The sequence below is a fragment of the Siccibacter colletis genome, from assembly GCF_000696575.1.
Classification (GTDB): domain Bacteria; phylum Pseudomonadota; class Gammaproteobacteria; order Enterobacterales; family Enterobacteriaceae; genus Siccibacter; species Siccibacter colletis.
Genome location: NZ_JMSQ01000007.1, coordinates 57360 through 172702, shown reverse-complemented (window position 1 = coordinate 172702; position 115343 = coordinate 57360). Strand labels below are relative to the sequence as shown.

98 protein-coding genes, 4 tRNA genes and 4 pseudogenes (2 of these 106 cut by a window edge) are annotated in these 115343 nt (G+C 55.9%); 63 read left to right on the top strand and 43 right to left on the bottom strand.

The window, feature by feature from the left end:
- From miaA to nnr, 5 genes and pseudogenes are all read right to left on the bottom strand, one after another.
- A protein-coding gene (gene miaA / locus ET34_RS0109705; RefSeq protein ID WP_031521561.1) for a tRNA (adenosine(37)-N6)-dimethylallyltransferase MiaA crosses the window boundary here: on the bottom strand, window positions 1–770 show its 5' portion. Its footprint begins 181 nt before the window's first position; only the first 770 of its 951 coding nucleotides appear in the window; it begins with the start codon at window positions 768–770; the stop codon falls past the left edge of the window.
- Window positions 763–2637, bottom strand: a complete 1875-nt coding sequence (mutL, locus tag ET34_RS0109700; protein ID WP_031521559.1) for a DNA mismatch repair endonuclease MutL — start codon at window positions 2635–2637, stop codon at window positions 763–765. Before mutL ends, miaA begins: the two co-directional genes overlap by 8 nt.
- A 9-nt stretch (window positions 2638–2646) precedes the next feature.
- On the bottom strand, window positions 2647–3987 hold the full coding sequence (gene amiB, locus ET34_RS0109695; RefSeq protein WP_031521557.1) for an N-acetylmuramoyl-L-alanine amidase AmiB: 1341 nt from the start codon (window positions 3985–3987) through the stop codon (window positions 2647–2649).
- 4 nt (window positions 3988–3991) lie between these two features.
- Window positions 3992–4462, bottom strand: coding sequence for a tRNA (adenosine(37)-N6)-threonylcarbamoyltransferase complex ATPase subunit type 1 TsaE (gene tsaE / locus ET34_RS0109690; protein WP_031521555.1), 471 nt, complete (start codon window positions 4460–4462; stop codon window positions 3992–3994).
- Window positions 4386–5979, bottom strand: a pseudogene (gene nnr, locus ET34_RS20940) (bifunctional ADP-dependent NAD(P)H-hydrate dehydratase/NAD(P)H-hydrate epimerase). The gene tsaE and the pseudogene nnr overlap by 77 nt, the downstream one beginning before the upstream one ends.
- Between nnr and queG the strand changes: the two are divergent.
- Complete coding sequence (gene queG / locus ET34_RS0109680) at window positions 5978–7117, top strand: tRNA epoxyqueuosine(34) reductase QueG (RefSeq protein ID WP_031521553.1); 1140 nt, start codon at window positions 5978–5980, stop codon at window positions 7115–7117. The pseudogene nnr and the gene queG overlap by 2 nt on opposite strands.
- A gap of 279 nt (window positions 7118–7396) precedes the next feature.
- Here queG and ET34_RS0109675 read toward each other — a convergent pair.
- The 5 genes from ET34_RS0109675 to ET34_RS0109655 all read right to left on the bottom strand — a co-directional run bounded on the left by ET34_RS0109675 (window position 7397) and on the right by ET34_RS0109655 (window position 11276).
- Window positions 7397–7472: transfer RNA gene (locus ET34_RS0109675), tRNA-Gly, on the bottom strand.
- A 42-nt stretch (window positions 7473–7514) separates the two neighbouring features.
- Window positions 7515–7590: transfer RNA gene (locus tag ET34_RS0109670), tRNA-Gly, on the bottom strand.
- A gap of 42 nt (window positions 7591–7632) precedes the next feature.
- Window positions 7633–7708 (bottom strand) — tRNA-Gly (locus tag ET34_RS0109665).
- A gap of 231 nt (window positions 7709–7939) precedes the next feature.
- Complete coding sequence (locus ET34_RS0109660) at window positions 7940–10372, bottom strand: formate C-acetyltransferase/glycerol dehydratase family glycyl radical enzyme (RefSeq protein ID WP_031521551.1); 2433 nt, start codon at window positions 10370–10372, stop codon at window positions 7940–7942.
- A gap of 4 nt (window positions 10373–10376) precedes the next feature.
- Complete coding sequence (locus tag ET34_RS0109655) at window positions 10377–11276, bottom strand: glycyl-radical enzyme activating protein (protein WP_031521549.1); 900 nt, start codon at window positions 11274–11276, stop codon at window positions 10377–10379.
- A gap of 138 nt (window positions 11277–11414) precedes the next feature.
- Here ET34_RS0109655 and fsa point away from each other — a divergent pair, with 138 nt between their 5' ends.
- Window positions 11415–12077, top strand: a complete 663-nt coding sequence (gene fsa / locus ET34_RS0109650; RefSeq protein WP_031521548.1) for a fructose-6-phosphate aldolase — start codon at window positions 11415–11417, stop codon at window positions 12075–12077.
- Between the two features lie 43 nt (window positions 12078–12120).
- Here the strand turns inward: fsa and orn are convergent, their stop codons facing one another.
- A complete protein-coding gene (gene orn, locus ET34_RS0109645; RefSeq protein ID WP_031521546.1) occupies window positions 12121–12666 on the bottom strand; it encodes an oligoribonuclease in 546 nt (181 codons plus the stop codon).
- A gap of 112 nt (window positions 12667–12778) precedes the next feature.
- Here orn and rsgA point away from each other — a divergent pair, with 112 nt between their 5' ends.
- The 3 genes from rsgA (at window position 12779) to mscM (ending at window position 18275) form a co-directional block, all read left to right on the top strand.
- A complete protein-coding gene (gene rsgA, locus ET34_RS0109640) occupies window positions 12779–13825 on the top strand; it encodes a small ribosomal subunit biogenesis GTPase RsgA (protein ID WP_031521544.1) in 1047 nt (348 codons plus the stop codon).
- Between the two features lie 126 nt (window positions 13826–13951).
- Complete coding sequence (gene asd / locus ET34_RS0109635; protein WP_031521541.1) at window positions 13952–14914, top strand: archaetidylserine decarboxylase; 963 nt, start codon at window positions 13952–13954, stop codon at window positions 14912–14914.
- Between the two features lie 19 nt (window positions 14915–14933).
- Window positions 14934–18275 (top strand): miniconductance mechanosensitive channel MscM, encoded by a 3342-nt coding sequence (gene mscM, locus ET34_RS0109630; RefSeq protein WP_031521539.1) that lies wholly within the window; start codon window positions 14934–14936, stop codon window positions 18273–18275.
- Window positions 18276–18324: 49 nt separating this feature from the next.
- On the opposite strand, the gene epmA is transcribed toward mscM, so the two are convergent.
- Window positions 18325–19302, bottom strand: a complete 978-nt coding sequence (epmA, locus tag ET34_RS0109625; RefSeq protein ID WP_031521537.1) for an elongation factor P--(R)-beta-lysine ligase — start codon at window positions 19300–19302, stop codon at window positions 18325–18327.
- 266 nt (window positions 19303–19568) lie between these two features.
- Here epmA and frdA point away from each other — a divergent pair, with 266 nt between their 5' ends.
- The 5 genes from frdA (at window position 19569) to ET34_RS0109600 (ending at window position 23506) form a co-directional block, all read left to right on the top strand.
- Window positions 19569–21359 (top strand): fumarate reductase (quinol) flavoprotein subunit, encoded by a 1791-nt coding sequence (frdA, locus tag ET34_RS0109620; RefSeq protein ID WP_031521535.1) that lies wholly within the window; start codon window positions 19569–19571, stop codon window positions 21357–21359.
- Window positions 21352–22098 (top strand): succinate dehydrogenase/fumarate reductase iron-sulfur subunit, encoded by a 747-nt coding sequence (locus ET34_RS0109615; RefSeq protein WP_031521533.1) that lies wholly within the window; start codon window positions 21352–21354, stop codon window positions 22096–22098. The genes frdA and ET34_RS0109615 overlap by 8 nt, the downstream gene beginning before the upstream one ends.
- 2 nt (window positions 22099–22100) lie before the next feature.
- Window positions 22101–22496, top strand: a complete 396-nt coding sequence (frdC, locus tag ET34_RS0109610) for a fumarate reductase subunit FrdC (RefSeq protein ID WP_031521531.1) — start codon at window positions 22101–22103, stop codon at window positions 22494–22496.
- Window positions 22497–22506: 10 nt separating this feature from the next.
- Window positions 22507–22866, top strand: coding sequence for a fumarate reductase subunit FrdD (gene frdD / locus ET34_RS0109605; protein ID WP_031521529.1), 360 nt, complete (start codon window positions 22507–22509; stop codon window positions 22864–22866).
- A gap of 103 nt (window positions 22867–22969) precedes the next feature.
- A complete protein-coding gene (locus ET34_RS0109600; protein WP_031521528.1) occupies window positions 22970–23506 on the top strand; it encodes a lipocalin family protein in 537 nt (178 codons plus the stop codon).
- On the opposite strand, the gene sugE is transcribed toward ET34_RS0109600, so the two are convergent.
- Window positions 23503–23820: a quaternary ammonium compound efflux SMR transporter SugE gene (gene sugE, locus ET34_RS0109595; RefSeq protein WP_031521526.1), complete on the bottom strand. Its 318-nt coding sequence runs from the start codon at window positions 23818–23820 to the stop codon at window positions 23503–23505. The genes ET34_RS0109600 and sugE overlap by 4 nt on opposite strands.
- Before the next feature lie 278 nt (window positions 23821–24098).
- Between sugE and ET34_RS0109590 the strand changes: the two genes are divergently transcribed.
- Complete coding sequence (locus ET34_RS0109590) at window positions 24099–24704, top strand: helix-turn-helix transcriptional regulator (RefSeq protein WP_031521524.1); 606 nt, start codon at window positions 24099–24101, stop codon at window positions 24702–24704.
- Window positions 24705–24741: 37 nt separating this feature from the next.
- On the opposite strand, the gene ecnB is transcribed toward ET34_RS0109590, so the two are convergent.
- The 3 genes from ecnB to efp form a co-directional block, all read right to left on the bottom strand.
- Window positions 24742–24888, bottom strand: a complete 147-nt coding sequence (ecnB, locus tag ET34_RS0109585) for a lipoprotein toxin entericidin B (protein ID WP_031521522.1) — start codon at window positions 24886–24888, stop codon at window positions 24742–24744.
- A 105-nt stretch (window positions 24889–24993) separates the two neighbouring features.
- The gene (locus ET34_RS21765; protein ID WP_072002004.1) at window positions 24994–25128 is read right to left on the bottom strand and encodes an entericidin A/B family lipoprotein; all 135 of its coding nucleotides are present in this window, start codon (window positions 25126–25128) and stop codon (window positions 24994–24996) included.
- Window positions 25129–25184: 56 nt separating this feature from the next.
- On the bottom strand, window positions 25185–25751 hold the full coding sequence (gene efp, locus ET34_RS0109575) for an elongation factor P (RefSeq protein WP_031521520.1): 567 nt from the start codon (window positions 25749–25751) through the stop codon (window positions 25185–25187).
- Between the two features lie 41 nt (window positions 25752–25792).
- Here efp and epmB point away from each other — a divergent pair, with 41 nt between their 5' ends.
- The gene (epmB, locus tag ET34_RS0109570) at window positions 25793–26821 is read left to right on the top strand and encodes an EF-P beta-lysylation protein EpmB (RefSeq protein ID WP_031521517.1); all 1029 of its coding nucleotides are present in this window, start codon (window positions 25793–25795) and stop codon (window positions 26819–26821) included.
- A gap of 92 nt (window positions 26822–26913) precedes the next feature.
- Here the strand turns inward: epmB and ET34_RS0109565 are convergent, their stop codons facing one another.
- From ET34_RS0109565 to ET34_RS0109545, 5 genes are all read right to left on the bottom strand, one after another.
- Window positions 26914–27267 (bottom strand): DUF4156 domain-containing protein, encoded by a 354-nt coding sequence (locus tag ET34_RS0109565; protein ID WP_035891111.1) that lies wholly within the window; start codon window positions 27265–27267, stop codon window positions 26914–26916.
- Between the two features lie 163 nt (window positions 27268–27430).
- Window positions 27431–27589 (bottom strand): YegP family protein, encoded by a 159-nt coding sequence (locus tag ET34_RS21760; protein WP_072002003.1) that lies wholly within the window; start codon window positions 27587–27589, stop codon window positions 27431–27433.
- A gap of 295 nt (window positions 27590–27884) precedes the next feature.
- Window positions 27885–29531 (bottom strand): chaperonin GroEL, encoded by a 1647-nt coding sequence (gene groL / locus ET34_RS0109555; protein ID WP_031521514.1) that lies wholly within the window; start codon window positions 29529–29531, stop codon window positions 27885–27887.
- A 46-nt stretch (window positions 29532–29577) separates the two neighbouring features.
- The gene (locus tag ET34_RS0109550; RefSeq protein ID WP_031521512.1) at window positions 29578–29871 is read right to left on the bottom strand and encodes a co-chaperone GroES; all 294 of its coding nucleotides are present in this window, start codon (window positions 29869–29871) and stop codon (window positions 29578–29580) included.
- Between the two features lie 128 nt (window positions 29872–29999).
- Entirely contained in the window at window positions 30000–30476 is a 477-nt protein-coding gene (locus ET34_RS0109545) for an FxsA family protein (protein WP_031521511.1), read from the bottom strand.
- Window positions 30477–30815: 339 nt separating this feature from the next.
- On the opposite strand from ET34_RS0109545, the gene aspA reads away from it, so the two are divergent.
- The 12 genes and pseudogenes from aspA to ET34_RS22950 all read left to right on the top strand — a co-directional run.
- Complete coding sequence (aspA, locus tag ET34_RS0109540) at window positions 30816–32252, top strand: aspartate ammonia-lyase (RefSeq protein WP_031521509.1); 1437 nt, start codon at window positions 30816–30818, stop codon at window positions 32250–32252.
- Between the two features lie 115 nt (window positions 32253–32367).
- Window positions 32368–33669, top strand: a complete 1302-nt coding sequence (locus tag ET34_RS0109535; protein ID WP_031521507.1) for an anaerobic C4-dicarboxylate transporter — start codon at window positions 32368–32370, stop codon at window positions 33667–33669.
- Between the two features lie 106 nt (window positions 33670–33775).
- Complete coding sequence (gene cutA, locus ET34_RS0109530; protein ID WP_031521505.1) at window positions 33776–34099, top strand: divalent cation tolerance protein CutA; 324 nt, start codon at window positions 33776–33778, stop codon at window positions 34097–34099.
- On the top strand, window positions 34075–35781 hold the full coding sequence (locus ET34_RS0109525; RefSeq protein WP_031521503.1) for a protein-disulfide reductase DsbD: 1707 nt from the start codon (window positions 34075–34077) through the stop codon (window positions 35779–35781). The genes cutA and ET34_RS0109525 overlap by 25 nt, the downstream gene beginning before the upstream one ends.
- A gap of 49 nt (window positions 35782–35830) precedes the next feature.
- Complete coding sequence (locus ET34_RS0109520) at window positions 35831–36406, top strand: transcriptional regulator (protein ID WP_031521500.1); 576 nt, start codon at window positions 35831–35833, stop codon at window positions 36404–36406.
- Between the two features lie 79 nt (window positions 36407–36485).
- Window positions 36486–38528, top strand: a complete 2043-nt coding sequence (locus ET34_RS0109515; RefSeq protein ID WP_031521498.1) for a DUF1176 domain-containing protein — start codon at window positions 36486–36488, stop codon at window positions 38526–38528.
- Between the two features lie 117 nt (window positions 38529–38645).
- Window positions 38646–38721, top strand: a tRNA-Phe gene (locus ET34_RS0109510).
- A 195-nt stretch (window positions 38722–38916) separates the two neighbouring features.
- On the top strand, window positions 38917–40170 hold the full coding sequence (locus tag ET34_RS0109505; protein ID WP_031521497.1) for a tyrosine-type recombinase/integrase: 1254 nt from the start codon (window positions 38917–38919) through the stop codon (window positions 40168–40170).
- 206 nt (window positions 40171–40376) lie between these two features.
- A complete protein-coding gene (locus ET34_RS0109500) occupies window positions 40377–41438 on the top strand; it encodes a nucleoid-associated protein (RefSeq protein ID WP_031521496.1) in 1062 nt (353 codons plus the stop codon).
- Window positions 41410–42795, top strand: coding sequence for a hypothetical protein (locus tag ET34_RS0109495; RefSeq protein WP_051640510.1), 1386 nt, complete (start codon window positions 41410–41412; stop codon window positions 42793–42795). Before ET34_RS0109500 ends, ET34_RS0109495 begins: the two co-directional genes overlap by 29 nt.
- A gap of 50 nt (window positions 42796–42845) precedes the next feature.
- Window positions 42846–43543 (top strand): IS1 family transposase gene (locus ET34_RS0109490; RefSeq protein ID WP_236633837.1). Its coding sequence is split into 2 segments (ribosomal slippage): window positions 42846–43095 and window positions 43095–43543, totalling 699 coding nucleotides; the frame shifts between segments, so codons are not numbered across the junction.
- Window positions 43544–43559: 16 nt separating this feature from the next.
- Window positions 43560–43679, top strand: a pseudogene (locus ET34_RS22950) (integrase core domain-containing protein); the annotation flags it as partial.
- 60 nt (window positions 43680–43739) lie between these two features.
- Here the strand turns inward: ET34_RS22950 and ET34_RS20935 are convergent.
- Window positions 43740–44887: pseudogene (locus ET34_RS20935) on the bottom strand (IS3 family transposase).
- 780 nt (window positions 44888–45667) lie between these two features.
- Here ET34_RS20935 and ET34_RS0109475 point away from each other — a divergent pair.
- The 12 genes from ET34_RS0109475 to ET34_RS0109420 all read left to right on the top strand — a co-directional run bounded on the left by ET34_RS0109475 (window position 45668) and on the right by ET34_RS0109420 (window position 62523).
- A complete protein-coding gene (locus ET34_RS0109475) occupies window positions 45668–46405 on the top strand; it encodes a glycine zipper domain-containing protein (RefSeq protein ID WP_031521493.1) in 738 nt (245 codons plus the stop codon).
- A 79-nt stretch (window positions 46406–46484) separates the two neighbouring features.
- Entirely contained in the window at window positions 46485–46967 is a 483-nt protein-coding gene (locus ET34_RS0109470) for a hypothetical protein (RefSeq protein WP_031521492.1), read from the top strand.
- A 48-nt stretch (window positions 46968–47015) separates the two neighbouring features.
- Window positions 47016–48161: a hypothetical protein gene (locus ET34_RS0109465; protein ID WP_017901254.1), complete on the top strand. Its 1146-nt coding sequence runs from the start codon at window positions 47016–47018 to the stop codon at window positions 48159–48161.
- 49 nt (window positions 48162–48210) lie between these two features.
- Window positions 48211–49659, top strand: coding sequence for an SrfA family protein (locus ET34_RS0109460; RefSeq protein WP_031521490.1), 1449 nt, complete (start codon window positions 48211–48213; stop codon window positions 49657–49659).
- Window positions 49660–49676: 17 nt separating this feature from the next.
- Window positions 49677–52745 (top strand): virulence factor SrfB, encoded by a 3069-nt coding sequence (locus tag ET34_RS0109455; RefSeq protein ID WP_023288355.1) that lies wholly within the window; start codon window positions 49677–49679, stop codon window positions 52743–52745.
- Window positions 52745–55459 carry a putative virulence factor gene (locus tag ET34_RS0109450; RefSeq protein ID WP_031521487.1) on the top strand — a complete coding sequence of 905 codons (2715 nt, stop codon included), beginning with the start codon at window positions 52745–52747 and terminating at the stop codon, window positions 55457–55459. Before ET34_RS0109455 ends, ET34_RS0109450 begins: the two co-directional genes overlap by 1 nt.
- Entirely contained in the window at window positions 55453–56472 is a 1020-nt protein-coding gene (locus ET34_RS0109445) for a hypothetical protein (protein WP_017901258.1), read from the top strand. Before ET34_RS0109450 ends, ET34_RS0109445 begins: the two co-directional genes overlap by 7 nt.
- Window positions 56469–58436, top strand: a complete 1968-nt coding sequence (locus ET34_RS0109440) for a vWA domain-containing protein (RefSeq protein WP_017901259.1) — start codon at window positions 56469–56471, stop codon at window positions 58434–58436. Before ET34_RS0109445 ends, ET34_RS0109440 begins: the two co-directional genes overlap by 4 nt.
- Window positions 58436–59161, top strand: a complete 726-nt coding sequence (locus ET34_RS0109435) for an ABC transporter ATP-binding protein (RefSeq protein WP_031521485.1) — start codon at window positions 58436–58438, stop codon at window positions 59159–59161. The genes ET34_RS0109440 and ET34_RS0109435 overlap by 1 nt, the downstream gene beginning before the upstream one ends.
- On the top strand, window positions 59151–60365 hold the full coding sequence (locus tag ET34_RS0109430; protein WP_025999345.1) for an ABC transporter permease: 1215 nt from the start codon (window positions 59151–59153) through the stop codon (window positions 60363–60365). The genes ET34_RS0109435 and ET34_RS0109430 overlap by 11 nt, the downstream gene beginning before the upstream one ends.
- A gap of 50 nt (window positions 60366–60415) precedes the next feature.
- Window positions 60416–61984 carry a formylglycine-generating enzyme family protein gene (locus ET34_RS0109425; protein ID WP_031521483.1) on the top strand — a complete coding sequence of 523 codons (1569 nt, stop codon included), beginning with the start codon at window positions 60416–60418 and terminating at the stop codon, window positions 61982–61984.
- A gap of 35 nt (window positions 61985–62019) precedes the next feature.
- On the top strand, window positions 62020–62523 hold the full coding sequence (locus ET34_RS0109420; RefSeq protein WP_031521481.1) for a hypothetical protein: 504 nt from the start codon (window positions 62020–62022) through the stop codon (window positions 62521–62523).
- 59 nt (window positions 62524–62582) lie between these two features.
- Here ET34_RS0109420 and ET34_RS21740 read toward each other — a convergent pair whose 3' ends face one another.
- Window positions 62583–63038, bottom strand: coding sequence for an IrmA family protein (locus tag ET34_RS21740; RefSeq protein WP_032747566.1), 456 nt, complete (start codon window positions 63036–63038; stop codon window positions 62583–62585).
- Window positions 63039–63590: 552 nt separating this feature from the next.
- Here ET34_RS21740 and ET34_RS0109415 point away from each other — a divergent pair.
- From ET34_RS0109415 to ET34_RS0109405, 3 genes and pseudogenes are all read left to right on the top strand, one after another.
- Window positions 63591–63947 carry a hypothetical protein gene (locus ET34_RS0109415; RefSeq protein ID WP_031521479.1) on the top strand — a complete coding sequence of 119 codons (357 nt, stop codon included), beginning with the start codon at window positions 63591–63593 and terminating at the stop codon, window positions 63945–63947.
- Between the two features lie 149 nt (window positions 63948–64096).
- On the top strand, window positions 64097–65119 hold the full coding sequence (istA, locus tag ET34_RS0109410) for an IS21 family transposase (protein WP_031521477.1): 1023 nt from the start codon (window positions 64097–64099) through the stop codon (window positions 65117–65119).
- Window positions 65116–65313 (top strand): annotated as a pseudogene (locus tag ET34_RS0109405) (ATP-binding protein); the annotation flags it as partial. The gene istA and the pseudogene ET34_RS0109405, both read left to right, overlap by 4 nt.
- Before the next feature lie 13 nt (window positions 65314–65326).
- Here ET34_RS0109405 and ET34_RS0109400 read toward each other — a convergent pair.
- From ET34_RS0109400 to ET34_RS0109385, 5 genes are all read right to left on the bottom strand, one after another.
- Complete coding sequence (locus ET34_RS0109400; RefSeq protein WP_031521473.1) at window positions 65327–65875, bottom strand: YagK/YfjJ domain-containing protein; 549 nt, start codon at window positions 65873–65875, stop codon at window positions 65327–65329.
- 78 nt (window positions 65876–65953) lie between these two features.
- Window positions 65954–66370 (bottom strand): putative zinc ribbon protein, encoded by a 417-nt coding sequence (locus ET34_RS0109395; RefSeq protein WP_031521471.1) that lies wholly within the window; start codon window positions 66368–66370, stop codon window positions 65954–65956.
- Window positions 66358–66780 carry a putative zinc ribbon protein gene (locus tag ET34_RS21735; RefSeq protein ID WP_072002000.1) on the bottom strand — a complete coding sequence of 141 codons (423 nt, stop codon included), beginning with the start codon at window positions 66778–66780 and terminating at the stop codon, window positions 66358–66360. The genes ET34_RS0109395 and ET34_RS21735 overlap by 13 nt, the downstream gene beginning before the upstream one ends.
- A 288-nt stretch (window positions 66781–67068) precedes the next feature.
- On the bottom strand, window positions 67069–67308 hold the full coding sequence (locus tag ET34_RS0109390; RefSeq protein ID WP_028016384.1) for a helix-turn-helix transcriptional regulator: 240 nt from the start codon (window positions 67306–67308) through the stop codon (window positions 67069–67071).
- Between the two features lie 152 nt (window positions 67309–67460).
- Window positions 67461–68030 carry an inovirus Gp2 family protein gene (locus ET34_RS0109385; RefSeq protein ID WP_028016383.1) on the bottom strand — a complete coding sequence of 190 codons (570 nt, stop codon included), beginning with the start codon at window positions 68028–68030 and terminating at the stop codon, window positions 67461–67463.
- Between the two features lie 308 nt (window positions 68031–68338).
- Between ET34_RS0109385 and ET34_RS22755 the strand changes: the two genes are divergently transcribed.
- From ET34_RS22755 to ET34_RS20925, 6 genes are all read left to right on the top strand, one after another.
- Complete coding sequence (locus tag ET34_RS22755; RefSeq protein WP_031521468.1) at window positions 68339–69151, top strand: hypothetical protein; 813 nt, start codon at window positions 68339–68341, stop codon at window positions 69149–69151.
- Between the two features lie 1606 nt (window positions 69152–70757).
- A complete protein-coding gene (locus ET34_RS0109375; protein WP_031521466.1) occupies window positions 70758–71726 on the top strand; it encodes a hypothetical protein in 969 nt (322 codons plus the stop codon).
- Window positions 71727–71868: 142 nt separating this feature from the next.
- A complete protein-coding gene (locus tag ET34_RS0109370) occupies window positions 71869–72753 on the top strand; it encodes a GTPase family protein (protein WP_021314685.1) in 885 nt (294 codons plus the stop codon).
- Between the two features lie 448 nt (window positions 72754–73201).
- Entirely contained in the window at window positions 73202–73930 is a 729-nt protein-coding gene (locus tag ET34_RS0109365; protein ID WP_031521464.1) for a helix-turn-helix transcriptional regulator, read from the top strand.
- A complete protein-coding gene (locus tag ET34_RS20930) occupies window positions 73927–74247 on the top strand; it encodes a hypothetical protein (protein WP_236633836.1) in 321 nt (106 codons plus the stop codon). The genes ET34_RS0109365 and ET34_RS20930 overlap by 4 nt, the downstream gene beginning before the upstream one ends.
- Window positions 74248–74261: 14 nt before the next feature.
- Window positions 74262–74495, top strand: coding sequence for a DUF4942 domain-containing protein (locus ET34_RS20925; RefSeq protein ID WP_330217966.1), 234 nt, complete (start codon window positions 74262–74264; stop codon window positions 74493–74495).
- Between the two features lie 624 nt (window positions 74496–75119).
- Here ET34_RS20925 and ET34_RS22945 read toward each other — a convergent pair.
- Complete coding sequence (locus tag ET34_RS22945; RefSeq protein ID WP_072001999.1) at window positions 75120–75722, bottom strand: ash family protein; 603 nt, start codon at window positions 75720–75722, stop codon at window positions 75120–75122.
- Window positions 75723–76019: 297 nt separating this feature from the next.
- On the opposite strand from ET34_RS22945, the gene ET34_RS0109350 reads away from it, so the two are divergent.
- The 7 genes from ET34_RS0109350 to ET34_RS0109320 all read left to right on the top strand — a co-directional run bounded on the left by ET34_RS0109350 (window position 76020) and on the right by ET34_RS0109320 (window position 82690).
- Window positions 76020–76289 (top strand): type II toxin-antitoxin system TacA family antitoxin, encoded by a 270-nt coding sequence (locus ET34_RS0109350; protein ID WP_031521460.1) that lies wholly within the window; start codon window positions 76020–76022, stop codon window positions 76287–76289.
- A 3-nt stretch (window positions 76290–76292) separates the two neighbouring features.
- Entirely contained in the window at window positions 76293–76820 is a 528-nt protein-coding gene (locus tag ET34_RS0109345; protein ID WP_031521459.1) for a GNAT family N-acetyltransferase, read from the top strand.
- Between the two features lie 181 nt (window positions 76821–77001).
- On the top strand, window positions 77002–78636 hold the full coding sequence (gene eptA / locus ET34_RS0109340; RefSeq protein ID WP_031521457.1) for a phosphoethanolamine transferase EptA: 1635 nt from the start codon (window positions 77002–77004) through the stop codon (window positions 78634–78636).
- A complete protein-coding gene (pmrA, locus tag ET34_RS22510) occupies window positions 78637–79308 on the top strand; it encodes a two-component system response regulator PmrA (RefSeq protein WP_031521455.1) in 672 nt (223 codons plus the stop codon).
- Between the two features lie 3 nt (window positions 79309–79311).
- Window positions 79312–80397 carry a two-component system sensor histidine kinase PmrB gene (gene pmrB, locus ET34_RS0109330; RefSeq protein WP_031521454.1) on the top strand — a complete coding sequence of 362 codons (1086 nt, stop codon included), beginning with the start codon at window positions 79312–79314 and terminating at the stop codon, window positions 80395–80397.
- A gap of 74 nt (window positions 80398–80471) precedes the next feature.
- A complete protein-coding gene (locus ET34_RS0109325) occupies window positions 80472–81440 on the top strand; it encodes a nickel/cobalt transporter (protein WP_031521452.1) in 969 nt (322 codons plus the stop codon).
- A gap of 167 nt (window positions 81441–81607) precedes the next feature.
- On the top strand, window positions 81608–82690 hold the full coding sequence (locus tag ET34_RS0109320) for a YncE family protein (protein ID WP_031521450.1): 1083 nt from the start codon (window positions 81608–81610) through the stop codon (window positions 82688–82690).
- Window positions 82691–82838: 148 nt separating this feature from the next.
- Here ET34_RS0109320 and proP read toward each other — a convergent pair whose 3' ends face one another.
- On the bottom strand, window positions 82839–84344 hold the full coding sequence (proP, locus tag ET34_RS0109315; RefSeq protein ID WP_031521449.1) for a glycine betaine/L-proline transporter ProP: 1506 nt from the start codon (window positions 84342–84344) through the stop codon (window positions 82839–82841).
- A gap of 780 nt (window positions 84345–85124) precedes the next feature.
- On the opposite strand from proP, the gene kdgT reads away from it, so the two are divergent.
- Window positions 85125–86126 (top strand): 2-keto-3-deoxygluconate transporter, encoded by a 1002-nt coding sequence (gene kdgT / locus ET34_RS0109310; RefSeq protein ID WP_031521447.1) that lies wholly within the window; start codon window positions 85125–85127, stop codon window positions 86124–86126.
- 69 nt (window positions 86127–86195) lie between these two features.
- Here the strand turns inward: kdgT and ET34_RS0109305 are convergent, their stop codons facing one another.
- Both ET34_RS0109305 and crfC read right to left on the bottom strand, forming a co-directional pair.
- Window positions 86196–87053 (bottom strand): diguanylate cyclase regulator RdcB family protein, encoded by an 858-nt coding sequence (locus ET34_RS0109305; protein ID WP_031521446.1) that lies wholly within the window; start codon window positions 87051–87053, stop codon window positions 86196–86198.
- Window positions 87050–89401, bottom strand: a complete 2352-nt coding sequence (crfC, locus tag ET34_RS0109300) for a clamp-binding protein CrfC (RefSeq protein ID WP_031521444.1) — start codon at window positions 89399–89401, stop codon at window positions 87050–87052. Before crfC ends, ET34_RS0109305 begins: the two co-directional genes overlap by 4 nt.
- A gap of 574 nt (window positions 89402–89975) precedes the next feature.
- Here crfC and ET34_RS0109295 point away from each other — a divergent pair.
- The 3 genes from ET34_RS0109295 to phnO all read left to right on the top strand — a co-directional run bounded on the left by ET34_RS0109295 (window position 89976) and on the right by phnO (window position 92983).
- On the top strand, window positions 89976–90311 hold the full coding sequence (locus ET34_RS0109295) for a zinc ribbon domain-containing protein YjdM (RefSeq protein WP_031521442.1): 336 nt from the start codon (window positions 89976–89978) through the stop codon (window positions 90309–90311).
- 578 nt (window positions 90312–90889) lie between these two features.
- The gene (locus ET34_RS0109290; RefSeq protein WP_031521441.1) at window positions 90890–92434 is read left to right on the top strand and encodes a methyl-accepting chemotaxis protein; all 1545 of its coding nucleotides are present in this window, start codon (window positions 90890–90892) and stop codon (window positions 92432–92434) included.
- Between the two features lie 108 nt (window positions 92435–92542).
- Window positions 92543–92983 carry an aminoalkylphosphonate N-acetyltransferase gene (phnO, locus tag ET34_RS0109285; RefSeq protein WP_031521439.1) on the top strand — a complete coding sequence of 147 codons (441 nt, stop codon included), beginning with the start codon at window positions 92543–92545 and terminating at the stop codon, window positions 92981–92983.
- Between the two features lie 58 nt (window positions 92984–93041).
- On the opposite strand, the gene gltP is transcribed toward phnO, so the two are convergent.
- Window positions 93042–94355 (bottom strand): glutamate/aspartate:proton symporter GltP, encoded by a 1314-nt coding sequence (gene gltP, locus ET34_RS0109280; RefSeq protein ID WP_031521438.1) that lies wholly within the window; start codon window positions 94353–94355, stop codon window positions 93042–93044.
- A 428-nt stretch (window positions 94356–94783) separates the two neighbouring features.
- Between gltP and acs the strand changes: the two genes are divergently transcribed.
- The 3 genes from acs to actP all read left to right on the top strand — a co-directional run bounded on the left by acs (window position 94784) and on the right by actP (window position 98803).
- On the top strand, window positions 94784–96742 hold the full coding sequence (acs, locus tag ET34_RS0109275) for an acetate--CoA ligase (RefSeq protein ID WP_031521436.1): 1959 nt from the start codon (window positions 94784–94786) through the stop codon (window positions 96740–96742).
- Between the two features lie 103 nt (window positions 96743–96845).
- Window positions 96846–97157 (top strand): DUF485 domain-containing protein, encoded by a 312-nt coding sequence (locus ET34_RS0109270; protein WP_031521434.1) that lies wholly within the window; start codon window positions 96846–96848, stop codon window positions 97155–97157.
- Window positions 97154–98803, top strand: a complete 1650-nt coding sequence (gene actP / locus ET34_RS0109265; protein WP_031521433.1) for a cation/acetate symporter ActP — start codon at window positions 97154–97156, stop codon at window positions 98801–98803. Before ET34_RS0109270 ends, actP begins: the two co-directional genes overlap by 4 nt.
- Before the next feature lie 33 nt (window positions 98804–98836).
- On the opposite strand, the gene ET34_RS0109260 is transcribed toward actP, so the two are convergent.
- From ET34_RS0109260 to ET34_RS0109250, 3 genes are read right to left on the bottom strand one after another with little or no spacing between them, the layout of a single operon-like run.
- Window positions 98837–100963 carry a polysaccharide biosynthesis tyrosine autokinase gene (locus ET34_RS0109260; RefSeq protein ID WP_031521431.1) on the bottom strand — a complete coding sequence of 709 codons (2127 nt, stop codon included), beginning with the start codon at window positions 100961–100963 and terminating at the stop codon, window positions 98837–98839.
- A gap of 18 nt (window positions 100964–100981) precedes the next feature.
- Window positions 100982–101419, bottom strand: a complete 438-nt coding sequence (locus tag ET34_RS0109255; RefSeq protein WP_031521429.1) for an arsenate reductase/protein-tyrosine-phosphatase family protein — start codon at window positions 101417–101419, stop codon at window positions 100982–100984.
- Entirely contained in the window at window positions 101419–102561 is a 1143-nt protein-coding gene (locus ET34_RS0109250) for a polysaccharide export protein (RefSeq protein WP_031521428.1), read from the bottom strand. The genes ET34_RS0109255 and ET34_RS0109250 overlap by 1 nt, the downstream gene beginning before the upstream one ends.
- Window positions 102562–102948: 387 nt before the next feature.
- On the opposite strand from ET34_RS0109250, the gene ET34_RS0109245 reads away from it, so the two are divergent.
- On the top strand, window positions 102949–103842 hold the full coding sequence (locus ET34_RS0109245) for a LysR substrate-binding domain-containing protein (RefSeq protein ID WP_031521426.1): 894 nt from the start codon (window positions 102949–102951) through the stop codon (window positions 103840–103842).
- Window positions 103843–103864: 22 nt separating this feature from the next.
- Here the strand turns inward: ET34_RS0109245 and ET34_RS0109240 are convergent, their stop codons facing one another.
- From ET34_RS0109240 to soxR, 4 genes are all read right to left on the bottom strand, one after another.
- Window positions 103865–105511, bottom strand: a complete 1647-nt coding sequence (locus tag ET34_RS0109240; RefSeq protein ID WP_031521424.1) for a Na+/H+ antiporter — start codon at window positions 105509–105511, stop codon at window positions 103865–103867.
- Window positions 105512–105654: 143 nt separating this feature from the next.
- A complete protein-coding gene (ghxP, locus tag ET34_RS0109235) occupies window positions 105655–107004 on the bottom strand; it encodes a guanine/hypoxanthine transporter GhxP (protein ID WP_031521423.1) in 1350 nt (449 codons plus the stop codon).
- Between the two features lie 330 nt (window positions 107005–107334).
- The gene (locus ET34_RS0109230; protein WP_031521421.1) at window positions 107335–108003 is read right to left on the bottom strand and encodes a glutathione S-transferase family protein; all 669 of its coding nucleotides are present in this window, start codon (window positions 108001–108003) and stop codon (window positions 107335–107337) included.
- Between the two features lie 103 nt (window positions 108004–108106).
- Complete coding sequence (soxR, locus tag ET34_RS0109225) at window positions 108107–108562, bottom strand: redox-sensitive transcriptional activator SoxR (RefSeq protein WP_031521419.1); 456 nt, start codon at window positions 108560–108562, stop codon at window positions 108107–108109.
- Between the two features lie 84 nt (window positions 108563–108646).
- Here soxR and soxS point away from each other — a divergent pair, with 84 nt between their 5' ends.
- On the top strand, window positions 108647–108970 hold the full coding sequence (gene soxS / locus ET34_RS0109220) for a superoxide response transcriptional regulator SoxS (protein ID WP_031521418.1): 324 nt from the start codon (window positions 108647–108649) through the stop codon (window positions 108968–108970).
- Window positions 108971–108978: 8 nt separating this feature from the next.
- Here the strand turns inward: soxS and ET34_RS0109215 are convergent, their stop codons facing one another.
- Entirely contained in the window at window positions 108979–110568 is a 1590-nt protein-coding gene (locus ET34_RS0109215) for an EAL domain-containing protein (RefSeq protein WP_031521416.1), read from the bottom strand.
- 470 nt (window positions 110569–111038) lie between these two features.
- On the opposite strand from ET34_RS0109215, the gene ET34_RS0109210 reads away from it, so the two are divergent.
- Window positions 111039–111314, top strand: coding sequence for a YjcB family protein (locus tag ET34_RS0109210; protein ID WP_031521414.1), 276 nt, complete (start codon window positions 111039–111041; stop codon window positions 111312–111314).
- Between the two features lie 103 nt (window positions 111315–111417).
- Here the strand turns inward: ET34_RS0109210 and ssb1 are convergent, their stop codons facing one another.
- Window positions 111418–111960: a single-stranded DNA-binding protein SSB1 gene (gene ssb1 / locus ET34_RS0109205; protein ID WP_031521413.1), complete on the bottom strand. Its 543-nt coding sequence runs from the start codon at window positions 111958–111960 to the stop codon at window positions 111418–111420.
- Between the two features lie 310 nt (window positions 111961–112270).
- Here ssb1 and uvrA point away from each other — a divergent pair, with 310 nt between their 5' ends.
- Complete coding sequence (gene uvrA, locus ET34_RS0109200) at window positions 112271–115099, top strand: excinuclease ABC subunit UvrA (protein ID WP_031521411.1); 2829 nt, start codon at window positions 112271–112273, stop codon at window positions 115097–115099.
- 147 nt (window positions 115100–115246) lie between these two features.
- On the opposite strand, the gene ET34_RS0109195 is transcribed toward uvrA, so the two are convergent.
- Window positions 115247–115343 carry the end of an MmcQ/YjbR family DNA-binding protein gene (locus tag ET34_RS0109195; protein WP_031521409.1) on the bottom strand. The gene runs 257 nt beyond the window's last position, so the window shows 97 of its 354 coding nt (coding positions 258–354); the start codon falls outside the window, past its right edge; its stop codon occupies window positions 115247–115249.

Sequence of the window (115343 nt, the reverse complement as noted above, 5' to 3'; positions counted from 1 at the left end):
TATGACCACATCTGTCGGTAACCCACACAACGAACGGAAGGCATCTCCGTATGCAAATCTCCGCGAGCAAAAAGCGCCCGCACTTCAGCTTCAAAATCTGAAGCTAACATCTGATGAAAACGCTGCTCAATTCGTTGATGGAGCAGTTCACGGCTCGCCGGGGCGATGGCGAACTGATGCACCTGGTAAGGCAGAGCGTCTCCTGACGTTTGCGTCAGATCCGTTAAAGTTTTACCCGAAATGAAAAAAACTTCCAGTGCCCGGGAAAGCCTTTGCGGATCATTTGGATGAATCCGTGCTGCCGCAACCGGGTCAATTGACTGGAGTTGCTGGTGCAGTACGTCCCATCCCTGCTCTGCTGCCTGTTGTTCGATTTTTGCCCTGACCTCCGGATCTGCCGACGGCAACGGCGACAGTCCTTCGAGTAACGCTTTGAAGTACAACATGGTTCCGCCCACCAGCAGTGGGATTCTCCCGGCTGCGGTGATCTCCGCCATTTCAGCCAGTGCATCGCGGCGGAAGTCAGCGGCGGAATAGGCCTGCGCCGGGTCGAGGATATCCAACAGCCGGTGCGGCGCCTGCGCCTGCTCCTCGGCGGTCGGTTTCGCAGTGCCGACGTCCATTCCCTTGTAGATAAGGGCGGAGTCTACGCTAATCAACTCTACCGGTAATGTTTTCCGCAGGTTTATTGCCAGCGCTGTCTTACCCGAGGCCGTCGGCCCCATTAAAAAAATTGCCTGTGGCAGGCCAGTCTTGCTTACTTCAGTCATGGTTCAGGGCTTTCATCGCCGGATGTAAATCAACAGGTTGTAACAAACCACCAGGCGGTGACTTCACCAGTTGCGGACACAGTCGCTCAAGTTCAGCCAGTAAGGAGATGGCCTGGGCCATGTTCCACTGCTGGTGTTCACTTGCCAGATGACGTGCCAGCCATTGGGCTACGTCCTCTTCTCGCGACTCTGTCTGCTGCGCCAGGTAGCCTATCAGTTCAGGAATCAAGATTTGTAAATTTTGTTGGCGTAAGGGTAAAGGCACCGCCCGAATCGTCACATGTTGCGAGTCAGTTAACAGTTCGATACCCATTTTTGCCAGCAGCGCCTGGGTCTGCGCCACCGTTTTCAGCTCTTGCGGCCCCACTTTCAGACGAACCGGAATCAGCAGCGGCTGCGCGCAGAGCTTTTCGCTGCCCGGCACCAGCTGCGCTTGTCTGAGCCAGCGCTCTGCCACCGGTAGCGCCAGCAGTGCCAGCGTGGACTCACGTTCCATCAGCGCAAAATGCGGTTCAATAATGGTGAGTACACGTCCAAAGCTGTGGGAGTGCGCATCATGCTTCAGCGCTGGCGGCGGTGTGACGGTTGGCGTGCGATTATCCGCCGCCGGGGTTTCCATCAGCTTTTGATAGAGCGCCCCCTGCTGTTTCTGATAGCCAGGCTGAGCGTTGGGCCAGCTGACTCCCGCGCTCTGACGCGGTGCGGAAGAAGCACCGGTTGCCGCCTGGCGCTCCCCGGCCTCGTAGCGCGGAGCGCTGTCCCGCGCCTTTGCAGGATCGGAAAAGTGATTTTTCCCCGCCGCTACGCGGTTTTCCGGCTGCCAACGCGGCGCTTCCGGTTCCGGCACGGTGCTCAGGGGCAGCGCGGGCTCGGCCTGGGGTTGCAGCACGGTTACCACACCCTGGTAGATGAAATCATGCACCAGCCGCGACTGATGGAACCGCACTTCATGCTTGGCCGGATGGACGTTGACGTCTACCTGATGCGGGTCAATTTCCAGATAGAGCACATACGCCGGCTGATCGCCCGCGCCGAGTTTGTCTTCGCAGGCCTGGCGAATCGCGTGGTTAATTAACCGATCGCGCATCATACGACCATTGACGTAGCAATACTGAATATCACCCAGCGCGGTGCTGGTTGGCTCAGCGACCCAGCCACGCAGCGCCAGATCGCCATGCTGCCACTCAATCGCCAGCGCTTTTTCCAGGAACGGCGTGCCGCAAATTGCGCCCAGCCGACGCTCGCGCGGTGCGCCCTGCGGCACGGCGCGATACTGACGCACCATTTTGCCGTTGTGGCTCAGGTTAATGGTGACATCAAACCGCGCCAGCGCAATGCGGCGAACCACTTCATCAATATGCGTAAATTCGGTTTTCTCGGTGCGCATAAACTTGCGGCGCGCCGGGGTGTTGTAGAAGAGGTCGAGGACTTCCAGCGTGGTGCCAACCGGATGCGCGGCAGGTTTCACCGTCACGTCCATATCACGCCCTTCGGCATAGGCCTGCCAGGCCTCCTGCTGCTCCTGAGTGCGGGAAGTGAGCGTGAGGCGCGACACCGAGCTGATACTGGCCAGTGCTTCACCGCGAAAACCAAGACTGATGATGGCCTCAAGGTCGTCGAGCGAGGCAATTTTGCTGGTCGCGTGACGCGCCAGCGCCAGCGCCAGCTCGTCTTTGCCAATGCCTACGCCGTTGTCGCGGATGCGGATAAGCTTCGCGCCGCCGCGTTCAATATCGATATCGATGCGCGTTGCGCCCGCATCGAGACTGTTCTCGATAAGCTCTTTCACCACCGACGCAGGGCGCTCCACCACTTCGCCAGCGGCAATCTGGTTCGCAAGCTGTGGCGGCAGGATCTGAATCGGCATGGCTACTCCTTAGTTGGTCAACATTCCGCTACCCGCCTGGCCAGAACGCACGGTCTGGCTGCTCTGGCTATCGGGCGCGGACTGTAGCGGGTGCGCCAGGAAATAGTTGCGCAACCCCTTATAGATGGCGTCGGCGATCTGCTGCTGGTAATCGTCACTCGCCAGCAGACGCTCTTCGCTGCTGTTGCTGATAAACCCGGTTTCCACCAGCAGAGAAGGAATATCCGGAGAGCGCAGCACGCCCAGACTGGCGTGTTCCGGGCGGCGCTTGTGCAGGGAACCGACACGCTGCATTTCGCTCAGCACTTTGGTCGCCACATCATACCCGACGCGCTGGGAATGTCCGAACTGCAAATCCAGTACCGCCTGGCTGAGATACTTATCGGCGTCGCTGTTGGCCAGCACGTCGCCCGCGCCGCCCAGCAGTTCCGACTGCTTCTCGTGCTGCTCAAGCCAGCCCGCCATCTCGCTGTTAGCGCGACGGTTAGAAAGCACCCACACCGAGGCTCCTTTCGCCTGACGGTTTGGCGCGGCGTCAGCGTGGATAGACACCAGCACATTGGCGTTCTGCTTACGCGCCACGTCCGAGCGGCCCATCACTGAAATAAAGTAGTCGCCGTCGCGGGTGAGCACGCCTTTGAACATTGGGTCAGCATTGAGCAGCGTGCGCAGTTTACGGGCGATAGCGATGGTGACATTTTTCTCACGCGTGCCGCCCTGTCCAATGGCACCCGGGTCCTGACCGCCGTGACCGGCGTCAATCGCCACCACCACCTGCCCCGATCCTGCGGGTGCGCGGGCCTGTGCAACCGGGCGCGTCGTGGTGTTGCTGCTGACTACGCTGGTTGTGCGGTCGCTGCTGTCATTGAAGGGGTTTTTAACCGGCTGCGCGGGCTGTGACGGACGCGCGACGGGCTGCGGCGCGCTGCGCTGCGCCACGACCGGGGCTGGCGGCGGACGCGGCGCATCAGCATTGATGGTAAACACCACCGTATAGTTAGCACCGTTCTTCTGCTTTACCGCCCGGGTTTTCCCGTTCTGGGTGAGATCCACCACCAGCCGCAGCGACTGGTTATCTTTCGGCGTACCGGAGCGAATGCTTTTTACCAGGTTATCGCCGCTGAAGTTGAGCGGCAGCCCCTGAATCACCCCTGTCTGTTTGATGTCGAGGGCGACGCTGCGCTTACCCTGCTGGCTGAAGGCATAGTCCGGCTCACCGACAAAACTAAACGTGATACGTGCCTGGCGGTCGCCGTTCGACACCTGAATATCAGATAAACTCGCCGCAAAAGCCGGTGCACACAGCAACAGCAGTGCGGCCATCAACCACTCTTTTACGCGAATTCTCATGCTGTCATCCTTGTGCAGCGGCAAGCCGCGCCAGTAACGTCTCGCCCGATGCGGAAACCGCCTCAACGCGGGCTTCGCGTCCCTGGGCCTGATAATCAATATGGATCTTAATATCCGGTTCCGGCAGCACGCCCGCGCCCTGCTGCGGCCATTCAACGAGGCAGATAGCGTCGTTAGTGAAGTAGTCGCGGATACCCATAAACTCCAGCTCTTCGGGGTCGGCCAGACGATAGAGATCGAAGTGGTACACCATCAAATTATCGAGGGTATACGGCTCCACCAGCGTGTAGGTCGGGCTTTTCACGTTGCCCGCATGGCCCAACGCCTGCAAGAAACCGCGGCTGAAGGTAGTTTTTCCCGCCCCCAGATCGCCATAAAGGTAAATTATCGTGGCCCCTTCACAGGCCTGCGCCACGCGCGTGCCAAGAGTTAAAGTCGCCTGTTCGTCGGATAGGGGAATAACACGATTCATCATGGTTCAGGTCAGTTCATTTCCGGGTTAACAAAATAGTGCAGCGTCGAAAAGAGATCCGTCGCCAGCATTCCTCGGGTGCCGGTTCGGCTGGCAACTTCATCTGCCGCCGCGCCGTGCGCCACACAGGCCGCGCAGGCCGCTTCGTAGGTTTCCAGCTTCTGGCTCAACATCGCACCTGCGATACCAGAAAGCACGTCGCCCATGCCGCCGCTGCCCATACCGGCATTGCCCGCATCGATCAGCGCCAGGTGGGATTCATCCGCCACCACGGTTCCTGCGCCTTTCAGCACCACGATGCCGCCGTACTGTTGTACCAGACGTCGTGCTGAAAGTAAGCGGTCGCTCTCCACTTCCGCCACGCTACAGTGCAGCAGCCGCGCCGCCTCGCCTGGGTGCGGCGTAATGACGCGATTGTGACGTTTATCGGGGTGGATTGCCAGAAGGTTGAGCGCATCCGCATCCCACAGCATGGGCTTGCGAAAGTTCCCGGCTTTTTGCAGCGCGCGTTTGCCCCATTTCTCCTGACCCAGTCCGGGACCAATCACCAGCACGTCAGCCCACTCAAGGCCCTGCTCCAGCGTAGCGTCCGTCAGCTCCTGCACCATCAGTTCCGGGCGGGCGGTCAGCAGCGGGCCAATATTTTCCGCACGCGTCAATACCCGCACCAGCCCGGCACCGGCTCGCAGCGCCGCCTCACCCGCCATGCGGATCGCTCCGGCAGTGCCGCTGTCGCCGCCGATAATCAGCAGCCTGCCGTTATCACCCTTGTGGGAGGTGGGACGGCGAGGTGTCAGCCAGCGGCCGAGATCCGGGGCAGCGAAGCGCATAATCGGTGCCTGATGCCCGGCAAGCCAGCTCTCCAGCCCGAGGGCATGATGATGCAGACGTCCGGTAACATCCCGCGCGTTGCCGGTCAGCAGCCCCGGTTTCAGGGCGATAAACGTCAGGGTATGCGCAGCGTTTATCACCGCGCCGGGGGTGGCGCCGGTATTTGCCAGCAGTCCGGAGGGAATATCCAGCGCGATGACCGGCGCAGGATGGGCGTTAGCGTTATCAATCAGCGCACTGACCGCCTCGCGCGGCGCATCGTGGATGCCGGTACCCAACAGCCCATCAATGATGACCTCGACCGTTTCCGGCCAGATTGCGTCAGCAGCGTGGATCTCGCCACCCGCATCAAGCCACGCCTGACGCGCGGCCTGCGCCTCTTCCGGCAGCGGCTTATCGCTTTCCAGTGCCATCAACGTGACCGTGACGCCCGCACTCTGCGCCAGGCGGGCCACCACGTAACCGTCGCCGCCGTTATTGCCGTGCCCGCACAGCACCAGCCAGTGCTGCGCATCAGGATAGCATTCACGCGTGAGGCGAAACGCCGCCTCGCCGGCGCGCTGCATAAGCTCGAAAAGCGTGATGCCCAGACAGTCCGCCGCCTCGCGTTCCGCCGCGCGCAGCCAGTCCGCCGGCCAGACCGAGTGTGGTATACTGGCCGGGTGAGTTTTAATCTTATGGTCCGTCATGTCTCAGCCCCTCGATCTCAATCAGTTAGCGCAAAATATTAAACAGTGGGGTACCGAACTGGGTTTCCAGCAGGTGGGTATCACCGATACCGATCTCAGCGCCAGCGAGCCAAAGCTGCAGGCGTGGCTTGATAAGCAGTATCACGGCGAAATGGAGTGGATGGCGCGTCACGGTATGATGCGCGCTCGCCCTCACGAACTGCTGCCCGGTACACTGCGCGTCATCAGCGTGCGCATGAATTATCTGCCCGCCAACGCGGCGTTTGCCAGCACGCTAAAAAACCCGACGCTGGGGTATGTAAGCCGCTACGCGCTCGGACGCGATTACCATAAACTGTTACGTAACCGCCTGAAAAAGCTGGGCGAGATGATCCAGCAGCACTGTTCCACGCTGAATTTTAGACCCTTTGTCGACTCCGCGCCCATTCTGGAGCGTCCGCTGGCGGAAAAAGCTGGCCTCGGATGGACAGGTAAGCACTCACTTATTCTTAGCCGCGATGCCGGTTCGTTCTTTTTCCTCGGCGAGCTGCTGATCGATCTCCCTCTGCCGGTTGATTCCCCCGTTGAGGAGGGCTGTGGGCGTTGCGTGGCCTGTATGACCATCTGCCCCACCGGCGCCATCGTCGAGCCATACACGGTGGATGCCCGCCGCTGCATCTCCTATCTCACGATTGAATTAGAAGGCGCGATCCCGGAAGAATTTCGCCCGCTCATCGGTAACCGTATCTACGGCTGCGACGACTGTCAGCTTATCTGCCCGTGGAACCGCTTCTCGCAGCTTACGGACGAGCCGGACTTCAGCCCACGCCAGGCGCTTCACGCCCCGGCACTGATTGAACTGTTTGCCTGGAGCGAAGCGCGGTTTCTGAAAGTTACGGAAGGGTCGGCGATTCGCCGTATCGGTCATCTGCGCTGGCTGCGCAATATTGCGGTAGCGCTGGGCAACGCGCCCTGGGATGAAGCCGTGTTGCAGGCGCTGCAGCAGCGTCAGGGCGAGCATCCACTTCTGGATGAGCATATTGAGTGGGCAATCGAACAGCAGCTGGCTAAGCGAAACGCGAATGTCGTGGAGGTACAGTTGCCGCAAAAACAGCGTCTGGTGCGGGTAGTGGAAAAGGGATTGCCGCGTGACGCCTGAGCGCCTGAGCGCCTGAATAATTGTGTATAAAATTAAAAATACCTTGTCATTCAACGGCCATAAAAGCGTCAAACAAGCCAGGCGGCGTTTTTGTTAAATTATAAGATTATAAATAACAATAACTTATAGAAACTTGCCAGATAATAATAATCCGACTAGTGGCCGATCAAAATTCACGCGCCTGTGGATAACTCTGTTTAAAACTGTGTGACATTTAAATGAATATCGTCCGCAGCACGATGTTTCCGCTGTGGATAATCATAAATGATGAAGAAGATTTGGAGCGGGAAACGAGACTCGAACTCGCGACCCCGACCTTGGCAAGGTCGTGCTCTACCAACTGAGCTATTCCCGCTTGGGTGGTGCTTGATGCATGCCTGACGGCATTTTCAAATTTTGGAGCGGGAAACGAGACTCGAACTCGCGACCCCGACCTTGGCAAGGTCGTGCTCTACCAACTGAGCTATTCCCGCTTGGGTGGTGCTTGATGCGTGCCTGACGGCATTTTTAAATTTTGGAGCGGGAAACGAGACTCGAACTCGCGACCCCGACCTTGGCAAGGTCGTGCTCTACCAACTGAGCTATTCCCGCTCTGCGTGACAAACATTTCTGTACCGTCACGGGAGGCGCATTATACGAGAATTCCTTCCTGCCGCAATAGTTTGGCGTCACTTTTTTGCGATTTTGTTCCGACTGCAGATTTAATCAACAATCTGACTAAAATGAAAGCAAAATTCCGCTTCTTCTGGCCTGACAACAGGTAACCGTGGGTTATCGCCATGAAAAAAGGCCGGCGAACCGGCCTGTAAGCTTATACCAGATTCAGAGCGAGTGCTCGGTGCGGGCAATGATGTCATCCTGGGCATCCGGCGACAGGGCGGTAAAGAACGCGCTGTAGCCCGCCACGCGCACCACAAGGTCGCGATACTGGTCAGGGTGCTTTTTCGCTTCCAGCAGCGTCTCGCGCGACACAATGTTGTACTGAATATGCCATCCCTTATGCACCTCAAAGAAGGTGCGCAGCAGCAGCATCAGCTTCTGACGATCGCTGTCGTTATCGAGCGTGGCAGGATTAAGCTTCTGGTTGAGCAGCACCCCGCCGAGAATCGACCCGACAGGCAACTTGCCGACCGAGCTGATGACCGCCGTTGGCCCGAGATGATCGGTGCCGGAAGACGGGCTGGCGCCTTCTGCCAGCGGCGTGGTCGCTTTACGCCCGTCCGGGGTCGCCATCGTCGCGGCGCCAAAAGGCACATTCGCGGAGATGGAGGACGTCCCCGCATAGTAGTTGCCGCCAACAGGGCCGCGACCGTAGCGCGGATTATGGTACTGCTTAATTTCGTCGATATAGGTCTGGTACGCACGGGTTAACAGGGTGTCTACGGTGTCGTCGTCGTTGCCGTACTTCGGCGCGCCGTTGATCAACCGCTGCCGCAGCTGCTCGTGAGTCAGCCCCTCGAAATCATCCGCCAGCGCCTGCGCCAGCTGCTGCTGACCAATCACGCCCTGATCGAATACCAGCGTTTTCACCGCCGCCAGGCTGTTGCCAAGGTTGGCGATGCCGACCTGCAGGCCGGATACCCAGTCGTACTTTGCACCGCCCTGCTTGATGCTTTTCGCCCGTTCAATGCAGTCATCCACCAGCGCGGAGCAGAGAATGTCCGGCACGTTCTCCTCCAGCATGGTATCTACCACGTATTCGATTTCGATGGATTTGCGGGTGTAGTAGCGAATCTGGCGATCCCAGGCGGCCATCACTTCATCGAAATGCCGGAAGTTGCCTTTCGACAGCGCCTGCTCCTGCGGCAAAAATACCTTGCCGCTGGTGGCGTCACGCCCGCCTTCCATCGCAGCCAGCATCACGCGTGCAAAGTTGATAAAGCTCATGCCAGTGCAGCGGTAGCCCCATTTGCCGCCGACTGCGGTTTCGATACAGCCGATTGCGGCATATTGATAAGCATCTTCCGGCGTAATGCCAAGCTTGATGAATTCGGGAATGACGATTTCGTCGTTGTTGAATGCCGGCATGCCGAAGCCGCAGCGAATCACCTGCACGCAGGCATCCAGAAAGTCATCGCTCATCCCGGCGTGATAGCGCACGCTCAGGTTTGGCTGGGTGGAGCGCAGCCGTCCGCAGGACTCAAGAATGGCATACGAGAGCGGGTTGACCGCATCCGTCGCCACGCCGTCCACCAGGTTCTGACCGCCAATCGTCACGTTCTGGTACAGCGGGCTGCCCGCCGAGGCTTTAGAGTGCGAGCCAGAGCGGATTTTGTTCACTTCCAGCAGCTTCAGCCAGCAGCCGTGCAGCAGCTCCAGCGCCTGTTCGCGGGACAGCGACTGTTCCAGTTCGACATCGCGGCGGTACCAGGGGTAAAGATACTGGTCCATGCGCCCGAAGGAGACCGAATGACCATTGGATTCAATCTGCAGGATCAGCTGAATGAAGTAGCACAGCTGTAACGCCTGCCAGAAGGTTTTTGGCGGCTCATGGGCAATAACGTCGCAGTTTTCCGCAATCTGCAACAGTTCGTCGCGCCGCCCTTCCCGCGACTCGCTGCGCGCCATCTGACGCGCTTCATCCGCAAAGCGCATGATGTGTTCGCTAACCGCCTGCAGCACGATATCGATGGCCTTCAGGAACTGCTCGCCATGCAGGTCTTCCAGCACCGTAAGATTGATGCGCGCGCGTCGCGCCGCGACGATGTCACGCAACCCGTTGAGGCCCTTTTCCAGCAGCAGCGGGAAGTTCACCGCCAGGTGCGCATCGCCTGAAGTCATATTGCCTTCGGCTTTGATGATGCCGGTGTCCAGCAGCGCTTTTTGCTCAGCGGTAAACATGCCGTAGCAGCGATCCTGTACCGTCTGCCCGCGCCACCACGGGCAGACGTCATGCAGCACCCGTTTATTATCCTCGCTGACGGCGAAACCCGCCCCCGGCCGATCCGCCAGATCGTCGATCTCTTTTTCGATCCACGAGACGGTGTATTCCGGGAAAATCGGCGCAGCGCGCACCTGGCTTGCCTGATTGCCGACGATCAGCTCGTCGTGCTTGATCCAGACCGTGCGAGCCGCAAGATGGTGAGCCAGCGCCATGGCGCGGCGAACCGGTAGCGGCTTATCCATATTCTCCCGGTACGCCTCGGTATAGTGCTGCGCGCGCTCGGTACAAACCGGGGGTTTGACGATATTTACCAGCGCATTTTTATGCGCCTTAATGCGGGGACTCAGAACGTCCAGTTTCAGCATAGTCATAGCATTATCCTCTCAGGGTGGCCGTCAGACCTTTGCGGTGCGCGTAGTCCACGGCGAAATCGAGCAGCGCCGGATCGTTCAGCGGTTTGTCCGGTGCCAGGTAAGGTTGGTTGAGCAGCAGGTATTTGTTCATTCCCAGCGTGTGGTATGGCAGGAAATGAATGTCGCTGACGTGCAGCTCGTCAGCAGCAAAATTGGTGATGGCCCGTATTGAAATAGGATCGGCATTGAAGCCGGGGAGCAGCGGCACGCGCACGGTAAGCGCTTTTCCGCTTTCAGCGATGCGTTTGAGGTTGGCAAGCACCCGTTTCGCCGACCCGTCGGTCCAGGTTTTGAACGCAACGCTGTCGACATGCTTCAGGTCAGCGAGAAAAAGATCGGTATACGGCAACGCCGGTTCGATATAGCGCCACGGCACATGCAGGCAGGTTTCCACCGCGGTATGAATTCCCTGCTGGCGGCTCGCCTTGAGCAGCGCGTGGGCCAGCTCCGGGTTCATAAAGGGCTCGCCGCCGGACAGTGTCAGCCCGCCACCGCTGCGGTCATAGAAGGGTTTATCGCGCAGTACCGTCGCCATGATCTCATCTGCGGTCGCGCGGTTACCGCACACCGTCAGCGCCTGAGTCGGGCAGCAGTCGCGCAGCACGTCGATATCACCAAGCTGGATACGCTCGCGGTGAATCAGTAAGCCGTGCTGTTGATGTTCAATGAGCTGCGGTGCGGCTTCCTGACATAACCTACAGTCGGCAAGACACAGCCGCGCGTCATAGAGCAGCTCCGCCGCCGACGCACGGCTTTCCGGATTCTGGCACCAGCGGCAGCCCAGCGAGCAGCCTTTAAGGAAGACAACGGTACGAATACCGGGACCGTCATGCGTGGAATAACGCTGGATATTAAAAATCATCGCCTTTGCCCTGTTAATTTCGAACGAAAATTAAATGACTTTCATTTGAAATAAACGTTGATGGCGATCAACGCCAGGCGTGGGTGCGTCCCTATACTGCTCAAAAATTGTTAAATCTCACATTTTGAGGAGCGATCGATGGAACTCTATCTGGATACCGCTGATGTCGATGCCGTAAAACGACTGGCGCGCATCTTCCCCCTCGCGGGCGTGACCACCAATCCAAGCATTATTGCCAGCGCGAAGCAGCCGGTGCAGGCCGTACTTCCGGCGCTGCGCGATGCGCTCGGCGGTAATGGAAGACTGTTCGCTCAGGTGATGGCAAACCGTGCAGAGGAGATGGTTGAGGAAGCCCACAAGCTGCGCGGCATTATCAGCGATCTGGTGGTAAAAGTGCCGGTCACCGCAGAAGGGCTGGCAGCGCTGAAGCTGCTGAAAGCAGAAGGGGTCCCTACGCTTGGCACCGCGGTTTATGGCGCTGCCCAGGGCCTGTTTTCCGCACTCGCGGGCGCAGAGTACGTCGCCCCTTATGTCAACCGTGTGGACGCTCAGGGCGGAGATGGCATTCAGACCATCACTGAACTACAGCAGTTGCTGACTCTGCATGCCCCTGGCGCAAAAGTGCTGGCGGCGAGCTTCAAAACCCCGCGTCAGGCGCTGGCCTGTTTACTGGCGGGCTGTGAGGCCATTACGCTGCCGGTGGACGTGGCAGAGCAGTTTATTTCGGCACCGGCGGTCAGCGCCGCGACGGGCAAGTTTGAGCAGGACTGGCTGAACGCCTTCGGCACGCGAACGTTCTAATCCCGGCAACAAAAAGCCCTCATTTGAGGGCTTTTTCTATGGGTTACAGCTTGATGAAATGCTCGCGATAATACGCCAGCTCCGCCACCGACTCGCGGATGTCGTCCAGCGCCTGGTGCGTACCCTGCTTTTTAAAACCGTCCAGCACTTCCGGCTTCCAGCGACGCGCCAGCTCTTTGAGGGTGCTGACGTCCAGATAGCGATAATGGAAGTAGGCTTCCAGTTCCGGCATATATTTGAAGAGAAAACGACGATCCTGGCCGATACTGTTGCCGCAGATGGGTGACGTCCCCGCCGGCACCCATTCACGCAGAAACGCCAGGGTCGCCTGCTCGGCGGCGCTGTCATCAAAGGCGCTGGCTTTCACGCGATCCACCAGGCCGCTTGCCGTGTGGGTGCGCACGTTCCAGTCGTCCATCAGCGCCAGCTGGGCGTCGGACTGGTGCACGGCCATCACCGGGCCTTCTGCCAGAATGTTAAGATCTTTATCAGTGACAAGGGTGGCGATTTCGATGATGCGGTCACGCTCAGGATCGAGGCCGGTCATTTCAAGATCGATCCAAATGAGGTTGTTTTCATTGGCACTCATGCTATTTTCCATCCGTTATCGCGTCACGCTCGGGTGACAGGCAGTTAATTCATTTACAATAGCTGGTATCATAGAGGTTTTGCCCACCAGGGGCGACCAGGAGCCATTAAGATTGAGCAAAAATAAACTCTCCAAAGGTCAGCAGCGCCGCGTGTCAGCTAATCACCAGCGCCGTCTTAAACAGACTACGGAGAAAGCCGATCCCGACGACTCGCAGTTTGGCGAGCCGCGTGACGGGCGCGTCATCAGTCGCTTTGGTCAGCACGCCGACGTCGAGTCAACAGACGGGACCGTGCACCGCTGTAACATTCGCCGCACTATCCGCTCGCTGGTGACCGGCGATCGCGTGGTCTGGCGTCCGGTAAAAGAGAACGTCCAGGGTAAAGGGATTGTTGATGCGGTACACGAGCGCACCTCGGTACTGACCCGTCCGGACTTCTACGACGGCGTAAAGCCGATCGCCGCCAATATCGACCAGATTATTATCGTTTCCGCCATTCTGCCCGAGCTGTCGCTGAACATCATCGACCGCTATCTCGTGGCCTGCGAAACCCTGGAAGTTGAACCGCTGCTGGTGCTCAACAAAACCGACCTGCTTGATGAAGCCGGTCTGGCGTTCGTTAACGAGCAGATGGATATTTACCGCAAGATTGGCTACCGCGTGCTGCTGGTTTCCAGCTATCAGGACGAAGGCCTGAAGCCGCTCGAAGAGGCGCTGATCGATCGTACCAGCATCTTCGCCGGGCAATCTGGCGTAGGCAAATCGAGCCTGCTTAACAATCTGCTGGGGTTGAAGGACGATCGCATCCTGGTCAACGACGTCTCCGACAACTCCGGCCTCGGGCAGCACACCACCACCGCCTCACGCCTTTATCACTTCCCGGGCGGCGGCGAAGTCATCGACTCCCCCGGCGTGCGTGAATTCGGCCTGTGGCACCTGGAGCCGGAGCAGATCACCCGCGGCTTTATCGAATTCCACGACTATCTGGGCCACTGCAAGTTCCGCGACTGCAAGCATGGCAGCGACCCGGGCTGCGCCATCCGCGAGGCCGTCGAACGCGGCGACATCGCCGAAACCCGCTTCGATAACTACCACCGCATCCTGGAAAGCATGGCTGAGGTAAAAACGCGTAAAAGCTTCTCCGCAACCGATGACTGATTCGCGTGCGGTGAGTAGCATAGCGAGCCGTATTGCGGATTTGTGCTATTATCGCGCCCTTTTTTGTACTGCCTGACGCCGCGGCGTCGGGCAAGGACTGGCAAAACCATTAGCCTGGAGGCTACCTTGCTAAACGACATCAAACTTTCGCTTCAATACATTCTGCCGAAACTGTGGCTCACTCGCCTGGCGGGCTGGGGCGCAAGCAAACGTGCCGGCTGGCTGACGAAACTGGTGATTGACCTGTTTGTAAAATACTACAAGGTCGATATGAAAGAGGCGCAGAAGCCTGATACCGCCAGCTATCGCACCTTCAACGATTTCTTTGTACGCGCGCTGCGTGACGACGTGCGCCCGCTCAATACCGACCCAAACGTGCTGGTTATGCCGGCGGATGGCGTCATCAGCCAGTTGGGCAGCATTGACGATGACAAGATCCTGCAGGCTAAAGGCCACAATTACAGCCTCGAAGCCCTGCTGGCGGGTAACTACCTGATGGCCGATCTGTTCCGTAACGGCAGCTTCGCCACGACCTACCTGTCACCGCGCGACTATCACCGCGTCCATATGCCGTGTAACGGTATTCTGCGCGAGATGATCTACGTGCCGGGCGACCTGTTCTCGGTAAACCATCTGACGGCCCAGAACGTGCCGAACCTGTTTGCGCGTAACGAGCGCGTTATCTGCCTGTTCGATACTGAATTTGGCCCGATGGCGCAGATTCTGGTGGGCGCGACCATTGTTGGCAGCATCGAAACCGTCTGGGCTGGCACCGTTACGCCGCCGCGCGAAGGCATCATCAAGCGCTGGACCTGGCCGGCGGGCGAAAGCGAAGGCGCCGTGGCGCTGCTTAAGGGTCAGGAGATGGGCCGCTTCAAACTTGGCTCCACCGTTATTAACCTGTTCGCACCGGGTAAAGTGGAACTGACACCGCATCTGCAAAGCCTGTCAGTCACCAAAATTGGCGAGCCGCTGGCCGTTTCTACCGACGCGGTTATCGCTGACGTAACCCCGGCAGTAGTTTCCCAGGAGGAGATCGACGCCGAGCGCGACGCCAATCCTCTGGTCGATAACAAAGACGACGTGTAACAGCAAAAAGGGTTCTTCCGTGCGCCTGATTATCACTGTACTGATGGCCTGGTGCCTCAGCCTGGGGGCGCACGCAGCGAACGCCCCCGACGCAAAACAAATCTCACAGGAACTGGAGCAGGCAAAAGCGGCGAAAAATCTGCCTAATCAGGCTGAAACCGTAGAAGCCCTCCAGTCCGCCCTTAACGCGCTTGAAGAGCAAAAAGGCTCCGTCGAGCGCGCCGCTCAGTATCAACAGGTTATTGATAACTTCCCTAAGCTCTCGCAAACCCTGCGTGTGCAGCTGAATAATCTGCGCGACGAGCCCAAGAAAGTGCCGCCCGGCATGACCACCGATCAGCTTAATCAGGAGATCCTGCAGGTCAGCAGCCAGCTCCTGGAAAAAAGCCGCCAGGCCCAGCAGGAGCAGGAGCGTACCCGCGAGATCAACGACTCCCTGAGTCAGCTTCCCCAGCAGCAAACCGACGCCCGCCGTCAGCTGAACGAAGTCGAGCGCCGCGTTGGCAGCCTGCCCGCCGGCAGCACGCCGCTGGCCCAGGCACAAAGCTTCGGCCTGCAGGCCGAGTCCGCCCGCCTGAAAGCGCTGGTCGATGAGCTGGAGCTGGCGCAGCTCTCCGCCAATAACCGTCAGGAACTCTCGCGCCTGCGTGCCGAGCTGGCGCAAAAGCAGAGTCAGCAGCTGGACGGCTATCTCCAGGCGCTACGCAACCAGGTCAACAATCAGCGTCAGCAGGAGGCCGAGCGCGCGCTCGAAAGCACCGAGCTGCTGGCGGAAAACAGCGCCGATTTGCCCCCTGCCCTGATAGAACAGTTCAAAGTGAACCGCGAGCTGTCCCAGGCGCTGAACCAGCAGGCCCAGCGTATGGATCTGGTGGCCTCTCAGCAGCGTCAGGCGTCCGGGCAGACGCTGCAGGTGCGCCAGGCGCTAAACACCCTGCGCGAACAGTCGCAGTGGCTGGGCGTTTCCAACGTGCTGGGCGAAGCGTTACGCGCCCAGGTGGCCCGCCTGCCGGAAATGCCGAAACCGCAGCAGCTGGACACCGAAATGGCGCAGTTGCGTGTGCACCGCATGCGCTACGAGGATCTGCTTAACAAGCAGCCGCAGCTGCGCCAGATCCGGCAGGCCGATGGCAGCAACCTTACCGCCGAGCAGAACCGCATTCTCGAAGCCCAGCTGCGCACCCAGCGCGAGCTGCTGAATTCCCTGTTGCAGGGTGGCGATACGCTGATCCTTGAGCTGACCAAGCTGAAAGTCTCGAACAGCCAGCTTGAAGATGCCCTGAAAGAGGTGAATGAAGCCACGCACCGCTATCTGTTCTGGACGTCCGACGTCAGCCCGCTGACCGTCTCCTGGCCTCTGGATATCGTGCAGGATCTGCGCCGCCTGATTTCACTCGACACCTTCAGCCAGCTCGGCAAAGCCAGCGTAATGATGCTGACCAGCAAAGAAACGCTGCTGCCGCTGTTCGGGGCGCTGATTCTGGTCGGGTTCAGCATCTACTCCCGTCGCCACTTTACCGCCTTCCTTGAGCGCTCCAGCGAGAAGGTCGGCAAGGTGACCCAGGATCACTTCTGGCTCACAATCCGCACCGTTTTCTGGTCGATTCTGGTGGCGTCGCCGCTGCCGGTGCTGTGGGCGACGTTAGGCTATGGCCTGCGCTCAGCCTGGCCGTGGCCTATTGCCGTCGCGGTGGGCGATGGCATTACCGCCACCGTACCGCTGCTGTGGGTGGTGATGATTTGCGCGACCTTCGCCCGCTCAAACGGGCTGTTTGTCGCTCACTTCGGCTGGCCGCGCGATCGCGTGGCGCGCGCCATGCGTTACTACCTGATGAGCATCGGGCTGATTGTGCCGCTGATCATGGCCCTCATCATGTTCGATAATCTCAACGATCGTGAGTTCTCCGGCACCCTCGGGCGGCTGTGCTTCATCCTCATCTGCGGCGCGCTGGCGCTGGTGACGCTGAGTCTGAAACGCGCCGGCATCCCGCTTTATCTTGATAAAGAGGGCAACGGCGACAACATGGTCAACAGCATGCTGTGGAATCTGATGATGAGCGCGCCGTTGCTGGCGATCCTCGCCTCGCTGGTGGGCTATCTGGCCACGGCCCAGGCGCTGCTGGCGCGGCTGGAGACCTCGGTCGCCATCTGGTTCCTGCTGCTGGTGGTCTACCACATCATCCGTCGCTGGATGCTCATCCAGCGTCGCCGTCTGGCCTTTGACCGTGCCAAACACCGCCGCGCCGAAATTCTGGCGCAGCGCGCCCGTGGCGAAGAGGAGCCGCCGCATTCGGTGAGTACTGAAGGTGCGGCGCTGGAAGTGGAAGTGTCGGAGGTCGATCTGGATACCATCAGTGCCCAGTCGCTGCGTCTGGTGCGCTCTATCCTGATGCTGATCGCCCTGCTGTCGGTGATTGTGCTGTGGTCAGAGATCCACTCCGCCTTTGGCTTCCTGGAAAACATCAAGCTGTGGGATGTCTCGTCCACCGTGCAGGGCGTTGAGAGCCTGGAGCCGATCACCCTCGGCGCGGTATTCATCGCGATTCTGGTGCTGATCATCACGCTGCAGCTGGTGCGTAACCTTCCGGCATTGCTGGAGCTGGCGCTGTTGCAGCATCTGGATCTGACGCCGGGTACCGGCTACGCCATTACCACCATCACCAAATACCTGCTGATGCTGGTCGGCGGGCTGATGGGCTTCTCGCTCATCGGTATCGAGTGGTCAAAACTGCAGTGGCTGGTAGCCGCGCTGGGGGTCGGGCTGGGCTTTGGCTTGCAGGAAATTTTCGCCAACTTCATCTCTGGCCTGATTATCCTGTTCGAAAAGCCGATTCGTATTGGCGATACCGTGACCATCCGCGATCTGACCGGGAGCGTCACCAAAATCAACACCCGCGCCACCACCATCAGCGACTGGGACCGCAAAGAGATCATCGTGCCGAACAAGGCCTTTATCACCGAGCAGTTCATCAACTGGTCGCTGTCGGATTCCGTGACGCGCGTGGTGCTGACCGTGCCGGCCCCGACCAATGCCAACAGCGAAGAGGTAACGCAGATCCTCTATACCGCCGCCGAGCGCTGCTCGCTGGTGATCGATAACCCGCCGCCGGAAGTGTTCCTGGTCGATCTGCAGCAGGGTATTCAGCTGTTCGAGCTGCGTATCTACGCTGCGGAAATGGTCCATCGTATGCCGCTGCGCCATGAGATCCACCAGCTGATCCTGGCAGGGTATCGCGAGCACGGTATCGATCTGCCGTTCCCGCCGTTCCAGATGCGCCTTGAAACGCTGGATGCCAAACGCCCCGCAGCGACCACGCTTAACAGCGCCGGGCGCGGCAAACGCGTGCCGGGCAGTATGTAACCGCCATAAAAAAAGGAGCCGCATGGCTCCTTTTTCTTTGCTGCTCAGGTCAGGCCCGATCAACCGGGAAAGCGATCACCTCGGCGAGGCTCTCAACGCCCAGCGCCAGCATAATCAGGCGGTCAACCCCCAGCGCCACGCCGGAGCAGTCCGGCAGACCCGCTTTCAACGCATCCAGCAGGTTGTGATCCACCGGCTGCTGCACCAGGCCACGCGCGGCGCGCTTGCGGTTATCCTGTTCGAACCGCTGCTGCTGCTCGCGGGCATCGGTCAGCTCGTGGAAACCGTTCGCCAGCTCAATCCCTTTGAAATAGACCTCGAAACGCTCCGCCACGCGGTGATCTTCGGTACTGATCTGCGCCAGTGACGCCTGGCTTGCCGGGAAGTGATAGACAAACGCCGGACGCTCTTTGCCAATGTGCGGCTCAACGCCGACGCTGAACAGAAGCTGTAGCAGGGTATCGCGGTCTTCTTCGGTATCGGCAATGTTGCTGAGATCGAGTTTTGCGGCGACCTCGCGCAGCTGCGCTTTATCTGCTGACAGCGGGTCGATCTCCAGATGGCGTTGAAACGCCTGCTGGTAAGAGAGGAAATCGGCTGAGCTGCACTCCAGTACCTGCTGTAACAGGTCATCGACCTCGTTCATCAGACGGTACATGTCATAGTGCGGGCGATACCACTCCAGCATGGTGAATTCCGGGTTGTGGTGACGTCCCATCTCTTCATTACGGAAGCTGCGGCACAGCTGGAATACCGGGCCGCAGCCCGCAGCCAGCAAGCGCTTCATATGGTATTCCGGGCTGGTCATCAGATACAGGTTCAGCCCCTGGGAGTGACCCGGTCCAACAAAACGGGTTTCGAACGGGAACAGGTGAATGTCTGTTACCGTCGCCTGGCTCATGCAGGGGGTTTCCACCTCCAGTACGCCACGGTCCGCAAAGAAGCGGCGGATCTCCGCCATGATGGCGGCGCGTTTAAGCAGGTTGGGGATGGATGCGCTCGGCTGCCAGGTGGCCGTCTCGCTCATGGGTGATTCTCCGAAGTCAAACAAGGGCAGGAAGTCTACTCGTTACCCGACAGCGAGACAAATTTTGCGCATTATTTTGCCTGTTTTCTCGCCTTTCTCTTCCCTGCCGCTGGATTGCACCAAAGAAGCGCAAAAAAATCGAACGCGTCAAATTTCCATGAAAACCCTGCGGTTATACTGCCCTACCCACAAAGGAGCAGGAAATCGCGTCGTGCTTATGCCTGGCTGGAAGGCGCGGCGGTAACCCATATACCAGGAGGAATGTCGTGCAAACTTATCAAGCCGATATTGCGGTTATTGGCGCGGGCGGTGCCGGACTACGGGCCGCCATCGCGGCGGCGCAGGCCAACCCGAGCGCTAAAATTGCGCTGATTTCAAAAGTCTATCCGATGCGTAGCCATACCGTCGCCGCTGAAGGCGGTTCTGCGGCGGTGACGCAGGATCACGACAGCTTGGCATACCATTTTCAGGACACGGTTTCCGGCGGCGACTGGCTGTGCGAGCAGGACGTGGTGGACTATTTTGTACGCCAGTGTCCGACCGAAATGACCCAGCTTGAACAGTGGGGCTGCCCCTGGAGTCGTCGCCCGGACGGCTCGGTCAACGTGCGCCGCTTCGGCGGTATGAAAATCGAACGCACCTGGTTTGCCGCCGACAAAACCGGCTTCCATATGCTGCATACCCTGTTCCAGACCTCCCTGCAGTTCCCGCAGATCCAGCGCTTCGACGAACATTTCGTGCTCGATATTCTGGTGGATGACGGTCATGCCCGTGGCCTGGTGGCGATGAACATGATGGAAGGCCAGCTGGTGCAGATCCGCGCTAACGCCGTGGTGATGGCGACCGGCGGTGCGGGTCGCGTCTACCGCTACAACACTAACGGCGGGATCGTCACCGGCGACGGCATGGGCATGGCGCTGCGCCACGGCGTACCGCTGCGCGATATGGAGTTCGTTCAGTATCACCCCACCGGCCTGCCCGGCTCCGGCATCCTGATGACCGAAGGCTGCCGCGGCGAAGGCGGCATTCTGGTGAATAAAGATGGCTACCGCTATTTGCAGGACTACGGTATGGGGCCGGAAACCCCGCTCGGCGAGCCGAAAAACAAGTACATGGAGCTGGGGCCGCGCGACAAAGTCTCCCAGGCGTTCTGGCACGAGTGGCGCAAAGGCCGCACCGTCGCGACGCCACGCGGGGATGTGGTGTATCTCGATCTGCGTCATCTCGGTGAGAAAAAGCTGCTGGAACGTCTGCCGTTTATCTGCGAGCTGGCGAAAGCCTATGTCGGCGTCGATCCGGTGAAAGACCCGATCCCGGTGCGCCCGACCGCCCACTACACCATGGGCGGGATTGAAACCAACGCCGGATGTGAAACCCGCCTGCAGGGGCTGTTTGCCGTGGGCGAATGCTCCTCCGTTGGCCTGCACGGAGCCAACCGCCTCGGCTCTAACTCGCTGGCGGAACTGGTGGTCTTCGGTCGCCTGGCGGGCGAGCAGGCAATGGCGCGCGCAGCGTCCGCTTCCCCGGCTAACGATACGGCGCTTAATGCTCAGGCCGCCGACGTTGAGCAGCGTCTGAAAATGCTGGTTAGTCAGCGAGGCAACGAGCGCTGGTCGGCGATCCGCGACGAGATGGGCCTCGCAATGGAAGAAGGCTGCGGCATCTACCGTACCCCGGAGCTGATGCAGAAAACCATCGACAAGCTGGCTGAACTGCAGGAGCGCATGCAGCACGTGCGTATCACCGACACCTCCAGCGTATTTAATACCGAGTTGCTCTATACCATCGAGCTGGCGCACGGGCTGAATGTCGCCGAATGCATGGCGCACTCGGCGATGGCGCGCAAGGAGTCGCGCGGCGCGCATCAGCGTCTCGACGAAGGCTGCACTGAACGTGACGACGTGAACTTCCTTAAACATACCCTGGCATTCCGCGAGGCCGACGGCAGCACGCGCCTGGCCTACAGCGATGTGAAGATCACGACCCTGCCGCCAGCGAAACGCGTGTACGGGGCAGAGTCTGAAGCAGCCGAGAAGAAGGAGACGGCGAATGGCTGAGATGAAAATCATGAAGCTTGAGGTGGTGCGCTATCACCCGGAAACGGACAGCGCGCCCCACAGCGTGTTCTATGACGTGCCCTGGGACGAGCAGACGTCGCTGCTGGATGCGCTGGGGTACATCAAAGACAACCTCGCCCCGGATCTGAGCTACCGCTGGTCGTGCCGGATGGCGATCTGCGGCTCGTGCGGAATGATGGTCAATCGCGTACCGAAGCTGGCCTGTAAAACCTTCCTGCGCGACTATCCGCACGGCCTGAAGGTTGAGGCGCTGGCGAATTTCCCCATAGAGCGCGATCTGGTGGTGGATATGACCCACTTTATCGAAAGCCTGGAAGCGATTAAGCCGTACATCATCGGTAACCCGCGCACCCCGGATCAGGGGCCTAACGTTCAGACTCCGGCGCAGATGGCGAAGTACCATCAGTTCTCGGGCTGCATCAACTGCGGCCTCTGCTACGCCGCCTGCCCGCAGTTTGGCCTGAATCCGGAGTTCATCGGCCCGGCGGCAATCACCCTGGCGCACCGCTACAATCTCGACAACCGCGATCGCGGTAAAGCCCAGCGCATGCCGCAGCTGAACGGCCAGAACGGCGTCTGGACCTGCACTTTCGTCGGCTACTGCTCTGAAGTCTGTCCGAAACACGTTGACCCGGCGGCGGCCATTCAGCAGGGCAAAGTGGAAAGTTCGAAAGATTTCCTCATTGCCACCCTGAAACCCGACGCAAGGAGCGCATGACCATGACTACCAAACGTAAACCTTACGTGCAACCCATGACGCCGACCTGGTGGAAACGCCTGCCCTTCTACCGCTTCTATATGCTGCGCGAAGGCACGGCGCTGCCGGCGGTCTGGTTCAGCATCGTGCTGCTTTATGGCCTTTTTGCGCTCAAGCACGGGCCGGAGAGCTGGCAGGGCTTTATCGGCTTCCTGCAAAACCCTATCGTGCTGCTGATCAATCTGCTCAGCCTGGCTGCCGCGCTGCTGCACACCAAAACCTGGTTTGAGCTGGCTCCGAAGGCCGCCATAGTCATCGTAAAGGGTGAAAAGATGGGGCCAGGACCGGTGATCAAAGGACTCTGGGCCGTCACTGTTGTGGTGACGATAGTTATTCTCGGCGTTGCGCTGTTCTGGTGAGGAAACCACGATGATTAATCCCAACCCAAAACGTTCTGACGAACCGCTGTTCTGGGGACTGTTTGGCGCAGGCGGCATGTGGAGTGCCATTGTCGCACCGGTAGTGATTTTGCTGGTCGGTATTCTGCTGCCGCTGGGCCTCGGCCCGGGCGATGCGTTCAGCTATGAGCGCATTCTGGCATTCTCACAAACGCTTATCGGGCGACTGTTTCTCTTTCTGATGATTGTTCTGCCGCTCTGGTGTGGACTGCACCGCATTCACCACGCTATGCACGACCTGAAGATCCACGTGCCAGCCGGGAAATGGGTGTTCTACGGTCTGGCGGCGATCCTGAGCATCGTGACGCTGATCGGCGTCCTCACCCTCTGACTCCGCTTTTGGCCTGCCACACCGGCAGGCCACGTCGCTTTCCGGCACGCAAAATTTCCCGCATCTTCTACACTTAGCATAAAAATGCTGGAGGGAATTAGCGATGAGGATCTTACCTGTTGTTGCCGCCGTCACCGCTGCGTTGCTGGTGGTTTCCTGTAGTTCACCCACGCCGCCGAAAGGCGTCACGGTTATTGAGAATTTTGATACCCAGCGCTATCTCGGCACCTGGTATGAAATCGCCCGCCTGGATCACCGCTTCGAACGCGGTCTGGAGCGCGTGACGGCAACCTACAGCCTGCGCGACGACGGTGGCCTGAAGGTGATCAACCGCGGCTACAACCCGGAACGCGGGATGTGGCAGGAGAGCGAAGGGAAAGCCTATTTCACCACTAACGACAAAACGCGCGCCTCGCTGAAGGTGTCGTTCTTCGGCCCGTTCTACGGCGGCTATAACGTGATTGCGCTGGATGATGACTATCAGAATGCGCTGGTCTGCGGGCCGAATCGCGACTACCTGTGGATCCTCTCGCGTAACCCGACGATAACGCCGGAAGTAAAACAGAGGATGGTGGATGTCGCGACCCGGCAAGGGTTTGAAGTGAATAAACTTATCTGGGTGAAACAGACCCCACGTTAGTGGGTGCTGATTTTAAGCCCGATAATCCCCGCCACAATAAGCAGCAGGCTGGCGATACGCGCAACGCTCGCGGATTCGCCCAGCAGCACGATACCGGTAATCGCCGCGCCAACCGCACCTATGCCCGTCCAGACGGCGTAGGCGGTACCGGTTGGCAGCGTCTTCATCGACCATGAAAGCAGTACGATACTGACGATCATCGCCGTCACTGTAATAATACTCGGCGTGAGGCGGGTAAAACCGTGGGTATATTTCAGGCCGACCGCCCAGACAACTTCCAGCAGACCAGCGATAACAAGCACTAACCAGGCCATAACAGGCTCCATTTTCGGTGGGGCCGTCCCCGATTTGATGATGCGCATATAGGTCGTCCCATATGGCCTTGTGATAAGCGAGAATAATGATGTCGTCAAAAAAGGCGCATCTCAACCCTTTTTTCTCATCTTTACCGCGCTTTTCCGGGTAAAAGCCGGAAATAGCGGCACTTGTCTGTTCAGATCAAGCCTTCAACTGGTCAGAGATCTTCCTATGATGATGCGTTTCCTTCGTCCGGGAAACGGGGCACGTATCTTTCTCGAACGCGAAGCAGACCATGTATAAAATTTTAGTGATTGACCGCTGTCACTTCAGCCGCAACGGCCTGAAAGCGTGGCTCAATCATCCCGACAACTTTGGCTCCTCATTCTCCATTACGGGTATCGATAACCTGCTTCATGCCCGTGAGCATATCCTGCAATGGCAGCCCAATATGGTGATTGCCGATCTCTACAGTTTTATGGGTGAACTACACCATATTCAGCAGCTTTCTTCGATTTTTGCCGCCTGCGGTAATACCACGCGTTTAATCCTGCTGCAGAGCGGGCGCGCTGCGGTGCTGGATGACTACTGCGCGCTGCAAACCAGCTGGCGTTCGGTGGATAAATCCCTGTCGCTGAGCGCGCTCCGTCGGCTGATTCAGGACGCGCTGGTGTCGCGTCCGCCGTTTGGAGAACCAAAGCCGGTTCAGCCGCTGCTGACGCTGCGGGAAGAGCGGGTGCTGGCGCTGTGGACTAAAGGTGCCAGTAACGACGTGGTCGCAACAAAAATGGGTATCACGGTGAAAACGGTTTACACCTACAAGCGCAATATTCGCATGAAGCTGGGCGCGGATAATCGTTTTTCGCTGTTTCTGGCGCTGCCGGAGATGGCGGAGGGGTAATGACGGTACGGCCAGACAGCCGTACCGAGGAGCAGGCTTACTGTGAGGCTTTGGTCGCTGCGCCAGAGATGGCGCTGCCGCCGTCCTGAATATCTTCACCTACGCCGCGGGTGGTATTGCAGGCGGTCAGTAAAGATGAAAGGACTACTACAGAAAAGAACGTCGCAATTGCTTTCTTCAACATAATATCTTCCTTTTATTGCCAAAGTTGTTTTGTGTATAGCCACTTAAGCATAGCTAAAAAAGCAACCGCTGCCGGAAAAGGTAATAATTTTAGGAGAAGGAGAAATTACTGTACTGCGCGCTGGATTGCGCCACCCAGATGCTGGACATCTTCGCCGAAACCACGCGCCGTGTTGCAGCCGCTGAGCGCGACACCACACACCAGAGCGATAAGCAGGAAAGAGAGAAAGCGGTGCATCATCCTTGCCATCCTTGAACAACGGCGTGGCAGGGCGCCACGCCGCAGGTTTTCCGCGCTTACTTCACGCGAGAAACGTATTCACCAGAGCGGGTATCCACTTTGATAACTTCGCCGATCTGTACGAACAGCGGAACTTTAACCACAGCGCCAGTGCTCAGGGTCGCCGGCTTGCCGCCAGTCCCTGCGGTGTCGCCTTTCAGGCCCGGATCGGTTTCAACGATTTCCAGCTCAACAAAGTTCGGCGGGGTCACGGAAATCGGCTGGCCGTTCCACAGGGTCACGATGCACTCAGCCTGATCCAGCAGCCACTTCGCGTTTTCACCCACGGCTTTCTCATCGGCAGCCAGCTGCTCGAAGGTCTGGTTGTTCATGAAGTGCCAGAACTCACCGTCGTTGTAGAGGTAGGTCAGGTTCATATCTACCACGTCTGCGCCTTCTGCGGAGTCGGTAGATTTGAAGGTTTTCTCAACGCGGGTACCGGTCAGCAGACGACGCAGCTTAACGCGTGCGAACGCCTGGCCTTTACCCGGCTTAACGAACTCGCTGGCTTCAACCGCATAAGGTTCGCCGTCCATCATGATTTTAAGACCAGCACGAAAATCGTTGCTATAGTAAGTCGCCATAAGGCCCTCTGAAAATTGTTAACTGGTAGCTAAGCCACAAAATGGCGCATATTGTAACCCTAAATACCCCATCCAGAGAAGATTGGTTATCGCAACTTGCAGATGTAATAACCGCTCCCGATGAGCTGCTGCATCTTTTAAAGATAGACACCTTCCCCGACCTGCTGGCAGGCCGCGAAGCGCGACGTCTTTTCGCCCTGCGCGTGCCGCGCGCGTTTGTCGCGCGGATGGAGCAGGGAAACCCTGACGATCCGCTGCTAAGACAGGTACTTACCGCGCAGGAAGAGTTTATCGCTGCGCCCGGATTCACCACCGATCCGCTGGAAGAACAGAACAGCGTGGTGCCCGGCCTGCTGCATAAGTACCGCAACCGGGCGCTGCTGCTGGTGAAAGGCGGCTGCGCGGTGAACTGCCGCTACTGCTTCCGCCGCCACTTCCCCTATGCCGATAATCAGGGCAACAAGCGCAACTGGAAAGCGGCGCTGGCGTATATTGCCGCCCATCCGGAGCTGGATGAGATTATTTTTTCCGGCGGCGACCCGCTGATGGCGAAAGATCACGAGCTGGACTGGTTGATTGGCGAGCTGGAAGCGATTGAGCATCTTAAGCGCCTGCGCATTCACAGCCGTCTGCCGATTGTCATCCCGGCGCGCATTACCGACGGGCTGGTATCCCGGCTGGCGCGTTCGCGTTTGCAGGTGCTGCTGGTTAACCACATCAACCACGCCCGGGAGATCGACGACGATTTCCGCGCAGCGACGGCGCGGCTGCGTCACGCTGGCGTCACGCTGCTTAACCAGAGCGTACTGCTTAAGGGCGTCAATGACAGTGCACCGGCGCTGGCGGCGCTGAGCAATGCGCTTTTCGATGCCGGGGTGATGCCCTATTACCTGCACGTGCTGGACAAAGTGCAGGGGGCGGCGCACTTCATGGTGAGTGACGACGACGCGCGTCGCATCGTGCGCGAGCTGCTGTCGCTGGTATCGGGTTATCTGGTGCCGCGCCTGGCGCGAGAGATTGGCGGCGAGCCAAGTAAAACGCCGCTGGATCTGCAGCTGCGCCAGCAGTAATAAAAAAGGTGGAGGCGTCGCGCTTATCCACCTTATGCCGCTTCAGTTGGCCGTGACAGCCGTTACGGCCTGCCTTCCACGACGTCAGCCCGTCAGTTCGGGCATTTGTAGACCTGACCGGCCATTTCGCTTGCGGTTGGCACAAAGCTGGACAGCATATTCTGGCTCGGGCTGGTGACGCCGTACAGCACGTTGCCGCCCATCGCCGCCGCCTGGTTACGCAGCGCATTTGCCGCACCGCGCATTGAGCCGCCTTCTTCGCCGTGCTGGCCAGACAGCCAGTTGCTCTGTTTGCCGGTGGCCGTGCCGATCAGCTGGCATTCTGAGCCTGGTTGCTCCTCTACAAAGCGAACACCCTGCCCGCCTGCGGACAGCTCGTTGCCGCTCGAACAACCGGCCAGCAGCAGCGCTGCCACAACCATTCCTGCTGAGACTTTTAAGCGCATGTTATTCCTCATATTCGATAAGCTGGACAAACCCTGCCCGACTCAACCTTATACTAAAAACGTGACGAAAAGAAAAACCCCCGGCCATTTCTGACCGGGGGTTTTGCGTGCTGAAACGCGTTGTTGGCTCAAATGAGCAAACTGGCGCGTCGCGGCAGAGACGTCAGCTACCCGTGTAACCGTGACGACGGGCATTTTCTAGGCAGTCGCTCCGGTTTACGTAACCCTGCGAGGATGCCCCCACAATAACGCCATTTGGCGCAGTACGGCGCCAGCGCCATTCATTCTGATTATCCTTATAAATATCCCATTTATCATTCATATAGATTTCCTTTTTCCCGTTATCGGTTATGGCGCAGCGGATGTCATGTATCGCCGCAGGCCAGCCAGATCGGTGCCGGAGCAGAAACTCATGGCAACGACAGGCGTTATATGACCTTTTGTAACGGGTGTAACAAGCGACACGGCCACAGGAGCGGGAAACTCAGAATCAGCTGGGGGTATTTTTCAGACGGAACGCAGGGTGTTAAGGTTTTCAGCGCATAAAAAAACCGGCTGAAACATCAGCCGGTTTTCTGGTGCGGAAGAGCGCAGACGAGACGCTGCGCTCAGGGCAATTACATCATGCCGCCCATACCGCCCATGCCACCCATACCGCCGGCAGCACCTAAGTCAGGCGCGTCGGATTTCGGCAGGTCGGTCACCATGCACTCGGTGGTGATCATCAGGCCAGCCACGGAGGACGCGTACTGCAGCGCAGAACGGGTCACTTTGGTTGGGTCCAGGATACCCATGTCGATCATGTTGCCGTACTCTTCGGTCGCTGCGTTGTAACCGTAGTTACCGTCGCCCGCTTTCACGTTGTTAGCAACCACAGACGGTTCTTCGCCGGCGTTAGAAACGATCTGACGCAGCGGCGCTTCCATCGCACGCAGTGCAACTTTGATACCGACGTTCTGATCTTCGTTCTGACCAGTCAGCTCAGAGAGTTTAGCGGCAACGCGAACCAGCGCCACGCCACCACCAGCAACCACGCCTTCTTCTACCGCGGCGCGGGTCGCAGCCAGGGCATCTTCAACGCGTGCTTTTTTCTCTTTCATTTCAACTTCGGTTGCTGCGCCAACTTTGATTACCGCAACGCCGCCTGCCAGTTTCGCTACGCGCTCCTGCAGTTTTTCACGGTCGTAATCGGAAGTGGCTTCTTCAACCTGCTGGCGGATCTGAGCAACACGGCCCTGAATCGCCGCTTCGTCACCCACGCCATCGATGATGGTGGTGGTGTCTTTGTTGATCACAACGCGTTTTGCCTGACCCAGGTCTTCCAGGGTGGCTTTTTCCAGTTCCATACCGATCTCTTCAGAGATGACGGTACCGCCGGTCAGGGTTGCGATATCCTGCAGCATAGCTTTACGACGGTCGCCGAAGCCCGGTGCTTTCACCGCAGCAACTTTCACGATGCCGCGCATGGTGTTAACCACCAGGGTCGCCAGCGCTTCGCCTTCAACGTCTTCAGCCACGATAACCAGCGGTTTGCCTGCTTTCGCAACGGCTTCCAGTACCGGCAGCATTTCGCGGATGTTGGAGATTTTTTTGTCAGCCAGCAGGATGAACGGGCTTTCCAGTTCAACGGCGCCAGTTTCCGGCTTGTTGATGAAGTACGGAGACAGGTAGCCACGGTCGAACTGCATACCTTCAACCACGTCCAGCTCGTCCTGCAGGCCGGTACCTTCTTCAACGGTGATCACGCCTTCTTTACCGACTTTGTCCATCGCTTCGGCAATCATTTTGCCTACGGTTTCGTCGGAGTTAGCGGAGATAGTACCTACCTGCGCGATAGCGCGGGAGTCAGAGCACGGTACGGACAGGGTTTTCAGCTCTTCAACCGCTGCGATAACCGCTTTGTCGATGCCGCGCTTCAGATCCATCGGGTTCATGCCGGCCGCAACGGCTTTCAGGCCTTCGTTAACGATAGCCTGAGCCAGTACGGTTGCGGTGGTGGTACCGTCGCCTGCCGCGTCGTTCGCTTTGGAGGCCACTTCTTTCACCATCTGGGCGCCCATGTTTTCGAACTTGTCGTCCAGCTCGATTTCACGTGCAACGGATACGCCGTCTTTGGTGATGGTCGGTGCGCCGAAGGATTTATCCAGTACCACGTTACGGCCTTTCGGGCCCAGGGTTACTTTAACCGCGTCTGCCAGTACGTTTACGCCGCGCAGCATTTTTACACGGGCGTCGTTACCGAATTTTACGTCTTTAGCTGCCATTTCTCTTTTCCCTTAAATTCGTATGTTCAGTGAGTTCGCGCGTGGATTACGCTTCAACAATCGCCAGAATGTCGCTTTCAGACATGATCAGCACTTCTTCATTGTCGATCTTTTCAGCTTTCACACCGTAACCATCGTTAAAGATGACGATATCGCCAACTTTTACGTCCAGCGGCTGAACGCTACCGTTATCAAGGATGCGGCCCTTACCGACTGCGATGATTTCGCCACGGGTTGATTTACCTGCTGCGCTACCGGTCAGCACGATGCCGCCTGCAGATTTGGACTCAACCTCTTTACGCTTGACGATGACACGATCATGTAACGGACGAATACTCATTGATAGCTCTCCTTTGAGAAAGTCAGTATCAGTTGTGGGGTAACGCCGACCCTAACGGGTTATCGGCTGGTGACCTGAGAGATGGGGATAGAAAATTCCCCCTTCAAGGGGGGAATAACAAAAATTTTTTATTGGCCGTCGCGATCGCGATCTTCCAAGCGTCGCGGCGTTTCATCTTTACGTTGATATTCGCCGTCGATGGTCTGCCCGTTGCTGTCACCCGTAGTGAAGCCGCCGCCCGGCATACGGTTAAAGCGCAGGTGCGGCATCAGGCGCAGGGTCAGCAGTTTCTGCACCGGTGGCAGAAGCAACAGCAGGCCGAGGAAGTCGGTAAAGAAGCCGGGAATGATGAGCAGCAGGCCGGAGATAATCAGCGACACGCTTTTGATCATCTCTGCCGCCGGGCTTTCGCCTGCTTCCAGCTTCTGCTGCATGATCATCAGGTTTTTAAAGCCCTGGTTGCGCACCAGCGACATACCAATAATCGAGGTGAATACCACCAGCAGCAGCGTCAGCAGCACGCCAAAGACGTGGGCGACCTGGATGAAGATGGAGATCTCGATATAAACGTAAAGAAATATGGCAACTAACGGTATCCAGCGCACTGGGTTCTCCTGTCGATAAGCTGACGCCGCAAGGCCTCAGCGAAAATGGGGTGGCGAAACGCCATCCAGAGGTAATGGAGGCGACCACGCGGGATTTCAATGCGGGCTGCGGGTAAGGGATGGGTAAAGTTTTTTGCGGTGAGCCATTTCACATATTAATAAATGTAATGAAATTGTTGTCATAATAAGTGATCCAGATTACTGCATTTCGCTATTATCAGCATATGATCGTGGGTATCAGAGCGATTAAGGAAATAATCGTCGGTCTGAAAACCAGCATAACCACATAAATACTGCGTATTTAGTGTTTTCATCGGCAGCTTGAAAAAGAAGGTTCACATGTTAAACAACATTCGTATCGAAGAAGATTTGTTGGGTACCAGGGAAGTTCCAGCGGATGCCTACTATGGTGTACACACTCTGAGAGCGATTGAGAATTTCTACATCAGCAACAGCAAAATCAGCGACATCCCTGAGTTTGTGCGTGGCATGGTGATGGTGAAAAAAGCCGCGGCGCTGGCCAACAAGGAACTGCAAACCATTCCTAAGAAAGTGGCCAACGCGATTATCGCAGCATGTGATGAAGTCCTGAACAACGGCAAGTGCATGGATCAGTTCCCGGTGGACGTTTACCAGGGCGGCGCGGGCACTTCCGTTAACATGAATACCAACGAGGTTCTGGCCAACATCGGCCTTGAGCTGCTGGGCCACCAGAAAGGTGAGTATCAGTACCTCAACCCGAACGATCACGTTAACAAGTGCCAGTCCACCAACGACGCCTACCCGACCGGTTTCCGTATCGCCGTTTACACCTCTATCGTTAAGCTGGTCGATGCGATTAACCAGCTGGGCGAAGGCTTCCAGCGTAAAGCGGTAGAGTTCGAAACCATCCTGAAGATGGGCCGTACCCAGCTGCAGGATGCGGTGCCGATGACCCTCGGCCAGGAGTTCCATGCCTTTAGCGTGCTGCTGAATGAAGAAACCAAAAACCTGCTGCGCACCGCGGAACTGCTGCTGGAAGTGAACCTCGGCGCAACGGCCATCGGTACTCGCCTCAACACCCCGGACGGCTACCAGCAGCTGGCAGTGCAGAAGCTGGCGGAAGTGAGCAACCTGCCGGTGGTGCCGGCGGAAGACCTGATCGAAGCGACGTCAGACTGCGGCGCCTATGTGATGGTGCACAGCTCCCTGAAGCGCCTGGCGGTAAAACTCTCCAAGATCTGTAACGACCTGCGCCTGCTCTCGTCAGGCCCGCGCTCTGGCCTGAACGAAATCAACCTGCCGGAACTCCAGGCGGGCTCGTCCATCATGCCGGCGAAAGTGAACCCGGTAGTGCCGGAAGTGGTGAACCAGGTGTGCTTCAAGGTGATCGGCAACGACACCACCGTCACTATGGCGTCCGAAGCGGGCCAGCTGCAGCTGAACGTCATGGAGCCGGTAATTGGCCAGGCGATGTTTGAATCCATTCACATTCTGACCAACGCCTGCTACAACCTGCTGGAAAAATGCGTCAATGGCATAACCGCGAACAAAGAAGTGTGCGAAGGTTACGTTTATAACTCCATCGGTATCGTCACCTACCTTAATCCGTTCATCGGCCACCACAATGGCGACATCGTGGGTAAAATCTGCGCCGAAACCGGTAAGAGCGTGCGTGAAGTGGTACTGGAACGAGGTCTGCTCTCTGAAGCAGAGCTTGACGATATTTTCTCGGTGCATAATCTGATGCATCCGGTTTATAAAGCGAAACGTTATACCGATGAAAGCGAACAATAACAGAACAGGGTAAACGCTTATCAAGGCACGTCCTCCGGACGTGCCTTTTTCGTTTTATACGGCTACGAAATCACAACATTCGTTTATCTATTACTTAACTCACAAGGAAGCAATCATGATAGTCGTTGAACTCATCATCGTTCTGCTGGCGATCTATATCGGCGCCAGGCTCGGGGGGATAGGCATCGGCTTTGCCGGTGGCCTCGGGGTGCTGGTGCTGGCCGCCATCGGCGTCAAACCGGGGAATATTCCTTTTGACGTTATCTCCATCATCATGGCGGTGATCGCGGCTATCTCTGCCATGCAGGTGGCTGGCGGTCTGGATTATCTCGTCCACCAGACCGAGAAACTGCTGCGCCGCAACCCGAAATACATCACCATTCTCGCGCCGGTGGTCACGTATTTTCTGACCATCTTCGCCGGCACCGGCAATATCTCGCTCGCCACCCTGCCGGTGATTGCCGAAGTGGCGAAAGAGCAGGGCATCAAACCGTGCCGTCCGCTCTCTACCGCCGTGGTCGCAGCCCAGATTGCCATTACCGCCTCCCCCATTTCTGCCGCCGTGGTGTATATGTCGTCGGTGATGGAAACCCACGGCGTCAGCTACATTCATCTGCTGTCGGTGGTGATCCCGTCCACGCTGCTGGCGGTGCTGGTGATGTCGTTCCTGGTGTCAGTGCTGTTTAATTCAAAGCTCTCTGACGACCCGGTTTACCAGAAGCGCCTTGAAGAGGGGCTGGTTGCCCTGCGCGGCGACAAGAAAATCGAGCTGAAGCCGCGCGCACGCACCTCGGTATGCCTGTTCCTGCTCGGCGTGGTCTGCGTGGTGATCTACGCCATCGTCAACAGCCCGAGCCTCGGCATTGTCGCCACGCCGCTAATGAACACCACCAGCGCCATCCTGATTATCATGCTGAGCGTCGCGACCCTGACGACCATCCTTTGCCGCGTTGAAACCGAATCCATCCTGAGTTCCAGCACCTTTAAAGCCGGCATGAGCGCCTGTATCTGTATTCTCGGCGTCGCCTGGCTGGGTGATACCTTTGTTTCTGCCAACATCGACTGGATCAAAGCCACCGCCGGGAGCGTGATTCAGGGGCACCCGTGGCTGCTGGCGCTGATCTTCTTCTTTGCTTCCGCCCTGCTCTACTCTCAGGCAGCCACGGCTAAAGCACTGATGCCGATGGCGCTGGCGCTGAACGTGTCGCCGTTGACTGCCGTGGCCTCTTTCGCGGCGGTATCCGGACTGTTCATCTTGCCGACCTACCCGACGCTGGTCGCCGCCGTACAGATGGACGATACCGGCACCACGCGCATCGGGCGCTTCGTGTTTAACCACCCGTTCTTTATTCCCGGCACCATCGGCGTGGTGCTGGCCGTCTGCTTTGGCTTCCTGCTGGGCAGCGTACTGCTGTAGAGCCGTAATCTCAGGTGACAAAAAAGCGGGCTGCGCCAGCGGCCCGTTTCATGAAGCCCTTCCGCCCGCGTGATATAGTGCCTTTTTTCGCCGAGACGAGGTTGCTATGACCCAGCCCGATGCTGTCGTAATTCTCTGTACCGCTCCCGATGAAGCCACCGCCCAGGAGCTGGCCGCCAAAGTGCTGGCGGAAAAGCTCGCCGCCTGCGTCACGCTGCTGCCGGGCGCAACCTCGCTCTACTACTGGGAAGGCAAACTGGAGCAGGAATACGAAGTACAGATGGTGCTGAAAAGCGACACCTCGCGTCAGGAGCCGCTGCTGCGCTGCCTGAAAAACCTTCACCCGTATCAAACCCCTGAATTGCTGGTTCTGCCGGTTCTCCACGGAGATAGTGATTACCTCTCATGGCTCAACGCATCCTTACGCTGATCCTGCTGTTATGCAGCACCTCAGCCCTGGCCGGGCTTTTTGACGCCCAGCCGAAAAGCCAGTATCTGCCTGCCGACCAGGCCTTTGCTTTTGACTTCATCCAGCAGGATCGCGATCTGACCCTGAGCTGGCAGATCCGCGACGGTTACTACCTCTACCGCAAGCAGATCGCCGTCACCCCGGCACAGGCGGAAACCGCGCCGCTGGCGCTGCCGCCGGGCACGCCGCACGAGGATGAGTTCTACGGCAAGAGCGAGATCTACACCCGCCAGCTGCAGCTGCCCGTCGATATTCGCCGCGCCGGGCCGGGCGCAACCCTGACCGTGACCTATCAGGGCTGTGCCGCTGCCGGGTTCTGCTATCCGCCGGAAACCCGAGTGGTGCCGCTGAGCGCCGTCACGCCTGCCGAGCAAGCTCCGGCAGCGAGTACCGCGCCCGTGGAGAACACAGCAGCCAGCCCCGCGCCCGCCCCGCTGCCCTTTTCGGCGCTGTGGGCGCTGCTGATTGGGATTGGTATTGCCTTTACCCCATGCGTACTCCCGATGTACCCGCTGATCTCCGGCATCGTGCTGGGCGGCCAGCAACGCCTCTCTACCGGACGCGCGCTGCTGCTGGCGTTTATCTACGTCCAGGGCATGGCGCTGACCTACACCGCGCTTGGCCTGGTGGTCGCCGCCGCCGGGCTTCAGTTCCAGGCCGCGCTCCAGCACCCTTACGTGCTCATCGGCCTGTCGATCGTTTTCGTGCTGCTGGCGCTGTCGATGTTCGGCCTGTTTACCCTGCAACTGCCGTCTGCGCTTCAGACGCGCTTAACCCTGATGAGTAACCGCCAGCGCGGCGGCTCGCCGGGTGGCGTATTCGCGATGGGCGCGATTGCCGGGCTGATCTGCTCCCCCTGCACCACTGCGCCGCTCAGCGCCATTCTGCTCTACATCGCCCAGAGCGGTAACCTGTGGCTCGGCGGCGGCACGCTCTATCTCTACGCGCTCGGCATGGGGCTGCCGCTGGTGCTGGTGACAGTATTCGGCAACCGTCTGCTGCCGAAAAGCGGGCCGTGGATGGAGAAAGTGAAAGTCGCATTCGGGTTTGTCATCCTCGCCCTGCCGGTATTTCTGCTGGAGCGCGTGGTGGGCGAACCCTGGGGGCTGCGGATGTGGTCGGCGCTCGGCGTCGCCTTCTCTGTCTGGGCCTTTATCGCCAGCCTGAGCGCTACCCGCGCCTGGGTGCGCGTAGTGCAGATCCTGCTGCTGGCCGCCGCGGTCATCAGCGCGCGCCCGCTGCAGGACTGGGCGTTTGGTGTGCCAATAGCGCAAAACCAGACTCATCTCAACTTCACCCGCATCGCCAGCGTTGATGATCTGAATGCCGCGCTGGCGGCGGCGAAGGGCAAGCCGGTGATGCTCGATCTGTACGCCGACTGGTGCGTCGCCTGTAAGGAGTTTGAGAAATACACTTTCAGCGATCCGCAGGTGCAGCAGGCGCTGAGGGATACCGTGCTGCTGCAGGCGGACGTCACCGCCAATAACGCCCAGGATCGCGCCCTGCTCGCGCACCTTAAGGTGCTCGGTCTGCCGACGATTTTGTTCTTTGACGCCGACGGGCGCGAACAACCGGCCCGCCGGGTTACCGGTTTTACAAAGGCAGAGGCGTTTACCCGTCATTTGCGCAATCGGGATCGGTAAACGACACTCTATGTGGGATAAATCACCGAAATAAATGGAGGAACAGTCTGTGGAACGCGAAGCGGTTCTAGACCAGGCTCTGCAACTCCTTGAACAGCAAGGACTCTCCAGCACCACGCTGGACATGGTAGCCACCCGCGTCGACTACCCGCTGGAAGCGCTCGAACGTTTCTGGCCGGACAGCGAAGCGCTGCTTTACGACGCACTGCGGCATCTCAGCCAGCAGGTTGACGCCTGGCGTCGCCAACTGCTGCACGACGACACGCAAACTCACGAGCAAAAACTGCTGGCGCGCTATCAGGCGCTGACCGACTGCGTGACCCGTCAGCGTTATCCGGGCTGCCTGTTTATCGCTGCCTGCACCTTTTTCCCCGACCCGACGCACCCGATTCACCAGCTTGCCGATCAGCAGAAGCGCAATGCGTACGACTTCAGCCATCAGCTGCTGACCGAGCTGGAAGTGGACGACCCGGCGATGGTGGCAAAACAGATGGAGCTGGTGCTGGAAGGCTGCCTGAGCCGGATGTTGGTCAATCGCAGCCAGGCGGATGTGGATACTGCACGCCAGCTGGCGGAAGATATTCTGCGCTTCTCCCAGTGCCGCAAAGGCGGCGCGCTGACCTGAACCTGCTGGTTCTGGCAGTATAGTTATCACCCTGATACGCATATACTTTGTCCGATTTTACTCTTAAAAAGGACTTTATATGCGTCTCCTGCCGACGGCCCTGTTTGCCGCCCTGTTCAGCGCTTCGCTTCATGCGGCCCCACTCGAGGGCATCAAGTTTCAACATAACGACTGGGAAATCGCCTGCGATAACACCGGCACCTGCCGGGCGGCGGGTTATGGCGTTAATGATGGCGAAATCAGCGTATTGCTGACCCGTAAAGCCGGACCTCTGGCGCAGGTTAATGTTCAGGCAACCTTCGCCAACGAGATCGCCGATCCTGAGTCACTGTCACCGGAGACGCTGTTTATTGATGGTAATTCCAAAGGCTCGCTGGAGTGGGGAGAGAACGGCTATCTGCTACTCAATGCAACCCAACGTGATGCGCTACTCCAGGCGTTGCGCGAGGACCGCCTTATAGAATTTGGCAGCAAAACGCGCCGCCTGAGGCTCTCCTCTTCTGGCTCCAACGCGGTGCTGTTGAAAATGGACGACTTTCAGCAGCGCGTTAATACTCCGGGCGCGCTGATACGCCCGGGAAAACGCAGCAACAATACGGTATTAATGCCCCGCGACATCCCTCTGGTAGCGCGTTATCCCGCCATTTCTGACGCAAAATCTGTACCGCTGACGCCTGCCGAGCTGGCAAAAATCGAGCCGCAGCTGCGAGAGAAATTCGCCGCGGAGTGCGATATCGGAGAGGAAGAACGTGCGGAGCCGTGGGTTAAAACGCCCATCGACGATAAGCACGTTACCGTCACCACCCTCTGCTGGCGCGGTGCCTATAACGAAAGTTATGCCGTCTGGTTTACCGACAACGCGCTTAACACGCCGCCTCAGTTCGTCACCAGTGACGCCAGCGACTTTACCGATGGATTCATTTTTTCATCGCATAAAGGGCGCGGGCTCGGCGACTGCTTTTCCGCCGAGAGCCGCTACTGGAATGGCGAAGGCTTCGTCAGGAGTGAAGCGATCTCTTCAGGAATGTGCAGTGGCATGGGTGCAGGCGGCGTCTGGATCCTGCCGACACTGATCAGCAACGTACGCATGAAAGCGGATGTCGATACCGATCGGCTGGCGCTGAAAACGTTGCGCGCTGCAATGGACACCCTTCAGGACAAAGATGCCGTCACCGCCCTGGCGCAACGCTTCCCGGTGAAGGCCGTGCAAACCCAGTTCACGCTGAACCCCGACACGCCTGACCGCAAACCCTCAGCAGCGATCAGCGACGACGAGTGGCAGGCGTTTGTAAATTCGAAAATTGTGGTGGATGGTAACGAAGCAGGCATCAGTTATACGCTTGTAGACCTGGATAACGACGGTAAGCGCGATCTGATCGTTGACAGCTATGTGGGCGGCACCAGCCTGTATAACTATACGGGGGTGCGTAAAAACACGGATGATCGCTTCTCGGTTGTCGATTCGCGCTCACGGTATAACGCCAACGTTGCTATGTGGCCGATGTCCGGCGTGCTGTACTCTACTGCCGGGCGCGGTGCCGACCAGCATGCGGAGTGGATCGAGATAAATGGCCAGATCTATGCCCTGTTGCGCGACGGTGTGTTTGGCTCAGATACCTACTGGCTGCTGCGTCCGTTCAGCGATGCCGCGAAGGCTCCGGCGGTAACGGTGCGTTATTACTACGATCTGCGGCTTTCACCCACAGAAGATGCAACCCCGGCGCTGACGGCGAACGAGCAAAAATCCCTGATGGACGAACTGGAGCGTGTCCAGCAGGCCATAGCCCGCGGAAAATCGCTCCGCGCCGAAGATGCCCCTGTTTGCCCTGTTCCACCCGGCACCCCCGCCGACGCAGCGGATTTATATTCCGCTGGGCGCCCGGTGATCTATGCTGAACAGGTTGCCCTCCTGCCAGCCTGGCACAACGGAGCGTGCTACATCGGCACGCTGATTAATCTGTATTACTACTCTGCTGAGAGCGGCATTGAAGGCTTTCTCACCTTCGATTCACCCCGCAATGACAACACGGCACCAGCGGGATATACGTTGTCTGGTACACGTCGTATTACAGGCATTGAAGACGGATGGAAAGCCTATGCCAGCGATGCGGAAGAGGAGTGAATATTGGGCATTTTAACGCCAACTCCGCCAGAATCGCCGTAAAGTTGAGCAAACAAACGGGGTGAGGGGAAAACACCGTTGACGCCACTCGCGGATTAAGGTTTAATTCGCCCCGTTGCCCGGATAGCTCAGTCGGTAGAGCAGGGGATTGAAAATCCCCGTGTCCTTGGTTCGATTCCGAGTCCGGGCACCAAATTCATATCAACGGACCTCTACGGAGGTCCGTTTTTGCATTCTAATCCCGCTAAAATCAACACATCCACAACACGTTAACTCCACCCCACTCAATCAAATTCAACCCGCATCAAGTGCCTTGCGAGGGTACAACTGAGGGTATAGTCTGATTCGATAAAATTTATACCCCTTTTACTATCAGGAGACCCCACCAATGGCGCTCACTGACGCTAAAATCCGTGCAGCTAAACCGGATGAAAAACCTTATAAACTTGCTGACAGCGGCAACATGTTTTTGCTCGTTCACCCTAACGGCTCGCGTTACTGGCGGCTCCGCTATCGGTTTCTGGGCAAAGAGAAAACGCTCGCTCTGGGCGTCTATCCTGAAGTCTCATTATCAGAAGCAAGGGAAAAGCGCGATGCAGCGAGAAAACTCATTTCTGATGGTGTCGACCCTTGCGAACAGAAGCGAGTAAAGAAAGCAGTACCGGAGGCCAGTAATACGTTCGAGCTTGTTGCGCGTCAGTGGCACAAGAGCAACAAAAAATGGTCCGAAGCACATAGTGAGAAGATACTGAAAAGCCTTGAGACTCATGTTTTCCCCTTTATCGGCTCACGTGATATTACCGCCCTCCGAACTCCTGATTTACTTATCCCCGTTAAAGCAGCCGAAGCAAAAGAGATATATGAGATTGCTGCCCGCCTTCAGCAACGTATCACTGCAATCATGCGCTATGCTGCCCAGTCCGGCATTATCAGCTATAACCCTGCCGTGGATATGGCTGGTGCTTTAACGACGGTGAAACGCCAGCACCGTCCTGCCCTCGCCTTAAATCGCATTTCAGAGCTCCTTGAACGACTGGATACCTACAGGGGACAACCTCTTACCCGACTGGCAACTAAACTTACCCTGCTTATCTTCATTCGTTCCAGTGAGCTTCGCTTTGCAAGATGGTCTGAGATCGACTTCGAGAAAGCCATGTGGACCATTCCTCCTGAACGAAAACCTATTGAAGGGGTCAAGTACTCGCATCGTGGCTCCAAAATGCGTACAGAGCATCTGGTTCCACTCTCAACTCAGGCACTGGATATTCTCAAACAAATCCAGGTCATCAGCGGTGAGCACGAGCTAATTTTCACTGGCGACCACAATCCATGGAAACCTATGAGTGAAAATACGGTGAATAACGCGTTACGCCTGATGGGCTACAATACAAAAGTTGACGTTTGTGGCCACGGCTTCAGGGCAATGGCATGCAGTTCATTGATTGAATCTGGTCTATGGTCCAGGGATGCTGTTGAACGTCAGATGAGCCATCAGGAGCGTAATGGCGTACGTGCGGCCTACATTCATAAAGCTGAGTTCTTAGACGAACGCAAATTGATGCTGCAATGGTGGGCAGATTTTCTCGATGCGAATAGTGAAAATCCGGTCTCACCTTTCGATTACGCCAGACAACAATTATAATCTATTCTCCCGGCAGAAATGCCGGGAGAATGTTTACTTATTCTTTCCCTGTATACATTTATTCACAGAGGGGGTGATGGCAAGCTGCCGCCTGTCCTTGTGATGAACTATTTTACGTAGGTACAGGGGATTACCTATACTACCCGCTTTAAAGCATGTCACAGCAATTAACGATAAAATAAGACACGAAATAACGGGGTGTCACTATGAGTTTTTTAACGGATGAAGAAATTAATGCACTGACAATAAAACGAATGATTTTTCATGTCGTTGGTGGGGAACTGGAGATCCCAGTGCTGCTCAGCGAAATATCACCACCTGAACACGTCGATTTTTTTCTGGAACGGATTAAGTCTGCATTAAGCGGTAACATGTTCCGGTTTACGGAATTGTCCAATACCGAGCGCATTCTGCGGCTCATAAGGAACAATGCCGATACCGACGCCAGTTGCTTCACCGAACAGTCCACCTTTCTGGCAAACGATTTTCAGTCTCACCACCACACAAAAAATGCCAGCATGGGGGTATTTTTTCTTTTTGAGCTTCACACCCTCAATGATGAAAAACTGTTTGCCCTCATTAAATATGATAACGAGGACGTGGTACGTTACGTGCTGGATGCGGAGGGAGACGAGTTTCAGGTTCCCAGACTCGAACGTTTCCGCGAAAGCTTCGTCAAGAAAGCTGAAGCCATGCAGAAAATTGCTCTGGTCCGCCTGACGGCAGATGCTCAGGGTGGGCGGGTTGTCGTTCGGGATCGCAGCAAACGAACCAATATCTCCGTTTATTTTGAGCGTTTTTTACAGGTACAGCGCGTCAACAGTACAACCGATCTCAGCGACAAACTGGTTGCCGCACTCAAGGATGTCTTCAAAAAGCATCGAGACCTGTTACCGGACGACATCAGACGCAGCGGTGTTAACAAGATTTATGAAACGTTACATCACGGGGCGCAGGATTTTAACACCGATGAACCCCTTTCCCTGCTTAACCAGATTTTTGGACCAATGGAAGAAGATCATCCGCTGGTCAAATCCTTTACCCGTAAAATAAAAGACCTGGGAATTTCAGGTGAATCTTTCCGGATCACCCCTGAGAACATTCCTAAGCCACGGAAAAGAAAACTGGAAACTCTGGAAGATGTTATTGTTATCTACGATGAGGATAATGCACCGGATATCCAAACGATGGAAGACGGGCGAAAACGTATAGTGATAGTGACTGCAGGGCTGGTGACAGATGACATCGATACTGGAAAAAATCGGTAAGGCAATTGACTGCTCACGCCGCGCATCTGATCTGGTGATCACGGAAGATCAGCAGGCAACCACCCGGAAACTGTTCATTTCTGGAACCATGGATAATGACACCCTTCAGTTATGGGGGGAAGTAATGGATACTGATGCCGAAAATCTCAGGATCACCTTTGTTGATGATAGTCGAGATGATATCCACCCCGCGCAAGGTGTTCCCGGTCAGAAGCACTTTATCACCATCATCAGCGATGAACTCCCCGGAATTTTGCGCCTCTTCACACTGGAAGGTTGGCGCACGTTTTTACTCCAGGATCCCAGGCTCTGTCAGTATCACCGCATCTGCGCCCTGTTTATCAGCGAAGCATTTGAAACACAACAATGGAAGGTCGTGCCGTGGAAAGAGATTCTCCCGGATGAGAGCGAAACCGACGTCCCAGCTCAGACAGCCTCCGTCACAAAAAGCATTATCCGTTGTTTTTCAACTGACTTTCTTCCCCCAGAGACCATTGCACCTTGGATCCTTATATCCGGCGATACAGTGTTCGACGAACCAATGAGGCTCTGGGAATCACTCGCTTGTCGGGAATTGTTGAAATGTTTCGTCAATGAGCTTTTTGCTGCCGAAATAAAAAAGGTCGGACTGTCTGGAAAACCGCCGCGGAAAATCCCTTTCGGGGAAGAGCATGCAGCTCTGCCCGCCTTTGACGTCATTCAGGAAACAGCAAAATGGATTTTTCTGGAAGGAAACGAAACCGAGCTTAAACATACCTTTTTGTCCAGTGAACTGGCCAGAGAATGGCCGGAGGGCGTTACGTTTTGTGAAGGCATTGTGTATCGACTCCCCCCGGCACTGGAGTCAGCCCGACTTCTCTACAAGGCCCATATCCGGACAGGGGGAAAAGACACCCTTAAATCGCTGGGCGATTTGCGAAAAAGCCTGACAGAGGACACCCAAAAAATTCTGCAGCAGTCGCGTGACCTGTCTTCCGCGTTGTGGAAAGATATGGCCCTGGTCATCAGCACTCTGATCCTTCGCTACAGTCTGGAGGCCCTGAAGGCAAGTGGTCCGCAAAAAGTGTATGCCCTGGCATTTTGTGCACTGGCCCTGTATATCGCCATCTCATACGGGATGTCGGTCTATATCAATCGGAATGCCCTTTCACTGCTGGAAAAAAAAAGAATAACCTGGAGAAGTAAGTTATATGGTTTTCTGGATGAACAGGATTATCAGGAGCTGGCGGGTCTTCCCATTAATACCGCAATGCGGTCATATCGCCGGGTTGAGCGAATAACGTCGGCCATCATGCTCGTACTGGTCACGCTATTACTCACGGCAGCAGCAAGTGAATTCTGGCCGCTAAGTAGGTAATGCTGCCAACTTACTGATTTAGTGTATGATGGTGATTTTAAGGTGCTTGCGTGGCTTCCATTTCCATCAGATGTCCTTCCTGCTCCGCTACTGAAGGCGTGGTGCGTAACGGCAAAAGCACTGCCGGACATCAGCGCTATCTCTGCTCTCATTGCCGTAAAACATGGCAACTACAGTTCACTTACACCGCCTCTCAGCCCGGTACGCACCAGAAAATCATTGATATGGCCATGAATGGCGTCGGATGTCGCGCCAGTGCACGCATTATGGGCGTTGGCCTCAACACGGTTTTACGTCACTTAAAAAACTCAGGCCGCAGTCGGTAACCTCGCGCATACAACCGGGCAGTGATGTGATTGTCTGCGCTGAAATGGACGAAAAGTGGGGCTACGTCGGTGCTAAATCACGTCAGCGCTGGCTGTTTTACGCGTATGACAGGATACGGAGGACGGTTGTGGCGCACGTCTTCGGTGAACGCACTCTGGCCACACTGGAGCGTCTTCTGAGCCTGCTGTCGGCCTTTGAGGTCGTGGTATGGATGACGGATGGCTGGCCGCTGTATGAATCACGCCTGAAGGGAAAGCTGCACGTTATCAGCAAGCGTTACACTCAGCGCATTGAGCGACATAACCTGAATCTGAGACAACATCTGGCAAGGCTGGGACGGAAGTCACTGTCGTTCTCAAAATCGGTGGAGCTGCATGACAAGGTCATCGGGCATTATCTGAACATAAAACACTATCAGTAAGTTGGAGTCATTACCGGCGTTCGAGCATTATAACGAATGGCATCCGCATAGTGCGCTGGGTTATCGCTCGCCACGGGAATATCTGCGGCAGCGGGCCAGTAATGGGTTAAGTGATAACAGGTGTCTGGAAATATAGGGGCAAATCCAATAGGTCTAAGACTACCTCTTATTTTAAGAGTGAATCGCCACGGATAATCTAGACACTTCCGAGCCGTTGATAATACTGGTTTTCATATTCTGTCGGTGACATCTGATCGCTAGAACCATGCCGACGCTTACTGTTATAAAACATTTCGATGTAATCAAAAATATCGCTGCGGGCTTCCTCCCGTGTTCCGTAGATCTTTTTCTTTATCCGTTCGCGTTTCAACAACTGGAAAAAGCTTTCTGCAACCGCATTATCGTGGCAGTTACCGCGACGGCTCATGCTGCCCTCCAGTCCGTGTGATTTCAGGAACGACTGCCACTCATGGCTTGTGTACTGACTGCCCTGATCCGAATGAACCAGCACCTGTTTTTGGGGATTACGCCGCCATACAGCCATCAGCAGTGCGTTCAGGACAATGTCCTTTGTCATCCGGGATTGCATGGATCAGCCGATAATTTTGCGTGAGAACAGATCAACAACCACAGCAAGATACAGCCAGCCTTCGTGGGTCCTGATATAGGTTATGTCGGTTACCCAACGCTCATCCGGAGCATCCGGATTGAACTGTCGCTGGAGCCTGTTGGGCGACACAATACTGGCCTCGCCTTTACGTGCCCGCGGGCTCCGGTATCCGACCTGAGCCTTTATCCCGACACGTTTCATCAGTCGCCAGACTCTGTTGACTCCGCACTGTTGCCCGCTGTCCCGCAGATCCAGATGGATCTTGCGATAACCATAGACGCATCCCGATTCCAGCCAGAACTGTTTAATCTGTCCTGTCAGTCTCAGGTCTGCCCGATGGCGTTGTGAATGCGGCTGCTGAAGCCATGCGTAAAAGCCACTGGGATGAACATCCAGCACCCGACAGAGCAGGCGAACAGGCCAGCAACGGGCGTTGTCACGGATAAAGGCGTACCTCAGTCGGACAGTTTTGCGAAGTACGCCGCGGCTTTTTTTAATATGTCCCGTTCGTCAGTAACCCGCTTCAGCTCTTTCTGGAGACGCCGGATCTCGGCCTGAGCATCTGACTGTTCTTTATGAGTGGAGGAATCCGGACCGTACTTCTTTATCCAGGCGTAAAGGCTGTGGGTGGTGATATCGAGACGTGTTGCAACGCTGGAAACAGAATAACCACGATCAACAACCTGTTTGACTGCTTCAATTTTAAACTCTTCGGGATAACGCTTACCGCTCATGGGCACCTCTCTTTAAGCCATCTTAAATGACTCTGAGGTGTCTGTTAAACCCGTGGCGATTCAGAGAGGCGAAGTGTCTGGCGATCTATGGGGCTAGTCTAATGCATCTTAAATTACCCCTCTCTCCCAAAAGTATATTTCAAGGTATCCATTAACATTCTAGCTAGCCACTTTACGTACACTCATCCTTCCACGCATACACAAAACACTGCAATTAATAAAAAACTACATTACATTAAGATATCAAATACAGATTACATCAGTGAAAACAAGAACTGTAACCCTACCTACTTCACAAACAAAGACAACAGCACACATGTGATTTATCGGCATTTCTGGCATGAGCTTTAGTGTATTTAATAAAGATTAATCAGTTGAATCAACATTCTAATTGTACACACTGGAAAAATTTCTGACGTTGAGATATATTCACGGAATGTATATTTTATGTGGAGATATCCTCCCATGTTTCATGGTAAGGCCTACGAATTCGAAAATGTCGATTATTTTTGAAAAAGATGTGTTTCAGCAGCAAGGCCAACATAAAGTGATACGAAAACACAAAATTGCATAAGCTGTCAGTGCGGGATACCTACGAACACATAATAACGCATTGCAATTAATTTATTGCTTATTATTTAAATACTCTTTGAATAGCTCTTTTGACATCTTATAACTAATACAATAATCAGTAATGTCGGACAAAATCATTACTAATTCTAAATTTTTAGTTGATACAGCTTGCTTGTCGTTACTTAATTATTTTTAAGGAAAAAGATTGTGAATACATTTAACCGAACTACCACATGCATCGTGATTTCCGCAGCATTGTTACTTGGAGGCTGTGCCAATACCGGAAGCTCTCTCCTGTCTGGGACAAAGCCGGATCCTCGCCTTACCACCACAGAACAATCACAGTTCTTTAGCGCTTCTGGTGCACAAGGTTGTGGCGTAGGCGCCGTATCCGGCGCAGCTCTCGGCGCGTTAGTAGGGGCGCTAGCAGGTGACTCGAAGAAAGCGCTTGCCGGCGCTGCAATTGGTGGCGCTGCTGGCTGTGCTGCAGGTATGACCGCTAACTACTATCTTGACGGACTGAAAAAAGATTATGCCTCCACCGCCGATCGTCTGCAGGCAATGGATAACGACATCAGCAAAGATACCGCAGCGGTTGAAAAATCGACGCTGGCGATGAAACAAGTTATTAGCGAAAACCAGGCCACCTTAACCAAAATCAGCATCCAAAAAGATAAAGCTGGATTTGATAAAGCCGGTGCGAAAACCCAGCTGGCGCAAATTGATGCCAACATCAGCAAGATGAAAGAGACCATGAAAGGCATGAAGGATAAAGAATCTGCCTATAAGGTCGCTTTACAAGGTCAAACGACCACCACAAGTGCAGAGAAAAGCAAGCTGGCAAATTTGAACAAAGAATATGCCAATCTCAATAGCAAGATTGCTGCTCTGGAACAAGAAACCAACGAGCTGTATGAACAGCGCCAGGCGATCTCCCTTGGTTAACCCTTTCGGCCGATAGCATTATCGGCCGGTTTAAGACTGCTTAAAGCAGCGTTATTCGACGCTAATGATGGATTATTTGATGAGAAAATACGCACTTCTTGCCGCCCTTGTCCTTACGGGTTGTACTACGTCTCCCCAGGACTGTGATTTACACGCACAAGATCCAAGCTTTATTACCAAACTGAGCTGCGCCACGTCGGGTGGTTATCGTCAGCAGGTTGATCAAAAAGAACAGCAGGTTCGCCTGAGCCAATATCAAAATGAATCGGCCAAGCAACAGCAGGATTATACCCAAAACAGACAGCAGACCTTAAATCAAAAGCTGGCAGATGAACAAGCAAGGCTAAATGCCGTGCGTTCGGATCTGTCGCAGACTCTCGCAAAACTGAAATCAAGCAAGATTCAAAGCCGCGAACGCCAGCAGGAAATTGCCAAATTGCAGGAGCTGCAGCGCCAGTCACAAACGGCAACGAGCGCCAGCGAAATTTCAGCGATTGAGAAAAAGGTCGCCGAAGCCAAGCACAAAATAAAAGTTCTCGAAGAAGCAAATACGCTCCGCTAAAAGCGCAGAAAACGTTCCGGCTGTCTGAGATGCGATGATACACAGCTCATGCATATCACCCACAACAATAATGATTTGCTTATGCAACGATTAACAACTGCCGCGCCGATTCATGAAGCAACGCTGACAACCTATGAAGAGACGGTCGGTATCATACATCGTCATCTTCCCCCTTCACTGGCGCTGCTGTATGCCACCGCGCGTCGCAATGCCGAAGGACGCCTGGAGTGGTGGACAGCACGTCAGGGGCTGGCTAAACCTTTTTCCGCACTGAATGACGCCGAACGGCTGACTGTTGAGAATAAACGTCAGCAATATCAGGACATTCTGGCGGGGTTAATCAGCCAGCTGGCCGCGCGCGGCGAAGATAAGTCAGCACATGCGTTGCAAACGCTACTCACCCAATCACACCACCTCGACGGCTATAGCGTCGGCGGCGAACCGGTGTTGGTCAATTGGGCCACAGCCAGCACAGCGGCGCCCCTCCATACGGTAGTGGTTATCCCCTGGTGCCGCGGTTTTCTTCCTTGGCTGGCATTATTGCTACTGCTGCTCCTACTCGTCGGTGTCTGGTGGTGGTTTACACATCGCCCGGCCGTGACGCTCCCCGTTGTTACACCAACCCATACCGAATTAACTGACACCAATCCCAGCGTGAAGCTTGAGAAACGTCAGGATTTTGGCCGGATAAAAATCAATCTGCAGTGGAAGCAGGGGGACCACAAAGAGCCTGTCGATCTCGATATTGCCGCCTTTGTGCGCTTAAAAAACGGTGAAATCAGCGGCGCTGAGGCGCTGAGTCATTTGCCCGGCAACTATGACCAGCCACCGTATCTGCTGCTGCAGGAAGATCTGCGTGAAGGCAATGACGTGGATGGCGAATGGCTTTTCGTCAACGGCAGCCACTGGCAGGACATTGATGAGGTGCTGATTTATAGCTTCATATACGCTGGCACCGATAACTGGCAAGGGACAAACGCCTCCGTCACCCTCTATGTCCCCGAACAGCAGCCGATTACATCCATGCTCACGGATAGCGACCAGCGTAATAATGTCGCCGCCATCGCCAGGCTCAAAAATGTCGATGGCAATATTCAGGTTGAACGCCTTGACCGTTTCTTCCCCGACCGCGAGTCGATGGATAAGCACTATGGCTGGGGTTTCAAATGGACGCCCGGCGCGACCAAAAATTAGCCTGCACCACTGTGGCTTTAGTCAAATTACAGCCTTTAAGGGTTAGATAATGCGAAATTCGATTCAGGGACCACTACTTCGTACCGGAAATAACTCTTCATTCAAGGCGCTGGGTGAAACGGGCTATCCTGTTTTCAAGATGGCCTTCCAGCTACGCGAAGCCATCTATCGTCTTGATGCAGGGCGCGATCTGGCCCGTCATCTGGCTATCCCGCAAAACGATCAGGGCGGTGACAGAACCGACTGGTACAGCAGTTTTCCCGGCGATGTTATCCCGTGGAGCGGCGCAAGCGAAGCGGAGCGAGAATCGGCGCGCCAGCAATTTAATGCGTTTCAAATGGCAGTGCAGTCACTAAGCGAACAGTTGCTCAACGCGGAGCAAAGCGGAACCGGCGGCGATCGTCGGGTCTTTGCCCAGTTGCTTAAATCTGTGACCCATTTCCCCGATTATGAGTTTGTCTATCTCGTTAATGGAACGCTGGTGATCACCTTTTGGGGGTTTGTCCACCCGGAAGGGGAACAACGTCACCCGATGCATTGGCTGAGTTCATCGTCCGTTCCCGCCGCCGCCCTCGCGGCCGTTCCGCCGCAGGCCAGCGCCACGGAAAAAACCGTCGAACCCGCTCCCGCGCCCTTTGTTGATGTTCGAACGCGCCGCTGGCGCTGGCGTTGGTTGCTATGGCTACTTTTGGCGTTACTGCTGCTGGCGCTGCTGTTAGGGCTGCTCCGCGGCTGCGCTCCTTCTCTTTCCCTGCCGGGCCTCCCTGGTCTTTCTGCGGATAAAACCACGGTCACCGCTGAACCTGTGGCTACGCACCCGGCCACCAGCACCCATGACGTGGCGATCAGGGGGTCAGAAACCGCCGTTGGCGCTCGCGCCGTACCCGGCATTGTGGAAGGGTCAACCGCGGACGCGCATCCTGCGCTGGATTCAACGGTGCCCGCGATGCCTGCCGACACATCTGACAGAGCGGTAGACGGCGATGCGACGCCGCCGCCGGCTAACGCAAATGAAGCCAGCGTAGAACCGCCACTGCCGCCCGGCGTACAGGATACCCACGACGAGCAGACGCCTCCGGGCGTGACTCCGGTAACCGCCCCGCCGCTCGTTGCGCCGCAGGGCGAACCGTTAACCCTCCCGGCCACCCTGCCGGACGGCCCGGCGAAGTTTCTTAACGGCGAATGGCGCGTGAATGGCGGTATTCAGGACAAGCACACCGGACGCCCGCTCCAGCTGCAATATAATTTTGACCAGGGCAACGGCACCGTCAGCGTCCGCCAGTCCAGCGGCGTAACGTGCCGTGGCCCAGCCAACGGTAACGTGCAGCAGGGGGCGCTCAACATTACCAACCCTGAGCAAATGACCTGCAGCGATGGCTCAAACTTTATTGTGCCGACCATCGAGTGCAAATCACCTTCCGCGGGTCATGCCGATTGTATTGGCAGCAACGATGGGGAAAAAACCTTCCCGATTCGTATGCTTCAACCTAATTCCTGAACAGGGACGAGATAACTATGTTGCCCGAGATTGTATCTTTTGATCGTCAAGTAACCCTGGTAGGCGACTCCGGGATCCAGTTTATGGATTTTGGTTTGTCTCCAGGACGTTTGCCCGCCGGTGAATTTGTTAAATTAGCCAATGGCGTATTGACCCGTTTAATCTACAACGAACAGCGTGATTACTATTTTTATCAGCCCAGCCCGGCAAATATCGAGAAGGCTAAAAGCCAGTACGATATTCCCGTTGAGCAGAGTCTTAAGCTGTTTGACGGGACATGGTTGCCGCTTCCCCTACTCCGTTTCAGCCCGCCTGACGTCTATCAGGAAGGGCCGCTAAACTGGGCGCGTTTTCGTATCGTCAAGCTGGACAAGCCTGATATGGATGGGCATAGCCATCGAATGACGTTGGCTATCGATACTCGCGTAATGGCCAAACAGCAGGCCGCCGCCGACCTCAGCCCGAACCAGGAAGATGTCAATGCCGGGGCAACCTTTGCGGTGGCGACAGCCACCTATGCCCTCAACTGGTATCTCACGCAAGAGTGGATTGTCGACTGGCTGAAAGAGGTATTTAAAGAGGCGAGCAAAGGCCGGGATATCGACGAACGCGAGCAGGAGCTTAACCAGCAGTATCCGCTGGCGCACTACCTTAACCTTCTTTCACTGATGGCGATTCCCGTCGAAGGTTTGCAAAGTCAGACCGCCCCCATCATTGAATTGCCGCAGTTCAGGGTCATCGCCAATCGGGAAACTAACGCTATCAAGCCTATTCCCGTTGATTTGATCCTCGATGTCGGTAACTCACGCACCTGCGGTATTCTCATTGAAGATCATGGGCAATCAGGTTCAGGTATGCAGCACAACTATGTGCTCAAATTGCGCGATCTTAGCGCGCCGGAACATGTTTATACCGAACCCTTTGAAAGCCGGGTCGAATTTTCACAGGCCTTCTTCGGCAAAGATCACTGCTCGGTGCGTAGCGGCCGCCACGATGCCTTCCAGTGGCCGACGATCGCTCGTATCGGCGGAGAAGCGGGTCGTTTAGCGGCGCGCCGAAAAGGCAGCGAAGGTTCAACCGGCCTCTCCAGCCCTAAACGTTATCTTTGGGATGAAAAATATTACGGTCAGGGCTGGCGATTCAACGGTAGCTACGTGCAGGACAGTAATCCACTCGCCACCGCTGCGCCGTTCGCGAATCTGATCGATGAACGGGGCGAGGCGTTACACACCATCGAAGATGAGATGGATCGCATCCCGGTCTTTACGCCACGCTATTCCCGCAGCTCGCTGATGACCTTTATGCTCGCGGAAGTATTAACCCAGGCGATTAGTCAGATTAATAGCCCGGAACAACGCATACGTCAGGGACACGCAGGTATTCCGCGTCAGCTACGCCATATTATTCTGACCGTGCCGCCCGGTATGCCGATGGCTGAACGTTGCGTACTGGATGACCGTATGCGTCAGGCGGTCGGTTTAGTCTGGAAAGCGCTACGCTGGCACAACGGCGAAAACGATCCTTATGAGGATGAGCAAGAAGATCATAGTCAGACAAACATTAAAATTCCGCTGCCGAAAATCAGGGTCGAGTGGGATGAAGCGTCCTGCGCGCAGTTGGTTTATCTCTACACCGAGATAAACCAAAACTTTGCCGGTCACCCGGAGTCGTTTTTCGACGCCCTTAGCCGACCCGACAGCACGCAACGTGAAAGAATATCCATCGCATCTATCGATATCGGCGGCGGCACCACCGATCTGGTCATCACCGATTATCATCTCGATCGCAATGGTCATAGTGGGGGCGGCGCTAACGTCCATATCATCCCGCAGCAGCGTTTTCGCGACAGTTTTAAAATTGCCGGCGACGATATTCTGCTGGATGTCATCCAGTCCTATGTGCTTCCAGCCTTTGAGCAGGCGCTGCGTGAAACGGGGGTCATATCCGTTGAGACGCTGATGTCTCAACTGTGCGGCTCGCAAAATATTAGCGCGGCGGAATCCGTGCTGCGCCAGCAGCTCACCCTGCAACTCTTCGTTCCCCTCGCGTTGCACATTCTGGGTAAATACGAGCAATTCGATCCGCTGGACGAGCAAACGCATATCGTGATTAACCAACGTGTCGGCGATCTACTGCCGGTAGGTTCTCTGCGTGATGAAGTCGAGAGCTTTGTTCGCCGCGAAGTACAAAAAGCTGGTGGTCCGACCGATTTCAAACTGGCGGAGGTAATGCTCACTCTGCCGCTCGCCAGAGTGCATAACGATTTGTGCTCGGGTAAGTTCAACATTGATAAAGTGCTAACCGCGCTGTGCGAAGTGCTGAGCTATTATCATTGCGACCTGCTACTGCTGACGGGCCGCCCTTCGCAGCTGCCGGGCATTCAGGCAATTATCCGTCGCAACCTGCCGTTGCCGCCGGGGCGTATTTTACCGCTGCACGGTTATCAGACCGGCACCTGGTATCCGTTCCATAAAAATGGCCATATCGACGATCCGAAGAGCACCGCCTCCGTTGGCGCGATGCTCACGCAACTGTGCGCAAATCACAGCATTCCTAACTTCCATTTCCGTACCTCGGCGCTGAAGCCTTACTCAACGATTCGCCATATTGGCACCATTGATATGGATAACCTGATTCGCAGTGCCGATATCGTTTATCGCCATATCGAATCGGAGAACGGGCAGATAAAACTGCCGACATTCACCGACGAAAATGGCGAGAACACCACGCAAAGTATCATCATGCGTGGCGATTTGCGGCTGGGTTATCGTCAACTGGATGCCGAACGTTGGGCCGCCGCACCGCTTTATACCTTACGTTTTAGCGAAGAAGGCCGTAAGAAGTTTTCCGCCGCCTTCTCCGTGGATAACGGTTCACCGTACCTGAAAGTGAGACTGGCTATCGACAAAGGCAAACGGGCGCGCCAACTGGGCTTAATCAGCGATCGGCTGATGATTGCGGATATCACCAGCAACACCGATAAGTCATTCAGCAAGCGTGATGTAGATCTGGAACTCAATACTATGCCCGATACGGGGCTCATTGATAGCCGACACTGGCTCGATAGCGGGAGTGTTAAAAAATAATGAATAGCGATCAAAAATCTCTCACTCAGGGTTGGGCAGCTATCGCTCAGGGCTGTCAGGACGCACTTGGCTGGGTTGATGCAGTGCGTTCCGGTTCACGTCGCCTCGACAACGAGGCGGATAAACTCAACCTTAGCTTGCTCCGCACGCGTAACCAGGCCAATAGCCTGACGTTGGTCGCCAGAACGCCAATGACCGTCGGTTTTTTCGGCATTTCTCAGGCCGGGAAATCCTATCTCATCTCCGCATTGGCAGCTGGCAGCAATGGTTCACTGGAAGCCCTTTATGGCGAACGGCGCGTCGACTTTATCAAAGAAGTGAATCCCGTCGGCGGCGGTAAAGAGGCCACCGGCCTGGTCACCCGCTTCACCCGCCAGGCCCCCGCCGCGCCTGCGGGCTATCCTGTGCCTCTGCGCCTGTTCAGTGAAATCGATCTGGCCAAAATTCTGGCAAACGCCTGGTTTAATGATTTCAACCACGAGCAGCTGAGCTTTCAACTTGATGAAGCCAGGGTTGAAGAGCGACTGCGCCCCTTCCTGCAACGCGCCACACAAGCAAAAAGCTATAACGGCGTGAGCCAGGAAGATGTGGTTGCCTTATGGGATTACCTGAACGCCTCGTTCAGAAAATCGGTTGAAAAACTTGAACACGCCTATTGGCCGCAGGTGTTGAAAATTGCCCCTGCGCTGAGTCCTGGTGAACGCGCAGAGCTATTTTCTTTATTGTGGGGAGAACTGCCGGCCCTCACCGAGACCTATCGTTCATTAGCCAATGTGCTGACCAAACTCAATCATGCCCGGACGGTGTTCGCCCCGCTGGAGACGCTTATCGATCACAGTAATGGCAGCATTATGAACGTCGACAGCCTTAACCGGCTAGGCTCCAGCCAGGATCGCCACGTGGAGATCCGCTACTGGAAAGAGGAGCAGCAAATCGGCAGCGCCAGCTTAACCCAGGCGGAACTGGCAGCGTTAACCACCGAGCTTATCTTCCCGTTAGCGGAAGTCGAGGCCGACAGCGTCGTGGAGCAGGTCGATCTGCTTGACTTCCCTGGGTATCGCGGGCGTCTTAAAATTACCGCACTGGAAGAGGCCGGTAGAGAGGGGCTTAATCCCATTTGCCAGCTTCTGCTGCGCGGTAAAGTCGCCTATCTGTTTGAACGTTACACCGATAATCAGGAGATGAACGCGCTGGTCGTGTGCGCCAGCTCCGCCAAACAGAGCGATGTTGCTGACGTTGGTCCGGTATTAAACCGCTGGGTAGAAAAAACGCAGGGTAAAAGCGCCGAAGAACGTCAGGGCCGTAACCCTGGGCTGTTCTGGGCCATCACCATGTGCGATATGCGCATCAACAGCAGTCTGCAACTCACCACCGAACAGTTAAAAGAAGGCTGGGAAGGTATGCTGCACATGACCTTGCTGGAGCGTTTCGCCCAATATGATTGGCTGCAGCAATGGGCGCCCGGCCAGGCGTTTAATAACTGTTTCCTGGTGCGAAAACCGGGGCTGGATAATCCGTTCATCGACCTAAAAGACGGTACAGAACAGGAGCGAAACAAGGAAGCGTGCATCACCGAGCGCTATCGCCAGAAGCTCGACGAAATGGGCAGCACCTTCATTAGCGCTAAAAACGTGCTGCAACACGTCACCGAGCCGAGCAAAGCCTGGCACGCGATGCTCGAGCTCAACGATGGCGGCATGGGACGCTTAACCAAAGCGCTGCGCGGCGTCGCGCATCTGGAATTCAAGCTGGCACGTTTGCAGCAACAACTTGAGCAGTGTCGCGAGGAGACCGGCAATCGCCGCCTGGGCCGCTGGTACGAAAAAGACGGCGACGGGCAGCTCGTGAAAAAACAGGCCATCGCGAAAGAGCTATGGCAGGGGCTGTCCGCCTGCTCCCACAGTATGGGAGAGCTAATTAATCGTCTGGATCTGCCGACGCAGGAGCTTAATAACATCTATTTAAGCATTCGCGACCGCAACCCGGAACCGTCAAACGATGGCGACAGCCTGGCGGCAAACGCGTTTACCGCCAGCCCATTTGGCAACAACCCCTTCGGTGATAACCCGTTTGGCAGCGATCCCTTCGCCGACGCACCGGCTGAAATCGCCGTGGTTGACGCGCCAGCGTCAACTGCCCAGGAAAGAGTCGGCCAGGACGATGATTTCGCCCATCAGGCGTTTAAAGCCTGGGTCGCGCATTTGCGTGAACTGCCGCAGCAAGCGCCGCAGTGGCGTCAGTTGGGGATGAACAGCGAACTGATTAATCATCTCAGCGAAGAATTGATCACCGCAGCCACGCGCCTCGATCTGGAAGGCACGCTGAAACGCGCGCTGGCGGGTCAGGAGCAAGCGGGTACGCGGCGTGAACATCTTATGGCACGCCAGGTTCTGCGCGCCCAACTGACTATGCGTGATTTTATCGCCTGGTTTGGTTATCTCACTCTACCGCCTGAAAAGGTGCCCAACAGCTATGTTGGCGAGAAAAATAAAGTCTTCCTGCGCCAGAAACCGCTGATGAACGACGAGCTGCCGCAGCTCGCCGCCGTTGCGCCGCAGCCGGGTGTCTCTTATCTGGGAGACTGGCTATCCGCCCTGATGAGCGTCGTACTTGATAACGCTGGTCATAGCGCCACGCGCGATATTTCCGTCGAACATAATCGCCAACTTGGTCAAATTATCAGCCAATTGAAACAAGAGAACATGCCATGCTAGCTAAAATCATCGCCTGCCAACCGGCAGAGCCGGGTACCGCACAATTGATGGTTCGCCTGCGCGGCGAAACTGCGGTGCTGCCCGATCTGACCTTTACGCTTTGTAATAACGAGCAGAACTATCTGCAGCCCGATGGCAGCTGGAGCCCTGCACAGCACTGGTTTACTGTCAACGGCGGTTACTCCCTGGCCAACGGCAGCGGCTTTCGTATCGGCCCTACTCTACTTGACCCTTTGCTGGCAAACGCAAGCCAGGTCCAGATTCAGATCAAGCTGGCTTCAGGAGAAGTGCGCAATACCACCCTCCAATTGGTGCGTGATGAGTTGCTCTCTTCTGAAGCCAGGGGCGCGACGGGTAATTACAGCAGCAGCAGTATGCTGGCAACCCCAGAAACCGACTCCGCACCAGCGGCCATCGTAGAAGCGCCCGTCGCAGAATCTGAAACCATTGCGCCGACCATTCATGCCGAGCCGCAGCCGCAACAAAAACCTGCGGCTTCCCGCCTCCCGCTCATCATCGCCGCCATCCTGCTTTTAGTGGTGATTGCTGGCGCGCTTTGGTGGTTCATGGGCCGGGACAAAGGTCAGGAGGTGGTCCCGGCGGTACAAGCTCAGCAAGCCCCCGCCGCCGCCGCCCCTGAAGCGACGAACACCGAGCCTAAAGCCCCGGCTGGCTGTTCCGCACAGAGTTTAGACACGCTGAGCGAGCTTGAATTCGTGCAGACGTGCGTTCAGGAAAAACTCGATAGCGATAAACTGCTGGCCATTATCCAGTCAGCGAAAGAGGCGAAGAAATGCGGCGTCGCCCAGCGCCTGTACGCAAATCGCGCGCAGGGCGGCGATACCAAAATCGCCCTGATTTACGCCGGTGAGTACGATCCGAAATACCATCAGGCAAGCGAATGTTTCAAAGAGGCGGATAAAGATACCGCGGCCTATTGGTACGAAACGGTACTGCAATCAGAACCCGAGAACCAAACGGCTAAGCAGCGCCTTGAGGAGCTAGCAAAATGACCCGGACTTTTTTTTGCCGTCTGGCGCTGCCCTTATGCGGCCTGTTGTTCAGCGGGCACCTCTTTGCCGCCGAGGGCGATAAACCGCTGCTTCAGGAAGGGAAGAAAACGCTATACCAGCGCATCCTGACGACGCCAGGCTGTAAGCTTAGCGACAACGCCGGGGATGAAAATGGGCAGCTTCAGCCTGCCTTTAGCAGCCTTTATGTTTATCAAAAGGAAGAGGCTAAGGGGCAAAGCTGGCTTAAAGTCGGGCCGGATAGCTATGGCAAAACCCTTGGCTGGTTGCCGAAATCCTGTACCGTAGACTGGAAAATGCAGCTGACGCTGGCGTTTACCAACCCGGCCAACCGCGATCGGTTACTCTTTTTCAAAGAGAAAGAAAGTCTGGATAACATTCTTTCTGCCCCCGATCCTGTCTCTCTGGTGGCGCCGCTGCGCGCCAAATTGAAGCGTGACGGCCACGCTGAAGGTATTCAGGCCCAGGAGCCGGAATATTTTGTCGATCTGCAAAAGCAATTTTATCTGCTGCCAATCCTGAGCGGCGAAGAGGTCATGACCGAAGATGGCTTCTATACGCGCCTGCTCAACGTGGCCTCCGTCAGCAAGGCGGATGATAACGCAGCGGCAAAACAAGATAACGACGTAAACCAGTTGAAAGGCTTTAACGCTTCGGTGGTGTTCGTTATCGATTCAACCATTTCAATGGGGCCGTATATTGAGCGCACTAAAGAGGCGGTCAATAAGATCTACGACAAAATTAAACAAGAGCATCTGGATGGGCAGGTCAAGTTTGGTTTGGTCTCTTATCGTTCAAATACCAAAGCCGTACCGGGACTTGAATATAACACCCGCATTTTCGCCGACCCTAACCAGGTCAAGGACGGCGCGGATTTTCTGCAGAAAGTCGCCGATCTTAAAGAAGCGAAGGTCTCAAGCTCTTTATACGACGAGGATGCCTATTCCGGCGTGTTATCAGCTATTGATGACATTGACTGGAGTCCATTCGGCGCCCGCTATATGGTGCTGATTACCGATGCTGGCGCGATTGAGGGCAGCAATAAACTTTCAGGAACCGGCCTTGATGCCAGCCAGCTCCGTCTGGAAGCCGGTAACCGCGGCATTGCTATTTATACGTTGCACCTGAAAACCGCCAGCGGCAAAGCAAACCATACCAAAGCCGAGAGCCAGTACCGCGATCTCTCCAATTTTGATAGCACGCAATCTAACCTTTATCAGGCGGTGAATGCAGGCGATATCAAAATGTTCGGTCAGCAGGTTGATGCCCTGGCGTCAGCCATTACGGAACAGGTGAAAGCCGCCTATATGGGGGATGCCGCCATTGGCAGCGCGCTGTATGCCAAAGATGAGGGGCAAAAGCTCACGGCGGAGCAGAAATTGCTCCAGGATACGGCGTTAATCGGGCATGCGATGCAGTTAGCCTATTTGGGCAAACGCAACAGCACCCAGGCCCCGCTGGTGTTCCAGGCCTGGATTAGCGATCGCGATCTGATTAAGCAGAACATCCCCACAACAGATGTTCGCGTGCTCTTAACCAAGGGACAGCTGAGCGATTTAAGCGATGCCGTCAGCCAGATTCTGAAAGCCGCTAATGAAGGGATGATCTCGCCCACTAAGATGTTTGAACAACTGCGCACCGTTGCGGCAACAATGGGGACCGATCCTAACCAGTTGAAACAGCAAGACAGCGCGAGCATCGGCGATCTTGGCGTGCTGGGCGAGTATCTGGCCGATCTTCCCTACAAAAGCGATGTGCTGAATCTCGATGAAGAAACGTGGAAAAGCTGGGATGGGCTGTCACAGGAGAAATTTATCCGCACACTGTCATCCAAGCTGCGTCACTATCAAAAATATAATGCAGATGTCGACCGCTGGGTCGAGCTGGCGCAAGGTAGCGATCCGCGCGATCGCGTGTATCCCATCCCACTGGAAATGATGCCCTGATGCTGCACATTGAAGACTTGTGCGTGGTTCGTGGTCAGGATCATCAGGCTCACCGTGTTTACCTGCCGCAGCTTTCGCTGCGGCCAGGCGAGGTGGTGGCGGTAACGGGTGAAAGCGGCTGCGGTAAAAGCACGCTTCTGGAAGCCATTGGTTTAGTGTTGCATCCCAGCAAAATTGGGCGTTACACGCTCAGCAAAGGGACACAGCAGCAGGATATTGCCGCGTTGCTTCTGGGCGAGCGACATAATACACTCGCTGCGATTCGGGCACGCGAACTTGGCTTTGTATTACAAAACGGTGGCCTCCTTCCCTACCTGAACGTCAAAGATAATATTCTCTTGCCGTGCCAGCTGCTGGGAGCCCGCCCTGACAGCACCATGCTGGATAGGGTCATCGACACGCTAAAACTGTCGCCACTACTGGCAAAATATCCTACCCAGCTCTCCTTTGGCGAACGGCAGCGCACCGCTTTTGCGCGCGCGATATTACATCGCCCGGCGCTGGTACTGGCAGATGAACCGACGGCGGCGCTCGATCCCTACAATGCCCAGAAATTATTTAGCCTGTTTATCGAACTAGTCCGTCAGGAAGACATGATGGCGCTGGTCGTTTGCCATGACTGGCCTCTGGTCAAACACTTCAATTTACCCTGTTTAGCTGCGCAGCCAGAATCGCTGACGGCGTCATCACAGAGCGAACGGGGAGGTACTTACTTTGTCCTTTAATCGTGCAAGACTGCTCGGTCGCCTTGCAATGCAAGACCTGTGGCACGATCGCATCATCTCTTTTTGCATCGTCTCCTCTCTTGTTGCGGTCATCGCCCCTTTACTGCTCCTTTTTGGCCTGCGCTTTGGCATTGTGAACCAGTTACAAAACGATCTGGCCAACGATCCCCGCAATCTGGAGATCCGCATGTTGAGCAGCGGAAGCTACGATCAGCACTGGATCACGCAGCTACGGCAGCGGCCTGATGTCGGCTTCGCCATCGGGCAAACGCGCTCGCTCAATACGCTGACTGACTTGCAGACGGACAGCACACATTTTATTGAAAATGCGGAAGTCATTCCGACAGAGGCTGGCGATCCTTTGCTCGGCACGCAGGTGCTCCATCATGACCATGAAGTTGTTATTACTCAGGAAGCGGCACGCAAGCTGGCGGTGAAAACCGGTGATACGCTCACGCTACGCGTGAGTCGTATGCTCGATGAACGCCGCGAATGGGGACGTAAGCGCGTGACCGTGGTGGGGATTTTGCCAGCCACCTATTTTAATCGCCCCGCTATCTTTACCCGCCCTGCGTTATTAATGGCTCTTGAACATTTTCGCGATGGCTATGCGGTAACAGCGTTAGGGGTCGCCAGCGGCGCTCAGCTTAACGGTAACGCGCCGCGCTACGCCCGCGCAAGGTTGTACGCACGCGATATTGACCATGTCGCCAGCCTTGAACGCGATTTGCGCGCCCAACGCATCGAAACCACCAGTCGGCTGGCGGATATTGAGAATGTAAAAAGCATTAACCGTGTGTTGGGCATCATCTTTAACACGATCGCCATCACCGCGCTCATTGGCTGTATCGCCTCGTTAATCGGCTCGTTTATCGCCAATGTCGATCGTAAACGTAAGCATATTGCTGTACTTCGTCTGCTGGGCTTCACGCGACCAGCCGTAGGCGTTTACGTCATTAGTCAGGGCGCTTTGCTCAGCCTGATGGCCTATATCGGCGGTTTTGGCATCTATTTTTTAGCCAGCCAGATATTTAACCGGGCGCTGTCCACAAGCCAGGCCACCGGTCAGATGATTTGCAAGATAACGCCCTTACACGGCCTTATCGCCCTCTTACTGACGCTGGTTGTGGCGACGCTGGTTGCCGGTATCGGTGCCTGGCGCGCGATCCATATTGAACCTGCGCAGAGCCTGCGCGAGGCATAACCCTTATTTTTTTAATTTGCCCTAAGCATCTATTTTAGCGGAGATCGTTCATGGCCTTTACTCCTTCCACATTATCGCGCTGCCTGGCGCTAGCCCTGCTGGTGAAGATCTCCCCCGCGCTGGCAGAACCGTGGGCAGAGAAAACCTATAATCCGAAGCCAGATAGCGATGACGTGATTTTGCCTATGCCCTGCGAAGGTTCGATGGTATTTCGTCGGGTAGAAATTCCAGTAGCCGGTCCTCTGGATGATATTCCCATCACCTTAGGGGAAGATGGCGGTGAATGGAGCTTTGTGGAACACAGTTATCCCACGTTTATCGCCGGTAGCTTTACTGAAACGCCCCAAAATAAAGGCCGTTATTATTTAATGGCGAAATATGAGCTGACGGCATTGCAATATCAGGCATTAACTTCCGATACTTGCCCGACACCATCGCGTAAACTTAGCCTCCCTCAAACCAGCATCAGTTGGTTTGAGGCCGTTAATTTCTCCGATAAATATAACCAGTGGTTACGCGCAAACGCGCTCGACAAGCTGCCGAAAGAAGATAACAAGCCAGGTTTTTTACGACTGCCCACCGAAGTAGAGTGGGAGTTTGCCGCGCGCGGCGGTCTGAAAGTGGATACCGCACAGTTTCGTGATTCCTGTTATCCGATGGACGACATCAAAAATTATGAGTGGTATTCCGGTTCGCAGTCCTCAAACGGGAAACTTCAGCTCATCGGTCTGTTAAATCCTAACCCGCTCGGCCTGTACGATATGTTAGGCAACGTCTCTGAGATGATGTTTACCCCCTTCTACCTCAATAAAATTAATCGATTGCATGGCCAGGCTGGCGGTTTTGTGGTGCGTGGCGGCAGCGTGATGTCCAGTGAGTCGGATATCCGCAGCGCTAGCCGTAAAGAAATTAACTATTACGATAATGCCCAGCCTTTTACCAGTAAAACAATGGGCCTGCGGTTGGTGCTGGTTTCCCAGGCAATTACCTCAACGGACCGGGTCAAACTTCTTGAGAAAAACTGGTCGACTCTCGGTGATGATAAAACGGGCGCAGAGAGCAGCAAATCCGGGTCCAATGATACGGCGAAAGCGTTAGGTAGCCTGGCTTCTGGCGTTGAAGACGGCGAGCTGAAGAAAAAGCTGAAAGATCTGGAAAACCAACTTCGTGCCAGCAACCAGCAGCAGCAAGAAGAAAGAGCACAGTCTATCCGCGCCAGCCTGAATCTGGGCTCTTTTCTCTGTACCAAATTACAGGACGATGGTCGTTTCCTTGACTTCCTCAATCACAATTATGAGCTGCTGTGCAAAGATAAAGACAGCAGCGATGCCAACTGTGCCATCCGCAAAAATAAGCTGGCGGAACAAACCGATCGTCTACAGCAGCTAACGAGCTACTACGCCAGCAGTCTGGTGGATTCCGGCACCCTGTATGGGCAAGCAGGGCTAAAAGGCGAAGTGAACGTGTTCAATCAGATGCTGATGCTGAATAAACGTCTTTCCGGTCTTAAGCCGTTCCTCGCTGCTCATTGGCAGAATCAGCAAAAATACCTAGCGAACGGCAAAATTGATACAGCTGGCTGGCTGGATACCTGCAAACAAGTAAAGAACGGCCACTAATCTTAAACATGTCAGTTTATAAAGGAGTAAGGAACGTGAAATTAACTCTACGAATTGCGGCGTTGACCATTGTCTGTATGTCACTCAGCCAGACAGCTTTAGCTGCGTCTTACAGTGCGGAGGATCAGGAACAATTAACGCTGGAATGCCTGCTCACCAATAATAAATACGCCAGCGCCTTTATTCCGCAGGATAGCGCGCGATATGCCCTGGGAACCCAGTCTGCTCCGACTGCTGAGCTGAATCTTGTCACTAATCAACCGGGGGTTAACGCCTACTATAATTCTCAGATGATCGCCGGTGGCTCGCTTTACTGGATACGTGTCGTCAAAGGCCCCTATGAATATATTGTTTACGATAAAGAGCAGCACGGCGATATGTCAGGTGTGGTTGTCACAAAAAAAGGGAAAAGAATCTTCCACAAAGATTGCAAGGAACCTATCAAGGTGGGTACACAAAACGATGGCAGCATCTTTAGCCGATTTGCGCAAGAAGATACAGAAGGCGATCGTATTATCGATTTAATCAACAAAGCATAAACGCTTATTTCGTCGTAATGGGGATGTATATCTATCATCCCCATAGAAGGCAGCTAAAGCTATCCGCTTTTTTGTACGCTCATTTTTAATGGTTGATAATATTGCGGATCAAACATCGACAGTGGCAGAGCATGGACTGAACCATCCGAAGACGTTTCCTCAACGTCGGTAATCACGATGTTGGCTGTATTTTCAACCGCATCACAGCTGAATTCAGTTGCCGAAAGGGTTGAACGAGTTGCACTGCTATCGCCAAACGGCTGAACATCAAGAGTTCCTTTTTCCAGAACGGCTCCCGATTTATCAGTTAATTGTAAGCTGACTGTCAGGTTATTGAATGTCCCATCACCGCCGTTATCCAGCCGGAATACCAAAGAACACACGCCCTGCACCCAACTGCTATCCGTATTACGAATACTAATATACCGATGGTCATTCTCCGTACTCACTGCGGGGCCAACCATGCCGCCACAAAGTACGGCCAGCAATAAGCTGCATAATGTTTTCTTAATCATAATCTTCTACGCCCTCATTCCTCACGCCGCCTCACAAAATTCTGTTCTCTTCCCCGATACGTATGTCGGTTTTAGCCTATTTCAGTGCCAACTCAATCTGTTCTATTGCTTTCTAAGCATATTGTAATGAGCTATATGGTTAAAAAATAGTAATACACTAAACAAACTAGCACTTCAATTTAAAAGCGTTACTCACGAAAAAATTAGAGCGATAATTAGTTCGTTAAAAATAATAACATTACAAAATTAGTAATGTCTATTCTTTCTTGTTGCTTGTAGAAAAAACAGCCTAATCAATAGACCCTATGCAAAATTCATTGAGATGGATCATTTGAGTATATGAACGGTTTTGCTAACGTCATTAATCGTTATTATGTAAAACGTTGTTTTGTTTTCCTACGTATACCTAATGCGGAATATAAGGAAATAGCATTCTATAAAGATATTGGTGAAGAATAATTAATGAGTAGTTATTGCATGGATGTTTTTAAAAAGTTAATGAATGATTCCATGAATAACATAATATCAATTAACAAATAGGTGTAAAAAGTAATGGCTACTAAAATTCGCATGGAGAATCCACGTACTGGCGAGACAGTAACAGGATTTTATGGTTTTTCCTGGACTACATTGTTTTTCGGAGCGTTTCCAGCTCTTTTCAGAAAGGACTTCATAACCTTCATTGGTACTTTTATCGTGCTGATTATCCTTGCTTTTCTCACCATGGGTATTGGCTCGATGATTGGCATGATTATTTGGGCATTCATGTATAATAAGTACTATACAACTAATCTTATTAAGAAGGGTTTTGCTTTTGCAGGAACCAACACAGAGAATGAGCTTGCATCAGGTAAGCTTAATCTCCACTTAAATGCTGATAACTGCCTCACATACAGAATTGGTAATTAAGTATCCAATTGAGCCACCAATGAGTGGCTCAAGTATTCATTATTCTTCAGGTACGAACTCAGTTGTTACCAACGGTGCAAAACTGATCCACCCCAGCGGTTGAAAATTGATCCAGGGGTTAATCTGCTCCTCTGAATACAGGGGAGCTTATGATCACTTTTGAGATTCGTATGGAAATTAAAGTCCTGCACAAGCGGGGAATGAGTATCCGGGCCATCGCCAGAGAACTGGGTATTTCGCGCAATACTGTCCGCAGCCACCTGAATGCCAATCCTGAAAAGCCGCAGTATTCACCACGCCCGGCATCATCATCACTGCTCGATGAATACCGCGATTATATCTGTAAGCGGATCAGCGACGCGCATCCCTACAAAATCCCGGCTACCGTTATTGCCAGGGAAATCATGGAGCTGGGCTATCGTGGAGGTCTGACTATCCTGAGGGAGTTCATCCGTTCGCAGACACTCCCCGTACAGGCAGAGCCGGTTGTTCGCTTCGAAACCGAGCCCGGACGGCAGATGCAGGTTGACTGGGGGACCATGCGAAACGGTAAGTCTCCCCTGCATGTGTTCGTTGCTGTTCTGGGGTACAGCAGAATGCTTTACATCGAGTTCACCGACAACATGCGCTACGACACGCTGGAATCCTGTCACCGCAATGCGTTCAGCTTCTTCGGCGGCGTACCGCGGGAAGTTCTGTACGACAAGATGAAAACGGTAGTGCTCCAGCGAGATGCTTACCAGGCCGGACAGCACCGGTTCCATCCTTCCCTGTGGCAGTTCGGCAAAGAGATGGGCTTCTCTCCGCGGCTGTGTCGCCCCTTCAGGGCACAGACTAAAGGTAAGGTGGAGCGAATGGTGCAGTACACCCGCAACAGCTTCTACATCCCGTTAATGACGCGTCTTCGCCCGATGGGGATCACCGTCGATGTTGAGACCGCAAACCGTTACGGTCTGCGCTGGCTGTACGATGTGGCTAATCAGCGGAAGCATGAAACTATCCAGACCCGCCCCTGTGATCGCTGGGTGGAGGAACAGCAATCCATGCTGGCACTGCCACCGGAGAAAAAACAGTATGACGTGCAGGTTGACGAAAGCCTGGTGACCTTCGACAGGCAGCCGTTGCATCATCCGCTGTCCATCTATGACACGTTCTGCAGAGGAGCCGCATGATGGTCGAACTACAACATCAACGGCTGATGGTGCTTGCTGAACAGCTCCAGCTGGACAGCCTTATCGGCGCGGCGCCGGCACTGTCGCAACAGGCAGTGGTTCAGGAATGGAGCTACATGGACTTCCTGGAGCACCTGCTACATGAGGAGAAACTGGCCCGGCATCAGCGTAAACAGGCGATGTACACGCGGATGGTAACCAGTACGCTCACGGGCAAATAACACCCGTTCTGGCCGTAATCACGGGAGGTACCATGTTATCCATTCCGGCCTTCAACCGGCCAAACGGCACGGTAAAAGCGTTCTTATCTGAACGACTGATGATGAAAGATGACATGCTGGTAACGTTATTATCAGTGTGTATCACCGCACACCATGCCTCTCTGAGTATCCTGCTCATGTCCTGCTGTACGACCCCATCGCGCAAGGCCCCCAGCGTATCAAGATTAATCAGCAGCAGTATTTTGCGCTCTGGTGCACTGGCAGACTCCCACATCCATCGCAGGATCGTTGGCGGTGAACTCTGCCGCGCCTGCTGACGCTGGCGCGAATATTCGCCGGTGCGCTGCCAGACTTCAGTATGAAAACGCAGAATCAATGACCGGTATTCGCTCATGGTTTCTCGATACGGCAATTTCAGCGTAAAGCTGAATGCCGCCAGTCGCGGGTAATGGTCAACAGCCTGTTGCAGAAATGCACGCGTACTGACGGCATCCGCGCTGACAGCATCAGAAGCCCGTGTGTAAGAATGATTCACAATGCAGACTCTCTTTGGGTTAAATCAGGGAAGACCCCGCCAGTGCGGCGGTATCTGGTTCATAAAGGCGAGGGAGGACTATCCGGTACTGCAGCAGTAGTTTCTCTGCCAGTTCACTTCTTCGATGCTGTAGATACCGGTCTGGCATCGGTAACAGTGCTTCACGCCCTGATAATGGTCGCCGCACCACACACAGTACCAGGACAGCGTCATCACCGTAGCATCCAGTCCGTTGAGCATATTGCGCAGCTTCCTGTGCCGGGCCCCGGCTTTCACTTCCGGGTCGAGATGGGCACAGTTCATCAGCACATCCCGGGCCACGGTCCGCGTATCGTGTTCAAACCACGCAGGGTCGCTGAAGGTGCCAGCATGCAGCACCAGACGACAGCCACAGGAAGCACAGCTCCATACCTGCCCCGGTGCGCTCATGGCTTCACCGGCCGTCACAAAGTGACCTTCACGGTCATTTGCCAGGTAACATTTCAGTACGCGCATGCCGTTACCTCTGCAGTCCGGATTTCAGCATCAGAGAGCGTCCTGCTGAACTCACCGGTTCGGCAGGTCAGGCAATAGCGCTCACCGTGATAATTACTGTCGCAACCACTGCAGTGCCAGACGGCGCGGTAAACCAGCGGACGGGCATCCGGTACATACCATTGCAGCTGCCGGATATGGCGGGTCCCTTTCGCTTCCAGGTTGACATACGGACAATGCTGTCGCCCGTTATCTGTCAGCATGTCGGACCGGTGTTCAAAGAACGGTCGCTCAGTGTTGTATTCAGGATGGTATCGCAGCGCACTGCCGCACAGGTGGCAGGTGTAGCGGTCATACGGATACCGTTGTGCTGTTCTGGCTCCGGTGAGACGACCATTACCGTCAAGGGCGATGAAAGATTTGGCGTACATCGTGGTACTCCTTACCGCCAGACGACACGCAGGCGTAAGCCGTCCCGGTATGGGCTGCATGGCTGCGTGAATGGCGGGTCAGTTATGCGTTAGCGGAAGATGATTCTTGGTATTCAGTCTCTGCAGCCCACCGGGATTACGGTTGTGCAGATGCTACAGAGGTGCGAAAACAAACGGGGCAGGGTCTGGCACCACAATACTGCCTCCGGCAACGGGGACACTTCCAGCGCGCCGGGATGTTCTGTGGTTTAGTACGGCGTTGTTTTTCCATCAATAAACCTCGTCTGCTCAGGCGCCACGGGAATCTGCGATACGCTGCTGCATCCAGGTTTCCACCTCGCTTCTGCGCCAGCGCGAACTGCGGCCCAGCTTAATGGGTTTGGGAAACAGACCGTCGCCAATCAGTTTATAAAACCACTTGTCCGTCATACCGGTGTACGTGGTGATAAAAGTCATGTCGATAAGCGGGTCCTGAGCTGAAAGCAGTGTGTCAGGACTGGCATTAATGTTCGAATTCGTCGTGGTCATGGTATTTTTCTCCCTCTGAGGATATGGCTGTCGGGAGACGTCCGGTAGTGGTTGAATCATGGGGTTACCGGTTCGCCTCAGAGGATAGGGAAACGTTGTAAAAAATTACCCGGCCCGTACGTTCAGGACTGGTGAATCGATATATGCCTGGCTCAACCGCGGCTGCAACCGAAGTTACGTTCACCATCGCCGGTGACTTTGGTTTCGCGTTTGGCAAGATAAGCGGCCTGCGCCAGCGCCTGTTGAAGCTCTGTGGTATTACCGCGCGTCAGCCAGGACACCGGGCTCTTCGGGAAGCGGGCCAGAACGGCATGCGCCTGTGCATCCACCTTCAGAGCACTGCACCACGCCTGTTTAATCATACCTGCGAGCGAATCCGGGTCCTGGTAATCCCCCGGTCCGCACCACGTATCGCGGTTCAGCAACAGCACCGCGTGGTAATGCTTCTTCCCTTTGATTTCACCAAACTCCCGCGCCCAGACAAAACGCAGCGTGGTCGGCCAGACGCGTTTGCCCTCGCGACGTTGACGCGCCTGAAGGGCTGTAATTCGGGCTTTCAGGGAATCGGTGAAACGGGAGATAACGGCTGTATCGCTTGCCGCTGGCGTATCCGGCAGACGGAGGTCAACACGCAGGGCCAGTAAGCGGGTGTAAGCGTTAAGCGCACAACTGAAGGTATCGGCGATGCGTTGCTGCCAGAAAGGGTCGTATGTGTAACTCATTAAAATGGACTCCGGTGGGTTATCGTTCATAACCATTACCAGCGCCGTAAAAAATAACTTTTTGCCTTCAGCGGGTCCCTAAGCAGGTCCCCAGAGATGGCTGGATTCGATAAAATATCGGGGGTGGCAGGGAGATATATGCAACGGGTAGCAGCACAGTGACTGAAGCCATGAGGTCAATACGAATTAACAACGATTCTGGCGCAGGGTGACCCGAATACTGCGAAAAAACAGTCTTCCCGTTACCGACATCTCCAGGGCTACAGTGAACAATGGACATGGAAAGAAGATAACCAGAGGAAATAACGATGATTGTTGACGTTGAGGAAACCCCGGCGATCGCGCTGGCACTGTTGAAAGAAATACTTCACGACTGGCAAAAGACCGTTCCACCATCCTGGCCCTCAACCTGGCCTGTATTTAACCGGCTGGTTGAACGTCATGACGAGATGGTGGTGGTATACAGGGAGATAGCGTCCAGCAGTCTCTCCAGACAACAGCTCTGGGTGCTGCTTGAGCAGATTATCCATGCCGGTAGCTTTGGAACCGATGAGCGCTTTGCACAACTACGGGCTGATCATCAGGAGCTTACGGCCCTGAATGACAGTATCAGCGCCATGAGCCAGAAACTGGCTGAAATGCTGGAGCGACGTACAGAGCTTAGTGGGAACGGTCACTTTCATTGCGAGCGTATGCGTAAACTCACCGAATTTATCGATGATGCCGGAGAGAAGAACGATCATTATCAGCTTCACCTTAAACCAGAACTGCAGCGGCTTAATAGTTTCGATCTTAAGTACTGGCCTGACATTGCCGGGATTATTCGTTCGCTGGGTATGGAGGAGGTTGAGGTTACATTTGCTGATGAAGCGACGGAGGCGATAATTAATGCACGCCGCCCTTCGCTGACGGATTTCTTCAGAGCGTTATTCGATAACATCGGTATGCAAAAAACAGGGGATTACTACGCCTTACCACGAACGTTTAAACTCTCAGATGCAGCGCTGGCGACAATTTGTAATATCACCCGTAGTTTGCCACCCGATGAACTCGTTGACGCCGCTTATGTCAAGCGTACCCGTCATCGTCTGAAAACACAGGATTTTAGCGCGATATGGTGAAGCCACCAGCCCATGTGATAGTCATTGCCAGATTTACTTAAGCGTTTGATGTTTTGTATTGACCAGGTTTAAAAAGGGTCTGTGGTTACCCTGAAAAGCGAATATGACTCCGGCGGGATGTATATACCCGGGGTAAGAGCCCCTGTACCAGCCCCCGCTGCCATCATGATATTACTACCTCGTTCAATAAACCCGATAAATAATCGTTATCGGGACTACTGTTAAAACGCTCTGTAACGCATCACGCTCAACGTATTCATACCATCCACAGGTTTCCATTAGCGTTATCTTTTATGCGATTACAGGGGCTTACAGAAAGCTTCAGTAACATTCAGGTTTATAACATCAAACCGTTTATCAGATAACTTACGATAATGCGTTAATTGTTTCTCAGACACTGAAAGATTTGGCCATAACAATACGCGATGTTACCTGCATTATCCGGCCTGCGGTACATGCCCGAACTATTACTCCCGACAAAATCTACATACCCGGATTTATGGTTCGTTGATGTAATCAATACCCTTGCACATACTTAGCGTATTAACACGATCCTTTCAGCTTCCATTGGTTATCACATTACCTGTTATAGTCAACCCTCGTAATAACACGTTAAACAGACAGGCTAACACCAGTAGCACCCACCGTGTATTTACACTTCGCACAACGCTGCCATACGCTCAGTCCATCCTCCGGCAATATTATCGACCGCACTACCCTCCCTGAAGATTTACACACCAAAGATAATATCACTAAGTTTAATATCTAACGTATTTACTCATTTACGCAGTCTTATCTCAAAGTAATGGCCTCGTCTTGTCTCTTTATAAAGGGAAATGACTGAGAGAAAGCACTGTCTGACGAGTAGCCTCACCTGCCGGTTGATATCATCGGCAACTACCTTTTCAACTGTAATATTGCCTTTCAAGTGATACTCTCTTCCAGGCTGTCATTCATCCCTCTGAGTAATGTTCTTGTACTAACTGTTGTTTAACCATAAAGATAGCCCTTTCTTTATTATATTAATACCAATCCAACACATCGGGCCTGACTGCAATACCAGAGCAGGTTACGTCAGGCCTGGTCTATACGCGATAAAAGCCATGCACGTTCACTCTGGAATTATCTTTACCAACAACCAAAAAAAAACACTTTGTCGCCTCAAATAACCTCAACCACTATAACGCCCAAATTTCCACAACTCACAGAAGCCATCTCCCTGATTCTGAGCAATGAAATGAAAATATACTAGGGTAAACCTGCCTGCTGCCAGAAATTCCCTCTGAAGCGAACCCGGTATCATGACGGGGTGAAGACGAGAGCATGCAGAAGAACAAACGGAGGAATAAGATAAAGTTAAAGAGTAGTGGGTAAGCGAACAAGAATCCCTAAAAACAGAGCACAGAAAGAAATAAATCATTAAAAACAGCAACATTAAAACCATGGTGAAACCGTGATCAAACCAACATAAAACCACAATCTTACTTCACGATGACTACCAGATATGTTTTTTAGTGACGATAAAACCATTGTCATGCTACTTTACCCCCACAATAATCACTACACAAACCACTACTATGTAGTTTGTTTTATGGAGCCTTTTATAATGGCAATAAATTACATTAATGGCAGACAAATACCCGTTAAAAATCGTGACATACGAATCTGCAATTTTTATCTTGCCTGGTTAGAAATAAACAAAAACATCAGAGCAGAAGGGGTTAACCGTCAGGAAGCAGGCAGCTGCCATCAGGCAGTTAATCATCTCCTCAATAAGTACTATCCTGATAAAGAACAGCAAGACAGACTCCTGGCAGATATGCATACCGCCTGCGACGAGAATATCTTACCTGCAGAAAAATTTGACTGGATTGAAAACGACGAGCGGGCCGCATTCTGGATGTGGGGTTATCTCTGTGAAGCGAGTGACTATCAGCTTGGTATTCCCCGATCAGGAGATGCCCCTTTCGGTCAGAACTGGTATCAGTTCCTTCAACTCAATAAATCCCCGGCAAGCCACCGGGAAAGAATGCAACTTCTCTTCAATTTCTTTGACTGGATAATTATTCCTGCCCCACCAGTTAATCACCTTAAGAGCCAGGTAATGGACAGGCTCAAAGACCAGTGGAAAAATATTTACAGCAAACCTGCTCCGCTGAAATGGTTACCTGATGAGGAAGAGGCGGTACTGTGGGCATGGAACAGTCTTAAATCGCTACAGGAAGAAAGAAACGCCCCCACCGGCGGGCTTTCATTTACGCTTTCTTCGCCGGGGCTGAGCACCTGGTTTACCCCTCTGAGCCATGCTGAACGAAATTTAGCGCTACGTGCCGCACTTGATTTATGGGATGACGCACCGGATACCAAACGGCTATTCCTGCTTAATCTGAATAAAGCCTGGAATCAGCAGAAGCTACGTCAGTCCCGCACAGATAAAAAAGCACTCAATACGTACCTTAAGAACGAAACTAAAATGCGACTCGACTTTATGGCTGAACGCAGCGGAGTTCGCATCAGCGATATGCTGGAAACTCTGATTAATGACCATTACCGAAAAACCTGTGGTGGTGAGTGAGGACTTTGAGCTAAAAACAAGGTGAGCGGAGGCAGTAATACAGCCCATACATGACATTCAAAAAAATTTCAGACCTATATTACCTGTGTGAGAAGGGCAGCAGAAATGCTGCCATTTTGTTATTTCACTCACGGAGGTTAATGTGTCAGATAAAACTGAACAGGGTCTTGATGGCCTGAAGCAACAGCTGTCTCTCCTGCCCGAAACACTCTCCCGTACGATACTAAATCGCATCCGCCAGCACATCCATTACGAGCCGGTCGTTGGCATTATGGGTAAAACAGGGAGTGGGAAAAGTTCTCTATGTAATGCGCTCTTTCAGCAGCCCCTAAGCCCGGTCAGCGATGTGCAGGGCTGTACCCGTGAACCGCTTCGCTTCACGCTCGATATTGGCGGGCGTCGCATGACGCTGGTCGATTTACCCGGTGCCGGTGAATCTCTGGACTATGACCGTGAATACCGGCAGCTATATAAAGATCAGTTACCGACGCTGGATCTTATCCTCTGGGTGATGAAAGCGGATGACCGGGCCTGTGCGACCGACGAAGCGTTTCACCGGTTCCTGCTCAATTGTGGCGTCTCACCGGGCAGCATTGTCTTCGTCATTAACCAGGCCGACAAGGCGGAACCCTCGCTGGAATGGGACAGGGAAGCGTGTCTGCCCTCCACTGGCCAGTTGCTGACGCTGACCACCCGAAGCGCAGCCATCTCACGGCAGTTCTCCTGTCCTTATCCGGTTCATGCGGTGTCAGCCAAAACAGGCTACAACCTGGCCCGTCTGGTCGAAACCATGATATTTGCCCTGCCCCCGGAGGCCAGCAGCGGCGTTTTTCGTCAGGTCAGGGAAGAGCACCGGACTACGGAGGCAGAGAGTACCGCCCGACAGGATTTCGGCGATCTGCTGGGTGAGTTATTCAGCCGGATAGTGGACGCCATTCCGCTGCCAAAGGCGGTCCGTGAAGCGCTGGGAACGATCCGCGACGGCATTGTGAATGCCGCTTCTGCGCTGTGGCACTTACTTTTTTGAGGTGGTGGAAATGATACTCAGGACACTGACATGGTCCCTGTTACGCATGCTGCTGCGCTATATCCGAAGACGGGTGGTTAACAGGATCCTGGATTACTGCCGGCGCGCAGGCTGGCCGGAGAAAGAGATCCACAGCGTCCGTTGGGCTCTCATCGTTCTGTTTCGCCTCTTACTGCGTTTACTGAGGGCGAGATTAATAAAACGCAATACTACAGCCACCTTCAGCCCTGACAACGCCTCCTGCTGACCGGCTTTATGACAGGGTATGACCGCGTAACGCTCACCAGCTAAGCGATGTGAAATTATCATCGTAAATTCAGACAGTTATCGTGGGAAAAATATTGCATCTTTTCTGCCGCGCTGTCTTATCGCTGGTCATATCCTGTCCACACCGTCCTGCATAATAACCGCATGAGTTATCTCGGTATTTTTCATTCACGGAGGGCATATGCGCGCCACGGACCCTGCGCCCCGACACGACAGGCTGGCACTCAGGCTGTCAGTTATTATTAGCCGGCTTTTTGCTGGTGAATCCCTTTCACTAAAAGCGCTGTCCGGTGAATTTGGCGTATCTGAACGCACCCTGCGCCGGGATTTTTCTCAGCGTCTGCTGCATCTGGATCTGACTGGCGATAACGGCTGCTGGCGGTTACGAACAAACCCGATGCGCGACCATACTCCTGGTGCGCTGGCGTTTGCCCGCAACACCGGAATAGCCCGTCTCATTCCCTCACAGAGCCGCCATCTGATGCAGCTGTTGATGGATGAAAACGGCACATCTCCATGCCTGATAGGCCATGCACAGCAGCCCGCGGGGATCCTCCCGGACTGCTTTCAGCGACTTGCTGAAGGCATTTACCACCACCGTCTGGTCAGCCTGTTGGTTAAGGGGATTCGTCACGACCACCTTGAGCCCTATCGGCTAATTTTCTCACATGCAGACTGGTATCTGGTGGCCAGCCAGTATGGTGCGATACGGGTATTCAGGGTTGAGGAGGTAACGTCGGTCTCCTTGTCTGAACGCTCTTTTCACCGGCGCAGTGAAACCAGCGCACTCATTGTAGACGCGGATTTCATCAATGCCCTTCCGCATTTTCACTTTATCAGCAACGTCATTCATACCTTCCGGGAGCTTTCTCCCGAACCTCACACCAGACCAAAAGGAGTTAAAACATGAAACACGGTACAGCCCTGCTGCTGAGCGCAGGAATGATGCTGGCATCGCTGTCAGCCGTAAATGCCGCTACGCCCGATGCCCTTATACAGGCATACCACCAGCGTTGCGGAAAGCCCGTCTTCTATGCGCAGACCGTTAACCACAAAAAGGAAGTCGAGATTTGCATCATCACCCCGTCGGTATCGTACTCATTCGGCAGGACCGGCGCAGAACATAAGGAAATGGACCTCACCGTACCGGCAAACACCACCACGTACGCTTACAATATGACCGTTGGGGATTTCACTTCCGTCATGGGCGTAGACGTGAGCAGTTAGCAGATTTAGATCGTATGCTGAATCTGCTGGATGGTAAACCTGTTCCGGAGAATCGCAACGATCTTTCCGTCAGGCTCGATGCTCATATCTCCAAACAGCACGCTTCCGTTTACGAAGACGAGTATGTTGAGATACGTTACTTCCAGAAAGGCACTGGGCACATCATCTTTAAACGCTCTGATTTGATTGATAAGATGAACGAAATAGTTGCCCGCTATTTTCCTGCAACCCTACCACCTCGTACCTGAACCCAAATTCGAGTCACCAGAATCAATGCAAACGGACCGAGGGTACAAATGAGGGCACAAAAATCACCAAATTAAAAATAAACCTTGCATATCAATTAAATAGCAACAAGACTCGATTCCGAGTCCGGCACCACTATTTAAAGAACCCAGCCTATGGCTGGGTTTTTGCTTTCTGTCGTCAGGACTCTCCATCGAACGTCGTTCGATGATTCGCTTCTGCGAAGCTCACCCCTTCGGGGCCAGCGCGACAAGCGCGCTGTTCAAACGCCTGCGGCGTTAGTCCGAGTCCGGCACCACTATTTAAAGAACCCAGCCTATGGCTGGGTTTTTGCTTTCTGTCGTCAGGACTCTCCATCGAACGTCGTTCGATGATTCGCTTCTGCGAAGCTCACCCCTTCGGGGCCAGCGCGACAAGCGCGCTGTTCAAACGCCTGCGGCGTTAGTCCGAGTCCGGGCACCACTATTTAAAGAACCCAGCCTATGGCTGGGTTTTTGCTTTCTGTCGTCAGGACTCTCCATCGAACGTCGTTCGATGATTCGCTTCTGCGCTGCACGTAGGGTGGGTAAGCGCAGCGCACCCACCTTCACAAACGCAGCAGTGGCGGGTGCGCAGGCTTACCCGCCCTACGATAATGCCTCATCCTCAATACACCTCACGCCATCCGCGGTGCGAACCCAGCGCGGGGCTTTCATTTCTGCGGTGAAATAGTTGATCAGATCGTACAGCAACCCGCTCAGCTGTCGCTCCGTCTCCGGGGATAACCCCTGCCCTGCCAGCAGATGCGTTAGCGTAAGGCAGTAGCGGCAGAGCTGGGTGCAGTCCGGATCGAAACGCGGTGTTCGCACGGGCAGTGAATTCACCGTCAGGCTGTCAACCAGATGCGCTGGCACCGGGTCGAGTAATGTCGGTTCCAGCACCGACAGGCATGCATTGAGCCTGCCGCAGAGCGCCATTTTTAATGCCGGATCGTCGCTCTCTATCAGGGTTTCGACAAACTGCTCGCAGTGGTCAGCAAGGAGCGTGAAATCCGTGGTCGCGCTGAAAGGAACGGTGAGTAACGGGTGAGTCAGGGTGAGGGTCGTAGCCATAGCGGCAGCCTCCTGTAACGGGATGATAAACCCACCACCAGAGGTTCCAATCTCCTGGGTGGTGGACTGAGCGAGGTTGGAACTACCGGCGTTACAGGGAACCGGCGCACCTTGCGGTGCCCTCGCCCAGCCCACCATTGAGGTGTAGCCGTGCGCACGACACAAAGTGAACCTGTGTCGCCTGTAACAATACTCCGGGGTTCCAATCCCGGCACCTGAATTTTGTGGGTGCGAGCGCACAATACCGCTAACCATTACCGGCGGCAAGCGACGTCGCGCTCGAAAGCGAGGCAAAATGATAATCAGGAAACCGCCTCGCAAAACTCTGCAAAAACCCTACCGGCCTTCTGGTTTTTGCGATTGAATAGCGACCGCAGCGGGCGTACTATTTGTACGGAATAAAACCGTACAAAATCGGCACCGGAGAGCCTTGATATGCCCGCTCAAAAAAACCAGCGAATCGACCTGAGGCTCAGTCTGGAGGATAAGAATATGATTGAGGAAGCCGCCGCGATGACGAACCAGACAATGAGCCAGTTTATGCTGAACAGCGCCTCGGAACGGGCGGCGGAAATTATCGAGCAGCATCGGCGTATCGTGCTTAATGACGCCTCGTGGGACCAGGTGATGGATGCCATCAGCACTCCTCCGGTGCCCGTTGCAAAACTGAAACGCGCCGCCAGACGCCTGAAGGATCTGGAGTAAGCGATGCCCGGCCTGAAAATTGAGATTCTGGCGGAGGGCTGCTGCTACGACACCACCGCATTTGACTGCGGTGATGCGACGTTAAACACGTTTCTGACCGAACATCTGCAACGGCAGCACAGCCGCCGGGTCTTGCGAGCTTATATTCTGCGAACAACCGATGAGGCTGCCAGAGTGCGTGGGTTTTACACCCTGTCCGGCAGCTATTTCGAGAAAGTGCAGCTGCCCTCCAGAACGCAGCAAAAGAAAATGCCGTACCGCAACGTGCCCGCCGTTACGCTCGGCCGTCTGGCAATAGATCAAAAGCTGCAGGGCGAAGGCTGGGGATCCACACTGGTCAGCCATGCGATGAAGGTCGTTTACCAGGCGTCGCTGACGGTGGGTATCCACGGCATGTTTGTTGATGCGCTGAATGAAAAAGCCCGCCGTTTTTATCTGAGCCTCGGGTTTATTCCCCTTACTGGCGATAATCACCAGGCGCTGTTTTATCCGGTAACCGCAATGGAAGCGCTGTTTGCCGAGCATAATTAACCTGCGCCTTCAAACAAAAGCGCGGTTTACCTGCCAGGAATTTCATCACGCCTGTATCCAGCAGCTGATTTTCTCTTTTGGCTCTGACAAACCACCATCGATACCCGTACCTTAACGTCTTAAGCTTCCCTTAATTAACTTCTGAAACCATAGCGGCATCATTATTCCGGATGCCGTTGCTATGTTGACCATCAAAAGACCCCGCCTCAGCCACCTGGGCGTGATTCTGGCCTGTGCTGCGTATATTGCGCTGCTGTTGAATATCCCGTTTTACCGCCAGGTGCTGGCGCTGGTGCCGCTCAACAGCCTGCATAACGGGCTGATCGTCGCCTCAATGCCGGTGGCGCTGTTCAGCATTATCAGCGTGCTGCTGCTGCTCGCGTCGTTTGTCTGGCTGGAGCGGCCGCTGGCGGTGCTGTTTATTCTGCTCGCCGCTGCGGCGCAGTACTTTATCCTCACCTACGGGGTGATTATCGACCGCTCGATGATCGTTAATATCGTGGATACCACCCCGGCGGAGAGCTTTGCGCTGATGTCGCCGCGCATGGTTATCACGCTGCTGCTGTCTGGCGTGGCGATGGCCTTGCTGGTCTGCTGGGTGAAATATAAACCGGCGGCCTCGCTGGCGAAGGCTGTGGTGCCGCGGCTGGCGGCGCTGGTGGTCACCTCGCTGGCTATCCTGCTGATCGCGTTCTTCTTTTATAAGGATTACGCCTCGCTGTTTCGTAACGATAAACAGCTGGTGAAGGCGATCAATCCGTCGAACAGCATCGTGGCGGTGTGGTCCTGGTATCGCCATCATCAAATGGACAACCTGCCGCTGGTGCGGTTGGGTGAAGATGCGCACCTGAGCCCGCAGGCTCAGGCTGGCGAGAAGAAGAACCTCACCATTCTCATCGTGGGCGAAACGTCGCGCGCGGATAACTTCTCGCTCGGTGGCTACGGGCGCCTCACCAATCCGCGTCTGGCGCAGGACGCGGTGATCTACTTCCCGCACACCACCTCCTGCGGCACGGCGACGGCGATCTCGGTGCCGTGCATGTTCTCCGGGATGCCGCGCAAAGCGTACAACGAGCAGCTCGCCAGCCATCGGGAGGGGCTGCTGGACATCCTGCAGCGCGCCGGGCTGAGCGTGCTGTGGAATGAAAACGACGGCGGCTGCAAAGGGGTATGTAACCGGGTGCCGCACCAGAACGTGACCCAGCTGAACCTGCCGGGTCAGTGCATTGATGGCGAATGCTACGACGAGATGCTGTTTCACGGGCTGGACGACTACATTCGCAACCTGAAGCAGAACGGCGTGATTGTGATCCACACCATCGGCAGCCACGGCCCAACCTATTACAATCGTTACCCGCCGCAGTTCCGCACCTTTACGCCGACCTGCGACACCAACGAGATCCAGACCTGCACCCGGCAACAGTTGATCAATACTTACGATAACAGCGTGCTGTACGTCGATTACGTGGTGGATAAGGCCATTGCGCTGCTGAAAGCGCATCAGGACCGCTTTACCACCAGCCTGGTTTATCTTTCAGATCACGGGGAATCGCTGGGCGAAGACGGTGTCTATCTGCATGGTCTGCCTTACCACATCGCGCCGGAAGCGCAGAAGCACGTGCCGATGCTGATCTGGCTGTCGCAGGATTACCAGACCCGATACGCCATTGATGAAGCCTGTATGCAGACGCGCGCTGCCCGCGACGCGTACTCCCAGGATAACTTATTCTCTACCATGCTGGCGCTGACCGGCGTGCAGACCCGGGAATACCATGCGGCGGACGATGTGCTGGCACCCTGCCGGAGAGCGAGCTAAATGAAGATCCTGATTGTTGAAGACGATACCTTGCTGCTGCAGGGGCTGATGCTGGCAATGCAGACCGAAGGTTACACCTGCGATGGTGTCACCAGCGCGCGCGAAGCCCAGGCCAGCCTGGAGAGCGGGATTTACAGCCTGGTGATCCTCGATCTCGGGCTGCCCGATGAGGACGGCCTGCACCTGCTGCGCCGTCTGCGCCAGCGCAAGCACAGCCAGCCGGTGCTGATCCTCACCGCGCGCGACACGCTGCACGACCGCGTCGCCGGGCTGGATGCCGGGGCGGACGACTACCTGATGAAGCCTTTCGCGCTGGAGGAGCTGCACGCCCGCATCCGGGCGCTGCTGCGTCGGCATCATAATCAGAGTGACAACGCGCTGACGGTGGGCGATTTGCGGCTGAATATCTCCAGCCGTCAGATCTGGCTCGGCGAGGCGCTGCTGGAACTGACGCCCAAAGAGTACGCCCTGCTGTCGCGCCTGATGCTGAAGGCGGGCAATCCGGTGCACCGCGAGATCCTGTTCAACGACATCTATAACTGGGATAACGAGCCGTCGACCAACACGCTGGAGGTGCATATCCACAACCTGCGCGAGAAGATCGGCAAGTCGCGCATCCGCACCCATCGCGGGTTCGGCTATATGCTGGTGCCCTCCCCGGAGATGCGCTGAGCCATGTTTACACGTCTGCTACCCCGTTCCATGACGCTGCGCCAGAAGTTAATGCTCACTATCGGTGGCATCCTGCTGGTGTGCCAGTTCATCAGCGCCTTCTGGCTGTGGCACGAAAGCAAAGAGCAGATCCAGCTGCTGGTGCAGGGCGCGCTGCACAACCGCAATAACCATCGCCATATCGAACATGAGATCCGCGAGGCGGTGGCCAGCCTGCTGGTGCCAAGCCTGGTGATGATCACCCTGACGCTGTGCATCTGTTTCCAGGCGGTAAAGTGGATCACCCGCCCGCTGCTGGATTTGCAGCGCGAGCTGGAAACGCGCACTGCGGACAACCTGACGCCGGTGACCCTGACCAGCAACGTTACCGAGGTGGATGCGGTGGCCGACGCCATCAACCAGCTGGTCACCCGGCTTAACACCACACTGGAAAGTGAGCGCTTATTTACGGCTGACGTGGCGCACGAGCTGCGCACGCCGCTGGCGGGCATACGCCTGCATCTGGAGCTGTTGTCGAAGGCGCAGGGCATTGATGTTGCGCCGCTGCTGACGCGTATCGATCAGATGGCCCAGAGCGTGTCGCAGCTATTGCAGATGGCGCGGGTCAGCCAGTCATTTTCGGCGGGTATCTATCAGCACGTGTCGCTGCGCGAGGACGTGATCCTGCCGCTGCACGATGAGCTGACCACCATGCTCAGCACGCGCCGGCAAACCCTGACGCTGCCGACGTCAGGCATAGCGGATACCGTGCCGGGCGATGCCACGCTGCTGCGCGTTCTGCTGCGCAACCTGGTGGAGAATGCTCACCGCTACAGCCCGGAGCAGGCGGTGATTGCGCTGGCTATCCTCCCGCATGACGGTGCCGTCGAGCTTATCGTCGATGACCAGGGGCCGGGCATTGACGAGGCGAAGCGCGGCGAGCTGAGCAAAGCCTTTGTGCGCATGGACAGCCGCTACGGCGGTATTGGCCTCGGGCTAAGCATCGTGACGCGCATTACCCAGCTGCATCACGGCCAGTTTATTTTGCAGAATCGTGAAGGCGCGACGGGCTGTCGCGCCGCGGTCCGCCTGCCCCTGGCCACAACGTAAAGATCCGCCCCACGCTGTTGCTTGCCGGGGCTGAACATCTATACTCCAGCCACCAGCCCCGATCCGGTGATCCCATGACAACACGTACCCGCCCCGCTCCCCTTACCTTTGCCGCCCCGCTGATGATAGCCGTGCTGGCCATCGTCGGCGCGTTTACGCTGCATGCGCACTGGGGCGCGTTTTTACAGTGGTGCCTGTCATTGCAGATCGCCCTGCATCGCTATCTGGTGCTCTACCTGCTCCAGCTAAATAACCATCAGTACACCGGCGGGCTGTGGCTGCTCACCGGGGCGTTTATCTACGGCGTGCTGCACGCCATTGGCCCCGGCCACGGCAAATTTATCGCCACCACTTACCTCTCCACCAACCGCGAAACCCTGAAAGCGACGCGGCTGATCCCCTTCTTCGGCAGCCTGATGCAGGGCGTGAGCGCCATCCTGTTCGTATTTATTCTCGCCGTGGGGTTCAACCTGGCGGCAGGCGATCTCAGCCAGAGCCGCTGGTACGTAGAGAAGATCAGCGCCGTGCTGATCGGCGGTTTCGGGCTGTGGCTGGTGCTGCGCGCGGTGAAAGAGAGCCTGCCCGCCCTGCGACCCGCGCCGCGCTTTACCGCCTTTCGCCCGCATCAGCATGATGCCAGCTGCGGCTGTGGGCATCACGGCGTGGGTCACGCTCAGGCTCAGGCGGGCGACTGGAAAACGCGGCTCGGGATTATTCTCGCCATCGGCGCGCGCCCGTGCAGCGGGGCAATCATGATCCTGCTGTTCTCCAACGCGCTGGGGATTGTCACCTGGGGGATTGCCGCAGTGATGACCATGTCGCTGGGCACCGGACTGTCGATCATGGGCATGTCGCTGGCGGTGCGCTATGCGCGTCAGGCGGCCCTGCGCTATGCCGATAACCGGCCACCGCGCCAGCTACAGTGGCTGCTGCTCGCCCTCCGCGTAGCGGGCGGTCTGGCGCTGATGCTGTTTGCCCTCATCCTGTTCCTGACGGTCATTCCCGTCAGCGCCAACGGCGACTATATCGCGGCGGGATGCTAAGACCTTCCGCCCCGGCCATTGATTTCCTTCGCTAATCCTTGCCATGAAAAAGTTAATGCGTACAATTCTCATTCTCTTTCTTAGAGCATGCGCAGTTAACATGACCTCGCAGCGACGGGTCGAACCCGGATCGTCGCCTTTTACTATGGTTGGCAAGGAGTTCTGGAATGAAGGTAAAAACATCTGCTCTGGCGTTGCTGGTTGCGGTAACGCTCAGCGGTTGTGTGTCACACAGCGCCGAAACCAAATCTGCAACGGCGCCAGAGAAAGCCCCGGCCGCGCAGGCGACGAATCTCCAGCAGCGTGATCTGGCTGACGGCCTGTACGAAATGGCGCTGGCCCCGAAAGGTGACGCGCTTTACGTTGCCAGCGCAGAAGGCTTCAAGGATGTACAGGGCGGGATGGTCTACAAGCTCGATCCGAAAACCCTGAAAACCATCGGCGCGACCCACACCGACCTGAAAAACTTCGGCATGGCCATCAGCCCGGCGGGTGACACGCTGTACGTGACCAACTCGCTGGACGGCGGCGTAAGCGCCATCAATACCGCCGACGGTAAAGTCAAAGCGCGCGTGATGTTTAAAGAGCGCAACAAAGAGGGCTTCCCGTACGGCGCGCGTCAGGTGCTGCTGCTTGATGGCAAGCTCTACATCGGCGGCGTGGCCGATCCGGGCGTCATCTGGGTGGTTGATGCGAAGACCATGAAGCTGACGAAAACCATTCAGAACGCCGGCAAGTGGGTGACCGGTCTGCTCTACTCTGAGCAAACCCAGCGCCTGTACGTGGCGAACGGCGGCGGTGAAGTGCTGGTGGTTAACCCGCGCACCAACCGCATCGAGAAACGCTGGAAGCCGCTGGGCGAGAAAGAAGCCCTGCTGCTGAACTTCGCCGAAGATACGGCCACCGGTCGCCTGTTCGTTACCGACAGCTCGAAAGCGAAAACCACGCTGGTGCTGGATATTCGCACCGGGGACGTGGTCAAACAGCTGCCGGTCGGCGACTCGCTGGCGGTGAAATTCAACGCGAAGCGCCACGAGATCTACATCACCCAGCGTGATGCCGGGAAAGTGCTGAGCCTTGATGCCACCACCTACGCGGTGAAAAACAGCTGGAGCCTGCCGCCGCATCCGAACAGCCTGCTGCTTTCTGACGACGGCCAGACGCTGTTTGTCACCGTGAAGCAGTCCTTCAACAAGGACCACTCCACAAACGGCCCGGACAACATCGTGCGCATCGATCTCAACAAGTAAGCGCACCGGGTTGAACAGGGGAGGCTAACGCCTCCCCTTTTTTTATGCCTGTGGGACGGCGAGGTGGCGAGTGCGCAGCGCACCCCGGCGGAAAAACGGCAAAAAAAAAGAGCAGCCCGCAGGCTGCTCTGGTAGGTCGCGCGACACATTACTCTTTAATGTCCGGGTGCTGCTGCACCAGGCGCGTACGCTTCTCCTGAAGCTCGGCGATTTCGCGGTCGAGATCTTCAATTTTGTTCTCGATGTTGTCGTGATGCTCCTGCAGGATCTCACGCGCTTCCGCCAGGTCAGAGGCAGCAGGCGTTGCGCCTTTCAGCGGCAGGTTAGCCGTCTCTTTCATGGTCACGCCGGTGATGAGACCGATAACCGCAATCACCATCAGATAGTAGGCCGGCATCATCAGGTTACCGCTGCTCTCCACCAGCCAGGCGGCCAGCGTCGGGGTCAGACCGGCAATCAGTACCGAGATGTTAAAGGCGCTTGCCAGCGCGCTGTAGCGGATGTGCGTCGGGAACATCGCCGGCAGCGTGGAAGCCATCACCCCGGTAAAGGAGTTCAGGATCACCGCCAGCAGCAGCAGACCGGCGAAAATCAGCCCCAGCACGTCACTGTTGATCATGATGAACGCCGGGATGGCGAAGATAAGCAGCGCGATACTGCCGATGATCACAAACGGACGGCGGCCAAAACGGTCGCTCAGCAGGCCCATAATCGGCTGTACAAACAGCATACCGATCATGATGGCGATGATAATCAGCACCCCATGATCTTCCGAGTAGTGCAGGTTATGCGACAGGTAGCTCGGCATGTAGGTAAGCAGCATGTAGTAGGTGACGTTAGTTGCAATCACCAGGCCGATACAGGTCAGCAGGCTGCGCCAGTGCTTAGTAGCGATCTCTTTGAACGACACTTTCGGGCCGTGCTGCAGGCCTTCGCGATCGCCCTGCTCCAGCTTATCCACGTGCTGCTGGAACGCCGGGGTCTCTTCAAGTGCGTGACGCAGGTAAAGCCCGATGATACCCAGCGGCAGCGCCAGGAAGAACGGGATACGCCAGCCCCAGTCGAGGAAGTTGTTCTCGCCGACGACTGCGGAAAGCAGCACCACCACGCCCGCACCCAGTACGAAGCCGGCAATAGAGCCGAAGTCGAGCCAGCTACCCATAAAGCCGCGCTTACGGTCCGGGGAGTACTCCGCCACAAAGATGGAGGCACCGGTATATTCACCGCCGACCGAGAAGCCCTGCGCCATCTTACACAGCAGCAGCAGAATGGGTGCCCAGATGCCGATAGAGGCGTAGGACGGTATCAGCCCGATACAGAAGGTACTGACCGACATGATAATAATGGTGATGGACAGTATTTTCTGACGACCGTACTTATCGCCGAGCATACCGAAGAACAGGCCACCCAGCGGGCGGATAAGGAATGGAACGGAGAACGTACCGAGGGCGGCGATCATCTGCACGCTGGGGTCAGCATCCGGGAAGAACACTTTCCCGAGGGCATAGGCTACGAATCCGTATACGCCGAAGTCAAACCACTCCATCGCGTTACCCAGCGAGGCGGCGGTGATGGCTTTGCGGAGTTTGCTATCATCAATGATGGTTACGTCGCCGAGCGTAATCGGCTGAACCTTCTTCCTTCTTAATTTCATTTATTATCCTCTATCAGTCGCTTCATGCTTGCCGGAAAGCCAGAAATAACGATGCGCAAAAGGATCTGGCGCACTGAAGAAATTTTATTTTTTAGGCCTGAGTCGCGGCCATGTCGCTTAACTTCAAGCGTAGCAGGTTTGCAATCTCTGGCTGGTCATATAACGCGCAATGGCGCAGAGGGCGGGGGAATTCTGGGGGTAATAAGGTGCCTTTCTGGCCGGCCGCGCGGTCATTTGACGGTCACTACCCTACCAGCGTTTCAAAAAGTGATCAACTTCACATTATTTTGCAGGAATTTACCCGGCACCGGACAAATATCATTTTCAGGCTAATTGACCCGAATAAATTCGGGGTTTTAACGCCTCGTCTGGTAGAAAGTTCTTATCGTCTTACGAGACGTTTTCCACATTATTAGCGACATCATTATTCACCTGCAAAGCGATTTTCCTCACAGTTAATTACAAGCCTTTTACAATACTTTTTCCTCTTAAAGCACCCCGAGATTATTCATCTCAATTATGTGATCAAGATAACTAAAACAGCGTTTCATTATCATTGAATCAATATTCCAAAGACTTCATGATATTCCCATCAAACAGCATTCAGGAGCGGAAACCTTTCTCACATCCTGTTAACTGAACGCCAGATGCACGCTGCAGGCCTACCGCAACGCCCTCAGCGACACATACAAATAACACTTTGAAAAATATCAATTTTTCATTGCAGGATTCTTTTGTCTTTTACTTGCCGCAATGCCAGGCAGAAAGTGAGGTTCGTGTATGAAAATCAAAGCGACTATGGAGCGTATCCCTGGCGGGATGATGCTTATTCCTCTGTTACTCGGCGCAATGCTCAATACCTTTGCCCCGGAAACCGGAAATTATTTCGGCTCATTCACTAAAGGAATGATTACCGGTACGGTACCGATCCTTGCCGTGTGGTTCTTCTGTATCGGGGCGTCGATTGACCTGCGCGCCACCGGTACGGTACTGCGTAAATCCGGCACCCTGGTGCTGACCAAAATCGCCGTAGCCTGGCTGGTGGCGATGATTGCCGCCTCCTTTATTCCGGACACCGGCATTCAGACCGGCTTCTTCGCCGGACTTTCGGTGCTGGCTATCGTTTCCGCGATGGACATGACCAACGGTGGTCTGTACGCCAGCCTGATGAACCAGTACGGCACGAAAGAAGAGTCCGGGGCGTTCGTTCTGATGTCGCTGGAATCCGGCCCGCTGATGACCATGGTGATCCTGGGTTCTGCCGGCCTCGCGTCCTTCGAACCGCATCACTTTATCGGGGCTGTCCTGCCGTTCCTGATCGGCTTCACACTCGGTAACCTCGACCACGATCTGCGCGCGTTCTTCAGCAAAGCCACGCCAACCCTGATCCCGTTCTTCGGTTTTGCGCTGGGTAACACCATCAACCTGAACGTGATTCTGGACACCGGCCTGCTGGGTATCGTCCTGGGTCTGGCGGTCATCGTTATCACCGGTATCCCGCTGATTCTGGCCGACAAATTCATCGGCGGCGGTAACGGTACGGCGGGTGTTGCGGCCTCTTCTGCCGCCGGCGCGGCGGTTGCTAACCCGGTAATCATCGCTCAGATTAACCCGGCGTTTGAACCGGTTGCCGCTTCCGCTACCGCGCTTGTCGCCGCCAGCGTGATCGTCACCGCGATTCTGGTGCCAATCATCACCGCGCTGTATGCCAAATACATTGGTAAACCTGAGGTCTACCACAAAGAGCAGGTTGTAGAGCCGGAGCGCTCAACGCAGCCGTAACATCCCGGCAGGAAATCCAGTCACGCCCCCGCCCCGCTCATCCGGTGCGGGGGCGTTCTGCTTTTCGCGTCAGCCTTCGCTGAACAGCTCCTCCACCAAGGCATCCACTAACCGGGCGGCGGAACAGAGCCTCGGCATACCCAGCGCCACGCTCTGCCAGGTTTGCGTGACCGAGCGGCTCACCGGGTGGTGCTCCCCGTCGCTCCACGCGCCGAGCCAGCTCAGGGTATCTTTATAATCCATCAGTCCTGCCGAAGACGGTGTCGACAGCCACCGGGAATAGAAGTGGCGGGTGCGAGGGGCGGCGTCCACGCTGGTCGCCAGCAGGCCCGTCGCCCGCTCCCGCAGCATCTCTTTGAGGCGCACGCGCTCATGCGGAGCACTCAGCCGCATCGCATCGCCAAACGGTCCCCAGCGCAGCTCTTCCAGCGCAATATAGCAGCGTCCTGCCGGAGACCAGGCCGCGAACTCTCCGCTGCGCCAGCGATACAGCGTCTTTTCGGCATGAGTCCAGGCCTCCTGCACCATGTCGCGCTGGCGCAGAAAAGCCTCACGCCGCGCCAGCCGCTCGCGACACTGGCGCAGCACGTTGCCCATTGCCAGCTGCATATTGCCGGTCTGATTGCCGCACACCACCGCCAGTCGGGTACTCATATGCAGCAGCGCCAGCTGTCCGGGGGACCAAAGGTGCATCAGCTGCTCCAGCCATGCCAGCCGCAGATCGGCGCGCGTAGCCAGCATGTCCGGCAGCGCCCAGGGCGGTTGCTGGCTGCGGGCAATCATCTCCTGCTGTAACCGCTCGCGAAACGGGTCCAGGTGCGGACAGGCGTGCCGGGTGGTATCCAGGCTGTCGGCCAGATCGGTCATAAACCGGGCGGGCAGGCACGTCAGCACCCGGCCAGGCCCCTCAAGTAACGGGCGGCTCATGGCAGCGGCTCCGCAAACAGCGTCTGAATATCGTCGCGCAACAGCCGCGCATCCTCCTGCAGCCAGGCAATGGATGCAGTGCAGCGCTGAAGCTGGCGCTCAAGCGTCTGAAGCTGTGCTTCGCTCTGCTGCCGCGCCGCGAGACTCTGGCGCAGCGTGGCGTCGATATCGCCCAGCACGCGGGTAAAATCCGCGAAAAAGGTCGTCAGGCCAGCGCCAACCGAACCGTTGATTTGCGTGGTGACGGCATAGTTGAGGCGGTCGCCAAACTGATTGATATGCGCCAGCAGGCTCTGCTTGAGGTTATCGAGATCGATAAAGTAGTGGGTGCGTGTGGCAACCGCATCCTCCCAGCCCCAGTCGCTGCTGTTGAGCCAGCGCGCCATGGTGCCGCGCATTCCGCCCGCCCGGCGCGGTGTGGCAACGGGGATATCCTGCGGGGCAACGGCATTGTGAAACAGCTGCTGCACGTCCAGATGCAACGCCGCCGCCTGAAACGCCGGCAGCACGATACGCGTGCGGAAACCGGCATCCTGTAACCCGTCGGAGACCCGCTGCTGAACCGGTGCCAGCGCGTCGTGCAGAATGCGCGACAGGTTGCCTTCCAGCGCTGGCAGCAATCCTGCCAGTTCACGGCTCAGGCGCTCCTGACCGCGGTGCAGAATGAATTCGCAGGCAGAACGGATGGCCTGCATCATCAGGCGGGCGTCATCCTCATTCTCCATCGTCAGGCGGCTGCTGTAGGGGATAAAATCCCGACGCCGGGCCTGCGGCATCTCCAGCGGGTCGGGCCGCCCGGTCTGCGGCAGCAAGCCTTCGCTGAAGTAAAACTCCACGTCGCGACTCAGGTGCAGCTGCTGATTATTGACGCAGGCGGCTACGGTTTCCAGAGTGCGTACCACCTCCTGATGAACGGCCTCTTCGATACCTTGCTGGCTGTGAGCCAGCATCTGACGATCGCGCTCCAGCCCGGCGATATTGTGCGCCAGCGCCTCGCTGGCCACGTTAAGCCCCTGGCAGCGAAACGCCAGATAGTCGCGGGTGCGCTGTGCATAGTTCAGTAGCTTATGGGAGGCTGAACGCAGCGCGTAGAGCGAGGCGCTGGCGTGAGCGGCATGCAGAATGGTCGTCACAGGCTGCTCGAACAGCGAATCCTCCCACAGCAGATCGGCGGCCTGACGCAGCGCAGCGCTGTCGGCCAGATCCGCATTACGCCAGCGCCGTCCCAGCGCCGCCTCGGCAAAGTCCTGTACCCAGCGCTGCTCGGCGGGATCGGGCAAGCGGCCGCGCTGCGCTAATTCGTCCCGCGCCCGGTTCGCCAGATAGCCCCACATCGAGGAGACCGGGAAAATGTGCTCCGGCTGGATATCGCCTTTCATCAGGGTGCCGGAGATCAGCGCCCGGACCTGATCTTCATCATCGCTGTTGCGATCCTTTTGATCGAACTTATTCACCAGCGCATACAGCGGCACCCCATTGCCAACGGCGGAAATAGCGCGACGCACCTCTTCATCCGAGACCGACTTGAGCTGGGTGTAATCCATCACCGCCAGCACCGCCGAGGCCCGCGCCAGCTGCTCGCTCAGCATCTGCTGCAGATGCGGCTGCCCCGCCTCGTTCGGCCCCGGCGTATCCAGCAGCGTCAGCTGCCCGTGCCCTTGTGCCAGCCCGGCCAGATGAATAAATTCCACTTCGATAAAAGGAACATGCTCAATGGCAGCGTAAGCGCTGAAGGGGAACGCCACGCCGAGCACTTTCGACAGCCGCACCAGGTCATTAAGGCTTTTCAGACAGTGAAAGATCGGCTGCGAGCCGAGATAGTGTTTTTCGAAATGGGTGCCCTGCTCAATGCGCTCGAGCAGCGCGGCCATATCCCGATCGAGCTCGACGTGCTGGGCCAGCAGATCGCGGGAAAAGTGTTGCAGCTGCTGCTGCAGTTCACCCATCAGCGCTTCGATAGGCGCGACGTGGGGAAAATGCAGCACCGGCTGTTTCTGGCCGGGTGTGTGGCGGATCAACGTCGGCAGCGCGGTCATCGGCCGGTTGCGATTGGGCAGCACCTCTTTACCAACAATGGCATTGATCGTGGTTGATTTCCCGGCTTTCATGGTGCCGACGATAGCCAGCACCATCTCCTGACGGGTAATTTTTCGCAGCTCGTTTTGCAGCGTCTCCTGCTGATCCTCTATGCCTTGCTGACTGAAATGCAGCGGCAGCACGGAAGCCCCGGAGGAGTCCTGATGCAGAGCGGCGAACGGCACGTTTTGCAGCGCCTGAAGATGTTGTAATGCCAGCTGCAGGAGACGCTCGGCCTCCTGATTAAGTTCAAAAACTGTCTGTGTGTGCATGAAAAAATCTTTCCTTAACACAAATTATCTGGCTTTTATTAGAGTCTTATAGTTTTAATAATGAGATAACAGCTTTTATAATTACGTGAGGAAAACATATAACTGATAACTGCCCGCTTGCGTGTTATTGCGCATAACGTGTCGGAGCAGAAGTGTGGCACAGAATTATCAGGGGAAATAATCCCTGATACGCAAGGCCTCATCATTGTCATGATTCAGGAAAAAGAAAAACGCACGCAATTATACTAAATTGCGCCGGAGATCGATAAGCATTTATCCGCAGGCAAATTACATGAGCGCCTGGCAGAAGAAAAGAAAAAAAGAGTCATTAAAGGGTAATAAGGTTAACAGTAGCATTTATCCGGAATAAAAGCCGATATATGCCTCGCACTCCTGCATTTAATCTCAGGAATCATCATCTTCTCAGGATCGCCCCGCGTGACCGGCCCGCGGCAAAATAGTCCCTTTTTTTGCATGGATTTGCTGTACAATAGCGTTCTTTTGCGGCGCATGTGCATTTCAACGGGTGAGATGACTGTTTTGCGTAGCGTATTCATTTAGCGAGGTTTTTAACATGGAACTGCCCCACTGCCCGAACTGTAACGGTGAGTACACCTACGAGGATAACGGCATGTATATCTGCCCTGAGTGCGCCCACGAATGGCAGGATGCACCGGCAGAAACCGGCAGCGATGCGCTTGTCGTCAGGGATGCAAACGGTAATCTGCTGGCCGATGGCGACAGCGTTACCGTAGTAAAAGATTTAAAAGTCAAAGGTAGCTCTTCCATGCTGAAAATCGGCACAAAAGTGAAGAATATCCGCCTTGTAGAGGGCGATCATAACATTGACTGCAAAATTGATGGTTTTGGCCCGATGAAACTCAAATCCGAGTTCGTGAAAAAGAACTGAGTCAGGCCAGCACCCTTGTATCCGTGCCCCACTGCGTACTGCGCAGGGGGCATTTTTTATTTTACCGTTCAGCGCATGCCGCATTATTTACGCCTGCGCCTGCGGCGTGTTGCCTGCCGTTCACGCTGCGCATTCCATTGGCTGCTGCGGTGCGCTTCATCCTGCACCCTTTCCGCCTGCGGGCCGGGCAAACGTGACGTCAGCGCAGTGAGCTTATATTTATATTTCTCACTGGCGATAAATAAACTGTGAATTAACAGAAGGCGTGCGCAGATTTAATTTCGAATATAGAGTGTTAAATTATTAAATGAAAAGGCTGGGTTTTTTATTTTATCTGTGGTTAACTATTAGCCTCGCAACGCCCTTCAGTAAATCATCTTTAAAATCAACGATATAAAGCACACCTAAACTCATATTAAGCACTACTTAAATTAGCCACTGCCAATTTATTGCGCATATCTCGCTCATCTTTCCAAAAAACGATCGGCATCACTATTTAGCGTTAAAGCAAATTTACTTTCAGCCGAAACTTATATCGGGCCTTCTTCGGCAATTCCTATTTTTCAGGCAGGTAAAAAATGCGCAGCGCTTCTTATGTAACCGATACAGAATATATTCTTGAAGATAATGCGACATTGATGTCCACCACGGATACCCAAAGTTATATTACCTACACCAATGACAGCTTCATTGCCGCGAGCGGTTTTACCAACGATGAACTCATCAACCATCCGCACAATCTGGTGCGCCACCCGGATATGCCGCGTCAGGTGTTTGCCGATATGTGGGCCACTTTGAAACAGGGTGAACCCTGGACCGGCCTGGTAAAGAACCGACGCAAAAACGGCGACTATTACTGGGTTCGCGCCAATGCCGTGCCTATTGTGCGCAATAACCAGACCATCGGTTACATGTCGATTCGCACTAAAGCCAGCGCCCGGGAAACCGCCGAGGCTCAGCGCCTCTACGACGCCATGAACAACAACACCCTGAAGGGGTACGTCTTTCACCGTGGCCTGCTGGTGCGCAAGGGGTTCGGGCGCGTCTTCAGCCTGCTGAAAACCATGCCGCTACGCTGGCGGGTGCGCACGCCGCTGCTGCTGATCCAGCCGCTGATGGCGCTGCTGTTGTGGTGGATGGCGCTGCCGCTGGCCCAGGCCGCGACATTATTCGGCGTTACCGCCCTGCTGAGCCTGCTGGCCGACCTGTGGCTGGAGTGGCAGGTCTCCCGCCCGGTGGAACGCCTGTGCAAACAGGCGCTGAACGTAGCCACCGGCGCCAGCCACAGCGTGGAGCATCTCCAGCGAGCTGATGAGATTGGCATTACGCTGCGCGCCATCAGTCAGTCCGGGCTGATGTTCCGCTGGCTGGTAAACGACGTCAGCAGCCAGGTGGTGAACGTGCGCAACGGCAGCGAGGCGCTGGCGCAGGGGAATGACGATCTTAACGAGCGTACCCGCCAGACCGCGGCCAACGTGCAGCAGACGCTGGAAACCATGACCCATCTCGCAGGCAGCGTGCAGGACAACACCAACACCGCCAGCGAAGCGGATAAGCTGTCCAAAGCGGCCAGCTCGGCGGCCATCAACGGTGGCGCGGCGATGGAAACGGTGATCGCGACGATGACGCAGATTGCCAGCAGCACGCGGGAGATCGGCAGCATTACCTCACTCATCGACAGCATCGCCTTCCAGACCAATATCCTGGCGCTCAATGCGGCGGTGGAAGCGGCGCGCGCCGGGGAACAGGGTAAAGGTTTCGCCGTGGTGGCCGGAGAGGTACGCAGCCTCGCCAGCCGCAGCGCCACCGCCGCCAGCGATATTCGCCGTCTGATTGAGGCCAGCGAAGGCAAAGTGGAGTCCGGCGCAGTGCACGTCCAGGAAGCCGGCCGTACCATGGGCGATATCGTGCAGCAGGTGAAAAACGTCACCCAGCTGATCGGCCAGATCAGCGCCGCTACGGTACACCAGGCCCAGGGGCTGAGCGAGCTGACCCGCGCGGTAGACGAACTGGACGACATCACCCAGCAGAATGCGGAGCTGGTGCTTGCCGGAACGAAAACGTCCGCCACGGTGAAGCAGCAGGCTACGCGTCTGGTGGATGCGGTGGCCGTGTTCCGCTAGAGATTAGGGGGAGATTCGGACAGCAGGCAATCCGCATCCTCCCCCGCTCTGCTACAGTCAGAAATCAGGTTTAGCGTAAGGCTACGACTATTTGACGAAGGAGGAACCATGCCCGACTGTGATTTACGCCTCGCCACTCTCGACGATGCCGATACGGTTTACGCCCTGATCTGCGACCTCAAAGAGCAGGAGCTCGATCGCCAGGCGTTCAATATCGGCTATGCCGCCAATCTTCAGGATCACAATCGTCGCTATCTGCTGGCGTTTCTGAATGACCATCCGGCGGGGCTGCTTGGGCTGCACATGCAGTTTCACCTGCACCACGTGAACTGGATCGGCGAGATTCAGGAGCTGGTGGTTACGCCATCAGCCCGCGGGCAAGGCGTAGGTAAACAGCTGCTGGCATGGGCGCAGGAGCAGGCGCGCGAAGCGGGTGCTGAGCTGACGGAGTTGTCTACCGGTGTGGCGCGTAAAGAGGCGCACCGTTTTTATGAACGTGAAGGCTATCAGCAGACCCATTTCCGTTTTACCCGGCCGCTACAGCTATAAAGGAAGGCGTCTGAAAAGGCGCACCGCCTGCGCAATGGCAGACGGTGCGTAAGGCGGGTTAGTTTCCGGCGGTTTTATCAAACTTGCCGAACAGCTCGCGTTCGTAAGCCTGGGCTTTTTCCGCGTCGAACTTGTTCTCCCACTTGGCGATCACCAGTACCGCCAGCGCGTTACCTACCACGTTCAAAGCGGTACGTGCCATATCAAGGATGCGGTCGACACCGGCGATAAACGCCAGACCTTCCAGCGGAATTCCGACACTGCCCAGCGTCGCCAGCAGCACCACGAAGGAGACGCCCGGCACGCCGGCGATGCCCTTTGAGGTGACCATCAGCGTCAGCACCAGAATGATCTCCTGGCTCAGCGACAGTTCAATGCCGTAGAGCTGGGCGATGAAGATCGCCGCGATGCTCTGGTAGAGCGTGGAGCCGTCGAGGTTAAACGAGTAGCCGGTCGGCACCACGAAGCTGGTGATGGCCGGTGGCGCACCGTAGGCTTCCATCTTCTGAATAATACGCGGCAGCACGCTCTCGGAGCTGGCGGTGGAGTAGGCCAGGATCAGCTCGTCTTTCAGGATGCGGATCAGCGTCATCACGCGCAGTTTGCACATGCGAGCCACGGCACCCAGCACCACCAGCGCAAAGAACAGGATCGCCACGTACACCAGAATCACCAGCTTGGCGAGCGGCCACAGCGAGGCGAAACCGAAGTTAGCCACGGTCACGGAAATCAGCGCAAACACCCCGACCGGCGCATAGCGCATGATCATGTGGGTCACTTTGAACATGGTTTCGGACACGGAGCGGAACACCGTGACCAGCGGTTCACGCTGGGCGGACGGCAGCGACGACAGTCCGAGACCGAACAGCACCGAGAAGAAGATAATCGGCAGCATGTCGCCCTTCGCCATCGAGGCGAAAATGTTGGTCGGCACCAGCGAGAGAATGGTTCCCATCAAACCGTGGGCGTGGCTCTGCACTTCTTCCGTGGTGTGCTGGTATTTCGAAATATCCACGCTCGCCAGCTGGGACATATCAATCCCGCTGCCTGGCTGAAACACATTCGCCAGCGTAATGCCCAGCACAATGGCAACCGTCGTGATCACTTCGAAATAGATAATGGTTTTTGCGCCGATACGCCCGAGCTGCTTAGCGTCACCAACGCCGGCAATGCCCACCACCAGGGTAGAAATAACAATTGGCACCACGATCATTTTGATCAGGTGAATAAAAATATCGCCGGCAGGCGACAGCAGATTTGTTACCAGCCATTCGCGGCTGTCGGTCTGGTAATGCAGAAAGCTCCCCAGGAGGATACCCAGCACCAGGGCCAGCAAAATCTGCCAGGCCAGGCTGACTTTCATATTCTTCATAAACGCAATTTCCTGAATCAAATCGTCACGCCCCCGTGCCCTGCGTGTCCGCAGAGGAACGACACTTTCTGAATGGGGGAGTAACCAGGCTATGTTATGTGGGATTTTTAATGCGCGTAATCAGTACCATTTGCACGGCATGCTGCGCAACCCTTTAAGAACAGGGCATTTCACTGATTTTTTATTTTAAAACGCGAGTTTATATCCATGTCGTGCCATAACTAATTGTTATGATTTGTGTTTATTTTGCGTTTCCCTCAATAATTCCCGCTGATAACTATTTCTCTTCAAAGATTCAGTTGCTGAATTTTCATACGATTCAGACATAGCGTGATCTGTCGCGCAAATAGTAAACAAAGCTCGTGGCACCTTCCGCAATTAACGTTTACGTGACATATCATTAACATCTTACAAGGAGAAAAATAGCCATGAGCCAAATCCGCAAACACCCTATTCCCGCAAATATTGCGGAACACTGCCTAATCTCTCCGGAGCAATACGCGGCGAAATACCAGCATTCAATTGACGATCCTGACGCATTCTGGGGGGAAGAAGGAAAGATCCTCGACTGGATTAAGCCCTACAGTCAGGTGAAAAACACCTCCTTCGCCCCCGGTAACGTCTCGATTAAATGGTATGAAGACGGCACGCTGAATCTGGCGGCAAACTGCATCGATCGCCATCTGCATGACCACGGCGATCGCGTTGCCATCATCTGGGAGGGCGACGACGCCAGCCAGAGCAAAAACATCACCTACCGTGAACTGCACCGGGACGTCTGCCGCTTCGCCAACACCCTGACCGACCTTGGCATCAAAAAGGGCGATGTGGTCGCCATCTATATGCCGATGGTGCCGGAAGCCGCCGTGGCAATGCTGGCCTGCGCCCGCATTGGCGCGGTGCACTCGGTGATTTTCGGCGGCTTTTCGCCGGAAGCCGTCGCCGGGCGCATCATCGACTCCAGCTCGCGCCTGGTGATCACCGCCGATGAAGGCGTGCGCGCCGGACGCAGCATCCCGCTGAAAAAGAACGTGGACGATGCGCTGAAAAACCCGAACGTCACCACCGTGGAACACGTGGTGGTGTTCAGACGCACCGGGGGCGATATCGCCTGGCAGGAAGGACGCGATCTGTGGTGGCATGAGCTTAATGAGAAAGCCAACAGCCACCACCAGCCGGTTGAGGTAAATGCCGAAGATCCGCTGTTCATCCTCTATACCTCTGGCTCCACCGGTAAACCGAAAGGGGTGCTGCATACCACCGGCGGTTATCTGGTGTATGCCGCTACCACCTTCAAATACGTCTTCGACTACCATCCGGGCGACATCTACTGGTGTACCGCCGATGTGGGCTGGGTCACCGGCCACAGCTATCTGCTGTACGGCCCGCTGGCCTGCGGGGCCACCACCCTGATGTTCGAGGGCGTACCGAACTGGCCAACCCCGGCGCGTATGGCTCAGGTGGTGGACAAGCATAAGGTCAACATTCTCTATACCGCCCCGACGGCAATTCGCGCCCTGATGGCGGAAGGCGATAAGGCTATCGAAGGCACCGACCGCACGTCGCTGCGCATTCTTGGGTCCGTGGGCGAACCGATTAACCCGGAAGCCTGGGAGTGGTACTGGAAGAAAATCGGGAACGAGAGCTGCCCGGTGATGGATACCTGGTGGCAGACCGAAACCGGCGGCTTCATGATCACCCCGATGCCGGGTGCTACCGAGCTGAAAGCCGGCTCGGCGACGCGTCCGTTCTTTGGTGTGCAGCCGGCGCTGGTGGATAACGAAGGTCATCCGCAGGAAGGAGCCACCGAGGGCAATCTGGTGATCACCGACTCCTGGCCGGGCCAGGCGCGCACCCTGTTTGGCGATCACGAGCGCTTCGAGCAGACCTACTTCTCCACCTTTAAAAACATGTACTTCAGCGGCGACGGCGCGCGCCGCGATGAAGATGGCTACTACTGGATCACCGGGCGCGTGGATGACGTGCTGAACGTCTCCGGTCACCGTCTCGGCACCGCCGAGATTGAATCGGCCCTGGTATCGCATCCGAAAATTGCCGAAGCGGCGGTGGTGGGTATTCCACATAACATCAAAGGCCAGGCGATCTACGCCTACGTGACGCTCAATCACGGTGAGGAGCCGACACCGGAGCTGTATGCCGAAGTGCGTAACTGGGTACGTAAAGAGATTGGCCCGCTGGCGACGCCGGACGTGCTGCACTGGACCGACTCCCTGCCGAAAACCCGCTCCGGGAAGATCATGCGCCGCATCCTGCGCAAAATCGCCGCCGGGGATACCAGTAACTTTGGTGATACCTCGACGCTGGCCGATCCTGGCGTGGTAGAGAAACTGCTTGAGGAGAAGCAGAGCATCGCCATGCCGTCGTAACACCGTTTTCCTCCCCCACTTCGGGGGAGCGTATCCTCACCCTAACCCTCTCCCAGCCGGAGAGGGAATAATAAAAACCTGTCTCACCTCTGGAGATGCTGTGATGAATGACCCCATTTATCAGCGGATAGAACAAAGTGCGCATTTTAAGGAGTTAGTGCATAAGCGGCAGCGCTTCGCGACCATCCTGTCGCTGATCGTGCTGGTTATCTATATCTGCTTCATTATGCTCATCGCCTTCGCGCCGGGCTGGCTCGGCACGCCGCTGCATGCCGGCACCAGCGTTACGCGCGGCATACCCATCGGCGTCGGCGTGATCCTGATTTCATTCATCCTTACCGGCGTCTATGTCTGGCGCGCCAACGGTGAGTTCGATCGGCTGAATAACGCGGTGATCCGCGAGGTGAAATCATGAAACGACTTCTGACGGCGCTTGCCGCCATGCTGCCTTTCGCCTCGCACGCCGCCGATGCCCTGACCGGCGTGGTGGAGCGCCAGCCCACGAACTGGCAGGCGATTGGCATGTTTGTGGTGTTCGTGGCCTTCACGCTGGGTATCACGTACTGGGCGTCGAAACGAACCCGCACCCGCAGCGACTATTACACCGCCGGGGGCAACATCACCGGTTTCCAGAACGGCCTGGCAATCGCCGGGGATTACATGTCCGCCGCGTCTTTCCTCGGCATCTCGGCGCTGGTATTCACCTCCGGCTACGACGGGCTGATCTACTCCCTCGGCTTCCTGGTAGGCTGGCCGATTATTCTGTTCCTGATTGCGGAACGCCTGCGTAATCTCGGGCGCTACACCTTCGCCGACGTGGCGTCGTACCGCCTGAAGCAGAAACCGATCCGTATGCTGTCGGCCTGTGGCTCGCTGGTGGTAGTGGCGCTCTATCTCATCGCCCAGATGGTGGGTGCCGGGAAGCTCATCGAGCTGCTGTTCGGCCTCAACTACCACATCGCGGTGGTGCTGGTCGGCGTGCTGATGGTGATGTACGTCCTGTTCGGCGGCATGCTGGCGACCACCTGGGTGCAGATCATCAAAGCGGTGCTGCTGCTGTTCGGGGCCAGCTTTATGGCGTTTATGGTAATGAAGCACGTCGGCTTCAGCTTCAGCAACCTGTTCAGCGAGGCGATGGCGGTGCACCCGAAAGGCGCAGCGATCATGAGTCCGGGCGGGCTGGTGAAGGACCCGATTTCGGCCCTGTCGCTGGGTCTTGGCCTGATGTTCGGTACCGCCGGGCTGCCGCATATTCTGATGCGCTTCTTTACCGTGTCCGATGCGCGTGAAGCGCGCAAAAGCGTGTTCTATGCGACCGGCTTTATGGGCTACTTCTACATCCTGACCTTTATTATCGGCTTTGGCGCCATCATGCTGGTCGGCGCGAACCCGGCATTTAAGGATGCGGCGGGCGCGCTTATCGGCGGCAACAACATGGCGGCGGTCCATCTGGCGAATGCCGTCGGCGGCAATCTGTTCCTCGGCTTCATTTCCGCCGTGGCCTTCGCGACGATTCTGGCGGTGGTGGCGGGTCTGACGCTGGCGGGCGCATCGGCGGTATCGCACGATCTCTACGCCAATGTGTTCCGCCGCGGCGCCAGCGAGCGCGACGAGCTGCGGGTATCGAAGATCACCGTACTGGTGCTGGGCGTGATTGCTATTCTGCTGGGCATTCTGTTCGAGAATCAGAACATCGCCTTTATGGTGGGACTGGCCTTCTCGATTGCGGCGAGCTGCAACTTCCCGATCATTCTGCTCTCCATGTACTGGTCGAAGCTGACCACGCGCGGCGCAATGATTGGCGGCTGGCTGGGGCTGCTGACGGCGGTGATCCTGATGGTGCTTGGCCCGACAATCTGGGTGCAGATCCTCGGCCATGCCGCACCGGTGTTCCCGTATGAGTACCCGGCGCTGTTCTCGATTGCGGTGGCGTTTATCGGTATCTGGGTGTTCTCCATTACCGATAACAGCGCGGAAGGCCTGCGCGAGCGCGAGCAGTTCCGTGCGCAGTTTATTCGTTCCCAGACCGGGATCGGCATTGAGCAGGGCCGCGCCCACTAAGTGACACTCCCGGCCTTCCCCGGCCGGGAATTTTTACTCCGCCTGCGTGCTACCGTACTGGAAGGTTTCGTAACGGTAGCCGTAGTGCGTATCCGGCTCGATACCGTTCAGCACCGCACCAAACAGCGGTACGCCGTTACCTTCAAACCGCTTCACCGCCAGCGCAAACTCCTGCTGCGACTCCTTGTTGTAACCCGCCACCAGAAGAACGCGTCCGGCCTGTTTGCCGAGGATCACCGCATCGGTAATCGGCAGCACCGGCGGCGTATCGATAATCACGTAGTCAAACTGGCTACTGGCCCAGCGCAGACCGTCAGCCAGCGCGCTGTGCATCAATAGCTCGGAGGAGCGATTCACGTACTGCCCGCACGGCAGCACCTTCATGCCTGGCTCCGGACCGTCGCGCAGCGCATCCTGAAACGATGCGCGGCCATTCAATACCTCAGACAGCCCCGGTTTGTGCGGGCAGGACAGCAGATGATGCTGGGTGCCGCAGCGCAGGTCGGCGTCGATCAGCAACACGCGCTTGTTCGCCTGAGCGAGTACAACGGCCAGATTGCTGGCGACAAAGGATTTACCCACGCCGGTGGTGGCGCTGGATACCGCAATAACCGCGTCCGTTTTTCGCGCCAGGCCAAGGGTAATGCTGGTTCGCAAATTACGAATCGCTTCGACAGAAACATCGGTCGAATTCTCTTTCGCCAGCAGCGTGCGCGAACGCACCTGTATCTTGCGGGAGATTTTTTGATTTTGCTGTTTCAGCCATTTGCTCACCGGCACCATCGCCAGCACCTCTATACCGCTCTCTTCGATATCGGCGGCAGAGCGTATCCCGTTGCGCATCGCCTTTTTAAACAGCACCCAGCCGCAGGACGCCATCAGCCCGAGCAGCATGCCCATAATGCACAGCAGCGATTTCTTCGGTGCCACAGGACGCGTTTCCGCCACCGCCGGGTCAACGATGCGCGCATTATTTACCGTGCTGGCCTTCATGATCTGCAGCTCCTGACGCCGGGTCAGCATCTGGGTGTAGATCTCCTGGTTGGTCTGCACGTCGCGGGTCAGCTTCAGGATCTCCTGCTGCTTGCGCGGCATGGTGGAGATGTTGCGGTTGAGCTGCGAGAGCTGCTTCTTCAGCACCGCCTCTTTTTCCGCCAGCGACCGCGACATCGGGTGGCCGGGCGTGTAGAGCTTGGACATCTCTGCGCGTCTGAATATCACCTCGTTGAGCTGGGTCTGCAGCGCAGAGGTGGTATCCAGCGCCGTTTTCGCCTCCAGCGACATATCCACCGATTCATTGCTCTGTTGAAAATCACGCAGGCTGGCAATGGCATCGTTCAGGCGTTTTTCGATATCCGGCAGCAGATCGTCAACAAATTGTAGCCGTTTGGTGGTCTCTTCCGCCTTGCGCGCCAGCCCCTGCTCCAGGTAATAGCGCCCGATTGCATTGAGCGTGCGCGCGATCTGCACTTTATCTTTGCCGGTCAGCTGCACCGACAGCAGGCCGCTCTCTTTACCGACGTCGCTGATTTTGAGCTGCTTCAGCAGGCTCTCTACCACATCCAGCTCGTAGAGGTGGGTGATGGTGTATTCGCTGTCTGGCTCGGCATTGATATGCGTTACCAGCAGGCTTAACTCTCCTTTACGCAGCGGCTGGTTGACCCGCCCGGTCAGGGTCTCGCCCTCTGGCAGCGTCAGCTGATAACGCTCCGGCCCGATCACCCGTAGCGTCAGCGGCACGTTGATATACTCCGCCGGCACTGCAAACGCCCCCACCGTTAGCGCGGAGCGCGCGCCGTCGCGGCCAGAAAACAGCCGCGCCAGAAAACCGCTGGGTTTGACGTCTGTCAGCATGCCCAGCGACTCACTCACTTTTCCGAGCACCATACGCGACTGCAGCAGGCCGATCTCGGTTGCCGAGTGCTGGCTGTCGCCCACCATGTTGTCGGTGATACGGTCCAGCAGATTCTGGCTTGAGGTTTCATCCACCTGAATCAGCATATTCGCCCGGTACATCGGCGAGGCGCAGAATGCATACACCGTAAACAGCAGAATGCTCGTCAGGGTGATCGCGGCGATCTGTATTTTGTGGCGCAGCAGTTCAGCGATAAGCTCAAGCAGATCGATATCGGGTTTATCGGTGCGGTTATCAGATTGCATAGTGGGTCTCACTCCCCGTCAGGGGCAAAAAATCTCTTTCCATGTGAAGGCGGCGTCCTCAATGCGCTGAAAAATGGTGATATTGAATTCCCGGCTTTTTTTGTACGGATCGGCGATCTCGCGATCTCCCGCCAGCCATTGGCCAAAGAGCTTAATTTTTCCGCACAGCGTGGGATCGGCTCGCAGAAGGCGCTGGCGCATGCTGCTCTCCATCACCAGCAGTAAATCGTAGTGTGCGGCCTGCGCCAGAGAGAACAGCGTGGCCCGGTGGCCGCTCAGGTCCAGCCCCTGTTCCGCGGCAAGAGACTGCATAACGTCATCCGCTGGCGCACCGGTGACGGCTTCCAGCCCGGCGGAGGAGACGTTCAGCGCCGGCACAGCCTGCTTCAGCAGCAGCGCCGCCACGGGCGAGCGGCACAGGTTGCCGATGCAGATAACCTGAACGGAACGAATCATCACCATTGCCTGATATAACGCGTAGTTTCGGTCATGTCGTGTATGCCGCTGATGGTTGGAATGAGCTGGCTGATGACGCGGTTCCAGCGCGAGACCGGTGCGGTGGTCACATAAACGATGTCGTAGGGCTGAAGCTGAAAGGCGGTACCCAGCACCAGCGCACTGGCATCAGACACATCAAGCTGATAGAGCGTGGCGAGCTTGTCCCCAGGAGGGGTACTGCCCGCGGTGCTGCGGATCACGAAGACCCCGGTGGCGTCGGCGGCATTCTGGTTGATGCCTTCGGCCTGGGTCAGCGCCTCGGTGAGCGTCATGCCGCTGCTGTCCATTTTCAGCGTGGTTTGCTTATTCACCTCGCCCATAACAAACACTTTCTGATCGTCGTTGCGCGGCACATAGAGAATGTCGCCATCTTCCATCAGGCGGTTCTGGGTCAGGTCGCCGGCTTTCAGCAACGCCTGCAGCGATATCACTTCCTTTTTACCGTCGTGGGTATAGACCGCGTGGCGCCAGTCGGCGTTCTCCAGCAGACCACCGGCCTGATTGATGGCGTCAATGATAGTCAGCGGTACGTTGGTAACCGGCTGTGGGCCGGAGTTTTTCACTTCCCCGGTCACGTAGGCTTTTTTCGAGCGAAACGCGGCAACGCTGACGTCCACCTGCGGTTCTTCAATCCACGGTGCCAGCCGCTGGGTTAAGGCTTCGCGCACCTGCGCAATGGTTTTGCCCGCAACCTGCACTTTTCCGGCGTAGGGATAAAAAATAGCACCGTCCGGCTGCACCCAGTTGCCGGTGTCACTCGCGCTGCGGTACTGCCCCGCCGGCGTGGTCAGTTCCGGGTGATCCCAGACGGTGACCATCAGTACGTCACCCGAGCCGATCTGGTATTCGTAATGAGAAACCTGTTCATTGAGCGCCGTATTCTGACGCGCAATGGGTGATGCGACTGCCAGCGTCGAAATCAGCTGCGGGGTAATGGGTGCCAGCGTGACGGCGCTACTGATATCGCTGCCCGCCTTATTTTTCTGCGCTTCGCTATTTTTATTATGCAGAGAAATATCGCTGCCCGGTATCAGGGTGCAGCCCTGAAGAAGGAACGCAGAAAGCATTATCGCCAGATAATGTTTGGAATTCATTGCCATGATATTTAAATGTCTCGCGCCAGGCGCGGTAGAGGTAGATGCCAGAAACAAAGGCGGTGAAATTAATTAATTCGTCACAGGAAAGCAATGTATAAAACGCGAACAGCAATAAATTAAGAATCGACAAAAACAATCTAATTCATCGCCGTAATATCCTGCGAAAATTCGCAAAATCATCCTTTTTCATTATTAACAATGTTATCAGCCAGTTATTCTCTAAGGCGCTATACAACACGGCTATTACCCGGTAATTACAGATTATTATTCTTAACTCTGATGAATTTTTAAGAATGAACTCAACTATTCATAAAAATTGATAGCGAGCGCAAAGTCATCCAAAGCAGTTATGAATTAAAATAATAGTTTCTCACCAGCCAGGTCGGGCATATGGATATCAAAACGCTGCGTTATTTCGTTGAGGTCGTCCGTCGCCAGAGCTATACCCAGGCGGCTAATGCGCTTTATGTGACGCAGCCGACCATCAGTAAAATGCTGCGTAACCTGGAAGAGGAAGTTGGTTCGACGCTGCTTATTCGCGAGGGGCGCAAGCTGCTGCTCACCCATACCGGACAGGTGCTGTACGACCACGCGGAAACCATTTTAGCGGAGCTGCGCGAGCTGGAAACCGCCCTGGAAGATATTAATCAGATGAATGCCGGAACCCTGCAGCTGGGGGTTTCCAGCCTGCCGGGCGTGCAGATTGCCGGGCCGGTCAGTCTCTACCGCCAGCGCTATCCTGGCATCAGGGTCAACATTATCGAGTATGACGATGCCGCGGCGCAGCAGGCGGTGCTGAACGGCACTCTGGATGCCGCCCTCACGTTTCAGCCGGTGGACGAGCAGCACGGCTTTGCCAGTCTGCCGCTGTTCAGCTACCCGCTGTGCGCGGTAGTGCCACGCTCCGGCCCCTGGCCTTCCGTGCATTCAGTTGATCTGCATACCCTCTCCCGTTACCCGCTGCTGCTCAGCAGCGATACGTTTGCTCCCAGCCAGCAGCTGCTGACGGCGTTTACCCGTCTGGGGCTGACACCGACGGTGGCGGTACGCAGCAGTCAGTGGGAGTTTCTGGCGCAGATGGTGCAGGCGGGGATGGGAATAGCGGTGATGCCGGAGCCGGTATGTCAGAAGCTGGATGCCTCAACGCTACTCTGGCTGCCGCTGGACAGCCCGCTACGCTGGCGGCTGTCGCTGTTCTGGCGCGACGGCGTATGGCTGTCGAACAGCACGCGGGCATGGATTGCCTGCTGCCGCGAATTCTGGCCGGCGGCAGAGGCGGAGTGACGCATCACCCCGCCCCGTCGCGTTACTTGTGTTCGATCAGTAGCGCTTCCAGCAGGTCGAGATCGTGCAGCATTTTCTGCAGCGTCTCGTTGCTGATTTGCTGGGTCGCGCGCAGGTGATACAGCTCGGCACGCTCGGAACGCAGTGCCGTCAGGCGGAAGCGGCGCTCCAGGCTCTCTTCCAGCTCTGAGTTTTCCACATCGTTGCGCCCGTCAGCGCGGCGACGCAGATTACCGATGACCCGCGAACTCACCTCTTTGAGCAGCTGATTATCGATGTTCTCGTTCACGTCTGCGGCCAGCCGCTGCTCCATTTTTTCGATAGCGACAATCGCCACGTCGGCGGTGACGGATTTTGCCATTCGCTCCTCTTTACGCGCCTTGCCGTGGTCAGTGACCTCGACGTCCTTCAGCAGGAACGGCAGCATGATCACGCCCACAAACAGCGACAACAGGATGACGCCCGCGGCGAGGAATACCAGTTCATAGCGCGCCGGGAACGGCTCGCCGGACGGCAGCAGCAGCGGAATGGAGAGCACACCCGCGAGGGTAATCGCCCCGCGCACCCCGGCGAAGGAGGAGATCAGCAGCTCGCGCGTGGTCCACGCGCCAAACTCCATCGGTTTCTTTTTCAGGAAGCGCACGCTAAAGCGCTTCATCACCCACAGCCACAGGAAACGCACGCCGATCAGCGCGCCGTAGATCAGCAGCACGTCGGTGAACAGCATCCACATTTCCACGTTCGGATCGGCTTCAGCGGCGCTGAGCGACGTTTCCATAATGCCCGGCAGCTGCAGCCCCAGCATCAGGAACACCATGCCGTTAAACACGAACTCCAGCATTGCCCAGACGCTGTTGGCACGCAGGCGCATCGCCAGCGGCGCGCTGCGCATCACCCCGGAACGGGTGATAGTCATCCCGGCGGCAACCGCCGCCAGAATGCCGGACACACCAATGTGTTCGGCAATCAGGTAGGAAGCGAACGGCAGCAGAAACAGCAGCACGATCTGGGTTGCGGGCTCGTCGCCGCCCCAGCGGCTCAGCAGACGCAGCGAACGTCCGTACAGCCAACTGACGGCGATACCGGCCAGCAGACCGCCGATGGCGACTTTGGCAAACTCCAGCGTCGCACCGCCAACGGTAAACACCATGGTGCCCATCGCCACGGCCACGGCAAACTTAAGCGCCACCAGGCCAGAAGCGTCGTTCATCAGCGCCTCGCCCTGCAAAATGCCCATGATTTTCTTCGGAATGCGCCCTTCGCCAACAATGCCGGACAGCGCCACGGCATCGGTCGGTGACAGCACTGCGGCCAGCGCAAACGCGGGGATCAGCGGAATGCCCGGCACCAGCCAGTAAATCAGGAAGCCAATCCCGACGACGGTAACCAGCACCAGCGCCAGCGCAAGGCCAATAATCTCCCGCCCGTGGTCGAGAAACTCACGCGTCGGCGTCTTCCAGCCGTCAGCGAACAGCAGTGGCGGAATAAACAGCACCAGAAACAGTTCAGGATTGAAGTCCACGTGCAGCCCGAAGGTGGGCCAGGCGAGAATGGCACCGATACCGATTTGCATCAGCGGCAGTGGGATCTGGAAGGGCAGCATACGCGTTGCGACCCCGGAGAGAGAGACCACGAGGGTCATGATCAAAATAGTAAAGAAGATTTCCATGCGTTCCCTGAATGTCTGTTTTCTTAAAACACTTAACCTGTCACACATAATGATAAGACATCAGGGTGAACATAAAGGAAACAGGATGTGCCTTAAAAACAAAAATGCGGGCCGTAGCCCGCACCTCAGGAAAATCAATGGGTTCAGATCGCCCAGCCGCCAGCGTAGAACGCCACCAGTGCGACCGCGATCAGCACGGTGCCGATATTCAGACGACGCCATTCGCCACTGAACACGCGGCCAATCACCAGCGACGCGAAGCCGATCATGATGCCGGTGACGATGTTGCAGGTCAGCACGATAAACACGGCGGTGATAAGCCCGGCCATCGCATCAACGAAGTCAGCAAAGTCGATTTTCGCCACGTTGCTCAGCATCAGCAGGCCAACGTACATCAGCGCTGGCGCGGTGGCATACGCCGGCACCAGGTAAGAGAGCGGCGACAGGAACAGGATCAACAGGAACAGCACGCCGACGGTGAGCGCCGTGAGGCCGGTTTTGCCGCCCGCAGCGGTACCCGCGGCGGATTCGATATACACCGCCGCCGGTGCAGCACCGACCAGGCCTGAGAATACGCTGCTCAGGGAGTCGGTGGTCAGGGCTTTGCCGCCGTCGATGATCTGTCCGTCTTTGTCCAGCAGGTTAGCCTGTCCCGCCACGGCGCGGATGGTGCCGGTGGCATCAAACACTGCCGTCATTACCAGCGCCAGCACGCTTGGGATCACGATCGGGTCGAGCGCGCCCATGATGTCGAGGCTGCCGATCAGCGAATTGCCGTTTTCATCGCTCAGGGACGGCATGGCGAACAGACCGGAGAAGTGTACGTTAGGGTCGAAAATCAGGCCGACCACGGAAATCCCGATAATGGTCAACAGAATGCCGCCCGGCACCTTAAGTTTTTCCAGACCGATAATCACCGCGAGACCAATCAGCGACATGATCACCGGGAAGCTGGCGAAGTGGCCGAGCGCCACCGGCAGACCGTCGAGCGGGTTTTTCACGACCAGGCCGACGCCGTTGGCCGCGATCAGCAGCAGGAACAGGCCGATGCCGATGCCGGTACCGTGCGCAACACCCTGGGGGAGATTACGCAAAATCCAGCTACGAATGCCGGTTGCGGAGATGATGGTGAACAGCACGCCCATCAGGAATACCGCACCGAGCGCCACCGGAACGCTGATTTGTTGACCCAGTACCAGGCTGAAGGCGGTGAATGCCGTCAGGGAGATCGCGCAACCGATGGCCAGCGGCAGGTTCGCCCACAGCCCCATCAGAATTGACCCTACGCCCGCCACGAGGCAGGTGGCGACGAACACCGCCGCAGGTGGGAAACCGGCTTTACCCAGCATGCCCGGTACCACGATGACCGAGTAAACCATCGCGAGGAAGGTCGTCAGACCGGCAACGATTTCCTGGCGCACGGTGCTGCCGCGGGCAGAAATTTTGAACCAGGCGTCGAGTGAACCGCCGGTACGCGCAGAAGGCGTAGACATAGTGAAACATCCCCTGAAATTATTATCGTTCGCTCCGGTATGCGGTGGACAACCCGCTGCTTATCAAACGTTTCAGTCCTGCGCTGCGTTGCGACCAAAGGGGGATCGCAAAAAAGCAAACGTTTAACTCCGCATACAGAAGACGGCTAAAAATCGACAGCGCCCGCGGATAAACGGCGGGCGCTGACTGAAGCAAACGATTATCCAGTGTTCTTACTGCGCTTTTCAAACATAATTTGCGACGTTTCGCCAAAATAACGTCCGGATGGCGAATCCCTCGCCAGCGTGTGCGCAAACGTTATCGTCGCTGCGCAACCTGTTAACACTTTCTCACGCGCCGGGGATCTCGAACGGGCCGCCCTGCTCAATGGCGCGCTGAAACGCCGGACGGCCCTGGATACGCTGATACCAGGCCTGGGTGTGTTCCAGATCGCGCATCCCGCCGCGCGCCAGCAGCGCCATGACCGGGAAGCTCATCTGGATATCGGCGATGCTGAAGGTGTCGCCGGCGAACCACGCCGACTGTGCCAGGTGGTTTTCAATGTAGTCCGCGTGGGTCACCAGCTGCTTATTGAGCCAGGCTTTCTGCACGCCCTGCCCCAGCGCCTTCCCTACCGGACGCAGCACCCAGGGCACCGGCTTTTTACCAAGGCTACTGAACACCAGCTTCATCATCAGAAGCGGCATCAGCGAGCCTTCGGCATAGTGCAGCCAGAAGCGGCACGCCAGCTTCTCACCCGGCGATTCCGGACGCAGCAGGCTTGCCGGGTCGTAGGTTTCCTGCAGATACTCCAGAATGGCCCCTGATTCCGCAAGGATCAGGCCGTTATCCTCCACCACCGGTGATTTGCCCAGCGGGTGCACTTTCTTCAGCGCGGGCGGGGCCATCATCGTCGGTTCACGCTGATAGCGCACAATCTGGTACGGCAGGTTCAGCTCCTCCAGCGCCCAAATCACGCGCTGCGAGCGGGAGTTATTAAGGTGGTGAACGATCAGCATGGCGAACCTCCTGGATATTCAATTAATTAACTATAGGAAAGGGTCCGGCCAGACGGCGGAAAATTATCGTTCAGCAATCCCGGCAACCGCCGGGCAGGAAAAATCACTCCTCAAGAAGACGCGCTCCAGTACCCTGGCTGCCCAGGCGATCCTCCGGGTTACGCAGCGGGCAGTCGCGGTGCGACAGGCAACCGCAGCCGATGCAGCCGTCAAGATCGTCACGCAGCGCTGTCAGGGTATGAATGCGGCGATCCAGTTCCTCGCGCCACTGGGAGGAGAGCTGCTTCCAGGCTTTGGCATTGATGCTCTGCCCTTCTGGCAGCACGCCGAGCGCATCCTTAATGGTGCCGAGCGGAATGCCAATACGCTGCGCTATTTTGATAATCGCGACATAACGCAGCACATCACGCCGGTAACGCCGCTGATTCCCGCCGTTGCGCGTACTCTGAATTAAGCCTTTGCTCTCATAGAAATGCAGCGCCGAAACCGCCACGCCGCTGCGCTTTGCCACTTCACCCGGTGTGAGCAGCGTTTTTACCCGTTGAGTTTTCTTTTCCATGGGGCTTTACCTCAAGTTAACTTGAGGAATTATACTCCTGGCCACACTGAACGGCTAATCGATAACTCAGCACGAGGAAGAGCTATGTCACATCAGGAGATCATCAACACCCTGACGGCGTGGATCGATGAACACATCGATCAACCCATGAATATCGACGTGGTGGCAAAGAAGTCAGGCTATTCAAAATGGTATCTGCAGCGGATGTTCCGTACCGTGAAGCGCCAGACGCTGGGGGAATACATTCGTCAGCGCCGTCTGCTGATGGCGGCGGAAGCGCTGCGCACCACAGAACGGCCCATTTTCGATATTGCGATGGATTACGGTTATGTGTCGCAGCAGACTTTTTCGCGCGTTTTTCGCCGCGAGTTTGACCGCACGCCGACCGACTATCGCCAGAGTGCGTAAGTGACAGGTTACGCGCCTTGCCGGGCAGGCTCCGCCGCCTCAGGTTTATCCATCCAGGCGATAAATCCCTGAGGCGGCAGCGCCTCCGCAAAATACCAGCCCTGGCAATACTGGACGCCACGTTTCAGAAGCCAGCTCACCTGCTCGGCAGTTTCCACCCCTTCGGCAATAATCTTCAGGCGCAGGCTGTGGGCCATATCAATAATATGTTCAGCGACAAGGTGGCTGGTACTGTTGGTGGCGAGCGTGTCGATAAAGGATTTATCGATCTTCAGAATATCGACGTTGAGCGAATAGAGGTTGTGCAGGTTGGAATAGCCGGTGCCGAAATCGTCAATCGCAATTTCATACCCGGCCTGACGAAACGCCTGAATAACCGGCGTGGTTTTAGGGACATCAATAAAGCCCCGCTCGGTAACTTCAATTTTAATCTGCTGCGGGCGCACCTGATGCTGTTTCGCTTTTTCAGCGATCATTGCAATAAGCCGCGGCGAATGAAAATCCGATGCCGACAGGTTGAGCGAAATATAAATATCAGGGTGACGGGCCAGATAATCACCCAGATCGATGAACAGCTGATCGACAACGTAGTCGGTGACCTGGGCAATCATGCCTTCACTTTCCGCCAGCGGAATAAATTCCGCCGGGCTCATTACCGTGCCATTAAAACCCGGCCAGCGAAGTAATGCTTCCGCCCCGACACAGCGCCCCTGTCGAATATCAATAATCGGCTGATAATAAAGACGCAGCTGTTGACGGCGCAGCGCACGCTGCAGCCGGCGGCGCGGGGACTTTAGCTGCTGACGTGTGCGCGACCATACCAGCGAGACAATAAGACTACAAATCAGCCCCAGCGGTAGCGTCAGGGTTAACTGATGCCAGAATTGTTCGTGAAACCGCGTCATGGTCGTGGAGACAATAATCGCAACCGGACGCGTCGCGGAGCGGGCAATAGTATAAAAGCGCCCGTCGAGCTGGAACGTCTGCTGATTGCGCTGAATCAGCGGACTTAACGTCTGCATATCGGCGTGTGCGCTCAGGGAAAAGAATTCGTCATTAACCGTGTCATAGGTGCCATACACCAGCGAGGTATCGTCAGACATCACATCGCCAAACGCGCGCGGATTAATCACCACAGCATAATTCCCACGCTGCATATATAACATTTTATAGCCGGCATAAAACGGGGTATCACGATAATAATAAATAGCCGTATCAGACGTATCGCTGAAATTTGCCCGTCGCAGGGTTAACGGCGTTGAAAGCGTTAATTGAGTCGAACACAGGAAATTATTTCCGCGGGCATAAACAAGATCTTCAACAAATAAATGCCCGCGTACAATATCGAGCATAAATTTTCGATGATCGTCACTGCATGATGCCCCGCGGAATGATTCTGCCATCGCGCGAGCGCGCATCGCATCATCCACGACAATACTGGTGCGGTTGAGTATTAAGTGTGCGAAGGAGCGCAGGTGATCCCGGGTATCGCTGACCGCACGCAGCTGAGCAAACCAGACGGCAAAAATCACAGGCAATAACACCACCATGATAATACCGGTAATACGCAACGCGTTACGCCCTGCCCTGTGATGCATGATGGTTTGATATCCCTGCAAAACGTGTCACTTTTGACCGCGTTCAGACATTCACAAAATCGCATTACGGTGCATGAAGAGTGGCATTTTAGCAACTGACTTTTGTATTTCAGGCGGCCTGCTGAGGGCTGCTGATAATATAAGCAAATTGCCTAAAGCTAAATTCAGATGCTTTCATTACGGCATGACGTTTTTTATTTTCTGCGGGCTGTGCTTTTTTTATTCTCAGAGCAAAAAACCAGACGCTGCGGTTAAGAGAGCATTCGGGTCAGCCGCCATGTGCGGGCCAACGTGAGATTTGTAAAACCGGGGCGTAAAGCGGCGCGGCATCTGGCGAATTAATAACCAAACGTGATATAGTTCACACAACTCTTGTAACAGAGTGCAATTTCCTGTTTGTGACGTTTTCTCCGCGGCGTACATCTGCCCTGATGTGCTGGCGGAGATGGTTTTCTGTTGAGGATGTTTTGATGGCTACCATCACTACCGGCGTATTACTGATGCGCTGGCCGTTACTGAGTGCGCTGCTGATGTTTATGGCCAGCACGCTGCATATTCAGCTGCGTAAGACTGACTATCGCGGTCTGGCAATCGTCTGCACCGGCCTCGGTATCGCGGCTGCCTGCTGGTTCGCCACCGGCCTGCTGGGGATCACCCTGATCGATATCGCCCGCGTCTGGGCCAATATCAAGACCATTATGGTGGATATGGCGTACCAGGCACCGCCGCAGTTTCCGGTGATGTAATCACCGGTTTGCCTGCGTTTCAGCGTAGCGGAAATGAAATGACATAAAAAAAGCCTCTGTAAACAGAGGCTTTTTTGTTTCCGGATGCAAACAGTGCTGCAAATCAGAACGGGATGTCGTCGTCGAAATCCATCGGCGGTTCGTTAGACTGCGCCGGGGCATTGTTCTGCTGCTGCGGGCGAGACTGCGCGCCGCCGCTGAACTGGTTGCCACCCTGCGGCTGCTGAGGCTGACCCCAACCGCCCTGCTGCTGCTGACCGCCGCCCATGCCGCCGCCAGCCGGTGCACCGCCGCCCTGACGGCCACCCAGCATCTGCATGGTGCCGCCGACGTTAACCACGACTTCCGTGGTGTACTTCTCAACACCGGCCTGGTCGGTCCATTTGCGGGTCTGCAGGGAACCTTCGATATAAACCTGAGAACCTTTGCGCAGGTATTCACCGGCCACTTCAGCCAGCTTGCCGAACAGCACAACGCGGTGCCATTCAGTTTTCTCTTTGGTTTCGCCGGTTTGTTTGTCGCGCCATGACTCTGACGTGGCCAGGGTAATGTTGGCAACTGCGCCACCATTCGGCATATAGCGCACTTCCGGGTCCTGACCCAGATTCCCGACGAGAATCACCTTGTTTACGCCTCTGCTGGCCATGTTCATGTCTCCTGAAAAACGATTCTTTAAGAGTGTAAACCGTGAAGTCTACCATTGAAACCGCGCAGTGTAATCGCTGGGAGGCTCATTCCACAATGTCTTTCCCGATAAACATTTTTGCAGCCTCATCCGGAAAGCGCCTCCCAATACTGTATATCCATTCAGGTTAATTTGTGTCATAATTAGCCGTTTCAGATCGCCGGTTGTCCTTCTGTCTCCGGCCGCGATGACATGACCGTCGCTATGTCGCTGTTATGTCACTCAAGGTGGAGAAAATACCAGGCTTACGCGTTTATTCCGGGAAAGGTGAATGGATAAGATCGAAGTTCGGGGCGCCCGCACCCATAATCTCAAAAACATCAATCTCGTTATCCCTCGCGACAAACTGATTGTCGTTACCGGGCTTTCGGGTTCAGGCAAATCCTCTCTGGCTTTTGACACCCTTTATGCGGAAGGGCAGCGTCGCTACGTCGAGTCGCTCTCGGCCTATGCGCGTCAGTTCCTGTCCCTGATGGAAAAGCCGGATGTCGATCATATCGAAGGGCTGTCGCCCGCGATCTCTATCGAGCAGAAATCCACCTCGCACAACCCGCGCTCGACCGTGGGGACCATCACCGAAATTCACGACTATCTGCGTCTGCTTTATGCCCGCGTCGGCGAGCCGCGCTGTCCGGATCACGACGTGCCGCTGGCGGCGCAGACCGTCAGCCAGATGGTGGATAACGTGCTGGCGCAGCCGGAAGGTAAACGCCTGATGCTGCTGGCACCCATCATCAAAGAGCGCAAAGGTGAACACACCAAAACGCTGGAAAACCTTGCAAGCCAGGGTTATATCCGCGCGCGTATCGACGGTGAAGTGTGCGATCTCTCCGATCCGCCGAAGCTTGAGTTGCAGAAGAAACACACCATTGAAGTGGTCATCGATCGCTTTAAGGTACGTGAAGATCTGACCCAGCGCCTGGCCGAGTCGTTTGAAACCGCGCTGGATCTCTCCGGCGGCACCGCGATAGTTGCCGACATGGACGACACCAGCGTGCCTGAACTGCTGTTCTCGGCGAACTTCGCCTGCCCTATTTGCGGCTACAGCATGCGCGAGCTGGAACCGCGTCTGTTCTCGTTCAACAACCCGGCCGGTGCCTGCCCGACCTGTGACGGCCTGGGCGTGCAGCAGTATTTCGACCCGGACCGCGTGATCCAGAACGGCGAGCTGTCGCTGGCCGGCGGCGCGATCCGCGGCTGGGATCGCCGTAACTTCTACTATTTCCAGATGCTGCGCTCGATGGCGGAGCACTATAAGTTCGATGTCGATGCCCCGTGGGACAGCCTGAGCGCCAGCGTGCAGAAAGTGGTGCTGTTCGGCTCTGGCAAAGAGACAATTGAATTCAAGTACATCAACGATCGCGGCGACACGTCCGTACGCCGTCATCCGTTCGAAGGCGTGCTGCACAATATGGAGCGCCGCTACAAAGAGACCGAATCCTCTGCGGTGCGCGAAGACCTGGCGAAATTTATCAGCAACCGCCCGTGCGCAACCTGCGAAGGCACGCGTCTGAACCGCGAAGCGCGCCACGTGTTTGTTGAAAACACCGCGTTGCCGACCATCTCTGATATGAGCATCGGTCACGCGATGGAGTTCTTCAACAACATGAAGCTCTCCGGCCAGCGCGCGAAAATCGCTGAAAAAGTGCTGAAAGAGATTGGCGATCGCCTGAAATTCCTGGTGAACGTCGGCCTGAACTACCTGACGCTCTCCCGCTCGGCAGAAACCCTCTCCGGCGGTGAGGCGCAGCGTATTCGTCTGGCCAGCCAGATTGGTGCCGGTCTCGTGGGTGTGATGTACGTGCTGGATGAGCCGTCTATCGGTCTGCACCAGCGCGACAACGAACGCCTGCTCGGCACGCTTATTCATCTGCGCAACCTCGGCAACACCGTGATCGTGGTGGAGCATGACGAAGACGCGATTCGCGCAGCGGATCACGTGATTGATATCGGGCCAGGTGCCGGGGTGCACGGCGGCCAGGTGGTCGCGGAAGGCACGCTGAAAGACATTATGGCGGTGCCGGAATCCCTGACCGGGCAGTTTATGAGCGGGAAGCGCCAGATTACGGTGCCGAAAAACCGCGTCCCGGCCGATCCGGAAAAAGTGCTGAAGCTCAGCGGCGCGCGCGGCAACAACCTGAAAGACGTCACCCTGACGCTGCCGGTTGGCCTGTTTACCTGCGTGACCGGTGTTTCCGGCTCGGGCAAATCGACGCTGATTAACGATACGCTGTTCCCGCTGGCCCAGCGCCAGCTCAACGGTGGCACGCTGGCCGAGCCGGCGCCGTACCGCGAGATTCAGGGGCTGGAGCATTTCGATAAGGTTATCGACATCGACCAGAGCCCGATCGGCCGCACGCCGCGCTCTAACCCGGCGACCTACACTGGCGTGTTCACGCCGGTGCGCGAGCTGTTTGCCGGAGTGCCGGAAGCGCGTTCACGCGGCTATACGCCGGGCCGCTTCAGCTTTAACGTGCGCGGCGGGCGCTGCGAAGCCTGTCAGGGCGACGGGGTGATCAAGGTTGAGATGCACTTCCTGCCGGACATCTACGTCCCGTGCGACCAGTGCAAGGGCAAGCGCTATAACCGCGAAACCCTGGAGATCAAATATAAGGGCAAGACCATCCACGAAGTGCTGGATATGACCATTGAAGAAGCACGCGAGTTCTTTGATGCCGTACCGGCGCTGGCGCGTAAGCTGCAGACGCTGATGGATGTGGGTCTGACCTATATTCGTCTCGGTCAGTCGGCCACCACGCTTTCCGGCGGTGAAGCCCAGCGCGTGAAGCTGGCGCGCGAGCTGTCGAAGCGCGGCACCGGGCAGACGCTCTATATTCTTGATGAGCCGACCACCGGTCTGCACTTCGCCGATATCCAGCAGCTGCTGGAAGTGCTGCACCAGCTGCGCGATCAGGGCAATACCATCGTGGTGATTGAACACAATCTGGACGTGATTAAAACCGCGGACTGGATTGTCGATCTCGGCCCGGAAGGCGGGAGCGGCGGCGGGGAGATCCTCGTTTCCGGCACGCCGGAAACCGTGGCAGAGTGTGAAGCGTCGCACACGGCGCGCTTCCTGAAACCGCTGCTGAAAGCCTGATAAAACGCCCCGGTCGGGGCGTTTTTTTATGGTGAGCCGTGGCGCAGCGTAGGGCGGGTAAGCCTGCGCACCCGCCACGGCGGCTACCCGAAGGTGGGTGCGCTTCGCTTACCCACCCTACAGTACGCCCCGGTCGGGGCGTTTTTTTTAACTGCCTAACTGCTGGCGGGCACTGTCCGGTAGCGTATCAATCACCTGCTGGTACGAGGCATCCACCAGGAAATAAATCTGGGAATCCGGCAGC

Excerpts from the sequence above, each read along its gene's own strand:
- amiB (WP_031521557.1), bottom strand. The coding sequence starts at position 3,987 with ATGAGAATTCGCGTAAAAGAGTGGTTGATGGCCGCACTGCTGTTGCTG.
- soxR (WP_031521419.1), bottom strand. The coding sequence starts at position 108,562 with ATGGAAAAGAAAACTCAACGGGTAAAAACGCTGCTCACACCGGGTGAA.
- ET34_RS0109455 (WP_023288355.1), top strand. The coding sequence starts at position 49,677 with ATGTTGCCCGAGATTGTATCTTTTGATCGTCAAGTAACCCTGGTAGGC.
- ET34_RS0109460 (WP_031521490.1), top strand. The coding sequence starts at position 48,211 with ATGCGAAATTCGATTCAGGGACCACTACTTCGTACCGGAAATAACTCT.
- actP (WP_031521433.1), top strand. The coding sequence starts at position 97,154 with ATGAAACGACTTCTGACGGCGCTTGCCGCCATGCTGCCTTTCGCCTCG.
- ET34_RS0109215 (WP_031521416.1), bottom strand. The coding sequence starts at position 110,568 with ATGCATCACAGGGCAGGGCGTAACGCGTTGCGTATTACCGGTATTATC.
- ET34_RS0109395 (WP_031521471.1), bottom strand. The coding sequence starts at position 66,370 with ATGCGCGTACTGAAATGTTACCTGGCAAATGACCGTGAAGGTCACTTT.
- tsaE (WP_031521555.1), bottom strand. The coding sequence starts at position 4,462 with ATGATGAATCGTGTTATTCCCCTATCCGACGAACAGGCGACTTTAACT.
- ET34_RS21735 (WP_072002000.1), bottom strand. The coding sequence starts at position 66,780 with ATGTACGCCAAATCTTTCATCGCCCTTGACGGTAATGGTCGTCTCACC.
- ET34_RS0109260 (WP_031521431.1), bottom strand. The coding sequence starts at position 100,963 with ATGCAATCTGATAACCGCACCGATAAACCCGATATCGATCTGCTTGAG.
- pmrA (WP_031521455.1), top strand. The coding sequence starts at position 78,637 with ATGAAGATCCTGATTGTTGAAGACGATACCTTGCTGCTGCAGGGGCTG.
- ET34_RS22755 (WP_031521468.1), top strand. The coding sequence starts at position 68,339 with ATGATTGTTGACGTTGAGGAAACCCCGGCGATCGCGCTGGCACTGTTG.
- ET34_RS20925 (WP_330217966.1), top strand. The coding sequence starts at position 74,262 with ATGCTGAATCTGCTGGATGGTAAACCTGTTCCGGAGAATCGCAACGAT.
- ET34_RS0109470 (WP_031521492.1), top strand. The coding sequence starts at position 46,485 with ATGAGAAAATACGCACTTCTTGCCGCCCTTGTCCTTACGGGTTGTACT.
- efp (WP_031521520.1), bottom strand. The coding sequence starts at position 25,751 with ATGGCGACTTACTATAGCAACGATTTTCGTGCTGGTCTTAAAATCATG.
- mutL (WP_031521559.1), bottom strand. The coding sequence starts at position 2,637 with ATGCCGATTCAGATCCTGCCGCCACAGCTTGCGAACCAGATTGCCGCT.
- ET34_RS21765 (WP_072002004.1), bottom strand. The coding sequence starts at position 25,128 with ATGATGCACCGCTTTCTCTCTTTCCTGCTTATCGCTCTGGTGTGTGGT.
- ET34_RS0109415 (WP_031521479.1), top strand. The coding sequence starts at position 63,591 with ATGGCTACTAAAATTCGCATGGAGAATCCACGTACTGGCGAGACAGTA.
- ssb1 (WP_031521413.1), bottom strand. The coding sequence starts at position 111,960 with ATGGCCAGCAGAGGCGTAAACAAGGTGATTCTCGTCGGGAATCTGGGT.
- ET34_RS0109500 (WP_031521496.1), top strand. The coding sequence starts at position 40,377 with ATGAGTTTTTTAACGGATGAAGAAATTAATGCACTGACAATAAAACGA.
- ET34_RS0109385 (WP_028016383.1), bottom strand. The coding sequence starts at position 68,030 with ATGAGTTACACATACGACCCTTTCTGGCAGCAACGCATCGCCGATACC.
- uvrA (WP_031521411.1), top strand. The coding sequence starts at position 112,271 with ATGGATAAGATCGAAGTTCGGGGCGCCCGCACCCATAATCTCAAAAAC.
- ET34_RS0109515 (WP_031521498.1), top strand. The coding sequence starts at position 36,486 with ATGCGTCTCCTGCCGACGGCCCTGTTTGCCGCCCTGTTCAGCGCTTCG.
- gltP (WP_031521438.1), bottom strand. The coding sequence starts at position 94,355 with ATGAAGAATATGAAAGTCAGCCTGGCCTGGCAGATTTTGCTGGCCCTG.
- frdC (WP_031521531.1), top strand. The coding sequence starts at position 22,101 with ATGACTACCAAACGTAAACCTTACGTGCAACCCATGACGCCGACCTGG.
- ET34_RS0109505 (WP_031521497.1), top strand. The coding sequence starts at position 38,917 with ATGGCGCTCACTGACGCTAAAATCCGTGCAGCTAAACCGGATGAAAAA.
- ET34_RS0109230 (WP_031521421.1), bottom strand. The coding sequence starts at position 108,003 with ATGCTGATCGTTCACCACCTTAATAACTCCCGCTCGCAGCGCGTGATT.
- proP (WP_031521449.1), bottom strand. The coding sequence starts at position 84,344 with ATGAAATTAAGAAGGAAGAAGGTTCAGCCGATTACGCTCGGCGACGTA.
- istA (WP_031521477.1), top strand. The coding sequence starts at position 64,097 with ATGATCACTTTTGAGATTCGTATGGAAATTAAAGTCCTGCACAAGCGG.
- ET34_RS0109600 (WP_031521528.1), top strand. The coding sequence starts at position 22,970 with ATGAGGATCTTACCTGTTGTTGCCGCCGTCACCGCTGCGTTGCTGGTG.
- sugE (WP_031521526.1), bottom strand. The coding sequence starts at position 23,820 with ATGGCCTGGTTAGTGCTTGTTATCGCTGGTCTGCTGGAAGTTGTCTGG.
- epmB (WP_031521517.1), top strand. The coding sequence starts at position 25,793 with ATGGCGCATATTGTAACCCTAAATACCCCATCCAGAGAAGATTGGTTA.
- ecnB (WP_031521522.1), bottom strand. The coding sequence starts at position 24,888 with ATGTTGAAGAAAGCAATTGCGACGTTCTTTTCTGTAGTAGTCCTTTCA.
- frdD (WP_031521529.1), top strand. The coding sequence starts at position 22,507 with ATGATTAATCCCAACCCAAAACGTTCTGACGAACCGCTGTTCTGGGGA.
- ET34_RS0109245 (WP_031521426.1), top strand. The coding sequence starts at position 102,949 with ATGGATATCAAAACGCTGCGTTATTTCGTTGAGGTCGTCCGTCGCCAG.
- ET34_RS0109440 (WP_017901259.1), top strand. The coding sequence starts at position 56,469 with ATGACCCGGACTTTTTTTTGCCGTCTGGCGCTGCCCTTATGCGGCCTG.
- ET34_RS0109365 (WP_031521464.1), top strand. The coding sequence starts at position 73,202 with ATGCGCGCCACGGACCCTGCGCCCCGACACGACAGGCTGGCACTCAGG.
- ET34_RS0109615 (WP_031521533.1), top strand. The coding sequence starts at position 21,352 with ATGGCTGAGATGAAAATCATGAAGCTTGAGGTGGTGCGCTATCACCCG.
- ET34_RS0109425 (WP_031521483.1), top strand. The coding sequence starts at position 60,416 with ATGGCCTTTACTCCTTCCACATTATCGCGCTGCCTGGCGCTAGCCCTG.
- acs (WP_031521436.1), top strand. The coding sequence starts at position 94,784 with ATGAGCCAAATCCGCAAACACCCTATTCCCGCAAATATTGCGGAACAC.
- ET34_RS0109290 (WP_031521441.1), top strand. The coding sequence starts at position 90,890 with ATGCGCAGCGCTTCTTATGTAACCGATACAGAATATATTCTTGAAGAT.
- ET34_RS0109525 (WP_031521503.1), top strand. The coding sequence starts at position 34,075 with ATGGCTCAACGCATCCTTACGCTGATCCTGCTGTTATGCAGCACCTCA.
- ET34_RS0109450 (WP_031521487.1), top strand. The coding sequence starts at position 52,745 with ATGAATAGCGATCAAAAATCTCTCACTCAGGGTTGGGCAGCTATCGCT.
- ET34_RS0109445 (WP_017901258.1), top strand. The coding sequence starts at position 55,453 with ATGCTAGCTAAAATCATCGCCTGCCAACCGGCAGAGCCGGGTACCGCA.
- ET34_RS0109390 (WP_028016384.1), bottom strand. The coding sequence starts at position 67,308 with ATGACCACGACGAATTCGAACATTAATGCCAGTCCTGACACACTGCTT.
- ET34_RS0109325 (WP_031521452.1), top strand. The coding sequence starts at position 80,472 with ATGACAACACGTACCCGCCCCGCTCCCCTTACCTTTGCCGCCCCGCTG.
- soxS (WP_031521418.1), top strand. The coding sequence starts at position 108,647 with ATGTCACATCAGGAGATCATCAACACCCTGACGGCGTGGATCGATGAA.
- ET34_RS0109495 (WP_051640510.1), top strand. The coding sequence starts at position 41,410 with ATGACATCGATACTGGAAAAAATCGGTAAGGCAATTGACTGCTCACGC.
- cutA (WP_031521505.1), top strand. The coding sequence starts at position 33,776 with ATGACCCAGCCCGATGCTGTCGTAATTCTCTGTACCGCTCCCGATGAA.
- ET34_RS0109655 (WP_031521549.1), bottom strand. The coding sequence starts at position 11,276 with ATGATTTTTAATATCCAGCGTTATTCCACGCATGACGGTCCCGGTATT.
- ET34_RS0109535 (WP_031521507.1), top strand. The coding sequence starts at position 32,368 with ATGATAGTCGTTGAACTCATCATCGTTCTGCTGGCGATCTATATCGGC.
- ET34_RS0109320 (WP_031521450.1), top strand. The coding sequence starts at position 81,608 with ATGAAGGTAAAAACATCTGCTCTGGCGTTGCTGGTTGCGGTAACGCTC.
- ET34_RS0109255 (WP_031521429.1), bottom strand. The coding sequence starts at position 101,419 with ATGATTCGTTCCGTTCAGGTTATCTGCATCGGCAACCTGTGCCGCTCG.
- epmA (WP_031521537.1), bottom strand. The coding sequence starts at position 19,302 with ATGAGCGAGACGGCCACCTGGCAGCCGAGCGCATCCATCCCCAACCTG.
- ET34_RS0109345 (WP_031521459.1), top strand. The coding sequence starts at position 76,293 with ATGCCCGGCCTGAAAATTGAGATTCTGGCGGAGGGCTGCTGCTACGAC.
- kdgT (WP_031521447.1), top strand. The coding sequence starts at position 85,125 with ATGAAAATCAAAGCGACTATGGAGCGTATCCCTGGCGGGATGATGCTT.
- orn (WP_031521546.1), bottom strand. The coding sequence starts at position 12,666 with ATGAGTGCCAATGAAAACAACCTCATTTGGATCGATCTTGAAATGACC.
- ghxP (WP_031521423.1), bottom strand. The coding sequence starts at position 107,004 with ATGTCTACGCCTTCTGCGCGTACCGGCGGTTCACTCGACGCCTGGTTC.
- ET34_RS0109660 (WP_031521551.1), bottom strand. The coding sequence starts at position 10,372 with ATGACTATGCTGAAACTGGACGTTCTGAGTCCCCGCATTAAGGCGCAT.
- ET34_RS21760 (WP_072002003.1), bottom strand. The coding sequence starts at position 27,589 with ATGAATGATAAATGGGATATTTATAAGGATAATCAGAATGAATGGCGC.
- ET34_RS0109240 (WP_031521424.1), bottom strand. The coding sequence starts at position 105,511 with ATGGAAATCTTCTTTACTATTTTGATCATGACCCTCGTGGTCTCTCTC.
- ET34_RS0109590 (WP_031521524.1), top strand. The coding sequence starts at position 24,099 with ATGTATAAAATTTTAGTGATTGACCGCTGTCACTTCAGCCGCAACGGC.
- ET34_RS0109435 (WP_031521485.1), top strand. The coding sequence starts at position 58,436 with ATGCTGCACATTGAAGACTTGTGCGTGGTTCGTGGTCAGGATCATCAG.
- ET34_RS20930 (WP_236633836.1), top strand. The coding sequence starts at position 73,927 with ATGAAACACGGTACAGCCCTGCTGCTGAGCGCAGGAATGATGCTGGCA.
- queG (WP_031521553.1), top strand. The coding sequence starts at position 5,978 with ATGTCTCAGCCCCTCGATCTCAATCAGTTAGCGCAAAATATTAAACAG.
- pmrB (WP_031521454.1), top strand. The coding sequence starts at position 79,312 with ATGTTTACACGTCTGCTACCCCGTTCCATGACGCTGCGCCAGAAGTTA.
- ET34_RS21740 (WP_032747566.1), bottom strand. The coding sequence starts at position 63,038 with ATGATTAAGAAAACATTATGCAGCTTATTGCTGGCCGTACTTTGTGGC.
- ET34_RS22945 (WP_072001999.1), bottom strand. The coding sequence starts at position 75,722 with ATGGTGGGCTGGGCGAGGGCACCGCAAGGTGCGCCGGTTCCCTGTAAC.
- phnO (WP_031521439.1), top strand. The coding sequence starts at position 92,543 with ATGCCCGACTGTGATTTACGCCTCGCCACTCTCGACGATGCCGATACG.
- ET34_RS0109565 (WP_035891111.1), bottom strand. The coding sequence starts at position 27,267 with ATGCGCTTAAAAGTCTCAGCAGGAATGGTTGTGGCAGCGCTGCTGCTG.
- ET34_RS0109350 (WP_031521460.1), top strand. The coding sequence starts at position 76,020 with ATGCCCGCTCAAAAAAACCAGCGAATCGACCTGAGGCTCAGTCTGGAG.
- ET34_RS0109375 (WP_031521466.1), top strand. The coding sequence starts at position 70,758 with ATGGCAATAAATTACATTAATGGCAGACAAATACCCGTTAAAAATCGT.
- aspA (WP_031521509.1), top strand. The coding sequence starts at position 30,816 with ATGTTAAACAACATTCGTATCGAAGAAGATTTGTTGGGTACCAGGGAA.
- ET34_RS0109305 (WP_031521446.1), bottom strand. The coding sequence starts at position 87,053 with ATGAGCCGCCCGTTACTTGAGGGGCCTGGCCGGGTGCTGACGTGCCTG.
- ET34_RS0109210 (WP_031521414.1), top strand. The coding sequence starts at position 111,039 with ATGGCTACCATCACTACCGGCGTATTACTGATGCGCTGGCCGTTACTG.
- eptA (WP_031521457.1), top strand. The coding sequence starts at position 77,002 with ATGTTGACCATCAAAAGACCCCGCCTCAGCCACCTGGGCGTGATTCTG.
- ET34_RS0109295 (WP_031521442.1), top strand. The coding sequence starts at position 89,976 with ATGGAACTGCCCCACTGCCCGAACTGTAACGGTGAGTACACCTACGAG.
- ET34_RS0109270 (WP_031521434.1), top strand. The coding sequence starts at position 96,846 with ATGAATGACCCCATTTATCAGCGGATAGAACAAAGTGCGCATTTTAAG.
- crfC (WP_031521444.1), bottom strand. The coding sequence starts at position 89,401 with ATGCACACACAGACAGTTTTTGAACTTAATCAGGAGGCCGAGCGTCTC.
- ET34_RS0109250 (WP_031521428.1), bottom strand. The coding sequence starts at position 102,561 with ATGGCAATGAATTCCAAACATTATCTGGCGATAATGCTTTCTGCGTTC.
- ET34_RS0109465 (WP_017901254.1), top strand. The coding sequence starts at position 47,016 with ATGCATATCACCCACAACAATAATGATTTGCTTATGCAACGATTAACA.
- groL (WP_031521514.1), bottom strand. The coding sequence starts at position 29,531 with ATGGCAGCTAAAGACGTAAAATTCGGTAACGACGCCCGTGTAAAAATG.
- ET34_RS0109550 (WP_031521512.1), bottom strand. The coding sequence starts at position 29,871 with ATGAGTATTCGTCCGTTACATGATCGTGTCATCGTCAAGCGTAAAGAG.
- fsa (WP_031521548.1), top strand. The coding sequence starts at position 11,415 with ATGGAACTCTATCTGGATACCGCTGATGTCGATGCCGTAAAACGACTG.